The sequence below is a fragment of the Roseicyclus salinarum genome (assembly GCF_029624655.1).
GTDB lineage: Bacteria > Pseudomonadota > Alphaproteobacteria > Rhodobacterales > Rhodobacteraceae > Roseibacterium > Roseibacterium salinarum.
On sequence record NZ_JARRSA010000005.1, the window covers coordinates 1 to 113,102 of the forward strand.

Here is a 113,102-nt window from a genome sequence, read left to right on the forward strand (position 1 = left end):
GCCCCGCCCCGCGCCGCGAGGACGCCAAGGCGGCGCGCCCCGTGGTCCCGCCCGCGCGCGGCAAGACCGCCGATCCCTTGGCGGGCGCGCCCGGGAAGGGCCGCCTCTCGGGCCTGATGGGCGCGGCGCCGGGACCGGCCGGACCCGCCGGCGAAGACGACGCGGCGGCAGAGGACAGGACATCCTTCGCGGGCCGCATCTCGGGTCTGCTGGGACGCGGCAGGGAGCGGACGGCGCCCCCCGCTCCCGGCCGCGATGCGCCCGCCGCACCGGCCATCGGCCAGCGCGTCTCGGGCACAGGCCGCCTCACGGCACTTGGCGAGGCGCTGAACGCCGAGCGTGGCGAGGCGGCGGAAACGCCGGTCCCCGCCGCGGACACGGAGCCCGGAGCCCAGACCGGAACCGAGACCGACGCCCAGGACGAAAACCTCACCGGCGGCCTCCTTGGACGCAAGGCGGACGACAGCCCCAGCCCGTCGCTGCGCACCGGCCTGCTTCTGACGATCATCCTTCTGATCCTCCTGGCGGCCATTGCCGTGTGGTCCGCGCTGTTCCTGCCCGACAGCCCGGTGGCGCGCCTTCTCGGCAACGGCGGGGCGAACGACGAGGCCGCCTTCGACGCCCCCGCGCCGCCCGAGGCCATCATCGCACCGCCCGCCATCGGCGAACTTGCCGACGTCAACGCGCCGCCCGGCCGGCTTATCGACGAGGCGCCGCTGGCGGATGCAGCGGACGTCCCCGCCGCGGCGGACGAAGCGGCAGCCGACGGGTTCGAGCTTGCCGCCGCGCCGCAGGAGGCGGCCGCGCCAGAGGCCGAGGCACCGGACGAGGCACCGGCCGCGGAGGCGATCGCAGCCGCCGCGCCCCCGGTGCCCGACCTGCCGCCGCTGCCGCAAGACGCGCTGCCCACGCTTGAGCAGACGCAGGCGGCGTTCGAGGAATACGGCATCTGGCAGCGCCCGCCCGAGCGTCCCGACCTCGCCCCCATCGACACGCTGTCGGACCTGACGATGTCCTCGGCCGATCCCGCGGTCGCCTCCCTCGATGCCGTGTCCCTCGCGCCGCCGCGCGTCGATCCGGCCGAGACGATCCCGCAGGTCCCCGTGCCGCCCGCCTTCGCGGACGCGGTGAGGGCCGCGACGTCTCCTGCGGACGCCCCCGCACCCGCGGCCCTGCCGGAGCCCACGCCAGAGGGCATCGTGACGCCCGAGGGCGTTCTCGTGACCGCCGGGCAGCCTCCGACCGCCCCTGTCCCGAGGCCGCGCGAGGTCGCCCTGCCCGCGCCCGCACCGGTCTTCAACATCGAGGACGCCATCCTCGGCACCTTCCGCCCCACGCCGCGCCCCGACGATCTCGGCGCCGTGGCGCCGCCCCCCGCGCCCGGCGACGCGCCCGTGGCCCGCGCAAGCCTCGTCCCGCAGACGCGCTCCACCCAGGTCACGGGTAGCTCGGCCGCATCGCTTTTCGTCAGCGCCGAGGGGACCGCAACCAGCACCCCGACCGCCCCGGCGACCGCCGCGATCGTGGACGCCACGCCCCTCGCCGTCGCCGCCTCGCTGGTTCCGCCCGCGCGTCCCGGCAACATCGAGACGCTCGTCGCCGCGGCCGTCCGCGCGACGCCCGAACCGCCCCCGGCGGCCGTCGAGACCTCGGCAATCGCGCCCGCCCCGGCCATCCCCTCGAGCGCGGATGTCGCGCGCGCAGCCACGCAGCGCAACGAACTGCGCCTGCGCGACCTCAACCTGATCGGCGTCACCGGCACCCCCTCGGAACGCCGCGCCCTCGTGCGCCTTCCGTCGGGCCGCTTCGTGCGCGTGGCCGTCGGCGACCGCCTCGATGGCGGCCGCGTCGCGGCCATCGGCGAGACCACGCTTCAGTACGTCCGCAACGGTCGGACGCTCACGCTCGACATTCCCGGCTGAACGCGGCCACGCCGGACGCCCGCGCGTCCCTTGTCCCTGCATCGCAACGCAAGTCGGCGGGCCACGCCTCAAGGGCCTCGCCGCGCGCAGGAGGCCCCCCGGACGGCGCGGCCCGCCGCCCGTGTCGGGCTTCAGAGAAGAAAGATCGTCGCCAGCCCGAGGAAGGCGAAGAACCCGACCACGTCCGTCACCGTCGTCACGAAGGTTCCGGAGGCCAGCGCGGGGTCGATCCTGAAGCGGTCCATCACCACCGGCACGAGGATCCCCGCCAGCCCCGCCACCAGCAGGTTTATCACCATCGCCGCCGCGATCACCGCCCCCAGCATGGCCGAGCCGAACCAGATCACGCCCACCACCCCCATCACGACCGCGAAGGCCAGCCCGTTGACCAGCCCCACGCTGGCCTCGCGCATCACCACGCGCGGCAGGTTCGAACGCGTGAGGTCCTTGGTCGCAAGCGCGCGCACGGCCACCGTCAGAGACTGCGTCCCCGCGTTCCCGCCCATCGAGGCCACGATCGGCATCAGCACCGCAAGCGCCACGACCTGCGCGATCGCATCCTCGAACTGCGCGATCACCAGCGACGCGAGGATCGCCGTGATCAGGTTGACGAACAGCCACGGCAGGCGCTGGCGAATCGTCTCGACCGTGCGGTCCGAGATGCTGGAATCCTCACTCACGCCGGCGAGCCTCAGAAGGTCCTCGGCGTTCATCTCGTCCAGCACCGTCATCGCGTCGTCGATGGTGATGATCCCCACCAGCCGCCCGTCCTCGTCCACCACCGGCGCCGAGATCAGGTGATACTGGTTGAAGGCATAGGCCACCTCGTCCTCGTCCTGCGTGGCCGGGATCGCGCGGAAACTGTCCTCCGCGATCTCCCTCAGCGGCGCCCTGCGCGCCGATGACAGAAGCCGGCCGAGCGTGACGTAGCCCGTGGGCTTCATGCGCGGATCGGTCAGGATCACGTGGTAGAACTGCTCGGGCAGCTCGGTCTTGTGGGCGCGGAGATAGTCGATCATCTCGCCCACGGTCCAATGCTCGGGCGCATGGACCACCTCGCGCTGCATGAGGCGGCCCGCGGTCTCCTCGGGATAGGACAGCGCCTGCTCGACCGCCGTCCGGTCGCGGTCGTCCAGCGCGTCGAGGATCGCGGCGGCCTGCTCATCCTCGAGATCCTCGAGGATGTCGACAAGGTCGTCGGAGTCGAGCTGGCGCACCGCTTCGACGACCTGCGCAGGCGGCAGGAGCGCGATGACCTCCTCGCGCAGGCCCCAGTCGAGCTCCGAGATGACCTCGCCGTCGATGCCCTCCGACCACAGCGCGAGCCACGCCGCCCGCTCCCCGCCCGAGACCTGCTCGAGGAGGTCGGCGATGTCTGCGGGGTGCAGCGGCGCCATGAGCGCGTCGATGGCCGCGACGTCGCCCGCATCGACGGCGGCGCGCAGCGCGCCGCGCAGCGACTCGTCCAGCGCGTAGCCCTCCACCGGGTCGTCCGCCTCGTCGCGCGGCTTGTCGATCTGATCGTCCATCGCTTCAGTCCCGTTGCCCTTGGCGTCTTCCCATTAGCCCTAACATGGCCCGCGATGCGGGGCTATGAAGCAGGGGGCACGAATGCCCCGCAAGCACGGAGAAACTTCCATGACCGAGCGGCTTGTTCTCGGCCGGACGCTGACCCTCGACGCCGATCCCCGGCTGGAAGGGCCCGCCGCCGCCCGTCACGAAAGCCGCGGCGCGGTCCTTCTGCGCGACGGGCTCATCGCCGAAACCGGCGCCGCCGACGTCCTTCGTGCCGCCCATCCCGACGTGCCGGTGGACGACCACGGCCAGCACCTCGTCCTGCCCGGCTTCGTGGACGCCCACGCCCATTATCCGCAGACGGCGATCATCGCCTCCTGGGGCAAGCGGCTGATCGACTGGCTCAACACCTACACCTTCCCCGAGGAGATGCGTTTCGGCGACGCCGGCTATGCGGGCCGCGTCGCGGAGCGCTACCTCGACCTTCTGCTCGCCCACGGCACCACGACAGTCTGCAGCTTCTGCACGATCCATCCCGGAAGTGTCGACGCGATCTTCGCCGCCGCCGAAGCCCGCGGAATGCGCGTGCTGGCGGGCAAGACCTGCATGGACCGCGACACGGCCCCCGAGGGCCTGCGCGACACCGCGCGATCGGCCTACGACGACAGCCGCGCCCTACTCCGCCGCTGGCACGGTCGCGACCGGCTGTCCTACGTGATCACGCCCCGCTTCTCCCCCACCTCGACCGAGGCGCAGCTCGACGCCCTCGGCGCGCTCTGGGCGGAACATCCCGACTGCCTGATGCAGACCCACATCTCCGAGCAGACCGACGAGATCGCCTGGGTGCGGTCGCTCTACCCGCAGGCGCGCGACTACCTCGACACCTACGAGGCGCACGGGCTTCTGGGCGCCAACGGCCTCTATGGCCACGCGATCCACCTCGAGCCGCGCGAGATCGACCGGCTGGCCGAGGTCGGCGCGGCCGTCGTCCATTGCCCGACCTCCAACACCTTCATCGGCTCGGGCCTGTTCGACATGGGCCTGCGCGCGCGGATGCGCGTGGGCCTCGCCACCGATACCGGCGGAGGCTCGTCCTTCTCGATGCTGCGCACCATGGCCGCCGCTTACGAGGTCGCCCAGCTTCGCGGCACCGCGCTGCACCCGGCCGAGCTTCTGTGGCTGGCGACGGCGGGCTCCGCGGCCGCGCTCCGCCTCGGCGACCGCATCGGCCGCCTCTCGCCGGGCCTCGAGGCCGATCTCGTCGTGCTCGACCTCGCCTCCACGCCCGCAATCGCGCAGGCCGCCGCCTGCGCGGACGACATCTGGGAAGCGCTCTTTCCCACGATCATGATGGGTGACGACCGCGCCGTCGCCGCGACCTACGTCGCGGGACGGCGCGTGGAGCGTCCCTGACCCTGCTTCATCCTTGCCGGAAAACTCCGGGGGCAGGCGCCGCAGGCGCCGGCGGGGGCGGCGCCCCCGTGCCCCGAGGTCCGCAAGGACCGAGACGAAGACCGCGCGCTCCGGGACGGAGCGCTCCTCTCGTCGGGGACAGCGGCCTCAGACGGCCGACTGCACGGCCCCGACGATCTCGTCGACCACCGCGCTCATCAGCGCCTCGTCCTCGGCCTCGGCCATCACCCGGATCAGCGGCTCCGTCCCCGACTTGCGGATCAGAAGCCGCCCGCGTCCGTTCAGCCGCGCCTCGCCCGCTGCGATCGCCTCCTTCACGCCCGGCAGGCCCAGCGGAACCGATCCCGCCTCGTAGCGCACGTTGCGCAGAAGCTGGGGGACGCGCTCGAAGCGGCGCGCCAGCGCACTCGCCGGCTGCCCGGTGCGCACCATCTCGGCGAGGAACTGCAGCCCGGCCATGAGGCCGTCGCCCGTCGTCGCGTAATCCGTCATGACGATATGGCCCGATTGCTCGCCGCCGAGGTTCAGGCCATGCGCGCGCATCGCCTCGACCACGTAGCGGTCGCCCACCGCCGTGCGGTGCAGCTTCAGGCCCTGAGCATCGAGGAACCGCTCGAGGCCGAGATTGGACATCACCGTGGCCACCAGCGTGCCGCCGGCCAGCCGCCCCTCCAGCGCCCAGCGTTCGGCCAGAAGCGCCATGATCTGGTCGCCGTCCGCCTCTTCGCCCTTCTCGTCGAGCAGGATCACGCGGTCCGCGTCCCCGTCCAGGCAGATGCCGACGTCGGCCCGGCTCTCGCGGATCTTCGCGGCGGCGGCGGCCGTGGCGGTCGAGCCCACGCCGTCGTTGATGTTGGTCCCGTCGGGCGAGGCGCCGATGGTGATCACCTCTGCGCCCAGCTCCCACAGCACCTCGGGCGCGGCGCGGTAGGCGGCGCCGTTGGCGCAGTCGATCACGACGCGGATCCCCTCGAGCGTCAGGCCCGCGGGGAACGTGCCCTTGACCCGCTCGACATAGCGGAAGCGCCCGTCGTCGATACGCTTGGCCCGGCCGATGTTCTCCGCCCGCGCCGGCTCCACGCCGGTGTCAAGAAGCGTCTCGATCTCGGCCTCCGCCTCGTCGGACAGCTTGAATCCGTCGGGCCCGAAGAACTTGATCCCGTTGTCCGAGGCCGGGTTGTGGCTGGCCGAGATCATCACGCCCACGTCCGCCCGCATCGAGCGCGTCAGAAGCCCCACCGCCGGCGTCGGCACGGGCCCGAGCAGAAGCACGTTCATCCCCGTCGAGGTGAAACCCGCCGTGAGCGCGTTCTCCAGCATGTAGCCCGAAAGCCGGGTGTCCTTGCCGATGACGACGCGATGCGCCCGCCCGTCATCGCGGCGGAAGAAGCGGCCCGCCGCCGCGCCGAGGCGCAGCGCCATCTCCGCCGTCATGGGATAGCTGTTGGCGCGCCCGCGCACGCCGTCCGTGCCGAAAAGCTTTCTCGTCAATGCCCTGCCCTACCCCTTGTCGTCGCGTCCGCCGCTGTCCGGCCGGCCGGCACATGCCCGCCAGAGCGCGATGGCCTGCCGGTGCATCTCCATATCATGAACCCTGAGGATCTGTACGCCCTGCGATACGGCCCAAAGGCCGATTCCCGCCGATCCGGGCCCGCGCCGTGAGGGTTCCGCAACACCGGCGAGCCGTCCGATCATCCCCTTGCGCGACACCCCGACGAGGATCGCGCAGCCAAGGCCGTGGAACAGGCTGATGCGCGACAGGAGCGCGCGGTTGTGCGCGTCCGTCTTTCCAAAGCCGATGCCCGGGTCGACCACGATGCGCGCGCGCGCCACGCCCGCCGCCTCGGCCCGCGCCACAGCCTCGCCGAGGGCGTCGAACACGTCGAGCACGACATCGCCATAGGCCTCCTCGGCGAGGCCCTGCATGGTTTCGGGCGTGCCGATGGAATGCATCAGGATCAGCGGCGCGCCCGCCTCTGCCGCGACAGAGGCGACGGCGGGGTCGAAGCGCAGCCCGGAGACGTCGTTGAGAATGCCGGCCCCCGCCGCCAGCCCCGCGCGCGCGACCGCGGACTTGCGGGTGTCGAGGCTGACGGGCACGCCGGGTCCGGCCGCCACCAGCGCCTCGATCACGGGACGGATGCGCGCGATCTCCTGCGACTCGGGCACTTCGGGCGCGCCGGGACGGGTCGATTCGCCCCCGACGTCGATCAGGTCGGCCCCCTCTCGCACCAGTTCGCCCGCCCGCTCCAGCGCCGCCGGCCCCTCGGCGTGAAGGCCGCCGTCGGAAAAACTGTCCGGCGTGAGGTTCAGGATCCCCATGAGGCGCGGCCGGTCGACGGACATGCCGGCCAGCGGCGGCCGCGGCCTGACAAGCGCGTCGAGGGCGTCGGGCGGAATGTCCGCCGCGGGCACGACACGGGACGCGGTCCCGCGCTGCAGGACCTCCACCTCGCGAAAGCGCGTCCAGCCGCCTGCAAGGACGTGGCCCGTGTCCATGAGGGCGGGATCCGTGATCGGGATGGGTCGGTAATAGCTGCGCATGGTGGGGGCATACCCGATAAGCGGCGGCTTCGAAGCATGAAATTTCGCGCCGCCCGCGCAGGGGCCCCGCGTTCGGCGCGGCCGCCTTCAGCCGATCGCGTCGAGCCAGGCGGCCTCGGGCATCGCCGCCGCCCCGAGCGCCAGGACGGGGCGGGCGTCGTCCGGCGGCTCCGCGGGCTCGGCCGGCTCGCCGATGCGGACCACGGCGCGGGCGTCGAAGGCGCGGGCCAGCCAATGGGCCAGCGCCAGCGGCGCCCTGACGCCCGCGTCCGGCCCCTCGACCGCGTCCAGCACCAGCTTGGAGGGCGCCCAGACGCTGATCTTGCCGTGCCGCATCGCCCAGTCGAGTTCCGTACGGCTGTCGACGACCACGCAGCGCGGGTCCCGCGCGGCCAGAAGCCATGCGCCCTGCTCGATCGCCAGAAGGTCGATACGCCGCTGGGGCATCGGGTGCGCCGCGGCGGGAACCGGCACGTCGGGACGCTCCACGCACAGGACGAGCGGCGCGCCGCCTGCCTCCAGCCGGTCCAGAAGTGCCGGCAGGTCGTCGCGCGCCACCGCGGCGTTCGACAGGAAGACGACCACCGGATGCGGCGCCTGGTCGGCCAGGAGGCGCAGGCGCCTGCGTCCGGGCGGCGCCTCGCGCACGATCTCGACGGCGAGCGTGTAGGGTCCTCGGTCCAGCTTGCCGATCCGCACGAAGACCCGTGCGGCCAGCGGATGGGCGAGGATGCCGTCGGCGATGCGCGCGGCCAGGGTCTCGAGCAGGTTGACGCGCTCGGCGGCGAGTGCCGCGTCGATCGCCTCCACGATCGTGTCGTAGGACAGGATCCGGTCCACGTCGTCGGCGGCGGTCTCGGCGCGGGTGTCCACCTCGACGACCACGTCGAAGCGCACTTTCTGACGGATGCCGCGCTCGGCCTGGAAAGCGCCGATCTCGACCTCGCGCAGGTGTTCGGTCATCGCGATGCGGTCGCGCGGCGCGTCTCCGGCGGTGGCCTTGGCGCGTTCGGAGGGATGGCTGAAAGCGGTCGAGAGTTCGTCTGTCATGGCCCGTGGCCTAGCACGGGATGCGGGCCGCCGCGAGGACGTCAAGCGGCAGGTGCGGGCCGGAACGCGACCCCTCGGGCAGGCCGCGTCAGTACTGCTGGCGGTAGAAGACGTGCACGCCGTATTCGGCGGTGCGGGGGTAGACGCGCGACCAGCGCGGGTTGACCCGGTCGGCGTGGTAATGCGTGGCGTTGGCGGTGAGGTCCCGCGGCGCGCCCTCGATCATGATGCGCGCGATGTGGCCGAGCCTGTGCCACGCCGCGTCGTCGGTGATCTCTTCCGGGCGCCCGTCGCAGGTATAGGAGAACTGGCAGGCATGGCGGCGGCCCGTGCCCTCGTTCACCACGCCGCAGATCGTGTCGGGATAGTTCGCGTTGTCGACGCGGTTCAGGATGACCTCGGCCACGGCATACTGGCCCTCGATCGGCTCGCCGCGGGCCTCGAAGTAGAGCGCCTCGGTCAGGCACTGCCATTCCGCGTCGCCGCGCGGGCTGCGCAGACGCTCGAAGCCTTCGGCGGACATGATGCGCGGGTCGTCCGCGTCGGGGCCGTCATAGGGCGCCGCGAGACGGCGGATGCGGGTTTCCGACAGCGAGGCGAGAGACGCCGTTTCGACCCCCATCAGCCCGCCGAGCCGCTCGGAGATGCCGCCGCCCGGCGCGGTGGAGGTGGACAGGGTCACGTCCGCCCGCGCCGGCGCAGTCACCGACACGAAAAACGTCACGCCCGCGGCCACAAGGGCCGGTGCCATCCGTCTCGCCATGTTACCCCTTCCCGGGCGGGCTTGGTGCCCGCTCTCAAGCTTGCTTCGTACGATTCGGACAGGGTGTAGCCCGAATCACCGCCGCCACAAAATCGCCACAGAATCTAGCGGACCGCCCCTAACGGCACGCAAAGAGTTGTTGCCTGAAGGTTAAGGCTTAGGCGTTATTCTTCAAGGCCGCGTGAACGTCGGCGTCGAAGGGTTTGTCCTGAATGCACAATTGCGCGGCGGCAAGCTTGGCCACCGGCACCCGGAACGGCGAGCAGCTGACGTAATCGAAGCCTGCGCTGCGGCAGAAGCCGATCGAGTCGGGATGGCCGGCGTGCTCGCCGCACATCGACAGCGTCACGTCTGGCCGCGTCGCCCGGCCCCGCGCCGCCCCCAGCAGAAGCAGCTCGCCCACCCCGTCGAGGTCGAGTTGCTGGAACGGATCCTCCTGGAACACGCCCTGCTGGACATAGGCCGACATGAAGCGGCCCGCGTCGTCGCGGCTGAGGCCGTATGTCATCTGCGTCAGGTCGTTGGTGCCGAAGGACAGGAAGGCCGAATGTTCCGCGATCTCGCCCGAGCGCAGCGCGGCGCGCGGCGTCTCCACCATGACGCCGAGGCGGTAGGCGAAATCCTTGCCTGTCTCGCTGCGCACCGCCGAGGCGACGGCGTCGATCCGCGCCTTCACCAGCTCCACCTCGCGGCGCGCCGAGACGAGCGGGATCATGATCTCGGGCACGACCGCCGCCCCCTTTCGCGACGCCTTGAGCGTCGCCTCGAAGATGGCGCGGGCCTGCATCTCGTAAATCTCGGGCACCGTGATGCCGAGGCGCACGCCGCGCATCCCCAGCATGGGGTTGAATTCCTGCAGCGACTCGATCCGGGCCGCCACGCGTGACAGCGGCAGGTCGAGCGCCTCGGCCAGCGCGCGCGTGCCCTCCCGGTCGCCGGGCAGGAATTCGTGCAGCGGCGGGTCGAAAAGGCGGATGCAGACTGGCTGGCCCTGCATGATCTTGAACAGCTCTGTAAAGTCGTCGCGCTGCATCGGCAGCAGAAGCTCCAGCGCCGCGGCGCGGTCGGACGGGTTCTCGGCGAAGATCATCTCGCGCATCACCGTCAGGCGGCTGGCGTCGAAGAACATGTGCTCGGTCCGGCAGAGGCCGATCCCGTCCACCCCGAAACGCTGCGCCATCGCCGCGTCCTCGGGCGTGTCGGCATTGGCGCGGATGCCGATGTCGCGGGCGGCGTCGGCCCAGTCCATGAGCGTGGCGAACGCGCCGCCGAGCGCGGGCTCCACCATCCTGGGCGCGCCCACCAGCACCTCGCCCGACGATCCGTCCACCGTGATGACGTCGCCCTCGTGGAACACCTTGCGCCCCGGCACCGTCAGCGTGCGCTTGCGCATGTCGAGCTGAAGGCGCGTGGCCCCCGTGACGCAAGGCAGGCCGAGACCTCGGGCGATCACGGCGGCATGGCTCGTCATGCCCCCGCGCTCGGTCAGGATGCCCTCGGCGGCGTGCATCCCGCGGATGTCCTCGGGGCTGGTCTCGCGGCGCACGAGGATGCAGGGCTCCCCTTGCGAATGCGCGGCCTGCGCGGCGGAGGCGGTGAAGACGATCTTCCCCGTGGCCGCCCCCGGCGCGGCCGATATGCCGCGGGTCAGCACGTCGCGGTCTGCGCCGGGCGATACCTGCCGGTGCAGAAGCTGGTTCAGCGTGTTGGGCGCGATCCGGCGCAACGCCTCGTCGCGGTCAATGACCCCCTCCTCGGCGAGACCGACGGCTATGGCGACCTCGGCCCGGGCCGTGCGCGGCGCGCGCACCGCGTCCAGCACCAGAAGCTCACCGTCCATCAGAGTGAACTCGATCTGCATTTCCTCGCGCAGGCGCCTGCGCACGATGCGCCCGTAGTCGCGCAGCGCCGCCACCTGTTCGGGCGCGTCGTCCTCCAGCGCGGGGCCGCGCGGGTCCTTCTCGATATACATCGCCTCCGAGCGCGACAGGGCCGCGCGCCCCTGCCCCTGCGGCAGGTAGCGGCCCGTCACCTGCGGCTGGCCGGTCTCGGAATTCACGAACTGGACCACGCCCGCGCCCGAAATGCCCTTGCCGGGCCCGCGCGCCATGCGCTGCACCACGAGGCCGAGGCCCGCATCCGAAGGCGCGCCCTGCGCCTGCCTGAGCAGACGCGCGCTTGTCCCCTCCCAGGCGCGCGCCATGCTTTTCAGGACCTGCGCCAGCTGTACCGCGGCATCTTGCGGAAACGGCTCCTCCATCTCGTCCTCGTATTGCGCCTTGGCGAGCCGCGGCGTCATCGGCCCGTCGAAGGCGTCGGCATCGAGGCGCACGACATTCACCGCATAGGCGCGGATGAAGCCCAGATAGAAGGCGTCGGCGGCGTCGGTCCCGAAGCTCGCAGCGAGGCGTTCGTGGACCGCGTCGTTCATGCCGATGTTCAGGATCGTCCCCGGCCCGCCCCAGTCCTGCGCCGCGCTGGACGAGCGCACCGACAAAAGCGCGCCCTCGCCGAAAAGGCCGGTCAGGGCCTCCATGTCGGGCAGCCGGTCGGCGGCGATGGAGCGCACGGTGTCGAAGGGAAGCGCGACCGTCATCGGCACCGGCAGCTCGAGCCTGATCAGCCGCTGAAGGCACTTCGCGCGGTTGCCGTGGCGGCTGGTGCGTATCTCGGCCGTCGGCGTGATCTCGGTGAAGTCGGGGGTGGTGAGCATGATGCCGTCCAGAAGGGCCCGCCGTTTCGCGGTTGCAGCACAAGATACAACCGATGCGCGACCTGTCCAGTTCCGCGCACGCGCCTGCGCGCATCTGCGCACGCGCCTGCGCGCATCTGCGCACGCGCCTGCGCTCACCTGCATCGGCACGCGACGCTTTTTCCCGGCCTCCCCGGCGCGGCAGGGCCCTTCTAGCCCTCCAGCCGCGACAGGTCCGCCACCTGCCCGCAGGTTTCGACGATCTGGTGCAGCAGGTTCAGCCGGTTGCGCCGCACGATCTGGTTCTCGGAATTGACCTGCACCGCCTCGAAGAAGGCGTCGATGGGCGCGCGAAGCTGGGCCATCTGCGTCATCGCCGCGGCGAAATCCTGGGCCTCGAGCGCGGGCCCGATCCGCGCGGTGGCGGTTGCGAGGGCGTCGAAAAGGGCGTGCTCCTCGTTGGTCTCGGCGAATTTCGCATCCGCGCCGAAGCGGTATTCCACGCCGTCCTTCTCCTCGGCCTGGTGCAGGATGTTGGCCGCGCGGCGGTAACCCTGCACGAGGTTCTCGCCGTCCGGCGTGCCGAGGAAATCAGACAGCGCGCGGGCGCGCGCTGCGACCAGCGCGAGGTCGTCCACCGGCGGCTTCGACAGCGCGGCGTCGATCACGTCGTGGCCGATCCCCTCGGCGCGCAGATGCACCTTCAGGCGGTCGTGGAAGAAGGCGAGCAGGTCGGCCGACAGGTCGGGCACACGCACGCGGACGGTCCCCAGAAGACTTCCCTCGCCGAGATCGGCGTCCTTGAGGCGGTCCACGACGGCATGGAACGCGGCCCCGAACACGCCGCGATGCGCGATCTCGTCCACGATTTCCTCAAGGGTCTCGATCACCTGGTCCTCGGCCTTGCGCCGGTTGAGGGCGATCTTGTGCTTGAGAAGCTGGCTGTCGAGGAAGCGGTCGAGGCGCAGGTGCAGGCCGCGGTCGAGCAGGATGCGGATCACGCCGAGCGCGGCGCGGCGCAGCGCGAAAGGATCCTTGGAGCCCGTCGGCTTCTCGTCGATGGCCCAGAAGCCGGTCAGCGTGTCGATCTTCTCGGCAAGCGCCACGGCGACCGAGAGCGGCGCGTCGGGCACGGCGTCCGAGGGCCCGAGGGGGCGGTAGTGGTCCTCGGCGACGGCGGCCACCTCGGGCGGGTGGCCTGCGATCCCGGCATAGTAGCGGCCCATGACGCCCTGCAGTTCGGGGAACTCGAAGACCATTTCGGAATTGAGATCGGCCTTGGCGATCCGGGCGGCGGCCGCGGCCTTCTCGGGGTCCGCGCCGAGCACGGGCGCAAGCTCGCGCGAGAGGCGCGCGATGCGCTCGATGCGGGCCGCGACCGAGCCGAGACGGCGCTCGAACGTCACGTGGTCCAGCGCGTCGAGCCATGTCTCCATGCCCGCCTTGGCGACGCGAAGATCGTTCTCCCAGAAGAACTTGGCGTCCGACAGGCGTGCGGCCAGAACCTTCTGGTTGCCCGCGAGGATCGTCGCCCCGTGATCCGCCGTCTCGCGGTTGGCGACGGTGACGAAACGCTCGATCCGTCCGGTGCCGGGGTTGCGCACGGAAAAGAACTTCTGGTGCTCCTTCATGGAGGTCTGCAGCACCTCGGGCGGCAGGTCGAGGAAATCGGCGCCGATCTCGCCCATCAGGACGACGGGCCATTCCACGAGGCCCGCGACCTCCGCCAGAAGCGCGCGATCCTCGACCACCTCGAGGCCGCTCGCGAAGGCCATGTTGGTTGCGTCATGCCAGATCGCCTCGGCGCGGTCCGTGGCCGACAGGACGACGCGGGCAGCCTTCAGCTTGCGCTCGTAATCCTCGAAGGAGGTGACGGCGAAGCGCCCCGGGGCCATGAAGCGGTGCCCCTCGGTCGTGTCGCCCGAGACGATGCCATCGACCTCGAAGGGCACGACCTCGGCGCCCGCCTCGTCGCTCAGGATGCACAGGATCGAGTGCAGCGGCCTGACCCAGCGCAGGCTGCCAGCGCCCCAGCGCATCGATTTGGGCCAAGGGAAGTTGCGCACGACATGCGGCACGACCTCGGCCACGATCTCGGGCGCGGGGCGGCCGGGCTTCGTGATCCGGGCGATCCAGAACGTGCCCTTCTTCTCCTCGCGCGCCTCAAGCTCGTCCCGGCCCAGTCCGGTCGAGCGCAGGAAGCCGTCCAGCGCCTTTTCCGGCGCGTCGGTGCGCGGGCCGCGGCGCTCCTCGGTGGTCGTGGGGCTGTTGCCCGACAAACCCTCGAGCGCCAGCGTCAGCCTGCGGGGCGTCGACCACGACGCGGCGGAGGCATAGGTCAGCCCCGCCTCGACGAGACCGTCGGTGACGAGCCGCCTGAGGTCGTCGGCGGCGGCCGCCTGCATCCGGGCGGGGATTTCCTCTGAAAAGAGTTCGATCAGTAAGTCGGGCATGTCTCGTCCACGGCTGGTCCGGGAGGGGTCCGGTCATCTCGCCGTGTGGATAGAGACGTGCGGGCGCGGCGTAAAGGGACCGAACCCGCCTTCGCGCCGCCGCCCGCTCAGGACACCGCGCGGCGCGCCTTGCCCTCGGCCTTGCGTTTCGCGCGCTCCGCCTCGGCCCGCGCGTGCATCGCCATGGTTTGCGTGTCGGGGTCGCGCAGCTTCGGGACGACGCGGTAGATCGCTTCGATGAAGTTCTCGATGCCAAAACCGATCAGCCCCAGCGCGATCACGATCAGAAGGATGCGACCGAAAGGCGCGGCGCGGATCTGCTCGAAGGCCGCTCCGACGCCGCCCGCCTCGGAGGGGTCGAGCGTGAAGGCGGCATAGGCGATGAGGACGCCGACGATGCCGACCACGACCCCCTCCGCGATCAGGCCGAACTTCAGAACCGGTTCCAGCCGCTCGGTCGCCGAGGTGTTGACGATGTCCTCCTTGTACTTCTCGGCGAAGCCCTTGTACGCGTAGTAGATGCCCGCTCCGATCACGCCGAGGCCGATCGCGCCGACGATCCAGCGCCCGCCGGGCATCTGCATCACCTGCGACACGAAACCCTGCGTTCCGGATCCGCCGCCGCCCCCGCCGCTTGCGTTGCCACCCATGGCGAGCGAGGCCACCGAGACGCCGATCGCGCCGTGGATGACGCCCGTCGCCACGAGGCCCGCGCGCGACACCAGGCCCTTGCCGTCGGCGCCGTAATCCTCGAGGTCGAGGGCCGCGTCGAGGAAGCGCCAGATCATGTAGGCCCAAAGGCCCGCCGCCATGACCCACAGCAGCGTCTGGCCGAAGGGTTCGTTCCGCAGCGTCGAAAGTGCGCCGGTCGTGCCCTGTCCGCTGCCACCCAACCATGCCGACCAGACAGCGACGCCACCCACGACGACATAGACAAGTCCCCGAGCGGCGTAGCCCGCCCGCATGATCGGCATCACCCAGTTCAGAGATCTTTCGGCCATTCTGCGCTCCATCCGCTGCGAGAGAACAGCGCGACACGCCCGCGATTGTTCCGCGGTCCGGCTCAAATCCAGTCGAGATTGACGCGCGTGACCGGATGCTCGGCGGCCAGCGCGGCGCGCAGGGCGGCAAAACGCGGGCGCAGGGCGCGGAACTTGCCCTCGTGGGTCTCCGCCACCGTCAGGCGCACCAAGTCGAACAACCGTTCCGCGCGCATGTGCTCTAGGATGGCAAGCTCGGCCCCCTCGATGTCCATCTTGAGGACCGCGACCTCGCCCGCGCGGGACGCGGCCGCGCGGATCATGTCGGGAAGCGACAGCACCTCGACGTCGATGGCCGTCCCGGGCCGCGTGTCGATCCGGCGCCCGCCCGCGACGAGGGTGGACCGCACCGAGCCTGCGGCGGGATTGTCCTCGAAGGCCGTGGCGCGCATCAGCGCGGCCCGGCCCGCCGTGACGCCGACCGCGGCATCGTGGAGGATCACGTTCGCCCGGCCCGCCATCCGCCGCGACAGCCGCGCGAAGGCGTAGGGGTCGGGCTCGAAGGCGTGGACCGTGGCGCCGGTCATGGCGAGGGGTTCGGTCACGTCTCCGACATTCGCGCCGCAATCGAACACGACGTCGCCAGGCTTCAGCATGGACAGGACGCCCTGCATCAGGCCACGGGCGAAGGCCGCGCGCTGGTTGCGGGCCTGCCGGCGCTTGAGCTTGTCGAGGGTGGCCCGCAGCGCCTCGGCGTCGTCGGGGGGGTGCAAGGCCGCTACTGCTCCAGCGTGCCGTTGAGCTGCTGCCACGCGTAGGCGCGCCCGTCGGGGTAGATGGCGATGACCCGGTCCACGCCGCGATGGATCTCGCGTTCCGACAGGATCGCCCGCGCCGCGCCCGACGCGAGGTCGCCCGCGATCGCCTCGGCATCGAAGCAGTCGAACCAGCCCGGCGCGACGAGCGGCGTCGCGTCCTCGTAGTCGGCCGCCAGCGCCGTCGCCTCGCGGTCCGCGTCGCCGATCGTGAAGCAGGCGCGATAGCTGATCGGAGACGTCCAGGTGGTGACGCCCTCGAAGCCGCGCGGCTCCAGCGGATAGATCTCGCCGACCGGGGACATCACGAACAGGTCGCCGACCTCGACGGGCTCGTAGTAGGCGCGCGTCTGGAACCACCACATCGCCCCCGCGAAGACCGCCGTGATGCCGACGATGACGGCGACGAGCCAGCGGCCCGAGGTCATGCGGAGGCGCCTTCGGCCGTCCAGCCGCCCGCTTCCGTCGCCACGAAGGCGTCCGCGCAAAGCTTGGCGAGCGCGCGGACGCGCCCGATATAGGCCTGCCGCTCGGTGACCGAGATCACGCCGCGCGCGTCGAGCAGGTTGAACAGATGGCTCGCCTTGATGCACTGGTCGTAGGCGGGATGGGCCATGACGATGCGCTTGCCGGTCTTGGGGTCGTCCTGCGGGTGCTCGAGGATGCGGCGGCACTCGGCCTCGGCGTCCTCGAAATGACGCAGGAGCATCTGGGTCTCGGCGGCGTCGAAGTTGTGGCGCGAATATTCCTCCTCCGTCTGGCGGAAGACGTCGCCGTAGCTCAGTGCGATCGGGGCCGAGGGGTCGTTGAAGGGCATGTCCATGACGTGGTCGATGCCGAGCACATACATCGCCAGCCGCTCGAGGCCGTAGGTCAGCTCGCCCGAGACGGGGTGGCAGTCGTGGCCGCCGACCTGCTGGAAGTAGGTGAACTGCGAGACCTCCATCCCGTCGCACCACACTTCCCAGCCGAGGCCCCACGCGCCGAGCGTCGGGCTCTCCCAGTCGTCCTCGACGAAACGGATGTCATGCAGGCCGGTGTCGATGCCGATCGCCTCGAGGCTGCCGAGGTAGAGGTCCTGAAGGTCGGGCGGGCTCGGTTTGATGAGAACCTGGAACTGGTAGTAGTGCTGCAGGCGGTTGGGGTTCTCGCCGTAACGCCCGTCGGTCGGGCGGCGCGAGGGCTGGACGTAGGCCGCGGCCCACGGTCTGGAGCCGAGCGAGCGCAGGGTCGTGGCGGGATGGAACGTGCCCGCGCCGACCTCCATGTCGTAGGGCTGCATGATCGCGCAGCCCTTGGCGCCCCAATAGGCCTGCAGCCTCAGGATGATCTCCTGGAAGCTTCGGGGCCGCCCGGCGGGCGTGGGGGTGACGCTGGTCTCGGTCATATCGTGCATGTCCGCGGGTTCGAGGGCTGGTCGGGTCGCGACCTCATTAGGACGCGTCCCTCCAAGGGTCAATCGCGGGCCGTGCCCGCCGCAACGCGGCGATGGTCGCACACGGGCCACAACGCGGGGCCGACCGGGGCAAGCCGTCTGGCGCAGGGGTGGCGCGCTCTGCTAACGTCACGGCCGACGGCGAGGCGGTCCCGGCAACGGCGCGCGCTTGGAGCAGTGGTTGAAAAAGACGGGATATTCGAAGTGATCGTTCAAAGCATTCACCGGGGCCTCGCGGCCCTGACGCTGACCCTTGTGCTGGTCATGGCGCTGGCCGTCGGGCCGGCGCGGGCGCAGGCCCCGCAGGACAGGGTCTGGATCCAGATCGAAAGCTACGCGAGCCTCGGCAACACCGAGGAGCGGCTTCGCGCCTACACGCCGCAGTTCGACAACGTGAACGGCTTCAACGCGGGCGGCTTCTACGCCATCACGCTGGGGCCATACGCCCCGGACGAGGCCGAGGACGTCCTGGCGCGGCTGCGCGCCGAAGGGCGCATCCCCGCCGACAGCTTCGTGCAGGGGCGCGCGGCCTTCACCTCGCAGTTCTTCCCGATCGGCGAGGACCGGCTGGACGGCGGCCTTCCCGCCCCCGCGGTCGCCGAGGCCGTCGCGGCGGCCGAGGACGCGGTCGAAGAGGCCGAGATCACGGTCGAGACAATCGAGGAGGCGTCCCCCGACGCCGTCGCGCCGGACGCGGTGGCCGAACTTCAGGCCACCTCCGCGCCCGAACCCGTCGCGCTGCAGGACGAGACCGTGAACGAGGCCCGCCAGAGCGAGGCGCAGCTGACGCGCGAGGAACGCGACGAGCTTCAGATCGCGCTGCGGTATTTCGGCTTCTACGACGGGGCCATCGACGGCGCCTTCGGTCCCGGCACCCGCGGCTCCATGACCGACTGGCAGGTCGCGCGCGGCCTCGAGCCGACGGGCGTTCTGACCACGCGGCAGCGCGCGCGCCTGCTGCAGGAGTACAGCGACGAGCTGGCGAGGCTCGGTTACGCGATGGTGCGCGACGACGAGGCCGGCATCGAGGTCGTGCTGCCCCTGGGCATGGTGTCCTTCGAGGACTACAACTTCCCCTTCGCCCGCTACACCGAGATCAACGACAGCGGCCTCGACGTCTACCTGATCAGCCAGCCGGGCGACCGCGCGACGCTGTTCGGGCTATACGAGATCATGCAGACGCTCGAGATCGTGCCGCTGGAGGGCGCGCGCGAGCGGCAGGGCGACAGCTTCCTTCTGACCGGCCGGAACGCCACCCTGCGCAGCCACACCGAGGCGCGCGTCGTGGGTGGCGCGGTCAAGGGCTTCACCCTTCTCTGGGGCCCCGAGCGCGACGAGGACGTGCAGCAGATCCTGCCGCGCATCCGCGACACGATCAGCTATCTCGGCGGCGCGCTCGACCCTGCCTTCGTGCCCGAGGACGCCAACGAGGACATCGACCTCGTGTCGGGCTTCGACGTGCGCCAGCCCGAGCTGCTTCGGTCGGGCTTCTTCATCGACGCCGCGGGCGCCGTCCTGACCACGACCGAGGCCGTTGACGGCCCGGATGGAAGCTGCGGCCGCATCCTGATCGACAACGCCTATCCCGCGTCCGTCGCCTACCGCGACGACCGGCTTGGCCTTGCGGTCCTGCGCCCCGAGCAGGCGCTGGCGCCGCTGGACTTCGCGCGGCTGGCCGAGGCGCCGGGCCGCCTGCGCGGTGAGGTCGCGGTGGCGGGCTTCCCCTTCGGCGGCGCACTGTCCTATGCCTCGACCGCCTTTGGCACGCTCGCGGCGCTGGAAGGCGTCAACGGCGAGGACTGGATGCAGCGTCTCGACGTGACGACCGCCGACAGCGAGGCCGGGAGCCCCGTCCTCGACATGACGGGATCGGTGCTTGGCATGGTGCTTCCGGGCGACGCCGGCGGCCGCGCGCTGCCCGACGAGGTCACGCTGGCCCTCGGTGCGGGCGCGCTGCGCGAGGCGCTGGCGGCGGCGGGCGTCGCGTTGCCGGCGGCGGCGGGCAGCCAGGCCGCGCTGAATCGCGACCAGATCGCGCGCCTCGGCGCCGACATCGCGGTGCGGGTGAGCTGCTGGAACTGACCGGCCCCGAGGGCCCCCGAACGACGCGAAGGCCGGGCTAGCTGCCCGGCCTTCGCGCGTTCTGCTTCGTTGATGGTGGGTCCGGACGGGCGCGACGGCGCATTGGGAACAGGGGTGGCCCGCGGAAACTTCGGACCATGCGCCGCCGCCCGGAGGAGATCGGCCCGACGCGCCTGAATGACGGCGCGTCCCGCCCGGCCCCGTCCGACCGTCCCGAGCGCCCCGGGGTAACGAGGGCAGGAACGGCCGAAACCGGGTCTTTGCGATCAGGCGTCGGGCAGCAGGACGGTGTCGATCACGTGGATGACGCCGTTCGACTGGGCCACGTCGGCCTGCGTCACGGTGGCCGTGCGGCCCTGCTCGTCCTCGATCATGATCATGCCGTTGCGCATGGTCGCGGTGAACGTGCAGCCGCCGACGGTCTCGATCGGATGCGCGCCGCCGTCATCGGCGATCATGCCCGCGATCGCGTCCGAGAAGGCCTGCGCCGCGACGACGTGGCAGGTCAGGATCTCGGTGAGGCGGTCACGGTTGGCGGGCCGCAGAAGCGCCTCGACCGACCCTTCGGGCAGCGCGGCAAAGGCGTCGTTGGTCGGCGCGAACACCGTGAAGGGGCCTTCGCTCGCGAGCGTCTCGACGAGGCCCGCGGTCTGGACCGCGGCGACGAGCGTGGTGTGGTCGGCCGAGTTCACGGCGTTCTCGACGATGTTCATGTTGGGATACATCGGCGCGCCGCCCACCATCGGGACGGATTGCGCGATGGCCGCGCCCGCGACAAGGGCTGCGACGGCGGTGGTGGTGAATGTCTTGCGGAACATGAGATTTCCTCCGGGTTGGTTCGCTTCATGTCCGCCACCCGTTCGGGGCGGCGATGCACGAAGCCACGGAAGGACGCGCACCGAGGTTTCAGACTTGGCGTATTTTTTCGCGAATTTCTTGCAAGTTCCTGAAATGCCGCTCGAAATCAGAGCGCGACAAGCTGCCCGGCGGCCAGGATCGGCCCCGTGGGCGCACCCGTGGGCGAGCCGCCTTCCGGCTCCTCGGAGATCGCGACCGTCGCGCCGGCCTCGAACAGGGCCGCGACCTCCGGAGACGGGACGAACGTTGTCAGCGGCTCGTCGGACAGAAGGCCCAGCGAGATCGGCGGCGTGGCCGCGTCCTGCACCAGCCAGACCTCTTGCGCGCGGCCCGGCACCGGGCCACCCGCGACGCGCAGCACCCTGAGCGCGCCGCCCGGCTCGCGGGTGACCGCAAGCCCGAGGCCCGAGCCTTCGACGGGGACGAGGTGGCTCATCAATATGGTGCCGGGCGGGATGCCGGCGGGCGGTGCGGGCGGCGGTGCGGCGGGTTGCTGCACCATCAGGAACACGGCAACGGCCGCCACGCCGGTCGCGGCCAGCGACAATCCCCGCCAGAACGCCAGCCGGTCCCAGAACGGCGTGCCGTCCGCGCGCGCGTCGCGGGTGCCGAACAACTCCGCCTCGATCCCCGCCTTGACGCGTGCGGAGGGCGCGACCTCCGCGGTCTCCTCGTCGGCGAGGCTGGCGAACCGCGCCTCCCAGCCGCGCACGGCCGCGACCAGCGCGGGCTCGCGCGCGAGCCGCGCCTCGAAATCGCGCAGCGCCTCGCCCGTCAGAAGCCCCAGCGCGTATTCCGCGGCAAGGACGTCGCTGTCGGGCGTCTCGGGCGTCATGTCGGGGCCGTCGATCATCGCGACAGGCACTCCCTCAGGCTGATCAGGCTGCGCCGCAGCCAGGTCTTCATCGTGTTGAGCGGCACGGAATTCCGTTCCGCCATTTCCGCGTAGCTGCGCCCCTCGAGATAGACCGCGCGCACCGCCGCCGCGCGATCGGCCTCCAGTTCGGCGAGGCAGCTCTGGATGCGCCGCGCCTCGCTCGCCGCGATGGCGGTCGCTTCGCCGTCGAGGCCGGGCGCGGCCACGGGCGCCACATCGTCGAGCGCGTCCGTCTCGCGCGGGGCGGCGCGCAGCCGGTCGATCGCGGTGTTTCGCGCCACCGTGATCAGCCACGTCATCGGGCTGTGACCCGTGACCTTGTAGCGATCGGCGCGGTTCCAGATCTTCACGTAGACATCCTGCAATGCATCTTCAGCGGCACCCCTGTCGTTCAACACACGAAGACAGATGCCCAGGAGTTTCGCGGAAGTTGCATCATAGAGGGCGGAAAACGCATCCCTGTCGCGCAGGGAGACCCGCGCGATCAGCGCCTCGATGTCGTCCTTTCCCTGCACGCCAAGCCCCTGCAACGGATCGCAATCGCGATTCCCGCCGGCAGAAGACCACGGTCCGCGCACAGTTGCCAGCCCGCCCTTCCCCTTGCGGCTCCGGGCGATATGTTGCATCCCCACCTAGTCCGACACCTCTCCAGACAACCCGAGGACCACATGGCCGATGGCAGCTTGAACATGGACGCGAAACCGACCGAGGAGCTTTCGGTCCGCGAGGTCTTCGGGATCGACACGGACATGAAGGTCAAGGCCTTCGCCGATCGCACCGACCGCGTTCCCGAGGTCGATTCGACCTACAAGTTCGACCCCGACACCACGCTCGCCATCCTTGCGGGCTTCGCGCACAATCGCCGCGTGATGATCCAGGGCTACCACGGCACCGGCAAGTCGACGCATATCGAACAGGTCGCGGCCCGGCTCAACTGGCCCTGCGTGCGCGTGAACCTCGACAGCCACATCTCGCGGATCGACCTGATCGGCAAGGACGCGATCAAGCTGCGCGACGGCAAGCAGGTGACGGAATTCCACGAGGGCATCCTGCCCTGGGCCCTGCGCAATCCCGTCGCCATCGTCTTCGACGAATACGACGCCGGCCGCGCCGACGTGATGTTCGTGATCCAGCGCGTGCTGGAGCATGACGGGAAGCTGACGCTTCTCGACCAGAACGAGATCATCACCCCGAACAGGTATTTCCGCCTCTTCGCCACGGCCAACACCGTGGGCCTCGGCGACACGACCGGCCTCTATCATGGCGTGCAGCAGATCAACCAGGCGCAGATGGACCGCTGGAGCCTCGTGGCGACGCTGAACTACCTCAGCCACGACGCGGAGACGGCCATCGTGCTGGCCAAGAACCCCCATTACAACACCGAGAAGGGGCGCCGGCAGATAAGCCAGATGGTGACGGTGGCGGACCTGACGCGGACCGCCTTCATGAACGGCGAGCTTTCGACCGTGATGAGCCCGCGGACCGTGATCAACTGGGCGCAGAACGCCGAGATCTTCCGCGACATCGGCTATGCCTTCCGCGTGTCGTTCCTCAACAAGTGCGACGAGCTGGAGCGCCAGACCGTCGCCGAGTTCTACCAGCGCTGCTTCGACGAGGAACTGCCGGAAAGCGCCGCGTCGATGAGCGTCGGGTGACGCGCGGCCAGCATCGCCGCTAAGCCTAACAAAAGACAAAAAAATCTCTCGACGCTGCCATTCCGGACGGTGAACGTGCGGCCATGCCGTTTCTCAGACTCGCACCGGTCCTTGCCCTGTTGCTCGCCCTGCTGGTGGCGTCCTGCTATGCCGTCGGGCCGCAGAACAACGTCCAGGGCCATGGCGCCGCGATCCCCGAATGCGACGTGACCTACGTGATCGACGGCGACACCGTCGAGATGATCTGCGTCGGGCTGGGCGAGATCCGCGCGCGCCTCGCGGGCTACGACGCTCCCGAGGTCTTCAGCCCAGCCTGCCCACGCGAGGCCCGGCTGGGGCGCGAGGCGACCGAGCGGCTGAGCGCCCTTCTGGATGCCGCAAGCAGCGTCGAGCCGCGCTTCGACGGCATGGACCGCTACGGACGCCACATCGTGCGCATGGACATCGACGGACGCGACGTGGCCCGGACCATGGTCGCCGAAGACCTCGCTGTGCCGTTCCCCTCGGGATCGCGCCCGGACTGGTGCGGCGGGCGGGGGTGACGCGCCGGGCGTGTTGACGCCGGTCGCGCCCGCGGCCAAGGTCCCGCCATGCTGACACCCACGCCCCACGACATCGACGCCGCCGCCGCCCGCATCGCGGGCCGCGTCCGCGTCACGCCGATCCTCGAAGTGGAGGCCGAAGCCTTCGGCCTCCCATGCCCCGTGACCTTCAAGCTCGAGCACACGCAGATCACGGGCTCGTTCAAGGTGCGCGGCGCGTTCAACAACATGCTCTCGCGCGAGGTGCCGGAGGCGGGCGTCGTGGCGGCCTCGGGCGGCAACCACGGCGCGGCCGTGGCCCACGCGGCGACGTCGCTGGGGCACCGGTCGCGCATCTTCGTGCCGAAATCCATCGCCAAGGAGGAAAAGCTGCGCCGGATGCGGCAGTTCGGCGGCGAGGTGATCCTGACCGAGGGCACCGTGGCCGACTGCATGTCGCAATATGCGCAGGCCGCCGAGGACAGCGGCGCGCTGTCGGTGCATCCCTACGACACGGAATGGACGCTGGCGGGCCAGGGCACCGTGGCGCGCGAGTTCGAGGAGCAGATGGGCGGCATCGACACCATCCTCGTGGCCACCGGGGGCGGCGGGCTGATCGGCGGCATCGCGGCGTGGTTCGGGGACCGGGTCAACGTCGTCTCGGTCGAGACCGAAGGGACCGACACGCTCGCCCGTTCGCTCCGCGAGGGCCCGGACGTGGCGATCGAGGCGACGGGCATCGCGGCGGGCTCGCTGGGCGGCCCGCGCCTCGGCGTGCAATCTTGGGACGTGATCCGCGACCGCGTGAAGACCGCGCTCGTTCTGCCGGACGAGGCGGTCTACGAAGCCGCACGGAAGCTCTGGGAGGCGACGCGCCTCGTGGGCGAGCCGGGCGCGGCGGTGGCGCTCGCGGCGCTGACGTCGCGGGCCTACGTGCCGCAGAAGGACGAGCGGCTCGCGGTCCTTTTGTGCGGCGGCAACGCGGATGTCGACTGGTTCATCGGCTGAGACCGGTGCGCGGGTCCACCGGGAGACATCGCGGCGAGCTTAACGACGGCCCCTTCCCGCCGCCCGATGACGCCGCCTCACTGATGCGGCGTCGCGCCGCGCGGTCCGGCGCATGTCGCGATTGCAGCGCCCTTGCGCGCCGTCCCACCTTGCCCTCGGCCCCGCCGCGCGCCACATTCCGCACATGAGCAAAACGCCCAACGACAACCCCGCCGAACCGTTCAAGAAGGCCCTCGCCGACGCGACGCGCGTTCTCGCCGACGATCCGGACCTCGCCGTCAGCTATTCGGTCGATCCGCCCGGCCTGTCCGGTGATTCCGTGCGCCTGCCCCAGATCAGCCGCCGCATGACGCGCGAGGAGGTGCTTCTGGCGCGCGGCACCGCCGACGCGCTGGCGCTGCGGCACCGCTACCACGATGCGGGAACGGCGGCGCGCTACGCCCCCTCGGGCCCCATGGCGCGCGACCTGATGGAGGCGATGGAGACCGCCCGCTGCGAGGCGGTGGGCGCCCGCGAAATGCCGGGCACGGCAGGCAACATCGACGCGCGGATCGGGCACGACGCGCGGCGCAAGGGCTACGGCGAGATCCGCGAGGCCGCCGACGCGCCCCTGCCCGTCGCCGCGAACTACCTGATCCGGCACCTCGCCACCGGCCGCAAGCTGCCGCCCGAGGCCGCCAACGTGATGGAGCTTTGGCGTGGCTACATAGAGGACCGCTGCGGCGGCACGCTGGAGGACCTCGGCGACGTCCTGACGGACCAGGCCGCCTTCGCCCGCTTCGCGCGCCGGATGATCGACGATCTGGGCTACGGCGACCAGCTGGGCGACGACCCCGACGAGATGGACGACGAGGGCGAGGACGAGGGCGCTCAGGAGGAACAGGAGCAGCCCGACTCCACCGGCGAGGACGACAGCCAGGAAGAGGACGCCGAGGCCAGCCCCGAGCGCACCCAGGAAGAGCAGCAGGACGCCTCGCAGGCGCAGGTCGAGATGGACGACAGCGCCGACATGGAGGACGCCGACGAGCAGGAGCTGCCCGAGGGCGAGGCGCCCATCGAGCCGCCGCCGCCCGCGCCGCATTCCGAGGCCGATCCGGGTTACACCGTCTACACGACCGAGCACGACGAGGAAATCGAGGCGCAGGACCTTGCCGAGCCGCAGGAGCTGGAACGCTTGCGCGCCTATCTCGACCAGCAGCTCGAACCGCTCAAGGGCGCGGTCAGCCGGCTCGCCAACAAGCTTCAGCGCCGCCTTCAGGCGCAGCAGAACCGCAGCTGGGAATTCGACCTCGAGGAGGGGATCCTCGACGCCGGACGGCTCGCGCGGGTGGTTGCCAACCCCACGACGCCGCTGAGTTTCAAGGTCGAGAAGGACATGGAGTTCCGCGACACCGTCGTGACGCTGCTGCTGGACAATTCGGGCTCCATGCGGGGCCGCCCGATCTCGATCGCGGCGATCTGCGCCGACGTGCTGGCGCGGACGCTGGAGCGCTGCGGCGTGAAGGTCGAGATCCTCGGCTTCACCACGCGGGCCTGGAAGGGCGGGCGCGCGCGCGAGGAATGGCTGGCCGCGGGCCGCCCGCAGCAGCCGGGACGCCTGAACGACCTGCGCCATATCATCTACAAGCCCGCCGACGCGCCCTGGCGGCGCGTGCGCGACAACCTCGGCCTGATGATGAAGGAGGGCCTTCTGAAGGAGAACATCGACGGCGAGGCGCTGGAATGGGCGCATCGGCGGATGCTCTACCGGCCCGAGGCGCGCAAGATCCTGATGGTGATCTCGGACGGGGCCCCGGTGGACGATTCCACGCTGTCGGTGAACCCGGCGAACTATCTGGAGAAGCACCTGCGCGACGTGATCGCCATGGTCGAGAAGCGCCGGGCGGTGGAGCTTCTGGCGATCGGCATCGGCCACGACGTGACGCGCTACTACCAGCGCGCGGTCACGATCACGGATGCCGAACAGCTTGCCGGCGCCATCACCGAGCAGCTCGCCTCGCTGTTCGACAGCGACCCCAGGGCGCGGGCGCGCGTGATGGGGATGAAGAAGGCGGGCTGAGGGGCGCCGGGGGGGTTCGGCGACCGGCGCGAGACCGTCCGGCGTACCCGCGCACGGCGCCCGGTGGATGCCTCCGGCGGGAGTTTCAAGGCAAGGATGAAGCGGGGCGGGAGCGCCCCATGTCCGCTTCGCGCGGCCCGGCCATGACCGCCCATGCGGGGACAGCCGGCGACGGCGGGCCGAGCCCCTGGGGCCGGTGGCCGCGCGAGGTCCGGGCCGCCGCGACGAGGGCCGGGGCGGCCAAGGGACAGCCGCTTGCGTGGATATCTGCGACGTCCCGATCCGCCCGGCCACGCCGTTCCATCCGGGCGACATCGCCGTTGCTCGACCAGCCGTCAGCCACGGCACCACGGCCCGCGAGAGGTATCGGCACAGGCGTCGCAGGATGCGCGCGCGGCGTCGGTGGACAATCCGGCGGGGCCACGGCAGTCTCCCCGGCGAGCGACCAGGGGATCACCGCAGATGTTCCAGAGTTTCAAAGCCCGGACCCGTCCCGAGGACGGCCCGCCGAGGGTGGCCGCGCTGCGCGCGGAGATGGTCCGCGCAGGCGTGGACGCCTTTCTCGTGCCGCGGGCGGACCGTTTCCAGGGCGAATACGTAGCCCCCCGCGACGAGCGCCTCGCGTGGCTGACGGGGTTCACCGGATCGGCGGGCTTTGCCGTGGTCCTGGCCGAGAGCGCGGCGATCTTCGTCGACGGGCGCTACCGGGTGCAGGTCCGGGCGCAGTCGGACATGGACACGTTCACGCCCGTCGACTGGCCGGAGACGAAGCTGGAGACCTGGCTCGCCGACATGCTGCCCGGCGGCGGCGTGGTGGCCTACGACCCGTGGCTGCATACCGCGGCCGAGATCGAGCGGCTCAACGGTGCGCTCGGGCGCCGGCAGATCGCGCTGCGGCCCGAGGCCAATCTCGTGGACCGCATCTGGACCGACCGTCCCGGCCCGCCCGAGGCGCCGGCGCGGTCCTGGCCCGAGGCCTACGCGGGCCTGAGCGCCGAGGCGAAACTGGCGGCCGTCGCGGGAGATCTGGCCGATGCGGGCGAGGACGCGGCCCTCGTCACCCAGCCCGACAGCATCTGCTGGCTTCTGAACCTGCGCGGCGGCGATGTCGGCCACACCCCGCTTCTTCACGCGATGGGCCTCGTGCATCGCTCCGGGCGGCTCGACCTGTTCGTGGCGCCCTCGAAGCTCGCGGGGATCGGCCTTCCCGAAGGCGTCACGGCGCATCCCGAGGAGGACTTGGCCGCGCGGCTCGCGGCGGCGACGGGCCTGGTGCGCGTCGACCGCAATTCGGCCCCTCAGGCGGCCGTGGACGCCCTGTCCAAGGGCACGGCCGAGGTCGTGGCCGGCAGCGATCCCTGCCTTCTGCGCAAGGCCCGCAAGCACCCCGCCGAGATCGCCGCCACCACCGAGGCGCATCTGCGCGACGGCGCAGCCTTCGCGCGATTCCTGCGCTGGTTCGACGAAACAGCGCCCGGCGGCGGCCTGACCGAGATCGACGTCGTGCGGGCGCTGGAAGGGTTCCGCGCCGAGACGGGCGCGCTCAAGGACATCAGCTTCGACACAATCGCGGGCGCGGGCCCGCATGGCGCGATCGTCCACTACCGCGTCACCGAGGGCACCAACGCGCCGGTTGTGCCGGGACAGCTCTTCCTGATCGATTCGGGCGCCCAGTACGAGGACGGCACGACCGACATCACCCGCACCCTGCCCGTGGGCGACGTCGGCGAGGAAGAGCGGACGGCCTTCACCCAGGTCCTGCGCGGCATGATCGCGATCCATCGCGCGCGGTTCCCCAAGGGGGTCGCTGGCGCGCATCTCGACGCGCTGGCGCGCGCACCGCTCTGGGCCGCGGGGCGCGACTTCGATCATGGGACCGGGCACGGCGTCGGCGTCTATCTGGGCGTGCACGAGGGGCCGCAGCGGCTTTCGCGGGTCTCGACGGTGCCGCTCGAACCGGGCATGGTCCTTTCGAACGAGCCGGGCTATTACCGGGAAGGCGCGTTCGGCATCCGCATCGAGAACCTCGTCGTGGTGACCGAGGCCCCGCCCCTTCCGGGCGGCGACGCGGCAAGGCGGATGCTGGCCTTCGAGACCCTGACATGGGCGCCCATCGACCGGCGCCTGATCCGGGCGGGATTGCTCTGCGCCGAAGAACGCGCATGGCTCGACGCCTACCACGCGGGCGTGGCCGAACGCATCGCGCCACGGCTCGACGCGGCGACCGCGGCATGGCTGAGAGAGGCCACGAGACCGCTCGGAGGCGACTGAACGAGGGCGCGGGTCCACGGGCGCGCGCGTCCAGGCGGGCGAGAACGTGCGTGACGGTGACACGGCTTCGTCACGGAACCCCGCCAGACGGGTGCAGGAAAAACACGGAAGGGCCCGGACATGCGGGCCGGAAGGGAGGGAAGATGGCAGACCATATCAAGATCAGGAACGCGTCCGGGAAATGGGTCGTGCGGGCCGGCGGCGCCATCGTGGGGGAGTCCTCGAACGCGCTGGAGCTCACCGAAGGCACCTCGCCGCCCGTCATCTATTTTCCGCGCGACGACATCGGCATGGCCTTCCTCGAGAAATCGGAGTCCAGCACGCGCTGCCCGCACAAGGGGGTGGCGACCTACTACACGGTCTCGACGGCCTCGGGCGACATCCCCGACGCCGCATGGTCCTACGAGGACCCGCTCGAGGGCGTATCCGAGATCAAGGGCTACCTCGCGTTCTACGGCGACAAGGTCACGGTCGAGCAACTCTGACCAAGGCCGCGCCGGGGCGCCTTTCCGGGCCCCCGGCTCAGGGCGCGATCAGCGCGGCCAGCGTGCCGTTGTCGCGCGCCCGCACAAGCGCCGCGAGCGCCTCGTTCGACGCCGCCTCGTCCTCGCCCCACCCGCCCTCGACGGCCAGCACGAACCCGGGCCGCGGCCCCGGCAGGTCGAGGATCGCGGGCTCCCGCGACCAGCGCGCCAACATGCTGCCGCCCCAGCGCTGCCCGATCCGCTCGGCGATGGCCCGGGCATCCGTGCCGGGCCGGAACGTCAGGCCCACAAGCGCCACCTCCGCGCGGCGGTCGACGACATCGGCGAAGAACACGCCCGTGGGCGCCGGGTCCGGCCACCCCCCGAGGCCCGCGCCGGCCGGATCGAGCCTCAGGCGCAGGGAGACGAGCCGCCCGTAGCGGCGCACGGCCGCCTCCAGCCCCGCCAGCGCCTGCGCCACCTCGGGACGGTCCGCCAGCGTCGGGCCCCCGCCCCCTTGCATCGCCTCGATCTGCGGCCAGCCGGTGGCCCAGAGCGCCCGGTCGCCTTCGACCGAGACCCGCAGCGCGAGGCCCTCGGCCCCGCCGAAGGGCATTGTGGGGTCGGAGCGGCCCGGTTGCGCCTCGTGGTCGGCATCGCCCTCCCAGAACAGGGTCCGGCCGTCCCGCGCCGAGACCTCCAGGCCGCGCCCGAACAGCGCGCCTCGCAGCCGCATCTCGGAGTCGGGAAACAGCTCGTGCACCCCCATCCGCACCGGCGGGGCCGAAACCTCGAGCGCATGGACCCAGTCCCGGTAGCCGAGCGCGAGGGCCTCTCCGCCGCCGGCGGCGAGCGCCTGCGCCTGCGCGGGGGGCGCGGCGCGCATCGCCGCGTGTTCATGCGCCCAGTCGTCGGCGGGCCATGCCGGGTTGCCGTTGCGCGCCACGCCGCGCACCGCGTCGCCGTTGCCATAGGCGATGCCGAGAAGCGGCGCGTCCGGCGGCACGGCAGCATCGGGGATCATCCGCAGCATCTCGGCGAGCCGTCCGGTATCGGCCGCGGCCGCAGGCGGCAGGAACGGGACAAGTGCCATGAGCATGACGATCGCGCGCATGTGCGAAGCCTAGTCAGGAGCGAGGCGGCCTGACAACCCGTCGCGACGCACGGGTTTTCGCCCTCGCCCGCTCAGGAATGCTCCTCGGCCGCCGTGGCCGCGAGCGCCTTGTTGTAGGCTTTCAGCGCGTCGACGTGGAACAACGCACCCTCCAGCGCCGGGGGGCCGTCCCCGGGCGCAAGCTGAACCACCGGCACGAAGTCGAGGCCGGTGCGCTCGAAGATCGGCAGGGCGCGTTCCAGCGTGGCGTTGGTCTCGGTGTAGACGCCCTGCTCGACCAGCGTCAGAAGCTTGTCCTCGGGCGCTGCGTTCTCATGGTCCATGGGGCGCATAACGCGGCCCACGCGGAACATCGCGAGCAGGTAGGCCTGCGGACCGGCGGCGAGGTGGATGTTGCGCCGCTCGAGCTGCGTCAGGAAGAAGGACCGGTGCACCAGCCGCGAGGCGAGGGCGGTCGAGATCGACACCGCCACCATCACCGCAAGCCCGGTCTGCCAGTCGCCGGTCAGCTCGAACACGATCAGCGTCGTCGAGATCGGCGCGCCCAGGACCGCCGCCGCCACCGCGCCCATACCCGCCAGCGCATAAAGCGACTGCGACCCCGACACGTCCGGCATCAGGGCCGTGGCGATCAGCCCGAAGGCCAGCCCCGCAAGCGCCCCGATCATGAGCGAGGGCGAAAACACACCGCCGCCCATGCGCCCGGCGATGGTGATCGACGCCGCCGCCGCCTTCACGATCGTGAACACGATCGCCTCGTGCAGCAGGAGCTGGCCGGTCAGCGCGGCGCTCGTCGTCTCGTAGCCCACGCCGATGATGTGCGGAAACCACACCGCGATCGCGCCCAGCATCAGCCCCGCCGCCGCCGGTCTCAGCCAGCGCGGGATGCCCGTCGCGCGCTGGATCAGCGTGCCCATGTCGTCCGCCCAGAACGTGGCGCGCATGAACAGGACGGCGATCAGCCCCGACAGAAGCCCGAGGATCACGAATGCGGGCAGCTCGACGTAGAACTGCAGCGTGCCCTCCTCGATCAGGCTGAACTCGGTCACGCCGCCGAATTCCAGGCGGTTGATCACCGTGCCCGCCGCCGAAGCGATGACGATCGGGGCGAAGGCATGGACCGCGAAATGCCGGAGCACCACCTCCAGCGCGAAGAGCGCGCCCGCGATCGGCGCGTTGAAGCTGGCCGAGACGGCCGCCGCCACGGCGCAGCCCAGCAGGTCGCGCCCGGTGACGCCGTCGGCCCGGATCCAGTCAGAAACGCGGCTGGAGATCAGGGCGGCGAGGTGCACCACCGGACCCTCGCGGCCAGACGAGCCGCCAGACCCCAGCGTGATCATGGAGGCCAGCGCCGAGGCGAGCCCCGCCCGCGTCTCGACCCGCCCGTTGTCGAGCGCCGCGCCCTCGATCACGTCGGCCACCGAGCGCACGCGCGCGTCGGGGGTGAACCAGTGCAGGATCAGCCCCACGATCAGCCCGCCGCCCACCGGGATCAGCAAGATCAGGTACCACGGCAGCCCCTCGGCGAAGCTGTGCATCATCCGCACGTCGTCGACGCCGTAGAGCGCGTGCTGCAGCGCATCGATGCCCTTGCGGAAGAACAGGGCGGCAAAGCCAGCCGCGATGCCGATGCTCAGTGCGATGAACCAGAACGTCACCTGGCTCGGGCCCTTTTCGCGCAGGACCTGCCAGCCGCCGACCCAGGCCGCGACGATCCCGTCGATCTGGTCCTGCAAGACGCCTCGGCGCTTCTCGGCCACTTGGCTTCGCCTTCCCTCCGGGCGCGATCGCGCCGTGCGCGCCGGCCTCCCCCGATGGCGCCGGACCGCATCCCGGCCTAGTGCACCCGCGCAGGGCTGGCAACCCCCGCGCGCGGGGGGCGGGATCCGGCCGGCGATGTCGGCGCGATCTTCATCCTTGCGAAAAACTCCGGGGGAGACGCCGGCGCCGCCCCGGCGGTGGCGGCGTCGGGGGCTGGCCCCCGGCAGGCGCGGGCGAACGGCTCCCGGTCACGTCTCCCGGTTTCGGGACCCGAGGCCGCGCCTTCCCACTCCCAGCCCCTCAGGCGGCCCCTTGCAAAAGCGCCCGCGCGGCGGCGCGCGCCTCGTCGGTGATCCTGTCCCCCGACAGCATCCGCGCGACCTCGTCGATCCGCGCGTCGGGATCCAGCGGCTCCACCCGGCTGAGGGTCATGCCCTCCCTCACGGCCTTGGCCACGCGCCAGTGATGCGCCCCCAGCGCCGCGACCTGCGGCGAGTGCGTGACCACCAGGACCTGCCCCCCGTCGGCGAGCGCGGCCAGGCGCCGTCCGACGGCATCGGCCGTCGCGCCGCCCACGCCGCGGTCGATCTCGTCGAAGATCATCGTCAGGCCGCTGTCGTCGCGCGTCAGGCAGACCTTCAGCGCCAGCAGGAAGCGCGACAGCTCGCCCCCCGACGCGATCCGGTTGAGCGGGCCCGACGGCGCGCCGGGGTTGGTCGCCACCGTGAACGTCACGGCATCGGCCCCCGCCGGCCCCGGATCGGCAGGCGCGATCTGGGTCGAGAAGACCGCACGCTCCAGCTTCAGCGGCGCAAGCTCCTCGGACATCGCCGCGTCGAGACGAATGGCGGCCTCGGCGCGGGCCGCGGTCAGGCGCTCGGCCGCCGCCGTCCAGGCACGCACGGCGCTGTCATGGGCATGACGCAGATCGCCGATCTCCTCGGCCCCGTGGTCGAGCACCGAGAGCCGCGCGTCGAGGTCCGCGCCGAACGCGGCGAGGTCGTCGGGCACGATCGCGTGCTTGCGCGCCAGCGCGCGCAACGCGAAGAGCCTCTCCTCCGCCTCTTCCAGCTCAGAGGGGTTGAAGACGAGCGCCTCGGCGAAACGCTCCACCTCCGATTGCGCCTCGCCCAGTTCCACCAGCGCGCGATCAAGCGCAGCGAGCGCCGCGTCGAGGCCGCCCTCCGCCCGGTCGGCCGCGCCGTCGAGCCAGCGGCGCGCATCGCCGATCTGCCCCTCTGCGCCCTCGCCCGAAAGCGCGGCTGCGGCCCGCACCACGTCGGCGCGCATCTTCTCGGCGGCCTGCATCAGGCGGCGCCGCGCGTCCAGCTCGGCCTCCTCGCCCGGCCGCGGCGCCAGCGCGCCGATCTCGGCGGCGGCGTGGCGCAGGAATTCCTCCTCGCGGCGCATCTCCTCCAGGCGCGCCTCGGCTTCGGCGAGCGCCCGGCGCGTCTCGGACCGCGCGCGCCATGCCTCGGCGACCTCGGCCCGGAGCGCGCCCAGCCCGCCGAACTCGTCCAGCATCGCGCGGTGGTTCCTGGGGTCGAGCAGCCCGCGGTCGTCCTGCTGGCCGTGCAGCTCCACGAGAACCTCGGACAGCGCGCGCAGGACGTCGCCCGACGCGCGGCGGTCGTTGACCCAGGCCGTCTTGCGGCCCTCCGCGGTGTTCACCCGCCGCAGGATCAGCTCGTCGCCGCGCGGCAGCCCGGCCTCCTCCAGCACGGACTGCACCGGGTGGTCGGAGGCCACCTCGAAGACCGCCACCACCTCGCCCTGCGCGGCCCCGCTCCGCACGAGGTCGGCGCGCCCACGCCAGCCCAGCACGAAGCCGAGCGCATCGAGCAGGATGGACTTGCCCGCGCCGGTTTCGCCCGTCAGCACGTTCAGGCCCGGCGAGAAGCCGAGTTCCAGCCGGTCGATGATGAGAAGGTCGCGGATGTCGAGATGCCGGAGCATGGACGCACCTTTAGACCGGCCGGGCGGCGATGCAAGGGCCGCCCGCCCCGGCCGTGATCCGGGTCAGAGCCAGTCGCCGCGGACCGTCTGGTCCCAGACCTCGCGCAGCCAGCCCTCGCCCGCCGCTTCGGCGGAAAGGCCGCGGCCGGTGAGCTGGCGGAAGGCGTCGTCGTAGAACGGCGAGCCGCGGAAGTTGTAGCCGAGGATCGCGCCGGCTGTCTGCGCCTCGTCCGTCAGGCCAAGCGCGAGATAGGCCTCGACCAGCCGCAGGAGCGCCTCGGGCGTGTGGCTGGTGGTCTGGAATTCCTCGACCACGATGCGGAACCGGTTGATGGCCGCGGTGTAGTGCTGCCGGCGGAGGTAGTAGCGCCCGACTTCCATCTCGCTTGCGGCGAGCTGGTCGAAGGCCACGTCGAAGCGCAGAACCGCGTCCTGCGTGTAGTCGCTGTCGGGATAGCGCTCGATCACCGTGCGAAGCGCCTGAAGCGCGTCGATGGCGATGGACTGGTCGTTGCCGATCTGGTCCATCTGGTCATAGTAGCTGAGCGCGATGAGATACTGGGCGTAGGCCGCGTCCTCCTCGGCGGGGTAGAAGTCGAGGTAGCGCTGCGCGGCGCTTCGGCTGTTCTCGTAATCGCGGTCCTGATGATAGGCGAAGGCCGCCATGATCAGGGCGCGCCGCGCCCAGTCGGAATAGGGGTGAAGGCGCTCGACCTCGCCGAAAAGCTCGGCCGCGCGGTCCGGACGGTCTCGCTCGAGCTCGAATTCGGCCTGCCGGTAGATGGTCTCGGCGTCAAGCTCCTCGAGCGGGGCCTGCCTGTCGCGCGCCGCGAACAGCCCGCCGCCGCCGCCGCCGAACATTCCGCCGCCATCACCGCCGCCGCAGCCCGCCAGAAGGCCCGCAAGAGCCACCGCGCCCGTCCAGCGCGCCCATGTCCTGCCTGCCGATGCTGCACGCTGCATGTGATCCATCCCCGCTCGTCTCGCGTCGCGACCCATGGGTGCGCTCACCTCGCGGCACCCGGTCGGAGCGGTCCTAGCACAAAGTTTTTTGGTGCAAAACGCCTCATGTGCGGGCAGGCCGCCATGGGCGGGCCGGGACGCGCCTGGGCTGCCGCCCGCGATCACGCGACGTGGGCGAGATCGCCGGCGTTGACCCCGACGCCGGGCAGGCCCGCGGCCTGCTGCGCGTTGCATTCGACGAACCGCACCGCGCCCGGCGTGGCGAAAAGCCGCCGCAGGAGCCGGTTGGTCAACATGTGACCCGCCCGCACGCCGCTATAGCGCGCCAGAAGCGGCGCACCGGCGAGGGCGAGATCGCCAAGCGCATCGAGCATCTTGTGGCGCACGGCCTCGTCGGCGTGGCGGAAGCCGCCGGGGCTGAGGACGTCGGCGCCATCGACGACGACGGCGTTGTCGTAGGTCCCGCCAAGCGCGAGGCCCGCCGCGCGCATCGCGTCGACGTCGGCCTGCCGGCAGAAGGTGCGGCTGTCGCAGTATTCGCGGACGAAGCGGCCATTGGCGAGGTTCGCGACCCGGCGCTGTCGGCCGATCGCGGCGTCGGCGAAGTCGATTGCGAAATCCATCTCCAGCCCTTCGGCGGGCGACAGGCTGGCCGATGCCTCGCCCTCGGTCACGGTGATTTCGCGCAGGACGGCGATGGCGTGGATCGGAGCGTCCTGACGCTGGATGCCGGCATCGAGGATACCGCGCACGAAAGGCGCGGCGGAGCCGTCGAGGATCGGGACCTCGGGCCCGTCGAGTTCGACGAGGGCGTTATGGATGCCGCAGCCCGCAAGCGCGGCCATCACGTGCTCGACCGTCGAGACCGAAGCGCCGCTGTCGCCGTCGAGGCGCGTGCACAGGCGGCTTTCGGGGACACGGTCGTAGCGGGCGGGGATGAAAGGCGCACCGGGCAGGTCTATGCGGCGGAACCACAGGCCCATGTTCGCGGCGCGCGGCCGTATTGTCATCCGCACGAGGCGCCCCGTATGGAGGCCCACGCCGGTGAAGCTCACGTCAGTCCTGATCGTCGCCTGCATCTACTCACCCGCTGTCCCAGTATCCCCGTGCCGCGTCTCGTGCCCGAAACCGCCCCGGCCGTGTGTGTCCGGCCATTCGGCGATCTCAAGGCGCGCGGGCTTTCGAGGTTGGCTCCGACCGGCGCTTCCGGCCTGAACCCGCAGTTACGGGCTACAGGCAGGCGGCAACAGTGACAATTCAACGATTATGACGTCTTGCAACATTGCCGACCGGGTTCGGCAGAAACCCGCCGACTTACTCACAGAATCAACCCAACTCGCTGATCCAAAACGAAAAGGGGCCGGCGATGCGCCGGCCCCGAAGTGTCGATTGTTACCGCGATCAGTTCGCCTGACGACGCAGGAATGCGGGAATTTCGATCCGCTCCTGGTCGGGATCCACGGCGGTGTCGTCGTCCCGCGCCGGGATGTGGCTCTGCGGCGGCTGCCCCGAGAAGCTCGGCGTGCGGCGCGTGACGGGCGAGGTTCCCTCGTCCGCGTGACCGGTCATCCGGTTGATCAGGTTGTTGATCCCGAAGCGCGCCTTGCCGTGCTGCTGCGGCTGCTCGCCCTGCGTGCGGGGCTGATGGGCCTGAGCCTCGGCGCGGGGCGTCTCGCGCTGGATGGCGTCGCGAAGCCGGGACAGCGCCTCGGGCGTGGGCGATCCGCCGGCCTTGGGGGCGACGAAGGCCCGCTCGCCATGCTCCTCGCGTGCGGGGCCGCGCTCCTGCGAGGCCGAGGCCGCGGGAACCGGACGCACGGGCGCCTGCGGCACCGGGCGGTAGGCCGGCGGCGGAACGGCATCCGAGGCCTGCTCGGGCTCGAAGAGGTCGTCCGGGGACGCCTCGTCCGCGAAGGTCTCGAACAGCGACGGCTCCGGCGCCTCGGACGCCCTGCCACGCTCGGGCGCGGGGGCCGGGGCGGGTGCGGGGGCCGAAGCGGCTGCCGGCTGCTCGTCGACCGCTTCCCCGGTGCGGGAGCGGTTGCGCAGCGCGGCGGCGCCGTAGATGTCGCGGTGCGGCTCGCTGGCCTCGGCCGAGACGTCGATGCCGGTCGCCACGACCGACACGCGCATCTTGCCTTCCATCTTCTCGTCAAGCGTGGAGCCGACGATGATGTTGGCGTCCGGGTCCACTTCCTCGCGGATGCGGTTGGCGGCCTCGTCGAGCTCGAACAGCGTCAGGTCGTAGCCGCCGGTGATGTTGATGAGCACGCCGCGCGCGCCCTTCAGGCTGATCTCGTCCAGAAGCGGGTTGGCGATGGCCTTCTCGGCGGCCTGCAGCGCGCGGGTGTCGCCATCGGCCTCGCCCGTGCCCATCATGGCCTTGCCCATCTCGTTCATCACCGCGCGGACGTCGGCGAAGTCGAGGTTGATGAGGCCCGGACGCACCATCAGGTCGGTCACGCCCTTCACGCCCTGGTAGAGCACGTCGTCGGCCATCGCGAAGGCCTCGGTGAAGGTCGTCTTCTCGTTGGCGAGCCGGAACAGGTTCTGGTTCGGAATGATGATGAGCGTGTCGACGACCTTCTGGAGCGCCTCGATGCCCTCGTCGGCCTGGCGCATCCGCTTGCCGCCCTCGAACTGGAACGGCTTGGTCACGACGCCGACCGTCAGGACCCCAAGCTCGCGCGCGGCCTGCGCGATGATGGGCGCCGCGCCGGTGCCGGTGCCGCCGCCCATGCCGGCGGTGATGAAGGCCATGTGCGCGCCGGCCAGATGATCCACGATTTCCTCGATGGATTCCTCGGCCGCGCTTGCGCCGACCGCGGGCCGCGCGCCTGCGCCAAGCCCTTCGGTCACGCGGGCGCCCATTTGGATGCGTCCCGGCGCCTTGGACTGCGCGAGGGCCTGCGCGTCGGTGTTCGCGACGACGAACTCGCAGCCCTCGAGGCTCTGGTCGATCATGTTGTTGACGGCGTTGCCGCCGGCCCCGCCCACGCCGAAGACGGTGATGCGCGGTTTCAGTTCCTGCCGCGTGTCGGGCATGGTGAGATTGAGTGTCATCGCTCTGTCCGCCTGTTGCCCCGGTTTGCCCGGTTCATTTCAGATGTGGCCCACGGTCTGACGCCGCCTCGGCCGGTCTGCCTCGGTATTTCCGAATAACCTAACGGCTTCCCCGGCGTCCGTCACGCGGAAAATCGGCAATTATGGCGAAATCTGGGGCGGAAATCCGCCTAGGGGGCAGCAGGTTGGGTGCTACCCCAAGATGCGGCGCTCACCAGTTGTCGCGGAACCACTTGACCGCGCGCTTCAGGCTGCGTGCCGGGTAGCGGTCCGCAGGCGTCTCGAAATCCCACCATTCGTCCTGCGGGTGCGCCGCAAAGAGCGCAAGGCCCACGCAGGCCGAGAAGGCGGGCCCGCAGGCCGATTGCGGCAGGCCCTGCACGCGCAGGGGCCGTCCAAGCCGGACCTGGTTTCCGAGGATGCGGCTGGCCAGCCCGTCGAGGCCGGGGATCATGCTCGCCCCGCCCGTCAACACGATGCGCTGGGAGGGCAGATGCTCGAAGCCGGCGGCGTCCAGGCGCGCGCGCGTCTCCTCGAGGATCTCCTCCACGCGGGGGCGCATCACGCCGATCAGTTCCGAGCGCGACACGGTGCGGCGGTCGTGGTGCCAGTCGCCGGTCTCGCTTTCCAGCTCGATGATCTCGCGGTCGTCCATGCCCGTGGCCATGACGCCCCCGAACCGGGTCTTGATCCGTTCGGCGTGCGGCATCGGGATCTGCAGGCCGTGGCTGATGTCCGAGGTCACATGGTCGCCGCCCATCCGCACCGTGTCGGCGAAGATCATGTGCTTCTTGATGAAGATCGACAGCGACGTGGCGCCGCCGCCCATGTCGATGCAGGCTGCGCCGAGCTCCTGCTCGTCTTCCACGAGGCTGGAGATTCCCGCGACATAGGGCGCGCTGGCGAGCCCCGCGAGTTCGAGGTCGCATCGCTTCACGCAGTGCAGCAGCGTCTCGATCGCGCCCGCCTCGATCGTCAGCAGGTGCATGTCCACCGACAGCCGGCCACCGACATGCCCGCGCGGATCGGCAAGCCCGGTGCGGTGGTCGAGCGAGAAGTTGACCGGCTGCGCGTGCAGGACCTCGCGGCCGTGGCCGATGTCTGGCACGTCGCAGGCCGCGAGGACACGCGCGATGTCCGCATCCTCGACGCTTCCGGTCTGCAGGACCACCTCGCCGTCCAGCCCGTAGCTCCGCGGCCGCGCGCCGGCGAGCGACACGATGACATGATCGACACGCGTCTGCGCCATCTTCTGCGCCGCCTGCACGGCGGTGCGGATCGCGCGCTCGGTCTCCTGCACGGTGTCGATCTCGCCGAACTTCACCCCGCGCGAGCGCGTCGTTGCGGCCCCGATGACCCGAAAGCCCGCCTGCCCCGCCATCGCGCCGATCCCCTCGCCCTTCGGCTTGTCGCTCTCGTCGAAGCGCAGCACGAGGCAGGCGATCTTGAAGGTGCCGATGTCGAGAACGGCGACGACGCCGCGGCGCATCGCCTCTTCGCGCTTGGCCCGCATGGCGCGCTGGGACTGGTAGAGCAGGTTCATCCGCGTTCATCTCCGAAGGGTGGGACCTCGCCCGAACGGATCATCTGGAGCGTCTCCAGCGCGTCGGGCGTCAATTGCACGCTCGTCCGGGCCGGGTTGCGCATGTCGATGCGCACGAGGTCGCGGTCGAGGATCTGCTGCACGTCGTGCAGCAACAGGATTTCGTCGAGCGCCGCACGCGGGCTTTCGGCGGGCAGCAGGATGCGCGGCCCGTCCCGGAGCACCACGTCCCAGCGGCGATTGCCAACCCGCACCAGTCCGCGCAGCCGTTCGCCCAGGGGCTCCGCGCCGGAAAGAAGCGCGAGCGCCTCGTCCACCGCGAGGTCGGCGCCGCTTCCCGCCACGATGGGCAGCGGCGCGGCGAGCGGCCTGTCCTCGAGCGCGGCCACGAAATGCCCCTCGGCGTCGATCAGGACAGTGTCGGTCCGGGTCTGCCAGATCAGCGCGGGCACCCGCTCGGTCACGGCGACCGAGAGGTAGCCGCCGCCGTTGATCCGCACGTCCGCCGAGGCCACGGCCGGCAGCGCCTCGACCCGCTGGCGCAGCGTGGCGAGGTCGATGTCGAAGGACGAGATCGGCAGGTCGAGCGCCAGCGCGCCGCGCACCTCCTCGGTGACGGCGTCACTCGCGCCCTCGATCGACAGGACGTTGACCCGGAACTCGGGCCGGTCCTCGATCTCGCGGCGGATCTCGGCGGCCTGGTCGCGGATGGCCTGGATGCGGCCGGCGTCGGACAGGTACCACGCGACAGGCAGAACGATTGCTGCCGCGGGAACGCCAACGCGCAGGATCGTGCGGAAGAACGGCGTCAGCCATAGCCGCTGCGCGCGATAGGTCAGGCGCGAGGGCGCGGGGTCGGGCCGGGCGCGCGGCGCATCGCGGCGCGGCGCGTCGTGAGGAACTCCGCGGCGGGCGATCAGCGGTCGCATGAGGCGTCCTCCACGAGCCAGCGGCAGAGCGCGCCGAAGGAGATGCCCCGCGCCTCCGCCTGTTCAGGGGTCAGCGAGGTCGGCGTCATGCCGGGCTGCGTGTTGGTCTCGAGCAGGATCAGACCGTCGAGCCCCCTGCCCTCGTCCCAGCGGAAATCGGTGCGGCTGACGCCCCGGCACCCCAGCGCGTCATGGGCGCGGATCGAATAATCCATGCAGGCGTCGAAGATGGCTTGCGGGATCTCGGCCGGAACGACGTGGCGCGAGCCGCCGGGGCGGTATTTCGCATCGTAGTCGTACCAGCCGTCGGTCAGGATGTCGGTCACGGTCAGTGCGCCGGGGTCGCCTGCGTCCGTGCCCATCACCGAACAGGTCAGCTCGCGGCCCGCGACGTAGGCCTCGACCATGACGCTCGCGGGCATGTCCGCGGACAGACGCGGCGGGTCGTTCGCGCCGTCCCGCACGAGGTAGACCCCGACCGAAGAGCCTTCGTTGTTGGGCTTCACGACATAGGGCGGCGCCATGACGTGGCCCGCCATGACCTCGTCGCGGGTGCAGATCACGCTGTCCACGACGGGCAGTCGATGCGCGCGGTAAAGGTCCTTGGTGCGAGCCTTGTCCATCGCCAGGGCGGACGCCAGGACGCCGGAATGGGTGTAGGGAATGCGGAGCCATTCGAGCAGGCCCTGAACGCAGCCGTCCTCGCCCCAGCGGCCGTGGAGCGCGTTGAACACGACGTCGGGCTTCAGGTCGGACAGGCGCACGGCGAGATCGGGGCCCGCATCGACCTCGATCACGTCATAGCCTTCGCCGCGAAGCGCCTCGGCGCAGCCCTTGCCAGTGCTGAGAGACACCTCGCGCTCGGCGGAGGGGCCTCCCATCAGGACCACGACACGGGACGCAGGTCTGCTCGAACCTGTCACCACCTGAGCCTCGTTTCGCCGCCGGGTTCTGTCCGCCCGGTCGGCCGTTATCGTTGCGCGCCCCCATCTTTCGCGGGGGTCGGTGCGGGCCGCGCGCCTTCAGCTTTCGCCGGGCGCGCCGTCACCCTCCACGCCCGCCGGTCGCCCGACGCGCATGATTTCCCATTCTAGCTCTATTCCGCAGGCCTCGAAAACCTTTTTTCGCACCTCCTCGCCAAGACCTTCGAGATCGGCCGCGCTCGCGCCGCCGGTGTTGACCAGGAAGTTGGAATGCTTTGGCGACATCTGCGCGCCGCCCCGAACGGCCCCGCGCATTCCCGCGTCCTCGATCACCTTCCAGGCCTTGAGCTCGTGAGTGTCGTCCGCCCGCCCGGTCGAGGAGAAGCCGGCGGGATTGCGGAAGGTCGATCCCGCGGTGCGCTCCTTCGTGGGCTGGGTCGCGTCGCGCCGGGCGAGTTGGTCCTCCATCTTCGCCAGAAGCGCCTCGGGCTCGCCGGGTTCGGCGCTGAAGCGCACGCGCGTGATGACGGTGTCGGGGGCGAGGTCGGTCTGGCGGTAGGAAAACGCGATCCCGTCGCGCCCGATCGTCACCTGCGTTCCATCGCGCAGAACCGCCTCCGCCTCGAGGAACCGGTCGGCGACATAGGTGCCGTAGCAGCCCGCGTTCATCCTCAGCGCGCCGCCGATGGAGCCGGGGATCGTGCGCAGGAAGGTCAGGTCGCGCCCCGCCTCGGCCGCGCGACGCGCCACCTGCGCGTCGAGCGCGGCGGCGCCCGCGGTCACGACCCCGCCCTCGACCTCGACGGCGTTGAAGCCGCGGCCGAGGCGGATCACGACGCCGGGAATGCCGCCGTCGCGCACGATCAGGTTCGACCCCACGCCCATCGGAAAGACCGGGACCGACGGGTCGAGCGCCGCAAGGAACTGCGCGAGGTCGTCGGCGTCCGCCGGCTGGAAGAGCCAGTCCGCCGGACCGCCCACGCGCAGCCACGTCAGGTCCGCGAGCGCCCGTCCGGGCGTGATCCGGCCACGGACCGCCGGCAGCACGTCAGGCCTTCGGGAAACTGCGGCGCGGCTCGTCATGCGACACCTCCACGGCGGCGTGGTCGTGCGGTCCGGCATAGGCCGCCTCCGCCGCCTCCGACCGCTCGACATGGACGACGATCCTGCGCATCCGCTCGGCCGCGCGCATCAGCGGCCAGCGCAGCACCGAGGCGCCCGCCGCGAAGCAGATCAGGCCCCAGACCGGCCCCATCTGCCACGTCACGTAGCCCAGAAGCGGGATGCCCGTCGCGATCAGGACCCATGCCGCGGGCCAGTGGTAGCGTTGCGGCGCCATGCCGGCGAAACATGCGGACAGCGCCCAGAGACACGCGAGGATGAAGGACAGGGGCATCAGGCTTCTCCTGCGAAACGGCGGCGGAGGTAGTGCACAAGCGCCAAGAGCGGCCGCCGGTACATGGACAGCACCGCGAAGACCACGATCGCCACCCAGACCCACCCGACCTGCACGCCGACGTAGACGACGAGGGGCGGGGCCAGAACGAGAAGCGCGAGGCCGGGCGCGTATTGCAGGCGCATCGGCAGCATCGCCACGATCGCGGCGGCCAGCACCCACAGGCAGCTCAGCGTCAGCGACAGCGGCATGGCGCGCCTCCCTTGTCCCCGCGGGCCCGCCTCATCCCGAGACGACCCGCTTCTCCAGATCGGCCAGCCGCGCGGGCAGGCCCTGCGCCCAGGCCGAGATCGTTCCGGCGCCGAGGCACACGACGATGTCGCCGGGCCGCGCCTGCTCGCGGACCAGCCGCTCAAGATCGTCTTCCGATGTCACCGCCCGGACGTGGCGGTGGCCATGACGGATGAGCCCCTGCACGAGGTCGTCGCGGCTCGCCCCGGGAATGGGGTCTTCTCCGGCCGCGTAGACCTCGGAGATTCCGACCACGTCCGCGTCGTTGAAGCAACCGCAGAAATCCTCGAACAGCGAGGAAAGCCGTGAATAGCGGTGCGGCTGGTGGACCGCGATGACGCGGGCGCGCGGGGTGTCGGCCACGGCCTGTCGCGCGGCCTTGAGAACGGCCGCGATCTCGACGGGGTGGTGGCCGTAGTCGTCGATGATCGCGACGCCGCCCACCTCGCCCACGCGGGTGAAACGGCGGTTGACCCCGCCGAAGCCCGCGAGGGCGTCACGGATCTCGGAGGATTTCAGCCCGAGGTGGCGCGCAACCGCGACGGCGGCCAGCGCGTTCGACACGTTGTGGTCGCCCGGCATCGGCAGCGAGCAGCCCTCGATCACGCGGTCCTCGGCCTGCAGCGCGATGTCGAAATGCGCGATGCCGCCCTTGTAGCGCAGGTTGATCGCGCGCACGTCGGCCTGCGCGTTGAAGCCGAAGGTGACGACGCGCCGGTCGGTGATCCGGCCTACCAGCGCCTGCACCTCGGGATGGTCGGTGCAGCACACGGCGAGGCCGTAGAAGGGAATGTTCGACACGAAGTCGAGGAAGCCCTGGCGCAGCTTCTCGATCGAGCCCCAGTGCTCCATGTGCTCGGGGTCGATGTTGGTGACGATGGCGATGGTGGCGGGCAGGCGGTTGAAGGTGCCGTCGCTCTCGTCGGCCTCCACGACCATCCACTCGCCCTGCCCCACCCGCGCGTTCGAGCCGTAGGCATGGATGATGCCGCCGTTGACCACGGTGGGATCCACGCCGCCCGCATCCAGAAGCGTCGCCACCAGCGTCGTGGTTGTGGTCTTGCCGTGGGTGCCTGCGACCGCGATGTTGGAGCGCAGGCGCATCAGCTCGGCCAGCATCTCGGCACGGCGCACGACCGGCAGGCCCCGCGCGCGGGCCGCGTCGAGTTCGGGGTTGCCCGGCTTGATCGCGCTCGAGATCACGACGACCTCGGCCCCCTCGAGGTTCGCGGCGGTCTGGCCGATGAAGATCCGGGCGCCCAGACCCTCGAGCCGCGCGGTGATCTTCGAGGGCTTCAGGTCCGAGCCCTGCACGTCGTAGCCATGGTTCAGCAGCACCTCGGCGATCCCCGACATGCCGATGCCGCCGATGCCCACGAAATGGATCGGCCCGAGCTGGGTGGGGAGTTTCGTGGCGGCGGCGTTCATTCGGCGTCCTTCCTGCCCGTGCGGGCCAGATCTTCGACCAGCGCGACGAGGCGCTCGGTTGCATCGGGGACCGAGACCGATAGCGCGGCGTTGGCCATGCGCAGCGCCGCATCGGGCTGGGTCAGTATGGCCGAGATCGTCTCGGCCAGGGCCTCGGGCGAGAGGCGGCTCTCGGGAATGAGCACGGCCGCCTCGGCCTCGACGGGGCCACGCGCGTTGGCCGTCTGCTCGTCCCGGATGGCGATTGCAAGCGGAATGTATATGGCAGGGCGGCCCACGGTGCAGACATCGGCCACCGACGAGGCGCCCGAGCGCGCGATGACGAGCTGCGCCTCGGACAGCCGGCGCGGCATGTCGTCGAAGAAGGGCTCGACCTCGGCCCGCACGCCGAGCGCGTCATAGGCCTCGGACACGCGGTCGATATCCTCGGGGCGGGCCTGCTGCGCCACGCGGAGATGTTGGCGCACCGCGTCGGGCAGAAGCGCGATCGCGGCGGGCACGGTGTCGGACAGGATGCGCGCGCCCTGGCTGCCGCCGAAGACCAGAAGGCTCATCGGCCATTCGCCGGGCGGCGTGTAGGGCGCGCCCGCGCGCTCGAGTATGGCGGCGCGGACGGGGTTGCCGGTGTGCACGCCCGCCACGCCCGAGGGCAGCACGGCGGGCCAGGTGCCGCAGGCGACGAAGCGGACGCGCCGTGCGAACAGGCGGTTCACGCGGCCCAGAACCCCGTTCTGTTCGTGCAGCGCTCGCGGCCTCCGCGTGATCCATGCCGCCGCGAGCGCGGGAATGGAGGGGTAGCCGCCGAAGCCCACGACAGCCGTCGGGCGTTCGCGCAGCATTTGCAGCGAGGCCTGCACGATGCCGCCCAGGATGCGGAAGGGCACGGCGAGGCGCGCCAGCGGACCGCCCCGCGCGAAGGTGGCCGAGGCGACCTGCCGGACCTCGACGGTATGGGGAAAGCCCCCGGTGTAGCGCGCGCCGCGCGCGTCGGTCGAAAGGGTCACGCGCCAGCCCTTGCGCACCATCGCCTCGGCCAGAGCCTGCGCGGGGAACATGTGGCCCCCGGTGCCGCCGGCCGCGATGATCAGATGTGGTGCGCCTGTGCTCATGTGCCCGATCCCTCGCGCCTCCTCAGCGGTGCCGCGCGAGCAGGATGTCGCCGATCTCGCCCTGGGGCCGCTTGCGGGTGAAGCACAGGAGCATACCGACCGCGATGCCCGTGGCAATCAGCGACGAGCCGCCATAGCTGACGAAGGGCAGCGTCATGCCCTTCGCGGGCAGAAGCCGGACGGCGACGCCCATGTTTATGAAGGCCTGAAGCGCCAGAAGCGCGACCAGGCCCGTCCCGGCGAGGCGGATGAAGGGGTCGCGCTCGCGCATCAGCCGGAAGAACGACCGCGTCGCGATGGTCGCGTAAAGCGCGATGATAAGCCCCACGAGGATCATGCCGTATTCCTCGGCGGCGACGGCGATGATGAAGTCGGTATGCGCGTCGGGCAGCGTCCACTTGACCGAGCCCTCTCCGAGGCCCGTGCCGAAAAGACCGCCCTCGCGGATCGCGTCGGTGGCGTAGGCGAGCTGCGTGTTGGGATCGACCTCGGCCGAGAGGAAGCCGTCGATGCGCCGCGCGAAGTGCTCGGAACTGCCGTAGGCGAGGTATCCCGCCAGCCCCACCGCGGCCGCGACGGCCACCAGGATGGTCATCGGCGCGCCGGCCACGAAGTAGATCACCGACCAGGCGAACACGATCAGCGCCGCCTGCCCGAAATCGGGCTGCATGGCGAGGAAGGCCACGATGGTCACGGCCACGGCCAGAGACACGGTCTTGCCCGGCGGGCCGCCGATCTCGGTGCTGGCCGCGATCATCCAGGCGGTGAAGACCACGAACACGGGCTTCAGGAATTCAGACGGCTGGAGCGAGGCGAAGCCCAGCGAATACCAGCGCACCGCGCCCTGTCCGTAATCCGTCCCGAAGGCCGGAAGCAGCATCAACGCGCCCAGCGCGGCGAAGAAGCCGAGGACGCCGAGGCGGCGCACCGTGGTTGGCGTCATCATCGAGACGAGCACCATGAAGAACAGCGCCATTCCACCGAATGCGAACTGCCGGATCACGTAATGGAAGGGCTCGTGCCCGTTGCGCTCGGCCAGTGGCGGCGAGGCCGCGAAACCCAGAAGGATGCCGATCGCGAAAAGCGACAGGATGCACCCGATCGTCACACGATCGACCGTGCGCCACCAGCGCGGCAGAACCGCCTCGCCGGATTGCACGACAATCGTGCCATGCGCGATTTCCGTCATGTTGCCTGCCCGGGCCTCGTGGCCCTTGTTTCCATTGCCTCGCGGAACGCCGGTCCGCCTGCCTGCCCGTCCGCCCGGGTTGGCCCCGGATCGGAAGGCCAGTCTAGCGCGAAACGCCGCTCAGGACCAGCATTCTCGGGCGGGTCCGTGTCGCGCAGAAAACCCGCGTTTGAACCCTGCGGCGGCTGGCGCGTTCCGACCCCATGACCGAACCGACGAAAAACCGGGTCCTGCTGTCGCTCGACGCCGAAACGCGCGCGGCCGTGCTGGACGCCTGCGAGCGCACGGAACGCTCGGCAGGCACCATCCTGGAGCGGGCCGGGGACGCCACTTCGGCCGGTTACTTCCCTGAAACGGCCGTGATCTCGACCCTCGCCTCCTACAGCGACGGGGCGACCGTGGACATGGCCAATGTCGGCCGCGAGGGGTGCGCGGCCATCAACCTGACGCTTGGCCACAGCACGCACCTGAGCACCGACGAGATCCAGATCGCGGGCACCGTCCTGATGCTGCCGGCCGAACGGTTCCGGCGGCTGCAGGCCGAGCACCGGGCGTTCGAGCGGGCGTTGTTCTCGTCCGTGCAGGCCCTGATCTACCAGGTCATGGTCTCGGGCGCGTGCAACGCCTCGCACGACGCGCGGCAAAGGCTGGCGCGCTGGCTGCTGACCTTGCGCGACCGTTCAGACGGGCGGGAGATGCGCCTGACGCACGAGTTTCTCGCCCACATGCTGGGCGTGCGCCGCGCCACCGTGACCGAGGCCGCCTCGGGGTTCAGGAAGGCCGGCCTGATCGACTACGCCCATGGCCGCGTGACCATCGAGGACCGAGCCGGTTTGCGTTCGGCGAGCTGCGAATGTTATGATCTGGTCAGGCGGACGACAGATGCGCTGCTGCCCGACCGCAGCGCCGCGTCTTCCTGACAACCTGGGATCCGGGTACGCCAGCGTACCGATTGCGCAGCTGCCGTCGCATAGGCTCGACCTGCCTGCAGCCGCTCCGTGACCTGCTGACCCGTGCGCGGCAAACAAGGGCTTTTGGGATGGCCGAAGACATGAAGGCGAACCATCAGGATGTCGTGGGCGGCGCGATCGGACGCTCGCCGCTGGCAATGGTGCTGACGGATCCTCGACTGGAGGACAATCCGATCACCTACGTCAACCGCGCTTTCGAGACGCTGACGCTATACAGCCGGTCCTACGCCATCGGGCGGAATTGCCGGTTCCTGCAAGGGCCGGACACCGATCCCCGCGACGTGGAGCGCCTGCGCGAGGGGCTGCGCTCGGAACGGGAATTCGAGGTGACGCTGACCAATCACAGGGCGGATGGCTCGACGTTCCGCAACCTGCTGCTGATCGCGCCGATCCACAGCGACGACGGAGAGCTTACGGGCTATTTCGGGCTGCAGCGCCAGGTCGCCGAGGACCGCAAGGCTGCGGGGTCGTCGGACGAGGATTCCATGGCGCTCCTGAAGGAGCTGCAGCACCGGGTGAAGAACCACCTCGCCATGATCGTCAGCATGATCCGCGTGCAGGCGCGGCGCGAGGTCACGCCCGAATCGTTGCGCTCGATCAGCCGCCGGATCGAGGCCCTGTCCGTCCTCTACGACGAACTGCTGACGGCCCGGCCGGGCGGCAAGGACGGCCACGAGATCGCGACCGGCGCCTATCTCAGCCGCATCGCTTCGGTCGTCACCAGCATCCAGCCCCACGCCTCGATCCGCGTGAACGTGGACTGCGAGGACATCTCGCTGCCCGTCGACCAGGCCGCCCGGCTTGGCCTTCTGCTGTCGGAGTTCCTGACCAATTCGCAGGAGCACGCCTTCGAGGGGCGCTCGTCCGGCCTCGTGGACATCCGTTTCGTGCGGCTGGGCGACGGCACCGTGCGGCTGTCGGTCGAGGATGACGGAAGGGGGATGCCCGAGGCGTCGAACTGGCCCTTCGCCGCCGCCAGCATCGAAACCCAGCGCGACCGCGCCGAGCGTGCCGAGGGGGCGCTCGACACCACGGGCCGGGACAAGGAGCCGGGCGTGGGCGGAAGCATCGTCGCGGCGCTCATCGAGTCGCTCGGGGCCGAGATATCGGTGACGCGCCCGCCGCGCGGCACGATCGTCACCGTGGACCTCTGAGGCGCGGCCGAGGCGGAAGGCCGTCAGCGCGGAAGCGCGAGAAACTCGGCGAAGGCCGCCCGGTAGGCTTGCGGGTTCTCGGCGTAGGACATCAGGTGGTCGCCACCGGTCCTGATGCTCACGACGGGCCCCTCCCCGCGCTGCGCAAGTCCCTCGCGGAGCGCAAGAACGGCATCGGAAATCGCCGAGGGGACGATGCGGTCAGCCGTGCCATGCGCGAGGAAGAGCGGCCCGTCGAACGCCGCCACGACATCCACGACGCGCGCCCCGCGCAGGTCCAAAGGCCCCAGATACGCAAGCCACAGCTCCGCGGCGGGCGCCACGAGCCGCGGAAACGGCAGGCCGATCTGCGCGGCGAGATGGACCAGCACCGCGCGCCCGTCGAGCGCCGGCGCGTCCAGCGCCAGCGCCGCGATCCGCCCGGCCTCGGGGGACCGCGCGAGGAACTGTCCCGAGATCGCGCCGCCCATGCTTTCGGCCACGAGGATCAGGTTTTCGTGGCCGCGCGCTTCCATCCAGCGCACCGCCGCCTCGAGGTCGCGCCACTCCGTCAGGCCGAACCCGTAGGCGCCGGAAGGTTCGCCCGGGGCGCCGGGATCGTTGCGATAGGTGACGAGAAGAGTGGGGATGCCCGCCTCCGCCAGGATCGACAGCGCGCGGTATCCGTCCTCGCGCGCGCCCGCGATGCCGTGGACGTAGATGGCGGCCCGGCCGCCTTCGGCGCCCGCCGCGTCGCCCGGCACGTACCATGCCGGCGCGGGACCGAGGGGCGTGCGGACCTCGACTGTCTCGTAGTCGAGGCCGAGTGCCTCGCGCGGGTCGCCGCGATAGCCAAGCGCCAGCGGATCGTCCGGGCGGGGCGCGGCGGCGAGGGCATCGGACAGCATTCCCACCGACAAGACACCAGAGACCGCGCGCCAGAGCACGAGGCCACCCGCCGCCGGATAGGCGAGCGCGGCCAAGACGAGCAACACCGCGATGCGCCTGATCCAACGGCTGCCCATGGCGTCCTCCCTTTCGTTCAGCCGCCCTTCAGCGCCCCGACCCGCGCCACGAAGTCGTCGCCGCGGCGCTCGAAGTTGTCGTACTGGTCGAAGCTCGCCGCGGCCGGCGCAAGCAGGACGGTGTCGCCCGCCTCCGCCTCGGCGGCGGCGCGGGCGACGGCCGTAGCCATGTCGGCGCAGACCTCGTGCGGCAGGTCCGCCAGCGCCAGCGCGAAGGCTTCGGCCTCGCGCCCGATGACATAGGCCTTGACCACGTTGCCCGCCGCCGGGACCAGCGCCTCCATGCCGCCCTCCTTGGCGAGGCCGCCACAGATCCAGCGGATGCGCGGGAAGGCCGAAAGCGCCTTGATCGCGGCATCGACGTTTGTGGCCTTGCTGTCGTTGACGAAGGCGACGCCGCCGATCTCGGCCACGCGCTGGCTGCGGTGCGGCAGGCCCGCGAAGCTTGCCAGCGCGTCCTCCACGATCCGTGGCCCGAGGCCGAGCGCGCGCGCCGCGGCATAGGCGCAGGCCGCGTTCTGGTGGTTGTGCGCACCTGGAAGGCCCTGCATGGCCCGCAGGTCGATCGAGGCGACCTGACGCCCCTTGCGCCATTCCGACAGCCAGCCCTTGCGCGCCGTGACGTCCCATCCGGGCCCCGAGATCTTGCGCGCCGAGACGCGGATAAGCCGCGCGTCGCCCGGCCCCTCGGCCATCTGGTTGGCGAGATAGCGCCCCTCGGGCTCGTCCACGCCGATGATGGCGCGGTCCGGCCCGCCCTCCGAGAACAGGCGGCGCTTGGCGGCGAAATAGCCGCCCATGCCGCCATGCCGGTCGAGGTGATCGGGGCTGAGGTTCGTGAAAACGGCGATGTCGGGCGTGAGGGCGCGGGCGAGATCGGTCTGGTAGGAGCTGAGTTCCAGCACGATCACCGCCCCCTCGCCCGGCGGGTCGATGTCGAGGACGCCGCGCCCGATGTTCCCGGCAAGTTCGACCGGCGTACCGGCGCTGCGCAGGATGTGGGCGATGAGGGCGGCCGTCGTGGACTTGCCGTTGGTGCCCGTGACCGCGACCACGCGCGGCGGCGCGTCCATCTCGGCCCAGTCGCCTTGCGCGAGCGAGCGGAAGAACAGCCCGATGTCGTTGTCGACGGGGATGCCCGCCTCCATCGCCGCGGCGATGGCGCGGTGCGGCGCGGGATAGAGGTGCGGGATGCCCGGCGAGGTGATCAGGCAGGCCACGCCCTCGAAGGCGTCCCGTCCCATCGGGTCGGCGATGGCGAAGCCCTCGGCCTCCGCCGCCGCGCGCCCGCCCGCGCCGTCGTCCCAGGCCAGCACCTCGGCGCCGCCCGCCCGCAGCGCACGCGCTGCCGAAAGGCCCGACCGGCCGAGCCCCAGAACCATCACCTTCTGCCCTTCGAAACCCTGAACCGGGATCATGCCGAACGCCCCTTTCGCCGTTGTCCCCGGTCTAAGCCGAAGCGCGCGCCGCCGCCAGCCTCCCGGCGCACCCCGTCCCTCGCCGGCCGGGGGGCCTAGTCCCAGGGAGCACGTTCATCGAGGCGCATCTGGCCGAACACGTTCTCCCGATGCCAGCAGAGGTTCGACGGATGGGGCCTGTCGCGCGGATCGTCGGGCAGGTAGAGCCTGCCGCCCGGGGCGATCAGGCGCGCCACGACATCGCCGGGAACCTTGTTGCGCGACACAAGGATCGTCTCGCCGTCCCCCGCGACAGAGACAAGCCCCCGGTCGAACATCCAGTGCAGCGTGCCCGAAAGCGCCAGCCCGTTGCGCACGGAATCGCTGCCCGAATGTTCGACAGGACGCACATGCGCCGCCTGGACCTCGGGCCGCCCGCCCCCGTTGCGCAGCCGCAACCCCGACATCGCGCAACGGTAGCCGTAGGCCTCCCGCACCTTCCTGCGGAACGCGACGTCGCGGTAGGGCCTGCGGGTGAGCCGCTCGAGAACCGGGCGCGCGAAGAACGCCGCGTCCTCGTTCAGGGCGGGACGTTCCGCGTCGTACCGGGTCGCCTCCGCCAGTTCCAGATCCGCCGGCAGCCCGATGTTCACGATGCGGGCGAAATCCGCCTCGGTGATGCGACGAACGGCAAGTTGAACGGCGCCTCCCCGCTTCGGCCGGCCGTCGTGATCGCGCAATGCCGTCTCCAGGGGCTGGCCGCCCAGAAGGCGCGGCACCTCGACGTCGAAGGGCAGGAAGCTGCCGGGCTCGATGATCGCGAGGAAACGCCCCTCCGCGCCGGGCTTGGGGATGATGCGCGCCACCTTGGCGACGGCGAAGTAGCCGCGCGGCCCGGCCTTCACCGGCTCGTAATAGACAACCCAGTCGCCGACGGCTCCCTGAAGCGCCTTGAGATAGGTCCGGGGGAAATCGTAGACCGCGTCGGGCTCGTCGTCGTAGATCGAGTCCGCCTTGTGCAGGAGCACGAGCTTCGCCATGCCGCCAGATGGCACCGCGCGCAGGCCCGATGCAAGGACTTGTTGCCTAGGAAGAGGTTGCGGCCAGCGCCTTCAGAAGCGACAGCGCCTCCTCCGCCCGCGCCTCGGGGACGAAGGCGTGGTCGTGATGGAACGCGGCCACCATGTTGCAGGGGATGCCCGCGTCGGCGAGCGCGCCCGCGACGGCCGCGGTCAGGCCCACGCCGTCGAGCGCGGAGTGGACGCTCAGCGTGATGCAGGCCATCGGAAGCGCGGCGTCCTGGCCGAGGGCCTCGGCCCGCTCGCGCGGAAGGATGACGGAAAGCCCCTCGTCCTCGGCGAAGGTCGCGATGGCGGCGTCGGCGGCGGCCGCGGCTTGAGCCCGGGGAACGGTGCAGAAGACGTAGGCGCCGGCGCGCCGGACCGGCGCCATGCCCCGGATCATCGCCGCGCGGTCGCGGACGGCCCCCGCCATCAGCGCAGCTTGAGCGTGGCCAGCCCGATCAGCGCGAGGATCAGCGAGATGATCCAGAAGCGGATCACGACCTGCGGCTCGGCCCAGCCCTTCTTTTCGAAGTGGTGGTGGATCGGGGCCATCAGGAAGACGCGCTTGCCGGTGGCCTTGAAGTAGACGACCTGCACGATCACCGACACGGCCTCGGCCACGAAAAGGCCGCCGACGATCGCCAGCACGATCTCGTGCTTGGTGGCGACCGCGATCGCGCCGAGCGCGCCGCCGAGCGCGAGCGAGCCGGTGTCGCCCATGAAGACCGCTGCGGGCGGCGCGTTGTACCACAGGAAGCCGAGGCCCCCGCCAATCAGCCCGGCGGTGAACACCAGCAATTCGCCCGTTCCCGGAACGTAATGCACCTCGAGATACTCGGTGAAGTCGACGCGGCCGACCGCGTAGGCGATCACGCCCAGCGTCGCGGCGGCGATCATCACCGGCATGATGGCCAGCCCGTCGAGGCCGTCGGTCAGGTTCACCGCGTTGGCCGCGCCCACGATCACGAACATGGCGAAGGGCACGAAAAGCCAGCCCATGTTGAAAAGCACGTTCTTGAAGACCGGCACCGCCAGTTGCGAGGACAGCTCGGGCGGGTGGATGAAGGTCGCCGAGACGGCCGCGACCGCCGCGATCGCGAAGCCGATGGCAAGCCGGGTGCGGCCCGACACGCCCTTGGAGCTGTTGCGGCTGACCTTCGCCCAGTCGTCTGAGAAGCCCAGAAGCCCGAAGGCCACCGTCACGCCCAGCACCATCCAGACATAGGGATTGTCGAGCCGCGCCCAGAGCAGCGTCGAGAGCGTCAGCGCGGCAAGGATCAGAAGCCCGCCCATCGTCGGCGTGCCCGCCTTGGTGGCGATGTGATGCGCGGGCCCGTCCTCGCGGATCGGCTGGCCGCCGACATACTTGCGACGCAGAGCGTTGATGAGCGGTCTTCCGAAGATGAACCCGAAGATCAGCGCGGTGAAGAAGGCCGCGCCAGCCCGAAAGGTTATATACCTGAAAAGATTGAAAAGATCGCCGCCATCGGACAGCTCGCTCAGCCAGAACAGCATTTCAGGGGGATCCTCGAGGTTTGTCCGGCTTCGCTTGCCCCAGTTTCCTGAGCGCGTCAACCACGCCGGACACCCGGCTGCCCTTGGAGCCTTTCACGAGGACGACGTCCCCCGGCCTGAGGTCGCGCGGCAGAAGGCGCGCGATGTCGGCGGCGGTCTCGCCGTGCCGCCCGCGGCGCGAGGCGGGCAGTGCGAGGTGCAGGTGCTCCATCAGCGGGCCGGCGGTGTGAACCACGTCGATGCGCGCCATCGCGGGCAGGTCGGCGATGCCGGCGTGAATTTCGGGCGCGCCCGGCCCCAGTTCCAGCATGTCGCCAAGGACGGCGATGCGGCGGCCCTTTCCCTCGGGCTCGGCGGCGGCCAGCACGTCCAGCCCCGCGGCGAGCGAGGCGGGGTTGGCGTTGAAGGCGTCGTCGATTAGATCGATCACCACGTCGCCCATGCCGCCGAGGTCGATGCGCTCGCGCGTGCCGCGCCCCGCCACGGGCGCCCAGTGCGACAGCGCCATGGCCGCCTCGGCCACGTCGGCGCCGACCGCCTCGCAGGCCGACAGCGCGATCAGCGCGTTCATCGCCTGATGGCGTCCCGGCACGGACAGCTTGAACAGACGCTCCTCGCCGCGCATCCGCGCGCGCAGGACCGTGCTGGAATCCGAAAGCCGGATGTCCGTCAGGCGCATCTCGGCGCCCTCGGCCTCGCCGAAGCGGATCAGCTCCGCCCCCACCGAACGCGCCTTGTCGAACAGGATCGGGGCCGTCTCGACGTCGGCATTGGCAAGCGCGACGCCGCCCGGCGACAGGCCCTCGAAGATCGACGCCTTCTCGTGGGCGATCCCCTCGATCACGCCGAAGGCTTCGAGGTGCGCGGGCGCAACGGTCGTCACGATGGCCACGTCGGGCCGCGCGAGGGCGGCCAGCGGCGCGATCTCGCCTGGCGCGTTCATGCCGATCTCGATGATGGCGAAGTCGGTGCCGGCTGTCATCCGGGCAAGGGTCACCGGCACGCCCCAGTGATTGTTGTAGCTCGCCTCGGCCGCATGGGTGCGTCCCTGCGGCGAGAGGCAGGCGCGCAGCATCTCCTTCACGGTGGTCTTGCCGACCGAGCCCGTCACGGCGATGACCTTCGCGCGCGTCCTTGCCCGTGCCGCCGCGCCCAAAGCCGTCAGCCCCTCCAGCACGTCGTCCACGATCAGAAGGCGCGCGGGATCCACGCCTTCGGGCACCCGGGAGACGATGGCGGCCACGGCCCCCTTCGCCAGCGCGTCGGCGACGAAATCGTGGCCGTCGCGCGCGGCCTGAAGCGCCACGAAAAGATCGCCCGAGGCAACCGTGCGGCTGTCGATGGACACCCCGTCCGCCTGCCAGTCCGAGCCGACCCGCCCGCCCGTCGCTGCCGCGGCCTCGGCGGCGGTCCAGAGCGAGGCCCTCATTCCCTGCCCTCCAGGGCGGCGACGGCGACGCTTGCCTGCTCCACGTCGTCGAAGGGATAGACCACGTCGCCCACCTGCTGGCCGGTCTCGTGGCCCTTGCCGGCGATCAGAAGCGCGTCGCCGGCCTGAAGCGCGTCGACCGCGCGCAGGATCGCCTCGGCCCGGTCGCCGACCTCTGCCGCGCCGGGACAGCCCGAAAGGACCTCGGCGCGGATGGTGGCGGGATCCTCGGAGCGGGGGTTGTCGTCCGTCACGATGATCACGTCGGCATTGGCCGCGGCCACCTCGCCCATGATCGGCCGCTTGCCCCGGTCGCGGTCGCCGCCCGCGCCGAAGATGACGTGCAGGCGGCCCAGCACATGCGGGCGCAGCGCCTTGAGCGCGTTTTCCAGCGCGTCGGGCGTGTGGGCGTAGTCGACATAGACCGGTGCGCCGTTGACGCGGACGCCCGCCAGCTGCATCCGCCCGCGCACGCCCTTGAGTTGCGGCAGCGCACCGAAGACGGCCTCGGGGTCCTCGCCCGAGGCGATGACGAGGGCGGCGGCCGTCAGGACGTTCATCGCCTGGAAGGCGCCGATCAGCGGCAGGCGCAGGCGCACCGGCCTGCCCCAGGCCTGCACCAGCAGGTCCTGCCCGCGCTCGTCCAGCCGCCGGCCCGTGATCTTCAGCTCGGCGCCGTCGGCATACTGGGCGACGCCGATCACCTCCGAGCCGCGCGCCTCGACAAGATCGGCCACCCGCTGGCCGTAGGGGTCGTCCACGTTGACCACCGCAACGCCGTCATCGGGCAGAAGCTCGTTGAACAGGCGCAGCTTCGCCTCGAAATAGGCCTCCATCGTGCCGTGATAATCGAGATGATCCTGCGTGAGGTTGGTGAAGGCCGCCGCGCAGGGCGCCACCGCCTCCATCCGGCGCTGGTCCAGCCCGTGGGACGAGGCCTCCATCGCGACGCGCTCGATGCCGTCTTCCTTGATCCGGGCCAGAAGTGACTGCAGCGTGAGCGCGTCGGGGGTCGTGTGGATGCCGGGCGCGCTGTAGCTGCCCTCGACGCCGGTGGTGCCGATGTTGACGGCGCGGTGGCCGAGATGCTCCCAGATCTGGCGCGTGAAGCTCGCCACGCTGGTCTTGCCGTTGGTGCCGGTCACGGCGACGAGCGTTTCGGGGCCGGGCCCGAACCAGAGGGCCGCAGCATGGGCGAGCGTGGCGCGCGCGTCCTCGGCCACGATGAGCGCCGCGCCCGATCCCTGCAGGGCATCGGCCGCCAGCGCCGCACCCTCCCGGTCGGTCAGGATCGCGGCAGCGCCGTCCTCCAGCGCGCCCGCGATGAAGCGCGCGCCATGGACCCGCGTGCCCGGAAGCGCCGCGAACAGCGTGCCCTGCCCGACCTTGCGGCTGTCGATGGCAAGCCCCGTGACGGGGACATCCGCCCCGCCCTGCACCGGCAGTCCCAGTTGCGAGAGCGTTCTTCCGGCTGTCGTCATAGGCGCCCCCCTGGCCCGCGAACCGCGCCCGAGCGGTCAGTTCGAGGTGCTGGATAGCTGAAGAGCGGGGGCGGGTTCAATCTCGGGCCTGAGCCCCAGAAGCGGCGCCGCGCGCCGGATGACCTCGGCGGCGACGGGAACGGTGGTCCAGCCCGCCGTGCGCCGCGGCTCCGAGCCCGAGGTCTCGGCAGGCTCGTACAGCGTGGTCACAAGGACGTAGCGCGGATCGTCGGAGGGGAAGACGGCCGCGAAGGTGTTGATGTTGCGGTCCTCGTAGTAGCCGCCGCCGCGCGTGCGCGGCATCTCGGCCGACCCGGTCTTGCCGCCCACCGAATAGCCTGCCACCTCGCCGAAGCTGGCCGTGCCGTCGGTGACGACCGCGCGCAGCAGGCCGCGCACCGCGGCGCTCGTCTCGGGGGAGATCACGCGCTCGCCCGGTTCGGGGCGCGCCTGGCGCAGAAGCGTGGGCACGACGGTGGTGCCGCCGTTGACCATCGCGGCGTAGGCCGCGGCGAGGTGGACCGGCGAGGTCGAGATGCCGTGGCCGTAGGAGATCGTCATCGTCGACAATTCGCCCCAGCGTTCGGGATAGAGAGGCCTGCCGCCGGCGGCCTCCACCATTTCCAGCGTCGTGGGCTCCAGCAGGCGCAGCCGGCCGAGGAACGCGTGCTGCCGCTCGCCCCCGATCAGGCGGGCGATGCGCGCGGTGCCGATGTTGGAGGAATGCGTGAAGACGTCGAAGACCGTCTGCTCGGGGCCGCGGCTGCGGTAGTCGGTGATCGCGAAGCCCGCCATGCGCAGGGGCCCGCGCGTGTCGATCATGTCGTCCAGCTCGACCAGGTCCTCGTCCAGCGCCTGCGCGATGGTGAAGGTCTTGAACACCGAGCCCAGCTCGTAGACGCCCTGAAGAGCGCGGTTGAACAGCGGGCTGTCGCCCTGGTCGCCCGTGGTCAGGGGCCGGGGCCGCGCGTTGGGGTCGAAGTCTGGAAGGCTCGCCATCGCGACGATCTCTCCGGTATGCGCGTCCATCAGGACGGCGGAGGCGGCGGTGGCGTTCATCAGCGCCATGCCGCCTGCCAGGACCTCCTCGACGGCGGCCTGCACCGTGAGGTCGAGCGCCAGTTCAAGGGGGCCGTCGCGGGCGGGGTCGCGCAGCGTGTCGTCGAACTGCGCCTCGACGCCCGCGACGCCCACGACTTCGGCCGCGTTCACCGCCTCCTGCCCGAAGCCCGCGCCGCCCAGGACATGCGCGGCGACCGCGCCATTGGGATAGAGCCGCATCTCGCGCGGCCCGAACAGAAGGCCGGGCTCGCCCAGGTCGTGAACCAGCTGTTCCTGCTCGGGCGAGATGTAGCGGCGCAGCCAGATGAAGCGGCTGTCCGACGTGAAACGCCGGTGCAGCGCCTCGGCGTCCATGTCGGGGAAGATCGCGGCCAGACCGTCGGCGGCGGCGCGCGGATCGATGATCTCGTGGGGGTGGGCGTAAAGCGCGTTGGTGGCGAAATTCGTCGCGAGCACGCGGCCCTGACGGTCGACGATGTCGGCCCGCGTGTTCAGGATCGAGGTGCCCGAGACGTGGACGCGCGGCTCCTCGGCCTCGGAGGTCGCCAGGGCCGCCATCCGCGTTCCGACGGCCCCGAAGCCCATCAGGAAGCAGATCGCCACGAGGAGGAGGCGGCTTTCGGCGCGAACCCGCATCCGGTCGCGCTGCGCCTCGTGACGCAGGCGCAGGTTCTCGCGCTCGATCGCGTCGGGGTTCTCACCCTTCTGGCGTGCCTCGATCACGCGGGCGAGCGGACGGAGGGGGGTGCGCGTCATGGTGCCCGCTCCTCGGCGGCGGAGGCGTTGCCGAACATGAGTTCATCGATCTGCGGCAGCGGATCGGGCTCCGGGCGCGGCAGGGGAAGCTCGGCCACCGTGCCGAACTGTTCGGGCACCATCGGCAGGAGGCCGAGACGCTCGAAGTTGAATTCGGCCAGCTCGCGCAGGCGGTCGGGGCGGTTGAGGTAGGCCCACTCGGCCCGCAGGACGGCGAGACGCTCGCGCTCGGCGCCGATCTCGCGCTGGAGCCGCTCCACGTCGCGGATCGTCGCCTGCGTCAGGATCGTCTGGTGATAGGCCCAGTAGCCGAGGCCGATGACCGCGAGCGCGGCCAGGATCATGGGAAGGCCGCGCATCAGTGAAGCCCCTCCACCTGCGGAAGGCCGAGGCGCGCGGCCTCGACGGTGTCGGCGGGCGCCTCGGTCCGGGTCGCCACGCGAAGCTTCGCCGAACGCGCGCGCGGGTTCCGCGCGATCTCGTCGTCGGCGGGGCCGATCGCCTTCTTCGGCGTCAGCACGAAGCCGGGCTCCCGGTGCGCCTCGGCCGGGGCGTGGCGCGAGCCTCCGCCACCTTCCGAGGCGCGCTCCGCGAGGTACCTTTTCACGATCCTGTCCTCGATGGAATGAAAGGTCACCACGGCGAGCCTTCCGCCGGGCTTGAGCGCACGCTCGGCCGCGGCGAGCGCCTGCACCAGCTGGCCGAACTCGTCGTTCACGGCGATGCGGATCGCCTGAAAGCTGCGGGTGGCGGGGTGGCTCTGCCCGGGCTTCTTGCGCGGCAGGCACCCCTCGACGATGGCGGCGAGCCTCAGTGTCGAGACGATGCGCTCCTTCGCGCGCTCGCCGACGATGGCGCGCGCGATGCGGCGCGCGGCGCGCTCTTCGCCATAGTGAAAGAGGATGTCGGCCAGAAGCGCCTCGGGGGCGTCGTTGACCAGATCTTCGGCCGAAAGTCCCGCCTGCCCCATCCGCATGTCGAGCGGGCCGTCGCGCATGAAGGAAAAGCCGCGCTCCGCCCGGTCGAGCTGCATCGAGGACACACCGAGGTCCAGCGTCACGCCGTCGAGCGCCGGAAAGCCTGCCGCCTCCGCATGGGCGTCGAGATCGGAGAACGTGCCCTCGACCAGCACGAGGCGGTCGCCCCAGGCGCCGGCCCAGGATGCGGCCATCTCGAAGGCGAGCGGGTCGCGGTCGATGCCGATCACGGTCTCCGCCCCGGCCTCAAGCAAGCCACGGGCGTAACCACCAGCGCCGAAGGTGCCGTCGAGCCACACGCCAGATATCGGGGCCACTGCCCTCAGGAGCGGGCCCAGAAGGACCGGTGCGTGGGAACTGGATGCGTCGCCCCCGGTCATGTCTCGTCGGCGTCGGCCATGTCGGCGCGCCGTCGGTTGGCCAGCGAGACGGGGTTGAAGAACTCTTTGCCCTCACCGAACTTCTCCAGCATCTTCATGATCTTGTCATCCGCCGCCTGCCCGTCCGCAGGCTTGAGGATGTGGAACTTGCGGCCCTTGCCCTGGAATAGCGCGTCGCCGTCGAGCGCGAGCTTGTCGCGCGCGGCCGTGGGCAGGACGAAGCGCCCGGTCTCGTCCACCGAGACCTCGTCGCACTTCACGAAATAGAGGTATTCCAGAAGCTCGCGCTCGCTTTCGCCGTCGTCCATCGCCTCGATGCGCGCCACCAGGTCGTCGTAGTAGTCGCCCGAAAGGCACTCGACGAAGTCCGTGGTGGGGTTTCCGTAGGCGATGTAGAGGCGCGCGGCGCCGCCGGGGCCCGAACGGCTGTCGCCGGCCTGGAGCGCGCGACGGAACTTGGCCGGAAGCGAGATCCGGCCCTTTCCGTCAACCTTGTTCAGGCTTTCGCCTTGAAACCTGCTCTCCACGGGCTTTCGCCTTTTCTACCGGCCTTCTTTTCGCCGCATTGCGGCCTTAGTTTCGGCCCGGAACGAAAACGGCGGACTGAGCAAGCTGCCACTGCTCAATCCGCCGCCCTCGTCCCATTTCTGGGTGTCCGACTGCGCAGGCCACCTGGGGGGATGTCTGCTCGCTTGCGCGCCGGATCTCTTTCTTCTGGCGTTCGAGATTGCCTGTATGAACCTGCCGTTTTTTGTTTTTGGTTCAGACCCTTGGGCCTGCTTGTCGATCTCGTTTGCCGATGGACAAGGTGTGCCATGGGAATTTCTCCCAATCAACACCTTTTTTTGGGATTTCGGCCCACCCAGCCCCCAATTGCGGAATTGCAACACCCCCTCAGCGCGGACTCCGCGACCGGCGACCGCCAATTCTGGTAGGCCACGGCGTGGAAAGCCCGATATGTGGGGTGATCTTGACCGTGGGAGGAATTTCCCCGGCCGTGGAGGAAAGTGCCGAAAAAATCCGGAGCGCGGGGCCCATCACGGCATTTCGGGCCCTCAGGCCTCGCGAATCGCGCCCAAGCGCGCCGCCGCCGGGGACCGCGAAGGCCGCCGGCCCGCGCGGCGCCTCAGGCCATGCCGCCGTCGATGAACCGCCGGGCGAGCGCGGCGTAGGCGTCGGCCATCGGCCCCTCGCCCGCAGCGATCGGGGTGCCGGCATCGCCCGCGATGCGCGTCTCGAGGCTGATCGGAAGCGCGCCCAGGAACGGCAGGTCGAGGCGCTCGGCCTCGGCGCGGACGCCGCCCTCGCCGAAGATATGCGCCTCGTGACCGCACGAGGGGCAGACGTAGGAGGCCATGTTCTCGATCAGGCCGAGGATCGGCGTCTTGAGAAGCTCGAACATGTTGAGCGCCTTGCGCGCGTCCAGAAGCGCCACGTCCTGCGGCGTGGAGACGACGATGGCCCCCGTCACCTCGGACTTCTGGCACAGCGTCATGGCGACGTCGCCGGTGCCGGGCGGCAGATCGACCAGAAGGACGTCCAGTTCCCCCCATTCCACCTGTGTCAGCATCTGCTGGAGCGCGCCCATCAGCATGGGCCCCCGCCAGACCACGGCCTTTTCCTCGGGCAGCATGAAGCCGATCGACATGCAGGTGACGCCATGCGCCTTCAGCGGGATGATCGTCTTGCCGTCGGGCGAGGAGGGGCGCTTGTTCACGCCCATCATGCGCGGCTGGCTCGGCCCATAGATGTCGGCGTCCAGAAGGCCCACGCGCCGGCCTTGCCGCGCGAGCGCGACGGCGAGGTTCGAGGCGACGGTGGACTTGCCCACGCCGCCCTTGCCCGAGCCGATGCCGATGATGTGGCGCACGCCCGAGGGCTTCATCGAGCCCTGCTGCGGCTTCATGTGTCCGCCGATCTGAAGGTTTGGCGGCGCGGCGCCCGCCCCGGAACCTGCCCCGGCCCCGGCCTGCGGCGGCTGCGGCGCGGCCTTCTGCGCGGGGCCATGCGCGGTCAGGGCGACCGTGACCTGCTCGACGCCGGGAAGCTTCCTCACCACCTGCTCGGCGGCGAGGCGCACGGGTTCCATCCGGCGGGCCGCGTCGGGGTTGTCGGCCTCGAGTATGAACGACACCCGCCCGCCCTGGACGGTGAGGGCGCGCACCATGTCGCGGCTCACGACATCGCCACCGTCGGGCAGGCCGAGCGTGGAAAGGGCCTCGAGGATGGTGTCGCGGGTCTGCGTCATGTGCCGCCCCTCCTGTTTGCGCGCGAAATGATCTTGCCCCGCACATAGGATGTATTTCAGGCGCGTGCACCCCCGACACGCCACGCGCCCGTCACCACGACGCCGAGCGCGCCCGCCACGGCAAGGGCCGGGCCGATCCGCATCACCTCGGCAATCGCCCCGATCAGCGCGGCCCCGATGGCGACCGTGCCGAAGCCCACGACCGTCCACAGGCTCATGACCCGGCCCCTGTAGGCGTCGGGCAGGTCGGTCTGGATCGCCGCCTGCAGACTGACCCCACACCATGTCGCGCAGAACCCCGCCGCGGACGTCGCGGCCAGCGCCAGCGGCCAGACTGGCGCGAAGCCCATGGCGACGACGGCGAGAAAGCCCGCGAAGGTCGCGACGATGACGGGGCGCGGGATATGCGCGCCGAAGGCCGCGAAGCCGAGGAACTTGACCGACGCGGCCAGAACCGCCCCGCCCCCAGCCGCCGCGGTCAGCATCCCGAGCCCCGCGGCGCCCTGCCCGAAGGCGCCGTCCGCCAGCACCGGCAGGACCTCGAGCGCGCCGCGCACGATGGTGGCGAAGATCAGCGTCAGCAGAAGCGCCTCGCGGATCAGCGGGTTGTCGCGGGCGAAGGCCACGCCCTCGCGCAGCTCGGTCAGCATGGGCGCGCGGGGGCGCGGGGGCAGGTCGCGGGGCCTGAGCGAGGGCAGGACCGCGAGCATCGGGACATAGCAGGCCACAGAAACCCAGAGTGCGACACCCGCGCCGGCGCCCGCGATGATCCATCCGGCGACCACGGGCGCCACCAGGCGGGCGAGGTTGAAGTTGAGCGCCGTGACCGAGACGACGTGCTGCACCACCTCGCGCGGCACGAGGCGCGGGCCCAGCGACATGCGCACCGGGTGATGCGCCGAGGAGACGACGCCGATGGCGAAGGCCGCCGCCGCGATCCCCCAGGCCTCGACATAGGGCAGCGACAGCGCGAGGACCGACAGGATCGCAGCCATTGCCCCATTGGTGACGAAGGCCGCGTTGCGGATGTTCACCCGGTCGGCGATGACGCCGAAGAGCGGACCCGCCACGAGCGTGGGCGAAAGGCTGAGCGCGGCCACGAGACCCACGAACCCCGCCGAGTTCGTCCGTTCCCACGCCAGCCAGGACAACGTCACGCGCTGCACCCATATCGCCTGAACGGCGAAGAATATGCCGACGAAGAAGCGCAGGAATTGCGCATCGCGGAAGGCGCCGCCGGCGATCATTCCCAAAGCGCTTTCGGCTCCGCCTCACAAGGGCGTGAACACCTATGCGGTTTCTGCATGGCAGCATTGAAGCTATCGGTATTGTGCACCTGCAGCAATTCCCTATCTTCGTATCTCAACGGGGCACACGACACGCTCCAGCGACCGGCCGGCTTCGATGGCCGCGCAAAATTCTTTGAGGACGACATGGCTTACGTATCGAGCAACAGGACCACAACCGTTTCCGTCGGCACGCGCTTCGCGGAGATCGGCAAGCAGGCCGCCGAGGCGTTCACGGCATGGAAACTCTATCGCCGGACGCTGAACGAGCTGCAAGGGCTCTCGGCGCGCGAACTGGCCGACCTCGGCCTGAACCGTTCCATGCTGCGCCGGGCGGCGTTCGACGCCGTCTACGGCAAGGCGAACTGAGACAAAGGTTTCCCGCGGCCCTCCTCCTCCCTTCGGGCCTCGGGAATTGCGGGTGCATCCCCCTCCTCCCTTGGGGTGCATCCGCCAGATACCCCGGTTTCGGCCGGGTTCGGTAACGGCCCCTCCTCCTCCCTCGGGGTCGTGACTGCAGGCGGCGGGCCCTCCTCCTCCCTCGGGTCCGTCGCCTCCCAATTCGGATCGGCGCCTCCTCCTCCCTTGGCGCTGAATTGTGGCGGTGATGCTCTCCTCCTCCCTTGAGCATCACCGCCATTTTTTTGGCACGCGCTCCGCCTCTGCGGCAGCCGCAGCGACCCGGCGCGCCGTGCCCCTCGCCTTTCCCCGCCTCAGCGCCGCTCGTCCTTCGGCGAGCCCATCACGACGTAGGTCGTGATCGTCGCGACCTGCGGCAGCGCGCCGAGGATGTCGGTATGGAACCGCTTGTAGGCCCGCAGGTCCGCAGCCTCGACGCGCAGGAGGTATTCCACACTCCCTGTCACGTTATGGCATTCGCGCACCTCGGCCGCGGCCTGCATGGCGCGCTCGAAGGCCTGCTGCGCGGACTTCGTGTGCACCGAAAGGCCGACCGCCATGTAGGCGATGAAACCGGTGCCGAGGCGCTCGGGATCGAGCACCGCACGGTAGCCCGCAATCACCCCCGAGGCCTCCAGCGCCTGCACGCGCCGCAGCGTCGCCGAGGGGCTGAGCGCCACGCGGTCGGCGAGGTTGAGATTGCTGATCCGGCCATCCTCGGACAGAATGCGCAATATCTGGCGGTCTTTTTCGTCGAACTTCATCATGTGTTGCGCAAATTGAGCGAATTTGCGCATCTTTGCAATTTCATTTAGCGCAGCTCCGCACAATCTGCGCCGCATGACACCCGAGATCCTGACCGCCCTCGTCCTGTTCGCCTTCGCCTCGTCGATCACGCCGGGGCCGAACAACATCATGCTGCTGGCCTCAGGCGCAAATTTCGGCCTGCGCCGGACGGTGCCGCACATGATGGGCATCTCGATGGGCCATGCGCTGATGGTGAGCGTGGTTGGTCTTGGGCTGCTGGGGCTTTTCATCGCCCTGCCGTGGCTGCGCTCGGCGCTGATGGCGGGAAGCGCGCTCTATCTTCTGTGGCTGGCGTGGAAGATCGCGACCGCGGCGCCCCCCGACCGGGCCGAGGCCACGGGACGGCCGCTGACCTTCGTGCAGGCCGCGGCCTTCCAGTGGGTCAACCCCAAGGCCTGGTACATGGCGATCTACGCGCAGACGAATTTCGGACCGGAGGGAGACAGCCCCTGGCCCGGCGCCATCGCCGTCGCGCTGGTGTTCGCCGCCGTCAACCTTCCATCGGTCACGGCATGGGCGTGGGGCGGCACGCAGATCCGCCGGTTCCTCGCCGCGCCGGGACGGCTGCGGGCGTTCAACGTGACCATGGCGCTTCTGCTGGTGGCGTCGCTCTGGCCGATGCTCACGTCGCTCGGGGGGTGACGGCGGCCTCGGGCATCGGCCCCGAGACCGGGCGCGAGCGCATCGAGCGAAGGTCGAGCATCACGCAATCGGGGTTGGAGGCCCGCGCCGCGCCCAGAAGCGCGCGCGCAGCCCCGCCCCCGCGCTGCAGCGCAAGGCGGTCATAGCGCCCGTTCAGGAGCATCAGGCGCGCCTGCGCGAGGCTGCGCGCAACCTCCACGTTGCCGCCGTCGCCCGCCATCAGGACGGCGTGGATGCGCGCCCGCGACGCGTCGGGCTCGTAGATCAGGGTCTTCATCGGCTCCTCCCTTGGTGGCCGGGCGTTGGCCGCCCTTTTCCCCCAGCTCCGATGACGTGTACCGGACCGGCTTTACCGCCGATCACGCGCAAATTACAGTCTTGAAATATCCGAAAAAGTCCCGCGCCTTCAGAACGGCACGTCGCCCGCGGCATCGGCCGATACGAGGAAGCGGCCCACGATGTGCTTCTCGCCGGCCTTGTCGAAGGTGACGCCCAGCTTGTCGCCCTCCACCGAAGTGACCACGCCATAGCCGAATTTCTGGTGGAACACCCGGTCGCCCGTCGCGAATACGCTGACCGCCTCGGCGTCGATGGTGATCGCGCGCGATTCGGAAGGCTGGCGCAGGCCGTGACGGCCCTGGTTGGCCTGCAGCCGTTTCCAGCCGGGCGAATTGTAGACGTCGGCGCGCGCCGCCTGATCGTGCAGGTCCGACCCGCGCATCATCTGCGAAACGGGGCTGGCCGAGGCGGCCGTGCCGCCCTGATGGCCATAAAGGCCCGGCGGCGTCAGCACCTCGACATGGGCCTGTGGCAACTCGTCGATGAAGCGCGAGGGAAGCTGGCTCTGCCATTGACCGTAGACGCGCCGGTTGCCCGCGAAGGAAACGGTGCAGACACGCTCGGCCCGCGTGATGCCGACATAGGCGAGGCGACGCTCCTCCTCGAGGCCCTTCATCCCGCTTTCGTCCATCGAGCGCTGCGAGGGAAACAGCCCGTCCTCCCAGCCAGGCAGGAAGACGGCGGGAAATTCCAGCCCCTTCGCGGCGTGAAGCGTCATCAGCGTGACCTTGGGCTCGGCGTCGTCCTGTTCGTTGTCCATGATCAGGCTGACATGCTCGAGGAAGCCCTGCAGGTTCTCGAACTGCTCCAGCGCCTTGACGAGCTCCTTGAGGTTCTCCAGCCGTCCCGGCGCCTCGGGCGTCTTGTCGTTCTGCCACATCGCGGTGTAGCCGCTTTCGTCGAGGATTACCTCGGCCAGCTCGATGTGCGACAGCCGGTCGCCCGCGCCGAGATCCTCGATCAGATCGTCCGACGCGGCGGCCACGGCGCCAGCCATCATCGACCGCCACCGCGCGAGGCCCTCGATGAACTTGCGGAGCTCCTTGGCGCCCTTGCCGCCCAGCGCTCCCGTCTCGACCGCGAGCCGCGCACCCTCGACAAGGCTCACGCCGTTCTCGCGCGCCATGCGCTGGATGGTCTGGACCGCCTTGTCGCCGAGGCCGCGCTTGGGCGTGTTCACGACCCGCTCGAAGGCAAGGTCGTCGTCGGGCGAGACCACGAGCCGGAAGTAGGCCATGGCGTCGCGGATCTCCATCCGTTCGTAGAAGCGCGGGCCGCCGATGACGCGATAGGGCATCCCGATCGTCAGGAAACGGTCCTCGAAGGCGCGCATCTGGTGCGAGGCCCGCACGAGGATGGCGATCTGGTCGGGCTTCACGGGATCCATGCCGCGCGTGCCGTGGCCCATCGCCTCGATCTCCTCGCCGACCCAGCGCGCTTCTTCCTCGCCGTCCCAATGACCGATCAGACGTAGCTTCTCGCCGTCCTCGCCGTCGGTCCACAGCGTCTTGCCCAGACGGCCCTTGTTGGCCTCGATCACGCCGGAGGCGGCGGCTAGGATGTGCCCGGTGGAGCGGTAGTTCTGTTCAAGCCGGACGACGTGGGCGCCGGGAAAGTCCTTCTCGAAGCGCAGGATGTTGCCGACCTCGGCGCCGCGCCAGCCATAGATCGACTGGTCGTCGTCGCCCACGCAGCAGATGTTCATGTGTCCCTGCGCAAGAAGCCTCAGCCAGAGATACTGCGCGACGTTGGTGTCCTGGTATTCGTCCACGAGAATGTAGCGGAACCAGCGGCGATACTGCTCCAGAAGGTCGTCATGCTCCTGGAAGATGCGGATGACGTGAAGCAGCAGGTCGCCGAAATCGACGGCGTTCAGATCGCGCAGGCGCTGCTGGTATTCGGCGTAGAGCGCCGGCCCCTGGTGGTTGAAGGCGCCCGCGTCCGCGGCCGGCACCTTGTCCGGCGTCAGGGCGCGGTTCTTCCAGCCGTCGATGATGCCTGCGAGCTGCCGGGCCGGCCAGCGCTTCTCGTCGATGCCGGCGGCGGCGATCAGCTGCTTCATCAGCCGCACCTGGTCGTCGGTATCGAGGATGGTGAAATTCGACTTCAACCCCACGAGTTCGGCGTGCCGCCGCAGAAGCTTGACGCAGATCGCGTGGAACGTGCCGAGCCACGGCATCCCTTCGGCGGGCTGGCCCAGCAGATGGCCCACCCGCGTCTTCATCTCGCGCGCGGCCTTGTTGGTGAAGGTCACGGCGAGGATCTCGTTCGGGCGCGCGGTGCCGGTCGCCAGCAGGTGCGCGATGCGCGCGGTCAGCGCGCGCGTCTTGCCCGTGCCCGCGCCCGCAAGCATCAGGATCGGGCCGTCCAGCCGCTCCACCGCCTCGCGCTGCGCGGGGTTCAGGCCGTCGAGATACGGCATCGGCCGCGCCGCCATGGCGCGCGCGGACAGCGGAACCTGCGAGGCCGCCTCGAAGGCGCCCGCGTCGTCGAAATCGTCGTCGAACCTGCTCATGACCCGAGCATAGGGCGGAACGTCGCCCGATTAAAGGTTTGTTCGCCCATTGTTCCCCGTTTGCGTGCAAATTTCCTGCCCCGGGGACATGTGTTTCATGCCCTCTGGACAGCGGCGGCGCGCTGGGATGTTCTGCCGCGCATGACACTCGACGCACGCTTCCCCGGAATATCCGACCTCAAGGCCCGCGCCCGCAGGCGCATCCCGCATTTCGTCTGGGAATACCTCGACAGCGCGACCGGCACCGAAAGCGTGCATCGCCGCAACCGCGAGGCCTTCGACCGCATCCTGTTCCGCCCCGCCGCCCTGCGCGGCGAGATCAAGCCGGACCTTTCGACGACCTTCCTCGGCCGCGACTACCCGCTGCCCGTCGGCATCTCGCCCCTTGGCATGTCGGGCCTCGTCTGGCCCGAGGCCGAGCTTCTGCTGGCCCGCCACGCGGCGCGCGCGGGCATCCCCTACTGCCTGTCGACGGTCGCCACGCGAACGCCCGAGGACCTGAAGGGGGCGCAGGGCGACCAGGGCTGGTTCCAGATGTATCCGCCGCGCGATCCCGGCATCCGGGACGACATGCTGGCCCGCGCGCGCGGTGCGGGCTTTCACACGCTGATCCTGACGGTCGACGTGCCGGCCGCCTCGCGCCGCGAGCGGCAGACGCGCGGCGGCCTCGTGCAGCCGCCCCGCCTGACGCCGCGGCTTGCCCTGCAGGTGGCGCGCTGCCCGCAATGGGCGCTCGGCATCCAGGCGAGCGGGATGCCCCGGATGCGGCTGATGGACAGCTACGCCGACCAGGAGAAGCTGGGCCGCCTGCCCTCCACGGCGCATATCGGCTACCTTTTGCGCGCGGCGCCGGACTGGGACTACGTCAAGGTCCTGCGCAAGGCGTGGGACGGCCCCTTCATCGTGAAGGGCGTGCTGGAGGCTGACGTCGCCGCGCGGGCCGAGGCCGAGGGCGTGGACGCCGTATGGGTCTCGAACCACGCGGGCCGCCAGTTCGACGGCGCGCCCGCGGCCATCGACATCCTCCCCGAGATCCGCGAGGCGACAGGGCTGCCGCTGATCCTCGACAGCGGGATCGAGGGGGGGCTCGACATCCTGCGGGCGCTGGCGCTGGGGGCGGATTTCGTGATGCTCGGCCGCGCATGGCACTACGCGCTCGGGGCGCTGGGGCGCGAGGGGCCGCCGCACCTGCAGGACATGCTCGCCAGGGACATGGTATCGAACATGGCCCAGATCGGGGCCACGACGGTCGCGGACCTGCCGGACCGCCTAATTCGTGGCTGAGGAAGTCCCCGCCTCGCCCGCCACCCGGCCAAGGGGACAGCGCCCGGCCACCGTGGGGTCGGCGGGAAGGTCGCTTTCGCCGAAGGTCCGGGGGCCGCGGAACGCGGCGGTGGCGGCCCAGCGTTCCAGAAAGGCTAAGGAGCACGACGTGTAGGCGACGTCGAGCAGCCGCGTCACATGGCGCATTTCCAGTTCGTAGCGCCCCTCGGCTCCGTCGGTGTCTATCAGGATCACCCAGGGCGTCTTGCCTGTGAAGGACGCCGCCAGCGCCGCCTGGTGGACGCTGTCGCGCGCCGACACGGTCTCGTCCATGCCGATCTCGATGACATGGCTCGGCGTCTCGCAATCGACGCTGATGTAGCGCGGCCGCGCATAGCCGTAGACGTCGAAGAACTGCCGCGATTCAGGCTCGGCCCCGCCGATCATGGCGCACAGCATCGCGATGTAGGTGGACTCCAGCGGCATGCCGATACGTTAACGAACCGTTAACGCCGCCGCCACCGCGTTAACGCCTCGGCCGGGCATTGCGTCACAGCATCGGGTTGCCCAGCCACGGCGCGCGCCCTACAGATTCTGCATCCGCGAAAAGGAGCGCCCTCCCCGATGCCCGAATTCAAGAAGATCCTCGTCGCGAACCGCGGCGAAATCGCGATCCGCGTGATGCGCGCGGCCAACGAACTCGGCAAGCGGACGGTGGCGGTCTACGCCGAGGAGGACAAGCTGTCCCTCCACCGCTTCAAGGCGGACGAGGCCTACAAGATCGGCGAGGGGCTGGGCCCGGTCGCGGCCTATCTCTCGATCCCCGAGATCATCCGCGTGGCGAAGATGTGCGGCGCCGACGCGATCCATCCGGGCTACGGACTTCTGTCCGAGAACCCCGAATTCGTCGATGCCTGCGCGGCGGCCGGCATCGCCTTCATCGGCCCGAGGGCCGAGACGATGCGCGCGCTGGGCGACAAGGCCAGCGCACGGCGCGTCGCGATCGAGGCGGGCGTCCCGGTGATCCCGGCGACGGAGGTGCTTGGCGACGACATGAAGGCCATCGCGAAGGAGGCCGAGGAGGTCGGCTATCCCCTCATGCTCAAGGCGTCGTGGGGCGGCGGCGGGCGCGGGATGCGCCCGATCATGAACGCGAAGGAGCTGGAGGAGAAGGTCCGCGAGGGCCGGCGCGAGGCCGAGGCCGCGTTCGGCAACGGCGAGGGCTATCTCGAGAAGATGATCCTGCGCGCCCGGCACGTCGAGGTGCAGATCCTCGGCGACAGCCACGGCAACATCTACCACCTCTACGAGCGCGACTGCTCGGTGCAGCGGCGCAACCAGAAGGTCGTGGAGCGCGCGCCCGCCCCCTACCTCTCGGAGGCCCAGCGCGAGGAGCTGTGCCTTCTTGGCAAGAAGATCTGCGAGCATGTGAACTACCAGTGCGCGGGCACCGTCGAGTTCCTGATGGATATGGACACCGGCGCCTTCTACTTCATCGAGGTGAACCCCCGCGTGCAGGTCGAGCACACTGTGACGGAGGAAGTCACCGGCATCGACATCGTGCGCGCGCAGATCCTGATCACCGAGGGCAAGTCGCTGGTGGAGGCCACGGGCGTCGCCTCGCAATACGACATCAAGCTCGACGGCCACGCGATCCAGTGCCGCATCACGACCGAGGACCCGACCAACAACTTCATTCCCGACTACGGGCGGATCACGGCCTACCGGGGCGCGACGGGCATGGGCATCCGCCTCGACGGGGGCACGGCCTATTCGGGCGCGGTCATCACGCGCTATTACGACTCGCTTCTGGAGAAGGTCACGGCCTGGGCGCCGACGCCCGAGGCCGCCATCGCGCGGATGGACCGCGCGCTGCGCGAGTTCCGCATCCGCGGCGTGTCCACCAATATCGCCTTCGTCGAGAACCTTCTGAAGCACCCGACGTTCCTGAACTACCAGTACACCACCAAGTTCATCGACGAGACGCCCGAGCTTTTCGATTTCAAGCCGCGCCGCGACCGCGCGACGCGCATCCTGACCTACATCGCCGACATCACCGTGAACGGGCACCCCGAGACCGAGGGCCGGCCCCGTCCGCGGGCCGAGATCAAGGATCCCAAACCCCCCGGCCTGCGGGTCGAAACGCCCGCGATGGGCACGCGCCAGCTTCTGGAGGAGAACGGCCCCGAGGCGGTCGCAACGTGGATGAAGGAGCAAAAGCGCCTTCTGATCACCGACACGACGATGCGCGACGGCCACCAGTCGCTTCTCGCGACGCGGATGCGGTCGATCGACATGATCAAGGCCGCGCCGGCCTACGCGGCGAACCTGCCCGGCCTGTTCTCGGTGGAATGCTGGGGCGGCGCCACCTTCGACGTGGCTTACCGCTTCCTGCAGGAATGCCCCTGGCAGCGCCTGCGCGACATTCGCGCGGCGATGCCCAACATCATGACGCAGATGCTTCTGCGGGGCGCCAACGGGGTGGGCTATACGAACTATCCCGACAACGTCGTGCAGGCCTTCGTCAAGCAGGCAGCCGAGAGCGGGGTGGACGTCTTCCGCGTCTTCGACAGCCTCAACTGGGTCGAGAACATGCGCGTCTCGATGGACGCGGTGCTGGAGACGGGCAAGATCTGCGAGGGCACGATCTGCTACACCGGCAACATCCTCGATCCCGACCGGGCGAAATACGACCTGAAATACTACGTCAGGATGGCCAGGGACCTCGAGGCGGCGGGCGCGCATGTGCTGGGCCTGAAGGACATGGCGGGCCTTCTGAAGCCCGCGGCGGCCGCCGTCCTGATCCCCGCCCTCAAGGATGCCGTGGACCTGCCGATCCACTTCCATACCCACGACACCGCCGGCATCGCCTGCGGCACGATCCTCGAGGCCTCGGCCGCGGGCGTCGACGCGGTCGACTGCGCGATGGACGCGCTTTCGGGCAACACGAGCCAGGCGACGCTCGGCACGATCGTGGAGGCGCTGTCCTTCACCGAGCGCGACACCGGCCTCGACATCGGCGCGATCCGCGAGATTTCGGATTACTGGGAGGCGGTGCGCGCCCATTACGCCGCCTTCGAAAGCGGGATGCAGGCGCCGGCCTCGGAGGTCTACCTGCACGAGATGCCAGGGGGGCAGTTCACCAACCTCAAGGCGCAGGCGCGTTCGATGGGGCTGGAGGATCGCTGGCACGAGGTCGCGCACATGTATGCCGACGTGAACCGCATGTTCGGCGACATCGTGAAGGTCACGCCCTCCTCGAAGGTCGTGGGCGACATGGCGCTGATGATGGTCTCGCAGGGCCTGACGCGCGAGGACGTGGAAAACCCGGCAAAGGACGTCTCCTTCCCGGACAGCGTCATCGACATGATGCGCGGAAACCTCGGCCAGCCCCCCGGAGGCTTCCCGCCCGGCATCCTCAAGAAGGTGCTGAAGGACGAGCAGCCGATCCTCGAGCGGCCCGGCAAGCATGTGCCGCCCGTCGACCTCGAGAAGACGCGCGCGGAGGTGGCGAAAACCCTCGACACCGAAATCGATGACGAGGACCTGATGGGCTACATGATGTATCCCAAGGTCTTCAGCGACTACGCGACGCGCCACAAGGACTACGGTCCGGTGCGAGCCCTGCCGACCCGGACCTTCTTCTACGGCATGGAACCCGGCGAGGAGATCGAGGCCGAGATCGACCCCGGCGTGCGCCTCGTCGTGCAGCTTCAGGCCATCGGCGACACCAACGAGGAAGGCGAGGCCAAGGTCTTCTTCGAGCTGAACGGCCAGCCGCGCACGATCCGCGTCCCGAACCGCCGGGTCGCCGCCACCCACGCCAAGCGTGCCAAGGCCGAGACGGGCAACCCCGCCCATGTCGGGGCGCCGATGCCGGGCGTGGTGGCGACCGTGTCGGTCTCGGCCGGGCAGAAGGTGAAGGAGGGCGACCTGTTGCTGACCATCGAGGCGATGAAGATGGAAACGGGCCTGCACGCCGAGCGCGACGCGACCGTGAAGGTCGTTCACGTCGCCGCCGGCGGCCAGATCGACGCGAAGGACCTTCTCGTCGAACTGGAGCCTTAAGCGCGCGGCGGATTTCCGCGCACTGCCCTTTTTGCGCCCGATTGCACCGTTAACCATGATCTTTGCCGATCATCTGACAGGGAAACCGGTGCCATGGGCGCAGCTTCGTTCATCCGCTCCGAAACGGGCGCCGTCACCGTCGACTGGGTCGTGCTGGCGGCCGGCATCGCCGGGCTTGGGCTGGCGACGATGGCGCTGGTGTCGAGCGGGATCGAAACGCTCTCGGGCGAGACGAACTCGGCGCTGACGGGCATCAGCATCTCCGCAGCCTTTCCCGCCGCCTTCGAAGCGGTGCAGCTTGCGGCCTCGGATTTCACGGCGGGTTTGCGCGGGGCATGGACGGGCGGCACCGTGGCCGACGCGGGCGGCGCGATCGGCGAGGTCCTCAAGGTGGGCCGGGGCGACACGGCCGAACTGACGCTCACGGTCCCGCCGGGCGCGTCCCAGGCGGTCTTCACCTTCGACCTGATCGGCGGAGACAGCCTCGACAACGAGAGCGCCACGATCATGATAAACGGAACGCCCGTCAGCGTCGCGACGGGCAACTTCGGATCGATCGCGTGGAACAACGTCGACGTGCCCGGCGTCACTGTCGAGACGCAGGTGCGAAGCCAGGGCACCCAGCTTGGCGGGTCCTACGAAGACGGCTGGAACGATTCGGTCACGACGGTCAGCATCGTCGTGGACAATGCCGGCGGGGACGTCACGCTCGGCGTGCTGTCCGACACCAACCAGGCGCTGGACGACGAGTTTTTCGGCATCGACAACGTGACGGCCGAAGCGCGCTGAGCGCCGCCTGACGCCTCCGCGCCCCGCCCCGGTCGCAATCCCCACACCTCCGTGGCGCAGGAAGGGCGTGGGAAGGTACGAATCGAACCGAAATTTGGACACCTTGAAATCGGATGAAGCGTGCCGGGGGGCATGACGAAGGAACGAGTCGATGAGAGGCATTTGTGTGCGCCGCATCCTGAACGAAGTGCCCGGCTACCTCCGCAGCGAAAGCGGGGCGGCGACGTCCGACTGGGTCGTGATGTCCAGCGCCACCGTCGGGATCGGCCTTGCCGTGATGTTCGTCATGACGCCGGGCGTCGAGCGGGCGTCGGGCGAGATCGCCGAAACCGTCGGCGCGATCATGACGGCGGCCGACGCGGTGCTGGCACGACACGGGTTCGACGATGGCATGGGGCCTTGGTCGGGCGGCGAGATAATGGACGTGCCAGGCTTCGGCAACATGCTGGTGCTCGACCGCAACGACAACCGCGGCGCGATCGGCGCGTCGGCGAGGCTCAGCATCGACCCCGACGCGCCCTATGCCGTCGTCGAGTTCGACATGGCCTTCATCGACAGCTGGGACAACGAGACGGCGCAGGTCTACCTGAACGGCGAGGCAGTGGCGGTCGGCACCTTCACCCACCTCGATCATCCGCGCTTCGATACCGGCAACCTTCCGCCGCAGATGCGCGACCTCGGCGTCGTCGCCATCGACTTCGGCGAGCCCTCCACGGTCGAGGGCGGCTATTTCAGGCCCGGCCAGGGAAGCCGGTTCGTCGATCACGTCCAGCCGGTCCGCATCGTCGTGGAGACCAACGGCGCAAGTGAGCTGGATCTCGGTTTCGGGACCAACCTCAACTCGGGCTACCGCGACGAATCGCTCGGCATCGATAATATCGTGGTGTCCTCGGCGCAGTCACGGTAGCGCGCGCCGCACCGTTTCCCGCCGTCTTCGGCAAGGTCCTGCCATCTCTGCGCCATTATGTGCTGAAACACGTGTGTCCCGTGATGATTGGAAGGAGTGACGCCGTGTTCCGGCAATTTCTTCAGGACGACAGCGGGGCAGTGACGGTCGACTGGGTCATCCTGACAGCCGCCGTCACGGGCCTGGCCATCGCGGTGGCCGTCGTCGTGTCGGGCGGCGTCGAGGCGCTGTCGACCGAGACGGGCGACGCATTGTCCGGCATGTCCATCCAGACCGCCTTCGCGCAGGCCGCTGACCGGCTGTCGACCGACTTCTCCGACGGCCTCGGCGGCTTCGTCGGGGGTACCGTGGCAAGCATCATCGGCTTCGGCGAAGTGCTGCAACTGGGACCACTGGAATCGACGCAGACAGCCTTCGCGGTTCCCGAAGGCGCGACCACGGCGACCATCACCTTCGACATGCTCGGCGTCGACGACCTGTCGGGCGAAGCCGCCTCGATCATGATCAACGGACAGGTCGTGGCGGTCTATGCCGACAACCACGGCACGATCACCACCACGGACGGCGGCGTCTCCGGTGTGAGCGTGTCCGTCAGCCAGCTCTACAGCAACGACGCGGTGGGGGGCGGCAGCCACGGCAACGACAGCCGCGCGACCTACACGATCACCGTTTCCGACCCCGGCGAGACGGTGACCTTCGGCGTCACCTCGGGCACCGCTCAGCCGATTTCGGAGGAATTCTTCGCGATCGACGACGTGAATTTCGAGGCGCGCTGACCGGGTGCATCCAGTCCTGCCGCGCGTGCATTTTCCGCTTGCAGAGGCGGACGGCTCGCCCTAAACACCGGCTCCACAGCGAGCGGGTGTAGCTCAGGGGTAGAGCATTACCTTGCCAAGGTAAGGGTCGTGAGTTCGAATCTCATCACCCGCTCCAGATACAACGGCCGGACATGACGGCCATGTGGGACGGACCCGCCGCAAGATGCGGCAATCCTCCGCAAAAATCCGAAAGACATCGTTGACAGATCGCGGTGCGCGGCCCTTCCGGCCGGCACCGTCGGCAGTCCGCGGCGGCCCCAGCCTGCCCCCATCGCCTCGGGCGACCCTGCGCGCTGGCGACACGCCCCCGGAACGTCCGCCGCTCCGTTCCCGCGATCCGGCTTTCCAAGCGGGAACGCCGGCACTATAAGCGGCGCGCCGTAGCCGGAGAAAACCCATGCGAAGCGCGACCATAGCCCGCACCACAGCGGAAACCGGGATCTCCGTCGAGATAGACCTCGACGGGTCGGGCACCTACGACAACGCCACGGGGGTCGGCTTCTTCGACCACATGCTCGACCAGCTCGCCCGCCACGCCCTGATCGACATGAAGGTGCGCTGCGAGGGCGACCTGCACATCGACGATCACCACACGGTCGAGGATGTCGGCATCGCGCTCGGGCAGGCGCTGAGCCGCGCGCTCGGCGACAAGCGCGGCATCCGGCGCTACGGAAGCTTCCACCTCGCGATGGACGACGCGCTGGTGCGCGCGGCCCTGGACCTGTCGGGCCGCCCCTACCTCGTGTGGGACCTCGAATTCCCCACCGCGAAGATCGGCACCTTCGACACCGAGCTGGTGCGCGAATTCTTCCAGGCGTTCTCCACGCATGGGGGCATCACGCTTCATGTCACGCGGCTTGCCGGCATCAACAGCCACCACATCGCCGAGGCCGCCTTCAAGGCGGTTGCGCGGGCGCTGCGCGACGCCGTGGAGGCCGATCCGCGCAAGTCCGACGCGATCCCCTCGACCAAGGGCACGCTCTGAGCGCGGGCGCGCGGGGCGAGCACGGGAAGACAGAATGACGACGGTCCTGATCGACTACGACTCGGGCAACCTGCACTCCGCTGAAAAGGCGTTTCAGCGCATGGCGGCCGAAACCGGCGCGGGGCCCGTCCTCGTCACCTCCGACCCCGATGCCGTGGCGCGGGCCGATCGCGTGGTCCTGCCCGGCGACGGGGCGTTCCCTGCCTGCCGCCGGGGGCTGCGGTCCTTCGACGGTCTCGAGGACGCGCTGCGCGACGCCGTCGAGACACGCGGCGTGCCGTTCCTCGGGATCTGCGTGGGGATGCAGATGCTGGCAAGCTGGGGCCGCGAATACGAGGACGTGGCAGGCTTCGGCTGGGTTCCCGGCGAGGTCACGCGCATCGTGCCCGCCGACCCGGCGCTGAAGGTGCCGCACATGGGGTGGAACGACCTCGTGATCGACCGCCCGCACCCGGTGCTCGAGGGGATCAAGACCGGCGACCACGCCTATTTCGTGCATTCCTACGCGATGCGGGTCGACGCGCAGAAGGACCTTCTCGCGCATGTCGACTACGGCGGCCCCGTCACCGCGATCGTCGCGCGCGGCAATGTCGTGGGAACGCAGTTCCACCCCGAGAAGAGCCAGAAGGCGGGACTTCGCCTGATCGCGAATTTCCTCGGCTGGCGGCCCTGATTGTCCTCGGACGCGGAGTTATTGTTTCCAATTTCCGAACAATAGCGCAGCAGCCGGCGGCGCTAAGGCACGCGGACCCAGTTCTGCGACGCGCAGATCAGGCCGCCCGCCACGCAGCCCCGCAGACGCATCCGGTCGCCCTCGACCTCCATCCGCCCGACATAGATCCGGTCGTTGGAGGGCCGCCAGACCCGCCCCTCGTAACGGCCGCCACCCTGCGGGACCATGTCGATGACGATCTGCCGTCCGATCGTCTCGGCCTCGAAGGGCGTCCCGCCGTCGCGGTAGGTGCGCGTGATGGTGCCGCAGACCGCCTCGGGACTGGCGCAGGGCCCGAGGGTGACATGCGCGAACGAGCCGTCGTCAGGCTCCGTCTGCCAGACGCCGTGGGCGGGATCGGCCGAGGCCGCGCCCGCAAGCGCCATCGCGAGAACGAGGCCGGAAATCCCGAATTTCATCTGCATGTCTCCTCCCTGACAGGCTCGTCGCAAGATGGTGCGTCCCAGCCCCGCGCCTGTAAAGCCTGACGTTAGGACAGCCCTCCGTCTTGCCCCTGCCCGTCCCATGCGGCATGAGCGGCGCGACCACTGCAAGGAGCGCGCGCGATGATCCTCTACCCCGCCATCGACCTCAAGGACGGCCAGGCCGTGCGCCTCGTGCGTGGCGAGATGGACCAGGCCACGGTCTTCAACGACGACCCCGCCGCCCAGGCTCGCGCCTTTCAGGACGCCGGCTGCGAATGGCTCCACCTCGTCGACCTCAACGGCGCCTTCGCGGGCGCGCCCGTGAACGCCGCGGCGGTCGAGGCGATCCTCGCCGCGACGCAGGTGCCAGCGCAGCTCGGCGGCGGCATCCGCAGCATGGAGACGATCGAGACGTGGCTCGACAACGGGATCGCGCGCGTGATCCTCGGCACCGTCGCGGTGGAGAACCCCGCACTGGTGCGCGAGGCGGCGGCGGCCTTTCCCGGCCAGGTCGCGGTCGGTCTCGACGCGCGCAACGGACGCGTCGCCACGAAGGGCTGGGCCGAACAGACGGACATGACGGCGACCGACCTCGCGCGCTCGTTCGAGGATGCGGGCGTCGCCGCAATCGTCTACACCGACATCGACCGGGACGGCGCGATGGGCGGCCCCAACGTCGCGGCGACCGCAGCGCTCGGGCGCGCGACCGCCATCCCCGTGATCGCAAGCGGTGGCGTTTCCTCGCTGGAGGATCTCGTGGCGCTGCGCGACACCGGCGTGGTGGCGGGCGCCATCTCGGGCCGCGCCCTCTACGACGGGGCGCTCGATCTGAAGACGGCGCTGAAAGCCCTTCGATGAGCCTTCATCTTTCTCCAAATACGCCTTCGAACGCCCGGCTTCCCCAACCGCCCGCAATCGTCTAGTCACGCCCCATGCTGAAGACCCGCATCATCCCCTGCCTCGACGTGGCCGACGGCCGCGTGGTGAAGGGCGTGAACTTCCTGGACCTGCGCGACGCGGGCGACCCGGTGGAGCAGGCGCAGGCCTACGACGCGGCCGGCGCGGACGAGCTGTGCTTCCTCGACATCCACGCCACGCACGAGAACCGGGGCACGATGTACGACCTCGCCACGCGCACCGCCGAGCACTGCTTCATGCCGCTGACCATCGGCGGCGGCGTCAGGACCGTGGAGGACGTGCGCAACCTGCTGCTGGCGGGCGCCGACAAGGTCAGCTTCAACTCCGCGGCCGTGGCCGACCCTGACGTCGTGGCCCGCGCCGCCGACCGTTTCGGCAGCCAGTGCATCGTCTGCGCCATCGACGCAAAGACCGTCGCACCGGGCCGCTGGGAGATCTTCACCCATGGCGGCCGCAGGCCCACCGGCATCGACGCGGTCGAATTCGCGCGAACGGTGACTGCGAAGGGCGCGGGCGAGATCCTCCTGACTTCCATGGACCGCGACGGCACGAAGCAGGGCTTCAACATCCCTCTGACGCGGGCCATCGTCGACGCCGTGTCCGTTCCCGTCATCGCGAGCGGCGGCGTGGGCACGCTCGACCACCTCGTCGAGGGCGTGACCGAGGGCGGCGCCAGCGCGGTCCTCGCCGCCTCGATCTTTCATTTCGGCGAATACACCATCGCCGAGGCCAAGGCCCACATGGCGGCAGCCGGCATCCCCGTGAGGCTTGAATGAACGCGCTCGACCGACTCGCCGCGACGATCCTGACCCGCCGCGGGGCCGACCCCGGCACGTCGTGGACCGCGAAGCTGCTGGCGAAGGGCCCCGAGAAATGCGCCGAGAAGTTCGGCGAGGAGGCGATCGAGGCCATCGTCGAGGCCGTGAAGGGCGACCGTGAAAAGCTGACCGCAGAGGCCGCGGATGTGCTCTACCACTTCCTCGTCATGCTCGCCGCGCGCGATCTTTCTCTTGCCGATGTGCTGGGCGAACTTGAACGCCGCGAAGGCGTTTCGGGCCTCGACGAGAAGGCCGCGCGCAAGACCGGCGGTTGAGCCCGGAAGCGCCGTCTCGGAGCCCGCCGGGCCCCTCCCCGGCGCTGATGCCTCCGGCGGGAGTTTTCCTGCAAGGATGAAGCCGGGCCGCCGCGCGACGGATGCTCAGAGCTTCGAGGAGATGACGCCGGTGGCGAAGCCGCCCATGCGCAGCTCGCCGAAGAGGCGCTGATATTCGATCTTGGGACAGCGGTTCTGGATTACCGTCAGGCCCTCCGCCTCGGCCCGCGCGGCGGCCTCTGGATGGGTCACGCCGATCTGCATCCAGATCACCTTCGGGCGCGGTTCCATCGCGAGCGCCGCCTCGACGATCGCGGGGACGGCCTCGGGGCGGCGGAAGATGTCGATGACGTCCACGCCGCCCTCGATCTCGGAAAGATCGCCCAGCACCCTCTCGCCAAAGAGCTCGCTTCCCGCGTGAACCGGGTTCACCGGGACCACGCGGTAGCCCTTCAGCTTGAGGTATCGCGCGACGTAATGCGAGGGGCGTACCGGGTTCGGACTGACGCCGATGCAGGCGAAGCTTTTCGCGTCCCGCAGGATGCGGCGCAGCAGGGTGTCGGAGGGTGTCTCGGTCATGGTGCCTGCATAGCACGACAAAAAAGCGCCCGCAGCGGATTTTGCGGCGGGCGCGAGTTACGGAACGAGGGACAGTGATGGGCGCGCGGTGTTCCGAACCGCGGCGCCTGTGCATTAAGGTGGGACGCGGGCCGCCGTTTTGAAGGGGCCGCAAGAAATCGTGAACTCAGCCCAGGATCGCGGGCCAGTTCGCCTCGCCCGCCGCGATCACGCCCGGCAGTTCCGCCAGCCACAGCTCGCGCGCGCGCAGGCTCGCGTTGAGGTAGAGGCGCCCCTCATGGATCGCCCAGGCCTCGGGTATCGTCGGCGCGAGATAGCCGCGCGACGCGGCGAAGGCGCAGTATCCGCCGAAGGCCGGCGCGAAGGCTTCGGGCCCGGCGGCGAAGGCATCGCGGTTGGCGGTGCTGGCGAAGGTCCAGCGCGCGCCCATCCAGTCGAAGTCGACCGTCGGCAGCCCCTGCGCCGGGGCCCCGGCCTCGAAATAGGCGACGGGATCGCTGCCGCCGAGCGCAAGGCCGCCACGCTGAAAGATGCGCGGCTCGGCCGCGTGGAGGGCGGCGGGACAGAGGACGGGAAGAAGCGCGGCAAGTCCGATCAGCGCGCGGCGCGTGGTCATGGGCAGGATCTCCGGCGGAACGACGTGCGGGCGACAGTGCCAGCATCCGCGCGCGCCGGCATCCCCTCCTCGCCATGTCGTGACGAAAGGCGATGGTTCGTGATCGCTCAGTCGAAGATGTCCTCGAGGATGTCGAAGGCCTCTTCGAACACCTCCCGCAGGAGACCCTTGCGCTTGTTGCGGCGCTTCGTCTTGCGCGGATCGTGCCGCGCGTCGTCGCGCTGGCGGCCGCCCGGGCCCGTCGGCGGAAGCGGCCCGCCATGCGGGGCGGGCCTGCGTGGACTGCGCTTCACGGTCTCGTCGTCGCGTCCCGCCTTCAGCCATTTCATTTCGTGCAACGGCGCCCCGCACGAGCCGCAGGCAAGTTCGTGCCCCTGGCGCGCGGTCAGTTGCAGCGTCTGCCGCCGTCCGCAATAGGAACAGGTCGCGATCTTGGTCTGGCTGGCCATCGGCTGGGGTCCCTCGTCATCCGTTTGCAAGGGCATATAGGGAGACGGCGGCCGCATTGGAGACGTTGAGCGATCCGAAACCGCCTGCCGAGGGGATGCGGGCGAGGATGTCGCACAGCTCGCGCGTCCGGTCCCGCAGCCCCGGCCCCTCCGCGCCCAGCACGAGCGCCGCCGGACGGCCCGCCGCCTGCCGCGCCGCCTCGGCGATCTCGACCGGGCCCTCCCCGTCGAGGCCGATCACGACATAGCCCATGTCCTTCAGCGTCTCGATCGCGTTGCCGAGGTTGCCCACGCGCAGGTAGGGCTGGCGTTCCAACGCGCCGCTCGCGGTCTTGGCCAGCGCGCCGGTCTCGGGCGCGGAATGGCGGGCGGGCGCGATGACCGCGCGCGCGCCGAAGACCTCGGCCGAGCGCAGGATCGCGCCGACGTTGTGGGGGTCGGACACCCGGTCGAGAAGCACGAGGCGCGGCGCGCCCTCGGCCAGCGCCACGTCCTCGAGCCGCCCCCAGTCGAGCGCGCGCACCTCGAGCGCCGCCCCCTGGTGGACCGAGCCCGGATCGAGCGGCGCGGGAAACTTGCGCGGGTCCGCGATCTCGGGTTCGAGCCCGCCCTCGGGGATCACGTCGGCAAGCTTGTCGGCCGCGTTGCGCGTCACGACGAGGCGAACCTTCTCGCGCGCCGGGTTCATCAGCGCGTCACGGACCGCATGAAGCCCGAAAAGCCACACCGTCTCGGACGCAGCGGCACGGCGCTGACGCTCCTTCTCGACCACCCAGGCGGGTTTCTTCGTCACGTTGCGCCCTCCATCAGCCGCCCCACCGGTTACGCGCGGGCGGCCCGAAAGGAAAGCCCGGCCGACACCGGGCACGCCCGGCATTTGAGGTTGACGCCCTTATGGCACGCCGCTATCCACCGCTTCGCGTCGGGCGACGTGCTGCAAGGTGCGGCAGCGGACTGTAACTCCGCCGGGGAGACCCATGCCTGGTTCGATTCCAGGGTCGCCCACCACTTCTCCCAGGCCACTTGGTTGCACGAGGCCGCACACCGCGCGGCGGGGGGAGAAGGTGATGGCCAATCCGCTTTACGACAGGCTCTTCAAGGCCCACGAGGGGCGCGACGATCCGTTCCTGCTGACGCCGGGCGGTCCCGCGATCAGCTATGCGGCCTTCCTTGCGATGGCGGCGCGGATCACCCATGCGCTGACGGAGGCCGGGCTGCGGCCGGGCGACAGGCTTGCCGCGCAGGTCGAGAAGTCTCCGCAGGCGCTTGCCCTCGTCGCCGCCTGTGCGCAGGCCGGCGTGATCTTCCTGCCGCTCAACACCGCCTATACCGCCGAAGAGCTCGCCTACTTCGTCGAGAACAGCGGCGCGGCGATGGTCGTCTGCGACGACGGCAAGCGGGCTCGCGTCGCGCCGATCGCGCAGCGCTGCGGCGCGCGCCTCGAGACGTTGAGCGGCGACGGCACCGGCTCGCTCGCCGACAGGGCGGCGGACATGCCCGCCACCTTCGACACGGTTGCGCGCAGCGGCGACGACCTTGCCGCGTTCCTCTACACCTCGGGCACAACGGGTCGGTCGAAGGGCGCGATGCTGACGCAGGACAACCTTCTGTCGAATGCCGAGACGCTGGCCGATTACTGGCGCTTCACGCGCGAGGACGTGCTTCTGCACGCGCTGCCGATCTTCCACACCCACGGCCTTTTCGTCGCGACGAACGTGATGGCGCTGGTCGGCGGGGCGATGATCTTCCTGCCGAAGTTCGACCTCGACGCGGTGATCGCGGCAATGCCCGAGGCCACCGCGATGATGGGGGTACCCACGTTCTACACGCGGCTTCTGGACGATCCGCGCTTCACGCGGGAACTTGCGGCGCACATGCGCCTGTTCGTCTCGGGGTCCGCGCCGCTTCTGGCCGAAACGCATGTCCGCTTCGAGGCGCGCACCGGCCACCGCATCCTCGAGCGCTACGGCATGACCGAGACCAACATGAACACCTCCAACCCCTACGAGGGCGAACGGCGCGCGGGCACGGTGGGCTTCCCGCTTCCCGGCGTGGAGTTGAAGATCACCGATCCCGGCACCGGCGCCGAGCTGCCGCAGGGCGAGACCGGCGTGATCGAGGTGCGCGGACCGAACGTGTTCAAGGGTTACTGGCAGATGCCAGAAAAGACGGCCGCCGAACTGCGCGAGGACGGGTTCTTCATCACCGGCGATCTCGGGCGGATCGACGCGGACGGCTATGTCCAGATCGTGGGCCGGCAGAAGGACCTGATCATCTCGGGCGGTTACAACATCTACCCAAAGGAGGTCGAGATGGTGCTGGACGACCAGCCCGGCGTCCTTGAAAGCGCCGTGGTCGGCGTGCCGCATCCCGATTTCGGCGAGACCGTGCTGGCGCTGGTCGTGCCGGAACCCGGCGCGTCGCCCGATGCCGACGCGATCGCCGAGGCCATCGGCCGGTCCCTCGCGCGGTTCAAGCATCCCCGGAAGATCCTGGTGATCGATGCCCTGCCGCGCAACACGATGGGCAAGGTTCAGAAGAACGTCCTGCGCGAGACTTATGGCGGCCTCTTCACGTCGCAGGACGATGGGGGCGAGCCCGCCTGACGGCACGGGCCTGCCCCCTGGCGCCGCGATGATGGCCCGCGCCGCTCGCAGGCGCTATAGATTGCGCGACGCGATCCATCCGCAGGCGAAACCGGGCCAACCATGGACACGACCGATCCCGGCCTCGGGCCGCCCCTCACGCCGTTCAACGTGGTCGTCGTGGCGCAGGCCGGGCGGCTGCAATACGAGGCGGCCCTGTTCTGCGCGTCGTTCCGCGCCGCCATGCCGGACTTTCCCGGACGGCTTTTCGCGGCCGAACCACAGCCGGGCCCACGCTGGCGCCGCGATCCGCGCATTTCGGACCCGGCCGTGCGCGCGCTTCTGGACGATCTGGGGGCGGAGATCCTGCCCTTCGAGACGCCGTGTTTCGGCGAGGACTATCCCCATGGCAACAAGATCGAGCTTCTTGCGGCCCTGCCCCCGGACGCGCCCTTCGTCTTCTTCGACAGCGACACGCTGATCCTCGGCGATCTGACCGAGGTACCCTTCGACTTCGACCGCCCTTCCGCCAGCCTGCGGGTCGAGGCGACATGGCCCCGGATCGAACTTTACGGCCCCGGATACGCAGAAATCTGGAAGGCGCTCTATGACCGCTTCGGCCTCGACTTCGACAGCTCGCTCGACCTCACGCAGCCCGAGGAATACTGGCGGCGCCATCTCTATTTCAACGCGGGGTTCTTCTATCATCGTTCCCCAAGGACATTCGGCGCGCGCTATCTCGAATACGCGCGCACGATCCGGGACGACCCGCCCGCCGAACTGGTGTGCCAGTCCCTGGATCCCTGGCTGGACCAGGTGGCGCTGCCCCTCGTGATCCACGGCCTCGGCGGCGGGCGAGACGCGCTGCCCCAGGGCTTTCTCGACGGAAGCCACAGCTGCCACTACCGGCATCTGCCGTTGCTCTATGCGCGCGAGGAGGATCGCGTCGTCGAGGCGCTCGAGGCCGTCGCCATGCAGAACCGGATCAAGAAGGTCCTCAAGACGCACGAGCCGATGCGTCGCATGATCTACCAGGGAAAGGGCGAGCAGGCGCGCGCGCTATTCGACCGTGCGGCCCTGCCCCGGCGGGAGCAGGCGATCCGCAGCACGCTGAAGCGCGAGAAGCTCTGGCTGCGCTAGGAGGACCGGCGCGCGCTGCCACGCGCGCGCCCCCCGGACCCGCCGGCATTCAGCCTGCCGAGGCGGACCCGTCCTTGGTGCGCTCGGCGTAGATCATCAGCGGCTTGACCTCGGAGCTTACCGACTCCTCGTTCACGACCACTTCCTCCACCCCCTCGGCGCCGGGAAGTTCGAACATCGTGTCGAGGAGGATGTCCTCCATGATCGAGCGAAGGCCTCGCGCGCCGGTCTTGCGCGCGATGGCACGCTTGGCGATCGCCGTCAGCGCGTCGTCGGTGAAGGTCAGCTTCACGTCCTCGAGCTCGAACAGCCGCTGGTACTGCTTGACCAGAGCGTTCTTCGGCTCCGTAAGGATCTGCACAAGAGCGGCTTCGTCGAGATCGGTCAGCGTCGCGATGACGGGCAGGCGTCCGACGAATTCCGGGATCAGGCCGAATTTCAGCAGGTCCTCGGGCTCGAGTTCCTTGAACACCTCGCCCACGCCACGGCTTTCGTTATCCTTGACGTCGGCGCCGAAACCGATTGCCGACCCCTTGCCGCGCTGCGCGATGATCTTCTCGAGGCCCGCGAAGGCGCCACCGCAAATGAACAGGATGTTGGTCGTGTCCACCTGCAGGAATTCCTGCTGCGGATGCTTGCGCCCGCCCTGCGGCGGCACGGAGGCCACGGTGCCCTCCATGATCTTCAGAAGCGCCTGCTGCACGCCCTCGCCCGACACGTCGCGCGTGATGGAGGGATTGTCGGACTTGCGGGTGATCTTGTCGACCTCGTCGATGTAGACGATGCCGCGCTGCGCCCGGTCGACGTTGTATTCGCTGGCCTGAAGCAGCTTCAGGATGATGTTTTCCACATCCTCGCCGACATAGCCGGCCTCGGTCAGCGTGGTGGCGTCCGCCATCGTGAACGGCACGTCGAGGATGCGCGCCAGCGTCTGCGCAAGCAGGGTCTTGCCGCAGCCGGTCGGGCCGATCAGCAGGATGTTCGACTTCGCCAGCTCGATGTCGGATTTCCCGGCGTGGTTCAGGCGCTTGTAGTGGTTGTGCACGGCGACGGACAGGACGCGCTTGGCGTGCGCCTGTCCGATGACGTAATCGTCGAGAACGTCACAGATTTCCTTCGGAGCCGGCACGCCGTCCGTCGACTTGAGGCCGGCGGTCTTCGTCTCCTCCCGGATGATGTCCATGCAGAGTTCCACGCACTCGTCGCATATGAACACCGTCGGCCCGGCGATGAGCTTGCGAACCTCGTGCTGGCTCTTGCCGCAGAACGAGCAGTAGAGCGTATTCTTCGAGTCGCTGCCGGATGAGCTTGCCATGTCGTCTCCCTTGCGGGTCCCCTAGCGGGTTCTTGCCGGGGCTGATACCCCGCACTTCGTCTTCGCCAGTCGCGTTCCCGTCAGCCTAATTCAGCCCCGGCGCCACCACAATCGTCAATTTCCCGGGCCGCCCGGCCCCGGGCGGCCCGCCGGGCCTCAGGATTTGGCGCCCTCGACCGCACCACGGTCCGTGACGATCTCGTCGATCAGGCCCCACTCCTTCGCCTGTTCGGGATCCATGAAGTTGTCGCGCTCCAGCGCTTCCTCCACGGCCCCGATGTCCTGACCCGTGTGCTTGACATAGATCTGGTTAAGGCGGTCCTTCAGTTTCTGCGTCTCGCGCGCATGTATCATGATGTCCGTCGCCTGGCCCTGGTATCCGCCGGAGGGCTGGTGGACCATGATGCGGCTGTTGGGCAGCGAGAAGCGCATTCCCTTTTCGCCGGCCGTCAGCAGAAGCGACCCCATCGAGGCCGCCTGCCCCACCACCAGCGTCGAGACCTTGGGCCGGATGTACTGCATCGTGTCGTAGATGGAGAGGCCGCTCGTCACCACGCCGCCGGGCGAGTTGATGTACATCGAGATTTCCTTGGAGGGGTTGTCCGCCTCCAGGTGCAGGAGCTGGGCCACGATCAGGCTCGACATGCCGTCATGGACGGGGCCGGAGACGAAGATGATGCGCTCCTTCAGCAGCCGCGAGAAGATGTCGTAGGCGCGCTCGCCGCGGCTCGTCTGTTCGACGACCATCGGGACGAGCGTGTTCATGTAGTGATCGATAGGGTCGTTCATCGGGGCCTGCCTCAAAATCCAACGCGGTCTGACAGAGTCTTAGTGGTGGCACAGGGGGCCTGCAAGGGCAGCCCGGCGCGAGCGTTTACGGACCGTCCGCACCGCTGGTCCGGCGGAAAGGCGGCCGGGCCGCTTTACCCTGCTTCTTGCCCTGCTTCTTGCCCTGCTTCGGACGCGCGCGCGGCGGCCCCGCACCGCATCCCGCGGCCGTGCTTCGATGCCCCCCAGTTCGGCCCATCACCGGCGCCGGCATGACGGGTCTGGGGATGAGCCGGAACGCAGCGCGAATGTCGCGAAACATGCGAATAGATGGGGATATATGCGGCTGAACCGTCAGGAAAAGCTGGAAAGTTCCAAGCCGGAACGGCTCCTTTCCATGCACAGCGCGGGTTCAGACCGGCTCTGGCGGAACGACGCGCATCATGTCCTGCATCAGGGCCACGAAGCCCTCCACCTGCGACGCGATGTCCGCAGCGCCGAGCGCGGCCGTGGCGGAGGACGCGTCGCCGACGGTGCCTTTCGGGTTGAGGTCCTGCGAGAGCCAGCCGAGGTTGGCGTCGGCCATGTGGAACCCCAGCTTGGCAGAGCCCTGCCGGAGCGCGGTCTGGGCGCTGGCGAAGTCCTCGGCCAGTTCGGTGCGGACAAGCTCGGGATGGAGCGCGAGCATCATCGACGTCTCCGACAGCCCGCCGTGGATGTCCACCATGGGACCTTCCGGATACGTGTAGGCGCGCGCCGACGCGAGGCGCGTCCACGCCGTGGTGGCCACTGCCATGGCGTGCGTCTGCCGCAACTCGCGCGCGACGATTTCCATCGGCGCCACGTTGCCGCCGTGGCTGGTGACGATCACCAGCTTGCGAAGCCCGGCGCGGGCCACGCCGTGTCCGATGGAAAGCCACGAGCGGATCGCCGTATCCCAGTCGAGCGTGAGCGTTCCGGGAAAGGCCACGTGCTCGTTGGACTTGCAGACCTGCTGAACCGGCAGGAACGTGACCGGCGCCTCGGGGGGAAGCGCCTCGGCGCAGCGCGCCACCATGGCCTCCGCGATCAGGGCGTCGACCCCCACGGGCAGGTGCGGTCCGTGCTGTTCGATTGCCGCGATCGGCAGGACCGCGATCCAGTCGCCGGTCTCCCCGGTCGAAAAGTCGCGCGTCGTCATCTCGCGCCAGTGCCGCCTCGGTCCCGTCATGAATTGCCCTTCCGCGCGTTCGTGTGCGGCGCAAGCAAACGTCATCGCGGCGCCGGCATCAAGCGCGACGGGCGCGGGCGCCTCAGGTTTTCGCGTCCGCGGCGCGATAGCGGAACACGCCGGTCGCGGTGGCCACACGATGCCCGGTCTCGTCCGACAGCGTGGCCGACGCGAAGAAGGTCGAGCGGCCGCCGCCCATCCGTGTCGCATCGGCAATAAGCCGCATCCCCCTGACCTGGCTTATGTAGTTCACCGTCAAGGACAGGGTCAGGGCCGTCACGCGCCGCGAGGGGTCGCCCGTGAAACAGCCCGAGAACCCCATCGCGGTGTCAAGCAGCGTGGCGTGGACGCCGCCGTGGACCAGCCCCTGCCGATTGGAAAGACCGGGGCGGACGGGAAGCTCGACCCGGGCCCGCCCCTCGCCCCACCCCGTCAGCTCGAAGCCGAGCAGCGTCTGGAGGGCATAGGCCTCTTCCCGGAGTGCTGGATCAAGAGCCTCCATCGAGCGCCTCCAAGCCAGCCTCGGCATAGAGCGGCACGAGCGCGCCGAGTTGCAGACCCCGTGCGGGGTCGGACGCGTTGCCGTCCAGCGCGCGTTTCTTCACGCCCTGCAGGATCGCGGCCATCCGGAAGAAGCAGAAGGCGACGCAGACCTCGAAATCCGGTATTCCCGTCAAACCCATGTGTTCGCAATAGAGCGCCACGAACGCCTCGTCGGCGATCAGTCCCTCGGCCTCGCGGTCGACACCCCTCAGGCCCCGGCCCTGCGCGCCCGGCGGCATCCGCCACTGCATGACGACCGACGCAAGGTCAGCGAAGGGGTGGCCAAGGGTGGACAATTCCCAGTCGAGGACGGCGGCGATGCGCGGCGCCTCCGGCGCGAAAAGCAGGTTGTCGATGCGATAATCGCCGTGGACGAGCGTCACGCGGCCGTCATCGTGCGGACAGGCCGCGTCGAGCGCGGCCACCAGGCGGTCCATCGCCGCCACGCGCTCCGTCTCGGTCGCGCGGTACTGGCCCGACCACCTGTCGATCTGGCGCCGGAAGTAGCCCCCGCGCGGACCGAAGTCGCCAAGGCCCACTTCCACCGGATCGACCGAATGGATCGCCGCAAGAACGCGCCCCATCTCCTTGATGTACAAATGCCTTTCCGGGACGGGGATCGACGGCAGTCGCGGATCGTCAAACGAGCGACCCGCGACGCGCTCCATGACGTAGAACTCCGACCCGATGACGGCTGCATCGTCGCAATAGGCGATCATGCGCGCGACGGGCACACTCGTGCCGGCGAGCGCGGCCTGCACACGGTATTCCCGATCGACCGCATGCGCCGACTTCAAAAGCGTCCCCGAGGGCTTCCGGCGCAGGACGAGCGGCGCGCCCTCCGTCTCCAGGAGGTAGGTCGGGTTGGACTGCCCGCCCGGATACTTGGTCGCGCGAACAACGGTTTGCGCCCCGCCGTTGCAAGCGCGCAGCCAGTCCGAGACCGCGTCGAGGTCCAGGCTCATGGTGCTGTGTTGGTGTATTTGCGCAGTTCCGCGCGCGCCACCTGCCGACGATGCACGGCGTCCGGGCCGTCTGCGAACCGCAGCGTGCGCAGGTCGGCCCAGATCGCCGCGAGGGGCGTGTCCTGGCTGATCCCGGTGGCGCCGTGCATCTGCATGGCCTCGTCCACGACCCTCAACGCCATGAGCGGCGCCTGCACCTTGATCTTGGAAATCCAGGGCTGGGCGGCGCGGACGCCGGCGGTGTCCATCATCCACGCCGCCTTCAGGCACAGAAGCCGGGTCATCTCGATGTCGATGCGCGCGTTCGCGACGATGTCGTGGTTCGCGCCCAGCTCGGCCAGCGGCCGGCCGAAGGCGCTGCGGGACAGGGCCCTGCGGCACATCAGTTCCAACGCGAATTCGGCACGACCGATGGCGCGCATGCAGTGGTGGATACGCCCGGGCCCGAGCCTGCCCTGCGCCACCTCGAAGCCACGCCCCTCGCCGAGGACGACCGCCTCGGCCGGCACGCGCACGTCGCGGAAACGGATGTGCATGTGGCCATGCGGCGCATCGTCGTGGCCGAAGACCTGCATGGGGCGTAGTACCTCGATCCCGTCGCTGTCGGCGGGCACGAGGAGCATCGTGTGGCGCGCGTGCCGCGCCGCCTCGGGGTCGGTGCAAGCCATCACGATGTAGAGACCGCAGCGCGGGTCGCCCGCCCCCGTCGCCCAGTATTTCTCGCCGTTCAGGACGTAGGCGTCGCCCTTCCGCCGGCACTCCAGCGCGATCTGCGTGGCGTCGGACGAGGCCACGCCGGGCTCGGTCATGAGGTAGGCCGAGCGCGTCTCGCCGTCCATCAGCCCGGGAAGCCAACGTTCCTTCTGGACCTTCGTGCCGTAGCGCTCGAGCACTTCCATGTTGCCGGTGTCGGGGGCGTTGCAGTTGAAGGCCTCGGGCGCGATCGAGACCGCCCCCATCTCCTCGGCAAGGTAGGCGTATTCGACGGTGCTGAGGCCGAAGCCGTTCGCGCTGTCGGTCAGCCAGAAATTCCACAGGCCGCGCGCCTTCGCCGTCGACTTTAGGTCCCGAAGGATCTGGATTTGCCGCTCGGTCATGGCGAACCGGTCGCCCGACGGGTGACGCCCGACCTCGCGGTGGTATTCGGCGTCGAGCGGCGCGATCTCGTCGCGGACCATCTGCCGCACCGCCTCGACCAGCGGTCGCACCCGCTCCGTCATTCCTAGATCCATTGAAAACCTCCCCTGCGGCCGGGATGGACGCTAGACGGCGCTCGGCGGCCCTGCAAGCGCCCCCTCTGTTGAAGCCGTCGCGCAGCTGCTATGTCTGGGGAGAAGTTGGAAGGGAGTTCCCGACATGCCTGACGGTCAGAGCCGCACCACCGGACCCTCGCTTGCCCCGTTCGATTGGGCAGATCCGTTTCACCTCGACCACCAGCTGGACGAGGACGAGCGCATGATCGCCCAAAGCGCGCGAAGCTTCGCCGAAGCCGAGCTCGCGCCGCGGGTGAAGGACGCCTATCTCGACGAGAAGGTCGAACCCGAAGTCTTTGGCCTGATGGGCGAAATGGGACTTCTGGGCGTGACGATCCCTGAGGAGTACGGCGGGCTCGGTGCGGGCTATGTCACCTACGGCCTTGTCGCGCGCGAGATCGAGCGCGTCGACTCGGGCTACCGCTCGATGATGAGCGTGCAGTCCTCTCTCGTGATGTATCCCATCAATGCCTACGGCTCGGAAGCGCAGCGGGAGAAGTACCTGCCGGGCCTCGCGAAGGGCGCGCTGATCGGCTGCTTCGGGCTGACCGAGCCCGATGCCGGCAGCGACCCGGCCGGCATGAAGACGGTCGCGCGGAAGGTGGAGGGCGGCTACGTCCTGAACGGCTCGAAGATGTGGATCTCGAACGCGCCCATCGCCGATGTCTTCGTGGTCTGGGCCAAGTCCGAGGCGCATGGCGGAAAGATCCGGGGCTTCATCCTCGAGAAGGGGATGAAGGGGCTTTCGGCGCCGAAGATCGGCGGCAAGCTCAGCCTGCGGGCCTCGGTCACGGGCGAGATCGTCATGGACGGCGTCGAGGTCGGCGAAGACGCGCTTCTGCCCAACGTCGAGGGGCTGAAAGGGCCCTTCGGCTGCCTCAACCGTGCGCGCTACGGGATCAGCTGGGGCGTCATGGGCGCCGCCGAGGATTGCTGGCACCGGGCCCGGCAATACGGGCTCGACCGGGTGCAGTTCAACCGCCCGCTGGCCCAGACACAGCTGTTCCAGAAGAAGCTGGCCGACATGCAGACGGAGATCGCGCTGGGGCTGCAAGGGGCGCTCCGCGCGGGGCGGATGCTTGACGAGGGCACCTGCGCGCCAGAGGTCATCTCGTTGATGAAACGGAACAATTGCGGCAAGGCTTTGGACATCGCGCGGGCCGCGCGCGACATGCACGGCGGCAACGGCATCATGGCCGAGTACCACGTCATGCGTCACGCGCAGAACCTCGAGACGGTGAACACCTACGAGGGCACGCACGATGTCCACGCGCTGATCCTCGGCCGCGCGCAGACAGGGCTTCAGGCGTTCTTCTGAGCGCCGCCGCGGCCGCGACGTCCCCAAGGCGGAGGGATACGACATGGACCTGACCTATTCGCCCAGGGAACGCGCCTTTCAGGAGGAGGTGCGGCGTTTCCTAGACGAGAACCTGCCCACCGACCTCTCCGAAAAGGTGCAGGCCCGCAAGGACCTCTCCAAGGCGGACATGGAGCGCTGGCACGCGATCCTGAACCGACGCGGCTGGCTCGCCGGGGCGTGGCCCGAGGAATTCGGCGGACAGGGCTGGGGCCCGGTGGAACGCCACATCTTCGAGGAGGAATGTTGCCGCGCCGGGGCGCCACGCATCGTTCCTTTCGGGGTCAGCATGTTGGGGCCCGTTCTCGTCGCCTTCGGCACGGCGGCGCAACAGTCGGAATTCCTGCCCCGCATCCTCGACGGCCGCGACTGGTGGTGCCAGGGCTATTCCGAGCCGGGCGCGGGCTCGGACCTTGCCAGCCTGAAGACGCGGGCCCTGCGTGACGGCGCGCATTACGTCGTGAACGGCCAGAAGACATGGACGACGCTTGGCCAGCACGCCAACCGCATCTTCTGCCTCGTGCGGACAGCATCCGAGGGCAAGCCGCAGGAGGGGATCTCGTTCCTCCTGGTCGACCTCGACACGCCCGGCATCGAGATGCGGCCGATCCGCCTGATCGAGGGTGGCTACGAGGTGAACGAGGTCTTCTTCACAGACGTCAGGGTGCCTGTGGAAAACCTCGTCGGCAAGGAGAACGAGGGCTGGACCATCGCGAAGTTCCTGCTCGGCCACGAGCGGACGAACATCGCTGGCGTCGGCTTCTCGATCCACGCACTGGAGCAGGTGAAGGACCTGGCGCGCAAGGTCATGCGAGGCGGCAAGCCGCTTATCCAGAACACGCTTTTCGCCGCGCGGCTGGCCGAGGTCGAAGCCGAGCTGGAGGCGATGAAGATCACCAACCTGCGGATGCTCGCGCGCGCGGCGCAAGGTGGACGGCTTTCGAGCGAGCCGTCGATGGTGAAGATCAAGGGCACGGTGATCCGGCAGGCGATCAACGACCTTGCGCGCCGCGCGCTGGGACCCGCGGCGGCGCCGTTCCCGTCCGAGGAGCTTGAAGGCAACCTTGCGATCGCGCCCGAAGGCCATGCGCGCAACGCCGCGAGCTACTTCAACAACCGCAAGATCTCGATCTATGGCGGATCGAACGAGATCCAGCGCAACATCCTTGCCAAGGGATTGATGTCGCGATGAATTTCGAGATGACGGATGACCGGCGGATGCTGGCCGAGACGCTTCGGCGGTATCTGGCCGACAGCTACGGTTTCGCGCATCGCACGAAGGTCGCCTACGAAGCGCCGTTCCACGATCCCGCGGCATGGACCGGCCTTGCGGAGTTGGGCGTCCTTTACGCCTTTGTCGCGGAGGACGCGGGCGGAATGGGCGGTGGCGGCTTCGACGTCGCGGTCGTGTTCGAGGAACTGGGCCGTGCGCTCTGCCCCGAGCCGGTGCTTCCGGCGCTCATGGCCCTGAGGCTTCTGACGCTGGCGGGCGTGGCTGTCGACGGCGTCCTTTTGGGCGGCGTGCGGTATGCGGTCGCCATCGGCGAGACGGACGCGCCCTACGACCTCGACGAAATCGCCTCGGAGGCGGTCGAGGAGGACGGGCTGTGGACAGTTTCGGGCCGAAAGACGGTTGTCTACGGCGCGGGCGCGGCCGACCGGATTCTGGTGGCCGCAAGGGCCCGCGACGGGCTTGCCGTCTTCGATGTCGAGGCCGCGGCGGCCGAGATCACGGCCTACGGCATGATCGACGGCGGCCCGGCAGGCGAGGTGATGCTGGACGCGGCGCCGGCACTGCGACTGCCACTGGACGCAGGCGCCGTTGCAGAGGCGCTCGACCTGGCCGCGCTCGCGCTTTCGGCCGAGGCGCTCGGGGCGATGGAGGCCGCGTTCGCGATGCTGGTGGAGTATCTTGGCACCCGCAGGCAGTTCGGCCAGCCGATCGGCGCGTTCCAGGCGCTTCAGCACCGCACGGTGGACCTGCAGATCGAGATCGAACAGGCGCGCTCGGCCGTCATTTCCGCCGCAGCCGCAGCGGACGGGCCCGAGCGATCGCACCGAGCGAGCCAGGCCAAGCACCTTGTGGGGCGCATCGCCCGACAAGTGGCCGAGGAGGCGATCCAGATGCATGGCGGCATCGCGATGACATGGGACTACCCGGTCAGCCACTACGCCAAGCGGCTGGTCATGATCGACCACCAGTTCGGCGACAGCGACCATCACCTCGAGCGGCTGATCGCGCGTCTTCAGGAGGGCTGATCAGCCGCCCCTGACGAGCCCGTCGAAGAACCCCGACCCGTCGTCGCCGCCGTCCCCGTCATCGCCGTGCTCTGCGTTTCCGGCGCACAGGCGGGCCACGATGCTTTCCGTCGTCACCACGCCGATCACCGCGCCGTCCCTCTGCACGACGACGCGGGGCGCGCCGGCGGCGAGGATCTCCATCAGTTCGCGCACCGGCGCCTCGGTGTCGCAGCGCGGGCCCAGCGTGCCGGGCTTGCCCGCCCCGGCCAGCATCACGTCCTGCGCGGTCAGCACGCCGAGGGGGTTCATGTTGGCGACGAACTCCGCGACGTAATCGCTTGCGGGATCCGAGAATATGTCACGCGGCGTGCCGAGCTGGACGATGCGCCCGCCCTCCATGATCGCGATGCGGTTGCCGATCTTGAACGCCTCGTCAAGGTCGTGACTGACGAAGATGATCGTGCGTTTGAGGTCGCGCTGAAGGTCCAGAAGCTCGTCCTGCAGCTTGGTGCGGATCAGGGGGTCGAGCGCCGAGAAGGGCTCGTCCATCAACAGGATCGGCGCGTCGGTGGCGAAGGCGCGTGCAAGGCCGACGCGCTGCTGCATCCCCCCCGACAGCTCGCCCACGCGGCGGTCGGCCCAATCCGACAGGCCCACGAGGTCCAGCTGTTGCACGACGCGCGCGTTCCGCTCGGCCGCCGATGCCCCCGAAAGCTCGAGGCCGAACCCCACGTTCTCGCGCACCGTCCGCCAGGGCAGCAGGCCGAATTGCTGGAAGACCATGGCCACGCGCGTCTGCCGGATGTGCCGCAGGACCCGCTGCGGGGCGTGCGTGACGTCGATCATCCGGTCGCCGACCGAGACCTCGACCGACCCGCGCGCCACGGGGTTGAGGCCGTTGACCGCACGCAGGAGGGTCGACTTGCCCGATCCCGACAGACCCATGAGCACGAGGATCTCGCCCTCCTCGACCTCGAGCGAGCAGTCGTGGACCCCCAGCACATTGGTGGTCGCGGCCTGGATTTCGGCGCGCGTGGCGCCCTCGTCGGCCATGGAAAGCGCCTGCGCGGGCTGCGGGCCGAACGTGATGCAGACCTCGTTGAATCGCACCGCGGTCATTTCGACGGCACCCTCAGAAGACGGTCGAGCAAGATGGCGACGACCACGATGATCAGCCCGGCCTCGAAGCCGAGGCCCGTGTTCACCTGGTTGAGCGCGCGCACCACCGGGACGCCGAGGCCCGAGGCGCCGACCAGCGCCGCGATCACCACCATCGACAGCGACAGCATGATCGTCTGGTTGAGGCCCGCCATGATCTGAGGCAGCGCCGAGGGGAATTCCACCTTCCAGAGCTTCTGGCGCGGCGTCGCGCCGAAGGCGTCCGCCGCCTCCATCAGCGCCCGCGGCGTGGAGGATATGCCAAGGTGCGTCAGCCGGATCGGCGCGGGCAGGACGAAGATCACCGTCGCGATCAGGCCAGGGACCATGCCGATGCCGAAAAAGACGATCGCGGGGATGAGATAGACGAAGGTCGGCAGCGTCTGCATCAGGTCGAGGACGGGCCGCATCCAAGCATAGAGGCGCGGCCGGTGCGCGGCGGCGATCCCCACCGGAACGCCGATCCCCATGCACACCACGCAGGCCGCGAGCACCAGCGTGAGGCTTTCGGTCGTCTCGTCCCAGTAATCCTGGTTGATGATGAACAGGAGGCCCACGGCGATCAGGGCCGGCATCCGCCAGTTGCGGTGCAGCCACCATGCCAGAAGCGCGAAAAGCGCCGTGATCAGGATCGGGTGCCACGCCTCGGGATAGAGATAGGTGATCTCGGACCGCCGCAGGTCCTGGAACCATCCTGTGTTGGGCGGGCTCTGCAACACGGCGAGGATCGCCTCGATCAGCACCTCGAGCGCGGCGGACATTGCGTCGAAGACACCGGACAGGTTGTCCTGAAGCCAGTCGAAGCCCGCCTCGGCCGCGTCGCCCACGCGCAGCTTGCACTCCGACAGGACAGCGAGCGGCCCGCCCTCGTCCGGCAGGCCCTCGTCACACTCCGTCAGCCAGTTCAGCATCGCTCAGGTCCCCACGTGAAGACGGGCGGCGCGTGGTACGTCACCGCCCGTCTCCCCCTTGGCTCGGTCGCCGCTCAGAGGCCGAGCGCTTCGGACACGGCCGCGCGGGCATCGCCGCCGTCGACCGTCGTCACGCCCTCGAGCCACCCCATAACCACTTCGGGGTTCTGCGCCATCCACGCCGTCGCGGCATCGCGGGGATCCTCGCCGTCGTTCAGGATCGCGCCCATGATCTCGTTCTCCATCGCGAGGCTGAATTCGAGATTCTCGAGGAAGGCGCCGAGGTTCGGGCATTCCTCGACGAAGCCCGCGCGGGTGTTCGTGTAGACGGTGGCCCCGCCGAGGTCCGGCCCGAACCAGTCGTCGCCGCCCGTAAGGTAGGTCAGCTCGAAGTTGGCGTTCATCGGGTGCGGCTCCCAGCCGAGGAAGACCACCGGCTCGCCGCGGTCGCTCGCGCGCTCGACCTGCGCCAGCATCCCCTGCTCCGAGCTTTCGACCACCTCGAACTCCGCGTCGCCGAGCGCGAAGGCGTTCTGGTCGATCATGTCCATGATCAGGCGGTTGCCGTCGTTGCCCGGCTCGATGCCGTAGATCTCGCGCTCCAGCGCGCCGGCGTTCGCGGCGATGTCGGAGAAGTCCGTGATGCCGAGCGCGGCGCCCGCGGCGTTGGTGGCGAGGGTGTATTTCGCGCCCTCGAGGTTGGCGCGGACCGTGTCCACGGTTCCCGCATCGCGATAGGGGGCGATGTCGGCCTCCATCGTCGGCATCCAGTTGCCGAGGAACACGTCCACGTCGCCCTCGGCCAGCGAGGTGTAGGTCACGGGCACCGACAGGACCAGCGTCTCGGTCTCGTAGCCGAGCGCGTCGAGCACGACGGTCGTGGCTGCGGTCGTCGCGGTGATGTCGGTCCAGCCGACGTCGGAAAAGGTCACGGATTCGCACTGCGCAAAGGCCGAACCCGCGCCCAGTGCCGTGAGAGCCGTCGCTGTCAGCAGGCGTTTCATGAGTGTCTCCCTTCGGATTTTTTCGGTTCGTTGGTCTGCGCATAGTTTCAACACCCCTCCGCCGCGGTGGCAAGCGCTCATCCCTGTTGATTGACGGATCAATCAAGTTATGAGAGCCATGCGTGACGGAGGACCTGGCATGTCGGAACGCAGAACGGAAAGCCTGAGGCGCGAGGAACTGGTCGAGGCGGCGATCCTGGAGATCGGCGCGACCGGAAGCCTCGACGTCACCGTGGGGCAGATCGCACGGCGCGCGGGCGTGTCGCCGGCGCTGGCGTTCCACTACTTCGGCGGCAAGGACAGGCTGTTTCTTGCCGCGATGCGCGCGATCCTGTCGCTTTACGGCGCGGAGGTGCGCGGCGCGCTGATGACGGCGACGGGGCCGAAGGAACGGCTCGCCGCCCTCGTCCGCGCCAGTTTCGGCCCCTCGAACTTCCGGCGCGAGGTCGTAGCTGCATGGCTGAACTTCTACGTCCTCGCCGCCACGGACCCTGCCGCGCGCCGTCTTCTGACGGTCTACCAGCGCCGGCTGCGCTCGAACCTCGTGCACGAACTGCGCCCCCTCGCGGACGCGCGCGCGCCCGGCATCGCCGAGCGCGTCGCGGGACTGATCGACGGGCTTTACCTGCGCGCCGCGCTCGACCCTGACGCAATGACCGCGGGGACCGCGACGGCCCACGTTCTCGCCGCCCTCGACCACGAGACTGGAGCGCGGGCATGACGCGTCCCAACATCCTGATCTTGATGGTGGATCAGCTGAACGGGACGCTGTTCCCCGACGGCCCGGCGGACTGGCTGCACACCCCCGCGCTGAAGGCGCTGGCCGAACGCTCGACCCGTTTCGCGAACGCCTACACCGCCTCGCCGCTCTGCGCGCCGGCGCGGGCGAGCTTCATGTCGGGGCGCCTGCCCTCGCGGACGCAGGTCTACGACAACGCGGCCGAGTTCGCCTCGGACATCCCCACCTTCGCCCATCACCTGCGGCGCGCGGGCTACCAGACCTGCCTTTCGGGCAAGATGCATTTCGTGGGCCCCGACCAGCTTCACGGGTTCGAACAGCGCCTGACGACCGACATCTACCCCGCCGATTTCGGCTGGACGCCCGATTACCGCAGACCCGGCGAGCGGATCGACTGGTGGTATCACAACATGGGCAGCGTGACCGGCGCGGGCGTGGCCGAGATCACCAACCAGATGGAATACGACGACGAGGTCGCCTTCAACGCCGAGCAGAAGCTCTATGACCTCGCGCGCGGCCGGGACGAACGCCCCTGGTGCCTGACGGTCAGCTTCACCCATCCCCACGATCCCTATGTGGCGCGCCGAAAATTCTGGGACCTGTATCGCGATTGCAAGCACTTGCATCCTGATGTTGATGCTTTGGACGAGGACCGCCACGATCCGCATTCGCAGCGCATCTTCGACGCGAACGACTGGCGCAGCTACGACATCACCCCGGACCACGTCGCCAGCGCCCGCCGTGCCTATTTCGCCAACATCTCCTATATCGACCAGAAGATCGCGAGCCTTCTCGACGTGATGGAGCGCACCGGGCAGGAGGCCATCGTCGTCTTCGTCTCCGACCACGGGGACATGCTGGGCGAGCGCGGCCTGTGGTTCAAGATGAGCTTCTACGAAGGCGCCGCGCGGGTGCCGCTGATGATCTCGGCGCCGGGGATGGCCCCTGGACGGATCGAGGCCCCGGTCTCGACACTGGACCTCTGCCCGACGCTCTGCGATCTGGCCGGTGTCTCGATGGACGAGGTGATGCCGTGGACCGATGGCGAAACCCTCGTGCCGCTCGCAGGGGGCAGGCGCCGCGAAAGCCCCGTCGCGATGGAATACGCCGCCGAGGCCAGCATCTCGCCGATGATCGCGCTGCGGGCCGGTCGCTGGAAATACACCAACTGCGCGCTCGACCCCGAACAACTTTTCGACCTGGAGGCCGATCCGCACGAGATGCACGACCTCGCAGGCGAGCCCGGCCACGTCGCGACACTGGAGCGTTTCCGCGTCATGGCCGCCGCCCGCTGGGACCTCGAGGCCTTCGACGCCGAGGTGCGGGACAGCCAGGCGCGGCGCCTGACCGTCTACGAGGCGCTGCGCAACGGAGCCTATTTCCCTTGGGATTTCCAGCCGTTGCGAGACGCCTCGGACCGCTACATGCGCAATCACATGGACCTGAACGTGCTGGAAGACAGCCAGCGCTTCCCAAGGGGAGAATGACGATGAACCTGCAGCCGAAAGCCAGCCATTTCGTGAACGGCGAGGCGCACGAGGATGCCGGCGGCGCCGTCATTCCGCTGATCTGTCCCGCCACCGGCGCGCGGCTGGGACAGGTCCATGGCGCGACGCCCGGGGTGATCGAGGCCGCGCTCGCCTCCGCCGAAGCGGCGCAGCGCGACTGGGCCTCGCGGACGGGAACGGAGCGCGGGCGCGTCCTGACGCGCGCGGCGCAGATCATCCGCGCGCGCAACCGTGAGCTCTCGGAGATCGAGACGATGGACACCGGCAAGCCGATGTCCGAGACGCTGGTGGCCGACGCGGCGAGCGGGGCCGACTGCCTCGAGTATTTCGGCGGCATGGCCGGCACGCTAACAGGCGAGGCGGTCGAGCTGGGCGGCGACTTCGCCTACACGATCCGCGAGCCGCTGGGCGTGTGCGTGGGCATCGGGGCGTGGAACTACCCGATCCAGATCGCCTGCTGGAAGGCCGCGCCGGCGCTTGCCTGCGGCAACGCGATGGTGTTCAAACCATCAGAGGAAACGCCGCTAAGCGCCCTGAAACTCGCGGAAATCCTGATCGAGGCCGGCGCGCCTCCGGGCCTTTTCAACGTGATCCAGGGCGGTGGCGAGGTCGGCGCGGCGCTGGTGGCGGACGACCGCGTCTCCAAGGTCTCGCTCACGGGGTCCGTGCCCACGGGCCGCAAGGTCTACGAAGCCGCGGCCGCGGGGCTGAAGCACGTCACGATGGAGCTTGGCGGCAAGTCGCCCCTGATCGTCTTTGACGACGCCGACGTGGAAGACGCGGTGAGCGCCGCGATCAACGCCAATTTCTACTCCACAGGGCAGATCTGCTCGAACGGCACGCGGGTCTTCGTGCAGGACGGCGTCCGTGACGCCTTTCTGTCGCGCCTCGCCGAGCGGACGGCCGGGGCCGTGATCGGCGACCCGATGGACGAGGCCACGCATATCGGCCCCATGGTGTCGGAAGGACAGCGCGCCATCGTCCTGAATTACATCGAGAAAGGCCTGTCCGAAGGCGCGCGGCTGGTCGCCGGCGGCGGCGTGCCGCCAGGACCCGGATGGTTCATAGAGCCCACGGTCTTCGCGGAGGTCACCGACACGATGACGATCGCGCGCGAGGAAATCTTCGGTCCCGTGATGTCGGTCCTTGGCTTCGCGGACGAGGCCGAGGTCGTGGAGCGCGCGAACGCGACCGAGTTCGGTCTTTCCGCCGGCGTCTTCACACGCGACATCGCCCGCGCACACCGCGTGGTGCGCGCGCTCCGTGCGGGCACCTGCTGGATCAACCAGTACAACCTGACGCCCATCGAGATGCCCTTCGGCGGGGTGAAGGCCAGCGGCATCGGGCGCGAGAACGCGCGCGCCGCGATCGAGGCCTACAGCCAGCCGAAATCCGTCTATGTCGGGCTTGGCCGCGTGGAGGCGCCCTTTTGATGAGCGATAGAGTTATCCACATGTGGACAAGGCGAATAAGCCCTTCGCCCGAATGGCTTGCGGCCAAGTGCTGCGGATGCCTTCCCGTTCGGAGGGTATGCTGATGGAGGCCGATCACGTCATCCTCGGCGCGGGTTCCGCAGGCTGCGCAATGGCCTTCCGGCTGGCCGAGGCGGGCAGGTCCGTCATCGTGATCGAGCATGGAGGGACCGACGCGGGCCCCTTCATCAAGATGCCCGGCGCGTTGTCCTACCCGATGAACATGAAACGGTACGACTGGGGCTACACGACCGAACCCGAGCCCCACATGGGCGGCCGGCGGATGGCCTGCCCGCGCGGCAAGGTGATCGGCGGATCGTCCTCGATCAACGGCATGATCTATGTCCGGGGCCACGCCCGCGACTTCGACACCTGGGCGGAAATGGGGGCCGACGGCTGGGCCCACGCCGACGTCCTGCCCTACTTCCGGCGCATGGAGCACTGGCACGGCGAGACCGGCGACCCGGACTGGCGCGGTGACGGCGGCCCGCTCCATGTCACGCGCGGCGAGCGGAAGAACCCGCTCTTCAAGGCCTTCGTCGAGGCCGGCGCCGCCGCGGGCTACGGCGCCACGGAGGACTACAACGGCGAGCGTCAGGAAGGCTTCGGCGCCTTCGAGCGCACGATCTGGCAGGGCCGCAGATGGTCCGCCGCCGACGCCTATCTCAAGCCCGCCATCGCGACGGGCCGGGTGCGCGTGGTGCGCGGCCTCGCCGATCGCGTCGAGATCTCGGACGGCCGCGCGACGGGCATTCGCCTCACGAATGGGCGGGTCGTTCGCGCGCGCGGCGACGTGATCCTGGCCGCCGGTGCGATCAATTCTCCGAAAATTCTAATGCTCAGTGGAATAGGCCCTGCCAGGCACCTGGTGGAAAAGGGAATTCCCGTGGTGGCCGACCGGCCCGGCGTGGGGCGCAACCTTCAGGATCACCTCGAGATCTACGTCCAGTACGCCTCGAAGGAACCCGTCAGCCTGAACCCCTACTGGAGCATCTGGGGCAAGGCCTGGGTGGGCGCGCAATGGATGCTGTCGCGGCGTGGCCTCGGCGCGTCGAACCAGTTCGAGGCGTGCGGGTTCATCCGCTCGCGCGCGGGCATCGAATGGCCCGACATCCAGTTCCACTTCCTGCCCATCGCCGTGCGCTACGACGGCGCGGCGGCGGCGGCGGCGCATGGCTTTCAGGCGCATGTCGGGCCGATGCGCTCGAAAAGCCGGGGGCGCGTGGAGCTGACCGGCCCCGATCCGGCCGCGCCGCCCTCGATCCTGTTCAACTACATGAGCCACGAGGAGGACTGGATGGAGTTCCGCCGCGCCATCCGCCTCACGCGCGAGATCTTCCGGCAGGAGCCGATGCAGCGCTTCGCCGGCGTCGAACTTCTGCCCGGGGACGCCGCCCGGGACGACGACGCCATCGACGCCGCGATCCGCGAACATGCCGAAAGCGCCTATCACCCCTGCGGCACCTGCCGCATGGGCCGACGCGACGACCCGATGGCCGTCGTCGATGCACAGGCGCGCGTGATCGGGGTCGAGGGGCTTCGGCTGGCCGACGCCTCGATCTTTCCGCAGATCACCAACGGAAACACCAACGCCCCGTCGATCATGGTGGGCGAGAAGGCGGCCGACCACATCCTCGGCCGCGATCCCCTGCCCCGCGACAACCGCCAGGCTTGGATCGCGCCCGACTGGGAAAGCGCCCAGCGCGAAGGCGCGGCGCGCGCGGGCGAGAGCGTCTGAGCCTCAGGCCTCGCCGATCCTGAGGAGGCGTCCGAAGGGCGGCTCGTCCAGCGGATGACGGCCCGGAACGGCCCAGAGGACAGGGCATGCCGGGGCAGGTCCGAAGGGCGCGTCTAGATCCGTCAGGACGACGGCGATGGACGGCGACAGGCGCGCGGCCTGGGCGAGGACCGGCGCGAAATCGGTGCCGCCCCCGGTGCGCAGCACCATGTCCCGCAGGCCGTTCCACGCCGCGGCCTCGAGACGGCGCGCCTCGTGCACCTCGGCGTCGAAGGCCAGAAGATGCGCCTCGGCGCCGGTGCGCCGGACGATCCCCCCGGTCTCGGCAAGGAACATCTCGAGGGTCAGCGGGTCGATGGAACTCGACGTGTCGAGGCAGATCGCGATGCGCGGGCGCTCCGACTGGCGGGCCTGCCCCGGCTGGAACGCGGGCTCGGGGCCGCCGCGCGCCTGCGCGTGCGACAGCATCGCGGCCCAGCGCGCCGATGGCCTGCGATGCGAGGGCCGGGGACGGTCCGTCAGCGCGCGGGCAAGGAGCCCGCGAAGCACCACCTCCCACGCCGTCGCGGTCGGCGCCATGTCGGCCAGGATCGCGCCGAGCCGGCCGATCCCCGCGCCGGCCTTCCGCCCCGCCTCGAGCGCGCGGAGCATCTGGTTGCGCCAATCCGCCGTCTTCTGGCGCTCGCCCGCCTCGTCCGGCTCTCCAAGGCTCAGATCCTGCGCGTAACCGCGCGTGGCGCCCCACTCGCGCGCCTTTTCCGCGATCCGCGGGTCGGAATGCAGCAGCATCGCCAGCCGGTCGGCGTCCCAGTCGGCCAAGGCGGCGACGGGCGACTTCGCAGGGCGGCCGATCTCCTGCAACAGATCGCTCAGCGTCACGGCCGGGCGCAGCAGGGCATGGCCGGCCAACAGGAGCGTGTCGTTGATGATGCCGTCCGCGGCTAGCCCGTAGAGCGAGGCGTCGAAACGCGCGCCGATGCGCTCCGCGATGGCGGCCTGCCGGTCGGCATGGCGCAGGGCGACATGCAGGACGTGATGCGCGGCAAGTCCGACCTGCTCGGGCAGGCCGAGCGTCGCGAAGCCCGGACCATACACCACCGTATTGCCTTGCGTGCGCGTCGCGCCGTCGCCGTCGCGGTGTCCGCACCAAAGCGCGAGAATGGCGAGCGCCGGGTCGGCCTCGCCCAGATGCGCGAGGGCGCGCGCGGCGCGGGTCGCATGGCGGCTCAAGGCGCCGGCCTCACAGGCCCGCGGCCTCCCGCTCGCGGGCATATTCGGCATAGGCGTCGGACCGGGCGAACGCCTCCTGCCATCCCTTCTCGAGCGCGCGGCCTATCAGGAGCTCGAAACCGAAGCTCGCCAGCTCCGAAAGCGGCAGGGCGCGGTGCGCGGGCCCCTCGAGGCGGCGCATGTCGGCAAGGATCTCGATCCCCGCAGGCAGCGTCACCGCATCGACCGCGCCGGTCAGCCCGTAGACCAGCGCGGTCAGGCCGTGGAGCGTGGCGGGATACATGGCTGTCCGGTCGCCGCGCGGGGCGTGGAGCATCTCGGCCACCCGCACCGAGGCCTCGATCTCGTCGGCGATCAGCGCGAACTCGGCGGCGGCCGCCTCGCCCACAGTGCCCGCGATCATGACCTGACGCGCGGCGCGGTCCGGCACGGAGCGCATGATGGCGCTGACGCGGGTCCAGCTGCGCGGCGTGCAGGCGATGGCATGGCCGCGGCGCAACGCCTCCTCCGTCGTTTCGAGGAGGTCGGGACGCGCGCGCAGGAACGCGGCGACGGCGGGATGGATGCCCGCGCCCGGCGCATAGGACCTGAGCCAGTCCGCGGCGTCGGCCTGAACGATGACGTGCACAAGCCGGTCGGACAGGGCGGTGCCCATCTCGTAGGCGATGGCGCCATCTTCCACGGTATTGCCGGCCGCCACGATGAAGACGCTCTCGGGCAGCCGGTGGCGGCCGACGCGGCGCTCCTGCAGAAGACCATACACCGTAGGCTGGAGCGTCGGCGCGGCGGCGGTCAGCTCGTCGAGGAACAGGATCGCGGGCCGCGCAGGGTCGTCCGGCAGATCCTCGGGCCGGTACCAGACGGTGCGGCCCGTGGCATGGTCGTAGAACGGGAGGCCGCGCAGGTCCTGCGGCTCGATCGTGGTCAGGCGCAGGTCGAACAGCTCGGCCCCCTTGCGCGCTGCCAGCGTCTGCACCAGTTCCGTCTTGCCGACGCCGGGCCGGCCGTGAAGCATCCAGCTCGTCGTCAGGCCGCCCGCCTGCTGCGCCGCCCAGCCGTGCTCGAGCACACGCAGCGCCTCGCCGGCGGAGATCGCGCTTGCATTGACTGCCATCCCCTCAGGCCCCCGCCGCTTCCGCGTCCGCCTGACGCTCGTCTTGACGTTCGAGCCATGCGGCAAGGCGGGAATGGGCCGAGACGCTCCGGCTTTCGATGCGCACCTCGCGGATCGCCGTGTCGTCGCGAAGGTTCGCGGCGTGCAGCATCCGTTCGGTCAGCTCGTCGTCGAACAGCGTCTCGTGCAGGATCGCCCGCTCCGCCGCGTCGAGGTCGAGGACATGCGGCTCGGGCGTCGCGCTCTGAACGGAGACCAGCGTCAGGGGCGCCACGCGGGCCAGTTCGGACTGCTCCAGCACCAGCGTGATCTCGCCCTCCGACATCTCGCGGCGCGCCGCGATCCGGCGCAGGGCCCCGCGGGCCCGGAAGGCGAAGGCGTCCACGCGCCGCGCGGCCTCGTCCTCCGAGACCAGCCGCTCCCGGCCCGCCTTCGACAGCCGCAGCACCTTCAGCTCGATCACCGCGATGACGACCAGCATCGCAAGCGGCGCCTGCGTCACCGGAAGCGCGAGGTCATAGGACATGAAGGGAATGATCATGAACGGGATCAGAGCCGCCATGTATCGCACGAACTGCATCTCCACGACGAAGCGCGCCCAAAGGCCGATCCCGGCCCCGCGGGGCACCAGTTGGACGCGGCCGAGAAACTTCTTCGGAAGGGACCGTGTCTCGAGGACACCGGCATTGGCGATCGTATCGGGCGCGACGACCAGCATGGCCTCTCCGGAAATTGAGCGTGGCGCACAGCCTAGCGCAAAGCGCGGCGAGGCCAAGCGCCCCGGGTGGAACGGCCGCGGCGGATCGGGTAGACATCAAACGACCGAACAAAGCCCGGAGATCCCATGGACGCCCTCGCCCACCCCCTGACCTGCTTCAAGGCCTACGACATCCGCGGGCGTCTCGGCGACGAGTTGAACGCCGACATCGCCTACCGCGTCGGCCGCGCCTTCGCCGAGGTGATGAAGGCCCGCCGCGTCGTCATCGGCCGCGACGTGCGGCCCTCCTCCGAGGACCTGGCCGGCGCCGTCGCGCGGGGGCTGATGGATGCGGGGGCCGAGGTTCTGGACCTCGGGCTATCGGGCACCGAGGAGACCTACTTCGCCGTGACGCATCTGGGTGCGGACGGCGGCATCTGCGTGACCGCCTCGCACAACCCGATGGACTACAACGGCATGAAGATGGTCCAGGCGGGCTCGGCCCCCATCGGCAACGAAAGCGGCATGGCCGCGATCAAGGCGCTGGCCGAAAGCGGCGCCTTCGCCGCGGACGCCCCCGGCGGCAAGCTGACCGACGCCTCGGGGACGCGGCCCGCCTATGTCGCCAAGCTGATGGACTTCGTCGACGTCTCGGCGCTGAAGCCCATGACGGTGCTGGTGAACGCGGGCAACGGGGCGGCCGGCCCGACCTTCGACGCCATCGCCGAGGCGCTGGAGAAGGCCGGAGCCCCGCTGACCTTCATCCGCGTCGATCACGAGCCCGACGGCAGCTTCCCCAACGGCATCCCGAACCCGCTTCTCGACGAGAACCAGCCCAAGACCGCCGGCCCCGTGGTCGAGCATGGCGCCGATGTCGGCGTCGCATGGGACGGCGATTTCGACCGCTGCTTCTTCTTCGACCACGAGGGCGGCTTCGTGCCCGGAGAATATGTCGTGGGCCTTCTGGCCGAAGCCTTCCTCGCCAAGGAACCGGGCGAGAAGATCGTGCACGACCCCCGCATCATCTGGTCGACCCGCGAGGTCGTGGCCGCGATGGGCGGCGAGGCGATCCAGTCGAAATGCGGCCACAGCCACATCAAGCAGGTCATGCGCGACACCGGCGCCGTCTATGGCGGCGAGATGTCGGCGCATCACTATTTCCGGGACTTCATGGCCTGCGATTCGGGCATGATCCCGTGGCTGCTCATGGTCGAGCTGATCTGCCGCCGCGGCGAGAGCCTCAAGGACATCCTCGCCGAGCGGCGCGCGAACTACCCCTCCTCGGGCGAAGTGAATTTCCGCGTCGGCGACCAGAAGGCCGTGATCGACCGGATCGAGGCGGAATACGCCCCCAGGGCGCAAGGCCGCGACGAGACCGACGGGCTGTCCCTCGACTTCGGGGACTGGCGCTTCAACCTGCGCGCCTCCAACACCGAGCCGCTGCTGCGCCTGAACATCGAGGCGCGCGGCAAGCCCGACCTTGTGCGCGAGAAACTCGCCGAGATGCGGGCCCTGATCGAGGCCTGAGGCAGGCCACTGGACACCGCCACGGGGCTGGCCCATGGTCGGCCCCGCATGGTCTGGGATCTTGTCATAAGGGGCGGCCGCGTCGTCACGCCGGACACGGTGACGACGACCGACATCGCCGTGTCCGAAGGCCGGATCGCGGCGGTCGGGCGGGGCCTCGAGGCTGCAAGGACGATCGACGCGGACGGCCTGATCGTCACGCCCGGCGGCGTCGATCCGCACTGCCACATCGAACAGATGTCGGGCATGGGCCTGATGAACGCCGACACCTTCGAGACGGCGACGCGATCGGCCGCGATGGGCGGCACCACCAGCCTGATCTCCTTCGCCGCGCAATCCAAGGGCCAGCGTCTGTCGGAGGCCGCGGCCGACTATGCCGCGCGGGCCGCGCGCGGCGCGGCGGTCGATCACGCCTTCCACCTGATCCTCGCCGACCCCGGTGCGCCGGACTTCGAGGCGGATCTCGAAACGCTGATCGCGGCGGGCCACCGCTCGCTCAAGGTCTTCACGACCTACAACATCGGCCTCGACGACGCGGGGATCCTCCGCGCTCTCAAGATCGCCGGGCGCGCCGGCGCGCTCACCTGCATCCACGCCGAGAACGACGCGATCATCGCCGAGGCCCGCGCGCGCCTGCTGGCGGAGGGCCGCACCCGCCCCCTCGACCACGCGGCCTCGCGCCCGCGCGCCGCCGAGATCGAGGCCGTCGCCCGCATGTGCAGGCTCGCCGAAGCAGTCCGCGCGCCCGTGATGATCTTCCACGTCTCGACCGCCGAGGCCGCCGCCGAGATCCGCGCCGCCCGCGCCCGCGGCGCGCCGGTCTGGGCCGAGACCTGCCCCCATTACCTGTTCCAGACCGAGGAGGTCCTCGACCGTCCCGGCCTCGAGGGCGCCAAGTGGATGTGTTCGCCGCCGCAGCGCCTGGTGGCCGACCAGGAGGCCCTGTGGCAGGCTCTCGCGCTCGGCGATCTGCAGGTTGTGTCCTCCGATCACGCGCCCTACCGCCATGACGGGACGGGCAAGCTGTCGGCCGGACCCGACGCCGCCTTTCCCGCCATCGCCAACGGAATGCCTGGCCTCGAGGTCCGCCTTCCGCTGATGTTCGACGCCATGGTCAGCCGGGGCCGCCTCGGCCTCTCGCGCTTCGCGGAACTCACCTCTGCCGCGCCCGCCCGCCTCTACGGCCTCGCCACGAAGGGGCGCATCGCGCCGGGAATGGACGCCGACCTCGTCCTGTGGGACCCCGCGCGCGAGCACACCTACGGCGAGGACGACCTGCACGACAACGTGGGCTACAACCCCTGGGCCGGAACCACGGTCCGCGGCTGGCCGCAGCGGGTGATCCTGCGCGGTGAAACCGTCGTCGAGGAAGGATCCTACCTCGGCACGCCCGGAACCGGCCGCTGGCTTCCCCGCGCCAGCGTCGGCACCATCCCCGCAGACCTCACCGGGAGACCCCAATGACCCGTCCGGACGGCCCCAACGAGCTTGCCATCACCTTTCTCTACTACCGCGACCTGCCCGCCGCCGAGGCCTTCTACCGCGACGTCATGGGCTTCCCCCTCGCCATCGACCAGGGCGGCCTCGCCAAGATCATGAAGATCCGCGAAGGCGCTTACGTGGGTCTCGTGGACGAGGCGCATGGAATGCACAAATGGGCCGAGACGCGGCCCGTACAGCTCTGCATCCGCGTTCCGGACGTCGATGCATGGTATGCCTACGCGAGGGAACAGGGCCTCGCGAACCTCTCGCGGCTCTTCGTCAACGACACGATCGGCATCCGCGCCTTCGTCTTCGAGGACCCCGAGGGCTACCAGCTCGAGATCCAGCAGGCGACGCGCTGATCCATGGGCACCCTCTACGTCATCAATCCCAATTCGTCGCGGACGGTCACCGAGGGGATCGATGCGGCCATCGCCCCGCTGCGCGCACTCGGCACCGAAATCGAGTGCCTGACGCTCGCCGAAGGCCCGCCCGGCATCGAAAGCCAGGCCCAGGCCGACGCGGTGGTGCCGCCCCTCCTCGCGCTGGCCGAACGGCTCGAGCCCGCGGCGGCGGGCTTCGTCATCGCGTGTTTCGGCGATCCCGGCCTTCATGCCCTGCGCGACCGCACGGCGAAGCCCACGCTCGGCATACAGGAGTGTTCCGTCGTGACCGCCCTGACCCTCGGCCAGCGCTTCGGCGTCATCTCCATCCTGTCGGCCTCGATCCCGCGCCACATGCGCGCCTTCGGCGCGATGGGCGTGATGGACAGGCTCGCGGGTGACCGCGCCCTCGGCCTCGGCGTGGCCGAACTGGCCGACGCCACAACCACACGGTCGCGCATGGAAGCGGTCGGCGCGGATCTTCGCGACCGCGACGGCGCCGACGTGCTCGTGATGGGCTGCGCCGGGATGGCGCGCTATCGCGATCCGCTCGAGGCCGCCCTCGGCATTCCCGTGGTCGAACCCTGCCAGGCCGCCGTCGCCATGGCGCTCGGCCGCATCCCCCTCGGCCAGACCCACAGACCCGGAGACAGACATGCTCGATGAAACCGCCAGCGGCGTCTTCACCATCGCCGTGACCCCCTTCCTGCCCGACGGCGCGCTCGACGTCGAAAGCATCGACACCATGGTCGACTTCTACGAGGCGAAAGGGGCGACGGGCCTTACCATCCTCGGCATGATGGGCGAGGCAGGCAAGCTGTCGGCGGAGGAGTCCGTGACCGTGGTCGAACGGGTGATCGCGCGCGCCTCGGTGCCGGTGATCGTCGGCGTCTCCGCCCCCGGCCTCGCCGCTATCCGGGCGCTTGCTTTCACGGCGATGGACAACGGCGCGGCTGGCGTCATGGTCGCGCCGCCCGGAAGCCTGCGCACCGACGACCAGATCACCGGCTATTTCGCGAACGTGGCCGAGACCCTCGGCCAGATCCCCTGGGTGCTGCAGGACTTTCCCCTCGTCACCGGCGTTCAGATGTCGCCCGGCGTCTGCCTCAGGATCTTCAAGGACCACGACACCTGCGTGATGCTCAAGCACGAGGACTGGCCGGGCCTCGAGAAGATCTCGGCCCTGCGCCGCGCCGAACGATCCGGCGCGCGGCGCGTCTCGATCCTGTGCGGCAACGGCGGCCAGTTCCTGCTCGAGGAGATGAAGCGCGGCGCCGACGGCGCGATGACGGGTTTCGCCTTCCCCGAGATGATGGCGGACGTCGTCCGCCTCATGAACGCTGGCGACGAGACGCGCGCCCGCGATCTCTTCGACGCCTACCTGCCGCTCGTGCGCTACGAGGCGCAGCCGGGCCTCGGCCTCGCCATCCGCAAGCACACCCTCGCGAAGCGCGGCGCCATCGCCCACCCCACGGTGCGCAAGCCCGGCCCCTCCCTCGGCGCCGAGACGATCGCCGAGGTCGAAACCCTGGTTGCACGCCAGGAGGCGAAGCTGGCCGCGCTCGCCTGAGGGCCTCCTTCATCCTTGCGGAAAACTCCGGGGGTCGAGGGGGCAGAGCCCCCCGAGGCGCGGCCGAGCGGGTCCCGGCGCAGCCGGGGGCCCGAGGCCGCGCCTGCCCCTCACGACGCCATGCGCCGCTCGGGCGGCATGGCCCGGCGCACGATGCCGGCGTCGAACAGCGATGCGATCTCGCCGTCGGTAAGCCGCGCCACGTCCCCGAGGATCGCCTCGGTATGCTCCCCCAGAAGCGGCGCGCGCACGGCCGCCTCGCGCGGGTCGCCCGAAAAGACCATCGGAGCGCCGGGCACCCGGTAGGTCCCGATCCCCGGCTGCTCCACGCGCGAGAACATCGGGTTGGCCGGCGACAGGTCCGGGTCCTCGGCGACGGCGCGTCCGAAATCGCGGAACATCGACCACGTGACGCCCGCCGCGTCGAGCGCGCGCCCGAAGGCGTTCACCCGGCGCGCCGCGAACCAGGGCCGCAGCACCTCGGTGATCGCCGCGCGGTGGCGCCAGCGCGCGCCCTCGTCCGACAGGCTTTCGCCCACCCGCCCCTCCAGCGCGGCCATGGCCTCGCTCGTGCCGGTGACCTCGACCAGGCCGCGCCACTGCCGGTCCGTCAGCCCGATCACCATCACCCGCTCGCCGTCAGCGCAGACGAAGTCCTGCCCGTAGGCGCCATAAAGCGCGTTTCCCGACTTCTCGCGGACCGTCCCGTTCACCTCGACCTCGCCGATGATGCCGAGGTGCCCAAGCATCGCCGCCGCCACGTCCTTCAGGGCGATCTCCACGGCCGAGCCCCGCCCGTGGCGCAGGCGCTTGCGTTCGGCCGCCAGCAGCGCCGTGACCACGAGGTTTCCCGCGATGCAGTCCCACGCGGGCAGAACATGGGCGACCGGATCCGCCGAGCCCGCGGGCCCCGTCGCGTCCGGAAAACCCAGCGCGGGGTTCACGGTGTAGTCCACCGCCGGCCGGCCATGCCGGTCGCCCGACAGGGTGACCGTGCACAGGTCCGGGCGGCGGGCGGAAAGCGTCTCGTGATCCATCCATCCGCGCACGCGCAGGTTGGTGATGAACAGCCCCGCATCCTCGCCCGGCGCGGTGATGATCT

The 113,102-nt window shown here is 69.8% G+C and carries 101 protein-coding genes and 2 tRNA genes (1 of these 103 running past the window's edge); 39 read left to right on the forward strand and 64 right to left on the reverse strand.

What is annotated here, in order from left to right; genetic code table 11:
• Nucleotides 1–1,922: hypothetical protein (locus P6F26_RS04295; RefSeq protein ID WP_278027416.1), on the forward strand; the 1,922-nt coding region annotated here is incomplete at its 5' end.
• A gap of 131 nt (nt 1,923–2,053) precedes the next feature.
• Here the strand turns inward: P6F26_RS04295 and mgtE are convergent.
• Nucleotides 2,054–3,451, reverse strand: a complete 1,398-nt coding sequence (gene mgtE / locus P6F26_RS04300; protein WP_278027417.1) for a magnesium transporter — start codon at nt 3,449–3,451, stop codon at nt 2,054–2,056.
• A gap of 109 nt (nt 3,452–3,560) precedes the next feature.
• On the opposite strand from mgtE, the gene guaD reads away from it, so the two are divergent.
• Nucleotides 3,561–4,850 carry a guanine deaminase gene (guaD, locus tag P6F26_RS04305; protein ID WP_278027418.1) on the forward strand — a complete coding sequence of 430 codons (1,290 nt, stop codon included), beginning with the start codon at nt 3,561–3,563 and terminating at the stop codon, nt 4,848–4,850.
• Between the two features lie 147 nt (nt 4,851–4,997).
• Here the strand turns inward: guaD and glmM are convergent, their stop codons facing one another.
• The 10 genes from glmM to P6F26_RS04355 all read right to left on the reverse strand — a co-directional run bounded on the left by glmM (nt 4,998) and on the right by P6F26_RS04355 (nt 17,543).
• Nucleotides 4,998–6,341, reverse strand: coding sequence for a phosphoglucosamine mutase (gene glmM / locus P6F26_RS04310; protein WP_278027419.1), 1,344 nt, complete (start codon nt 6,339–6,341; stop codon nt 4,998–5,000).
• A gap of 9 nt (nt 6,342–6,350) precedes the next feature.
• Nucleotides 6,351–7,394, reverse strand: a complete 1,044-nt coding sequence (folP, locus tag P6F26_RS04315) for a dihydropteroate synthase (protein ID WP_278027420.1) — start codon at nt 7,392–7,394, stop codon at nt 6,351–6,353.
• A gap of 87 nt (nt 7,395–7,481) precedes the next feature.
• Nucleotides 7,482–8,444 carry a dihydroneopterin aldolase gene (locus tag P6F26_RS04320; protein WP_278027421.1) on the reverse strand — a complete coding sequence of 321 codons (963 nt, stop codon included), beginning with the start codon at nt 8,442–8,444 and terminating at the stop codon, nt 7,482–7,484.
• 88 nt (nt 8,445–8,532) lie between these two features.
• Entirely contained in the window at nt 8,533–9,207 is a 675-nt protein-coding gene (locus P6F26_RS04325) for a cell wall hydrolase (protein ID WP_278027422.1), read from the reverse strand.
• Nucleotides 9,208–9,364: 157 nt separating this feature from the next.
• The gene (locus tag P6F26_RS04330) at nt 9,365–11,920 is read right to left on the reverse strand and encodes a putative PEP-binding protein (protein ID WP_278027423.1); all 2,556 of its coding nucleotides are present in this window, start codon (nt 11,918–11,920) and stop codon (nt 9,365–9,367) included.
• Between the two features lie 191 nt (nt 11,921–12,111).
• On the reverse strand, nt 12,112–14,352 hold the full coding sequence (glyS, locus tag P6F26_RS04335; protein ID WP_278027424.1) for a glycine--tRNA ligase subunit beta: 2,241 nt from the start codon (nt 14,350–14,352) through the stop codon (nt 12,112–12,114).
• Nucleotides 14,353–14,459: 107 nt separating this feature from the next.
• Nucleotides 14,460–15,353: a DUF1206 domain-containing protein gene (locus tag P6F26_RS04340; RefSeq protein WP_278027425.1), complete on the reverse strand. Its 894-nt coding sequence runs from the start codon at nt 15,351–15,353 to the stop codon at nt 14,460–14,462.
• A 62-nt stretch (nt 15,354–15,415) separates the two neighbouring features.
• Nucleotides 15,416–16,105 carry an FkbM family methyltransferase gene (locus P6F26_RS04345; RefSeq protein WP_278027426.1) on the reverse strand — a complete coding sequence of 230 codons (690 nt, stop codon included), beginning with the start codon at nt 16,103–16,105 and terminating at the stop codon, nt 15,416–15,418.
• Between the two features lie 5 nt (nt 16,106–16,110).
• Nucleotides 16,111–16,575, reverse strand: coding sequence for a DUF6446 family protein (locus P6F26_RS04350; protein ID WP_278027427.1), 465 nt, complete (start codon nt 16,573–16,575; stop codon nt 16,111–16,113).
• Complete coding sequence (locus P6F26_RS04355) at nt 16,572–17,543, reverse strand: glycine--tRNA ligase subunit alpha (protein ID WP_430736716.1); 972 nt, start codon at nt 17,541–17,543, stop codon at nt 16,572–16,574. Before P6F26_RS04355 ends, P6F26_RS04350 begins: the two co-directional genes overlap by 4 nt.
• Nucleotides 17,544–17,786: 243 nt before the next feature.
• Here P6F26_RS04355 and P6F26_RS04360 point away from each other — a divergent pair, with 243 nt between their 5' ends.
• Nucleotides 17,787–19,664 (forward strand): trypsin-like peptidase domain-containing protein, encoded by a 1,878-nt coding sequence (locus P6F26_RS04360; protein WP_278027429.1) that lies wholly within the window; start codon nt 17,787–17,789, stop codon nt 19,662–19,664.
• Between the two features lie 266 nt (nt 19,665–19,930).
• On the opposite strand, the gene P6F26_RS04365 is transcribed toward P6F26_RS04360, so the two are convergent.
• The 3 genes from P6F26_RS04365 to P6F26_RS04375 all read right to left on the reverse strand — a co-directional run bounded on the left by P6F26_RS04365 (nt 19,931) and on the right by P6F26_RS04375 (nt 21,914).
• Complete coding sequence (locus P6F26_RS04365) at nt 19,931–20,482, reverse strand: fasciclin domain-containing protein (RefSeq protein ID WP_278027430.1); 552 nt, start codon at nt 20,480–20,482, stop codon at nt 19,931–19,933.
• Between the two features lie 146 nt (nt 20,483–20,628).
• Nucleotides 20,629–21,375: an anti-sigma factor gene (locus P6F26_RS04370; RefSeq protein ID WP_278027431.1), complete on the reverse strand. Its 747-nt coding sequence runs from the start codon at nt 21,373–21,375 to the stop codon at nt 20,629–20,631.
• Nucleotides 21,372–21,914: a sigma-70 family RNA polymerase sigma factor gene (locus P6F26_RS04375; protein WP_278027432.1), complete on the reverse strand. Its 543-nt coding sequence runs from the start codon at nt 21,912–21,914 to the stop codon at nt 21,372–21,374. Before P6F26_RS04375 ends, P6F26_RS04370 begins: the two co-directional genes overlap by 4 nt.
• Before the next feature lie 153 nt (nt 21,915–22,067).
• Here P6F26_RS04375 and cobS point away from each other — a divergent pair, with 153 nt between their 5' ends.
• From cobS to P6F26_RS04405, 6 genes are all read left to right on the forward strand, one after another.
• The gene (gene cobS / locus P6F26_RS04380) at nt 22,068–23,054 is read left to right on the forward strand and encodes a cobaltochelatase subunit CobS (RefSeq protein ID WP_278027433.1); all 987 of its coding nucleotides are present in this window, start codon (nt 22,068–22,070) and stop codon (nt 23,052–23,054) included.
• A gap of 83 nt (nt 23,055–23,137) precedes the next feature.
• Nucleotides 23,138–23,596 carry a thermonuclease family protein gene (locus tag P6F26_RS04385; protein WP_278027434.1) on the forward strand — a complete coding sequence of 153 codons (459 nt, stop codon included), beginning with the start codon at nt 23,138–23,140 and terminating at the stop codon, nt 23,594–23,596.
• A 48-nt stretch (nt 23,597–23,644) separates the two neighbouring features.
• Entirely contained in the window at nt 23,645–24,583 is a 939-nt protein-coding gene (locus P6F26_RS04390) for a threonine/serine dehydratase (protein ID WP_278027435.1), read from the forward strand.
• A gap of 184 nt (nt 24,584–24,767) precedes the next feature.
• On the forward strand, nt 24,768–26,642 hold the full coding sequence (cobT, locus tag P6F26_RS04395) for a cobaltochelatase subunit CobT (protein WP_278027436.1): 1,875 nt from the start codon (nt 24,768–24,770) through the stop codon (nt 26,640–26,642).
• 462 nt (nt 26,643–27,104) lie between these two features.
• Nucleotides 27,105–28,913 carry an aminopeptidase P family protein gene (locus P6F26_RS04400; RefSeq protein WP_278027437.1) on the forward strand — a complete coding sequence of 603 codons (1,809 nt, stop codon included), beginning with the start codon at nt 27,105–27,107 and terminating at the stop codon, nt 28,911–28,913.
• Nucleotides 28,914–29,056: 143 nt separating this feature from the next.
• Complete coding sequence (locus P6F26_RS04405; protein ID WP_278027438.1) at nt 29,057–29,398, forward strand: DUF427 domain-containing protein; 342 nt, start codon at nt 29,057–29,059, stop codon at nt 29,396–29,398.
• Nucleotides 29,399–29,435: 37 nt separating this feature from the next.
• Here P6F26_RS04405 and P6F26_RS04410 read toward each other — a convergent pair whose 3' ends face one another.
• The 15 genes from P6F26_RS04410 to P6F26_RS04480 form a co-directional block, all read right to left on the reverse strand.
• Entirely contained in the window at nt 29,436–30,491 is a 1,056-nt protein-coding gene (locus tag P6F26_RS04410; RefSeq protein ID WP_278027439.1) for a hypothetical protein, read from the reverse strand.
• 71 nt (nt 30,492–30,562) lie between these two features.
• The gene (locus P6F26_RS04415) at nt 30,563–32,251 is read right to left on the reverse strand and encodes a chloride channel protein (RefSeq protein WP_430736717.1); all 1,689 of its coding nucleotides are present in this window, start codon (nt 32,249–32,251) and stop codon (nt 30,563–30,565) included.
• 301 nt (nt 32,252–32,552) lie between these two features.
• Entirely contained in the window at nt 32,553–34,208 is a 1,656-nt protein-coding gene (recN, locus tag P6F26_RS04420) for a DNA repair protein RecN (RefSeq protein ID WP_278027440.1), read from the reverse strand.
• Nucleotides 34,209–34,271: 63 nt separating this feature from the next.
• A complete protein-coding gene (locus tag P6F26_RS04425) occupies nt 34,272–35,171 on the reverse strand; it encodes an outer membrane protein assembly factor BamD (RefSeq protein ID WP_278027441.1) in 900 nt (299 codons plus the stop codon).
• Nucleotides 35,172–35,332: 161 nt separating this feature from the next.
• Nucleotides 35,333–36,250: a UDP-3-O-acyl-N-acetylglucosamine deacetylase gene (lpxC, locus tag P6F26_RS04430; RefSeq protein WP_278027442.1), complete on the reverse strand. Its 918-nt coding sequence runs from the start codon at nt 36,248–36,250 to the stop codon at nt 35,333–35,335.
• Between the two features lie 322 nt (nt 36,251–36,572).
• Nucleotides 36,573–38,234, reverse strand: coding sequence for a cell division protein FtsZ (gene ftsZ / locus P6F26_RS04435; RefSeq protein WP_278027443.1), 1,662 nt, complete (start codon nt 38,232–38,234; stop codon nt 36,573–36,575).
• A 211-nt stretch (nt 38,235–38,445) separates the two neighbouring features.
• The gene (ftsA, locus tag P6F26_RS04440; protein ID WP_278027444.1) at nt 38,446–39,777 is read right to left on the reverse strand and encodes a cell division protein FtsA; all 1,332 of its coding nucleotides are present in this window, start codon (nt 39,775–39,777) and stop codon (nt 38,446–38,448) included.
• Nucleotides 39,774–40,706 carry a cell division protein FtsQ/DivIB gene (locus P6F26_RS04445; RefSeq protein WP_278027445.1) on the reverse strand — a complete coding sequence of 311 codons (933 nt, stop codon included), beginning with the start codon at nt 40,704–40,706 and terminating at the stop codon, nt 39,774–39,776. Before P6F26_RS04445 ends, ftsA begins: the two co-directional genes overlap by 4 nt.
• Nucleotides 40,694–41,629 (reverse strand): D-alanine--D-alanine ligase, encoded by a 936-nt coding sequence (locus P6F26_RS04450; RefSeq protein ID WP_278027446.1) that lies wholly within the window; start codon nt 41,627–41,629, stop codon nt 40,694–40,696. The genes P6F26_RS04445 and P6F26_RS04450 overlap by 13 nt, the downstream gene beginning before the upstream one ends.
• A 99-nt stretch (nt 41,630–41,728) precedes the next feature.
• Nucleotides 41,729–42,676, reverse strand: coding sequence for a UDP-N-acetylmuramate dehydrogenase (gene murB, locus P6F26_RS04455; RefSeq protein WP_278027447.1), 948 nt, complete (start codon nt 42,674–42,676; stop codon nt 41,729–41,731).
• A gap of 1 nt (nt 42,677) precedes the next feature.
• The gene (locus P6F26_RS04460) at nt 42,678–43,025 is read right to left on the reverse strand and encodes a DUF2484 family protein (protein ID WP_347403032.1); all 348 of its coding nucleotides are present in this window, start codon (nt 43,023–43,025) and stop codon (nt 42,678–42,680) included.
• Nucleotides 43,025–43,276: a DUF2484 family protein gene (locus tag P6F26_RS04465; protein WP_278027448.1), complete on the reverse strand. Its 252-nt coding sequence runs from the start codon at nt 43,274–43,276 to the stop codon at nt 43,025–43,027. Before P6F26_RS04465 ends, P6F26_RS04460 begins: the two co-directional genes overlap by 1 nt.
• Before the next feature lie 31 nt (nt 43,277–43,307).
• A complete protein-coding gene (gene murC / locus P6F26_RS04470; protein ID WP_278027449.1) occupies nt 43,308–44,744 on the reverse strand; it encodes a UDP-N-acetylmuramate--L-alanine ligase in 1,437 nt (478 codons plus the stop codon).
• Nucleotides 44,741–45,853, reverse strand: coding sequence for a UDP-N-acetylglucosamine--N-acetylmuramyl-(pentapeptide) pyrophosphoryl-undecaprenol N-acetylglucosamine transferase (locus P6F26_RS04475; RefSeq protein WP_278027450.1), 1,113 nt, complete (start codon nt 45,851–45,853; stop codon nt 44,741–44,743). Before P6F26_RS04475 ends, murC begins: the two co-directional genes overlap by 4 nt.
• 22 nt (nt 45,854–45,875) lie before the next feature.
• Complete coding sequence (locus P6F26_RS04480) at nt 45,876–47,042, reverse strand: peptidoglycan glycosyltransferase FtsW (protein WP_278027451.1); 1,167 nt, start codon at nt 47,040–47,042, stop codon at nt 45,876–45,878.
• 203 nt (nt 47,043–47,245) lie between these two features.
• Between P6F26_RS04480 and P6F26_RS04485 the strand changes: the two genes are divergently transcribed.
• Together P6F26_RS04485 and P6F26_RS04490 are read left to right on the forward strand one after the other, a co-directional pair.
• The gene (locus tag P6F26_RS04485; RefSeq protein WP_278027452.1) at nt 47,246–47,962 is read left to right on the forward strand and encodes a Crp/Fnr family transcriptional regulator; all 717 of its coding nucleotides are present in this window, start codon (nt 47,246–47,248) and stop codon (nt 47,960–47,962) included.
• Nucleotides 47,963–48,093: 131 nt separating this feature from the next.
• On the forward strand, nt 48,094–49,167 hold the full coding sequence (locus P6F26_RS04490) for a PAS domain-containing protein (RefSeq protein WP_278027453.1): 1,074 nt from the start codon (nt 48,094–48,096) through the stop codon (nt 49,165–49,167).
• A gap of 23 nt (nt 49,168–49,190) precedes the next feature.
• Here the strand turns inward: P6F26_RS04490 and P6F26_RS04495 are convergent, their stop codons facing one another.
• The 13 genes from P6F26_RS04495 to P6F26_RS04555 all read right to left on the reverse strand — a co-directional run bounded on the left by P6F26_RS04495 (nt 49,191) and on the right by P6F26_RS04555 (nt 63,727).
• A complete protein-coding gene (locus tag P6F26_RS04495) occupies nt 49,191–50,171 on the reverse strand; it encodes an alpha/beta hydrolase family protein (RefSeq protein WP_278027454.1) in 981 nt (326 codons plus the stop codon).
• A 17-nt stretch (nt 50,172–50,188) separates the two neighbouring features.
• Nucleotides 50,189–51,589 carry a UDP-N-acetylmuramoyl-L-alanine--D-glutamate ligase gene (murD, locus tag P6F26_RS04500; RefSeq protein WP_278027455.1) on the reverse strand — a complete coding sequence of 467 codons (1,401 nt, stop codon included), beginning with the start codon at nt 51,587–51,589 and terminating at the stop codon, nt 50,189–50,191.
• Nucleotides 51,590–51,684: 95 nt separating this feature from the next.
• Nucleotides 51,685–52,608, reverse strand: a complete 924-nt coding sequence (locus P6F26_RS04505; RefSeq protein ID WP_278027456.1) for an HNH endonuclease — start codon at nt 52,606–52,608, stop codon at nt 51,685–51,687.
• 46 nt (nt 52,609–52,654) lie between these two features.
• Nucleotides 52,655–53,062 (reverse strand): ACT domain-containing protein, encoded by a 408-nt coding sequence (locus P6F26_RS04510; protein WP_278027457.1) that lies wholly within the window; start codon nt 53,060–53,062, stop codon nt 52,655–52,657.
• Nucleotides 53,062–54,147, reverse strand: coding sequence for a phospho-N-acetylmuramoyl-pentapeptide-transferase (mraY, locus tag P6F26_RS04515; protein WP_278027458.1), 1,086 nt, complete (start codon nt 54,145–54,147; stop codon nt 53,062–53,064). Before mraY ends, P6F26_RS04510 begins: the two co-directional genes overlap by 1 nt.
• A 1-nt stretch (nt 54,148) precedes the next feature.
• Entirely contained in the window at nt 54,149–55,576 is a 1,428-nt protein-coding gene (locus P6F26_RS04520) for a UDP-N-acetylmuramoyl-tripeptide--D-alanyl-D-alanine ligase (protein ID WP_278027459.1), read from the reverse strand.
• Nucleotides 55,573–57,057 carry a UDP-N-acetylmuramoyl-L-alanyl-D-glutamate--2,6-diaminopimelate ligase gene (locus P6F26_RS04525; protein ID WP_278027460.1) on the reverse strand — a complete coding sequence of 495 codons (1,485 nt, stop codon included), beginning with the start codon at nt 57,055–57,057 and terminating at the stop codon, nt 55,573–55,575. The genes P6F26_RS04520 and P6F26_RS04525 overlap by 4 nt, the downstream gene beginning before the upstream one ends.
• 36 nt (nt 57,058–57,093) lie before the next feature.
• Nucleotides 57,094–58,875: a peptidoglycan D,D-transpeptidase FtsI family protein gene (locus P6F26_RS04530; RefSeq protein WP_278027461.1), complete on the reverse strand. Its 1,782-nt coding sequence runs from the start codon at nt 58,873–58,875 to the stop codon at nt 57,094–57,096.
• The gene (gene ftsL, locus P6F26_RS04535) at nt 58,872–59,234 is read right to left on the reverse strand and encodes a cell division protein FtsL (protein WP_278027462.1); all 363 of its coding nucleotides are present in this window, start codon (nt 59,232–59,234) and stop codon (nt 58,872–58,874) included. Before ftsL ends, P6F26_RS04530 begins: the two co-directional genes overlap by 4 nt.
• Complete coding sequence (gene rsmH, locus P6F26_RS04540; protein WP_278027463.1) at nt 59,234–60,232, reverse strand: 16S rRNA (cytosine(1402)-N(4))-methyltransferase RsmH; 999 nt, start codon at nt 60,230–60,232, stop codon at nt 59,234–59,236. Before rsmH ends, ftsL begins: the two co-directional genes overlap by 1 nt.
• Nucleotides 60,229–60,759, reverse strand: coding sequence for a division/cell wall cluster transcriptional repressor MraZ (locus P6F26_RS04545; protein ID WP_278027464.1), 531 nt, complete (start codon nt 60,757–60,759; stop codon nt 60,229–60,231). The genes rsmH and P6F26_RS04545 overlap by 4 nt, the downstream gene beginning before the upstream one ends.
• 599 nt (nt 60,760–61,358) lie before the next feature.
• Nucleotides 61,359–62,480 (reverse strand): Mrp/NBP35 family ATP-binding protein, encoded by a 1,122-nt coding sequence (locus P6F26_RS04550; RefSeq protein ID WP_278027465.1) that lies wholly within the window; start codon nt 62,478–62,480, stop codon nt 61,359–61,361.
• A gap of 56 nt (nt 62,481–62,536) precedes the next feature.
• Entirely contained in the window at nt 62,537–63,727 is a 1,191-nt protein-coding gene (locus P6F26_RS04555; protein WP_278027466.1) for an MFS transporter, read from the reverse strand.
• 186 nt (nt 63,728–63,913) lie between these two features.
• Here P6F26_RS04555 and P6F26_RS04560 point away from each other — a divergent pair, with 186 nt between their 5' ends.
• Entirely contained in the window at nt 63,914–64,135 is a 222-nt protein-coding gene (locus P6F26_RS04560; RefSeq protein WP_278027467.1) for a DUF1127 domain-containing protein, read from the forward strand.
• Between the two features lie 344 nt (nt 64,136–64,479).
• Here the strand turns inward: P6F26_RS04560 and P6F26_RS04565 are convergent, their stop codons facing one another.
• Nucleotides 64,480–64,932, reverse strand: a complete 453-nt coding sequence (locus tag P6F26_RS04565) for an Lrp/AsnC family transcriptional regulator (RefSeq protein WP_278027468.1) — start codon at nt 64,930–64,932, stop codon at nt 64,480–64,482.
• 73 nt (nt 64,933–65,005) lie between these two features.
• Between P6F26_RS04565 and P6F26_RS04570 the strand changes: the two genes are divergently transcribed.
• Nucleotides 65,006–65,614 carry a LysE family translocator gene (locus tag P6F26_RS04570; protein WP_278027469.1) on the forward strand — a complete coding sequence of 203 codons (609 nt, stop codon included), beginning with the start codon at nt 65,006–65,008 and terminating at the stop codon, nt 65,612–65,614.
• Here the strand turns inward: P6F26_RS04570 and P6F26_RS04575 are convergent.
• Together P6F26_RS04575 and P6F26_RS04580 are read right to left on the reverse strand one after the other, a co-directional pair.
• Nucleotides 65,595–65,891 carry a hypothetical protein gene (locus P6F26_RS04575; protein ID WP_278027470.1) on the reverse strand — a complete coding sequence of 99 codons (297 nt, stop codon included), beginning with the start codon at nt 65,889–65,891 and terminating at the stop codon, nt 65,595–65,597. The two genes, P6F26_RS04570 and P6F26_RS04575, sit on opposite strands and share 20 nt — an antisense overlap.
• A gap of 129 nt (nt 65,892–66,020) precedes the next feature.
• The gene (locus P6F26_RS04580) at nt 66,021–68,468 is read right to left on the reverse strand and encodes an ATP-dependent helicase (RefSeq protein ID WP_278027471.1); all 2,448 of its coding nucleotides are present in this window, start codon (nt 68,466–68,468) and stop codon (nt 66,021–66,023) included.
• 141 nt (nt 68,469–68,609) lie between these two features.
• Here P6F26_RS04580 and P6F26_RS04585 point away from each other — a divergent pair, with 141 nt between their 5' ends.
• Complete coding sequence (locus P6F26_RS04585; RefSeq protein ID WP_278027472.1) at nt 68,610–69,752, forward strand: alpha-hydroxy acid oxidase; 1,143 nt, start codon at nt 68,610–68,612, stop codon at nt 69,750–69,752.
• On the opposite strand, the gene P6F26_RS04590 is transcribed toward P6F26_RS04585, so the two are convergent.
• Nucleotides 69,738–70,217, reverse strand: a complete 480-nt coding sequence (locus P6F26_RS04590; protein WP_278027473.1) for a hypothetical protein — start codon at nt 70,215–70,217, stop codon at nt 69,738–69,740. The two genes, P6F26_RS04585 and P6F26_RS04590, sit on opposite strands and share 15 nt — an antisense overlap.
• Before the next feature lie 138 nt (nt 70,218–70,355).
• Between P6F26_RS04590 and P6F26_RS04595 the strand changes: the two genes are divergently transcribed.
• The 7 genes from P6F26_RS04595 (at nt 70,356) to hisH (ending at nt 77,971) form a co-directional block, all read left to right on the forward strand.
• Entirely contained in the window at nt 70,356–73,799 is a 3,444-nt protein-coding gene (locus P6F26_RS04595) for a pyruvate carboxylase (protein ID WP_278027474.1), read from the forward strand.
• A 93-nt stretch (nt 73,800–73,892) separates the two neighbouring features.
• Nucleotides 73,893–74,588: a hypothetical protein gene (locus P6F26_RS04600; protein ID WP_278027475.1), complete on the forward strand. Its 696-nt coding sequence runs from the start codon at nt 73,893–73,895 to the stop codon at nt 74,586–74,588.
• Between the two features lie 151 nt (nt 74,589–74,739).
• The gene (locus tag P6F26_RS04605; RefSeq protein ID WP_278027476.1) at nt 74,740–75,495 is read left to right on the forward strand and encodes a hypothetical protein; all 756 of its coding nucleotides are present in this window, start codon (nt 74,740–74,742) and stop codon (nt 75,493–75,495) included.
• Nucleotides 75,496–75,599: 104 nt separating this feature from the next.
• Entirely contained in the window at nt 75,600–76,271 is a 672-nt protein-coding gene (locus P6F26_RS04610) for a hypothetical protein (RefSeq protein ID WP_278027580.1), read from the forward strand.
• 82 nt (nt 76,272–76,353) lie between these two features.
• Nucleotides 76,354–76,428, forward strand: a tRNA-Gly gene (locus P6F26_RS04615).
• 282 nt (nt 76,429–76,710) lie between these two features.
• Nucleotides 76,711–77,298 carry an imidazoleglycerol-phosphate dehydratase HisB gene (gene hisB / locus P6F26_RS04620; RefSeq protein ID WP_278027477.1) on the forward strand — a complete coding sequence of 196 codons (588 nt, stop codon included), beginning with the start codon at nt 76,711–76,713 and terminating at the stop codon, nt 77,296–77,298.
• Between the two features lie 34 nt (nt 77,299–77,332).
• The gene (gene hisH, locus P6F26_RS04625) at nt 77,333–77,971 is read left to right on the forward strand and encodes an imidazole glycerol phosphate synthase subunit HisH (protein ID WP_278027478.1); all 639 of its coding nucleotides are present in this window, start codon (nt 77,333–77,335) and stop codon (nt 77,969–77,971) included.
• Nucleotides 77,972–78,033: 62 nt separating this feature from the next.
• Here the strand turns inward: hisH and P6F26_RS04630 are convergent, their stop codons facing one another.
• Nucleotides 78,034–78,429, reverse strand: coding sequence for a DUF2147 domain-containing protein (locus tag P6F26_RS04630; RefSeq protein WP_278027479.1), 396 nt, complete (start codon nt 78,427–78,429; stop codon nt 78,034–78,036).
• Between the two features lie 147 nt (nt 78,430–78,576).
• Here P6F26_RS04630 and hisA point away from each other — a divergent pair, with 147 nt between their 5' ends.
• From hisA to P6F26_RS04645, 3 genes are all read left to right on the forward strand, one after another.
• Complete coding sequence (gene hisA, locus P6F26_RS04635) at nt 78,577–79,293, forward strand: 1-(5-phosphoribosyl)-5-[(5-phosphoribosylamino)methylideneamino]imidazole-4-carboxamide isomerase (protein WP_278027480.1); 717 nt, start codon at nt 78,577–78,579, stop codon at nt 79,291–79,293.
• 74 nt (nt 79,294–79,367) lie between these two features.
• Nucleotides 79,368–80,129: an imidazole glycerol phosphate synthase subunit HisF gene (gene hisF / locus P6F26_RS04640; protein WP_278027481.1), complete on the forward strand. Its 762-nt coding sequence runs from the start codon at nt 79,368–79,370 to the stop codon at nt 80,127–80,129.
• Nucleotides 80,126–80,446 (forward strand): phosphoribosyl-ATP diphosphatase, encoded by a 321-nt coding sequence (locus P6F26_RS04645; protein WP_278027482.1) that lies wholly within the window; start codon nt 80,126–80,128, stop codon nt 80,444–80,446. Before hisF ends, P6F26_RS04645 begins: the two co-directional genes overlap by 4 nt.
• A gap of 105 nt (nt 80,447–80,551) precedes the next feature.
• On the opposite strand, the gene P6F26_RS04650 is transcribed toward P6F26_RS04645, so the two are convergent.
• The 4 genes from P6F26_RS04650 to rlmB all read right to left on the reverse strand — a co-directional run bounded on the left by P6F26_RS04650 (nt 80,552) and on the right by rlmB (nt 82,883).
• Nucleotides 80,552–81,025 (reverse strand): CoA-binding protein, encoded by a 474-nt coding sequence (locus P6F26_RS04650; RefSeq protein ID WP_278027483.1) that lies wholly within the window; start codon nt 81,023–81,025, stop codon nt 80,552–80,554.
• Between the two features lie 166 nt (nt 81,026–81,191).
• On the reverse strand, nt 81,192–81,641 hold the full coding sequence (locus P6F26_RS04655; protein WP_278027484.1) for a YHS domain-containing (seleno)protein: 450 nt from the start codon (nt 81,639–81,641) through the stop codon (nt 81,192–81,194).
• 107 nt (nt 81,642–81,748) lie between these two features.
• Nucleotides 81,749–82,090, reverse strand: coding sequence for a hypothetical protein (locus P6F26_RS04660; RefSeq protein ID WP_278027485.1), 342 nt, complete (start codon nt 82,088–82,090; stop codon nt 81,749–81,751).
• A gap of 16 nt (nt 82,091–82,106) precedes the next feature.
• Nucleotides 82,107–82,883, reverse strand: a complete 777-nt coding sequence (gene rlmB / locus P6F26_RS04665; RefSeq protein ID WP_278027486.1) for a 23S rRNA (guanosine(2251)-2'-O)-methyltransferase RlmB — start codon at nt 82,881–82,883, stop codon at nt 82,107–82,109.
• Between the two features lie 131 nt (nt 82,884–83,014).
• Between rlmB and P6F26_RS04670 the strand changes: the two genes are divergently transcribed.
• From P6F26_RS04670 to P6F26_RS04680, 3 genes are all read left to right on the forward strand, one after another.
• Nucleotides 83,015–83,098, forward strand: a tRNA-Tyr gene (locus tag P6F26_RS04670).
• Nucleotides 83,099–83,157: 59 nt separating this feature from the next.
• Complete coding sequence (locus P6F26_RS04675) at nt 83,158–84,696, forward strand: malonate--CoA ligase (RefSeq protein WP_278027487.1); 1,539 nt, start codon at nt 83,158–83,160, stop codon at nt 84,694–84,696.
• Between the two features lie 102 nt (nt 84,697–84,798).
• Entirely contained in the window at nt 84,799–85,815 is a 1,017-nt protein-coding gene (locus P6F26_RS04680; RefSeq protein WP_278027488.1) for a hypothetical protein, read from the forward strand.
• A 49-nt stretch (nt 85,816–85,864) separates the two neighbouring features.
• On the opposite strand, the gene clpX is transcribed toward P6F26_RS04680, so the two are convergent.
• The 6 genes from clpX to P6F26_RS04710 all read right to left on the reverse strand — a co-directional run bounded on the left by clpX (nt 85,865) and on the right by P6F26_RS04710 (nt 91,848).
• Nucleotides 85,865–87,130, reverse strand: a complete 1,266-nt coding sequence (gene clpX, locus P6F26_RS04685; RefSeq protein WP_278027489.1) for an ATP-dependent Clp protease ATP-binding subunit ClpX — start codon at nt 87,128–87,130, stop codon at nt 85,865–85,867.
• Nucleotides 87,131–87,286: 156 nt separating this feature from the next.
• Nucleotides 87,287–87,919: an ATP-dependent Clp protease proteolytic subunit gene (locus tag P6F26_RS04690; RefSeq protein WP_278027490.1), complete on the reverse strand. Its 633-nt coding sequence runs from the start codon at nt 87,917–87,919 to the stop codon at nt 87,287–87,289.
• Nucleotides 87,920–88,310: 391 nt separating this feature from the next.
• Nucleotides 88,311–89,108 carry a creatininase family protein gene (locus P6F26_RS04695; protein WP_278027491.1) on the reverse strand — a complete coding sequence of 266 codons (798 nt, stop codon included), beginning with the start codon at nt 89,106–89,108 and terminating at the stop codon, nt 88,311–88,313.
• A gap of 82 nt (nt 89,109–89,190) precedes the next feature.
• Entirely contained in the window at nt 89,191–89,610 is a 420-nt protein-coding gene (locus P6F26_RS04700) for a PaaI family thioesterase (protein WP_278027492.1), read from the reverse strand.
• Nucleotides 89,597–90,616 carry a phosphotransferase family protein gene (locus P6F26_RS04705; protein ID WP_278027493.1) on the reverse strand — a complete coding sequence of 340 codons (1,020 nt, stop codon included), beginning with the start codon at nt 90,614–90,616 and terminating at the stop codon, nt 89,597–89,599. The genes P6F26_RS04700 and P6F26_RS04705 overlap by 14 nt, the downstream gene beginning before the upstream one ends.
• Nucleotides 90,613–91,848, reverse strand: a complete 1,236-nt coding sequence (locus P6F26_RS04710; protein WP_278027494.1) for an acyl-CoA dehydrogenase family protein — start codon at nt 91,846–91,848, stop codon at nt 90,613–90,615. The genes P6F26_RS04705 and P6F26_RS04710 overlap by 4 nt, the downstream gene beginning before the upstream one ends.
• Before the next feature lie 124 nt (nt 91,849–91,972).
• Here P6F26_RS04710 and P6F26_RS04715 point away from each other — a divergent pair, with 124 nt between their 5' ends.
• Genes P6F26_RS04715 through P6F26_RS04725 form a run of 3 tightly spaced genes read left to right on the forward strand, consistent with a single transcriptional unit; the run spans nt 91,973 to nt 95,485 of the window.
• Nucleotides 91,973–93,187 (forward strand): acyl-CoA dehydrogenase, encoded by a 1,215-nt coding sequence (locus P6F26_RS04715; RefSeq protein ID WP_278027495.1) that lies wholly within the window; start codon nt 91,973–91,975, stop codon nt 93,185–93,187.
• A gap of 43 nt (nt 93,188–93,230) precedes the next feature.
• Entirely contained in the window at nt 93,231–94,418 is a 1,188-nt protein-coding gene (locus tag P6F26_RS04720) for an acyl-CoA dehydrogenase family protein (protein WP_278027496.1), read from the forward strand.
• Entirely contained in the window at nt 94,415–95,485 is a 1,071-nt protein-coding gene (locus P6F26_RS04725) for an acyl-CoA dehydrogenase family protein (protein WP_278027497.1), read from the forward strand. Before P6F26_RS04720 ends, P6F26_RS04725 begins: the two co-directional genes overlap by 4 nt.
• Here P6F26_RS04725 and choV read toward each other — a convergent pair whose 3' ends face one another.
• From choV to choX, 3 genes are all read right to left on the reverse strand, one after another.
• Nucleotides 95,486–96,586 (reverse strand): choline ABC transporter ATP-binding protein, encoded by a 1,101-nt coding sequence (choV, locus tag P6F26_RS04730; protein ID WP_278027498.1) that lies wholly within the window; start codon nt 96,584–96,586, stop codon nt 95,486–95,488.
• A complete protein-coding gene (choW, locus tag P6F26_RS04735; protein WP_278027499.1) occupies nt 96,583–97,536 on the reverse strand; it encodes a choline ABC transporter permease subunit in 954 nt (317 codons plus the stop codon). Before choW ends, choV begins: the two co-directional genes overlap by 4 nt.
• A gap of 74 nt (nt 97,537–97,610) precedes the next feature.
• Nucleotides 97,611–98,540 carry a choline ABC transporter substrate-binding protein gene (gene choX, locus P6F26_RS04740; protein WP_278027500.1) on the reverse strand — a complete coding sequence of 310 codons (930 nt, stop codon included), beginning with the start codon at nt 98,538–98,540 and terminating at the stop codon, nt 97,611–97,613.
• Nucleotides 98,541–98,679: 139 nt separating this feature from the next.
• Here choX and betI point away from each other — a divergent pair, with 139 nt between their 5' ends.
• From betI to betA, 4 genes are all read left to right on the forward strand, one after another.
• On the forward strand, nt 98,680–99,261 hold the full coding sequence (gene betI / locus P6F26_RS04745; protein ID WP_278027501.1) for a choline-binding transcriptional repressor BetI: 582 nt from the start codon (nt 98,680–98,682) through the stop codon (nt 99,259–99,261).
• Nucleotides 99,258–100,766, forward strand: a complete 1,509-nt coding sequence (betC, locus tag P6F26_RS04750) for a choline-sulfatase (protein WP_278027502.1) — start codon at nt 99,258–99,260, stop codon at nt 100,764–100,766. Before betI ends, betC begins: the two co-directional genes overlap by 4 nt.
• A complete protein-coding gene (gene betB, locus P6F26_RS04755; RefSeq protein WP_278027503.1) occupies nt 100,763–102,220 on the forward strand; it encodes a betaine-aldehyde dehydrogenase in 1,458 nt (485 codons plus the stop codon). The genes betC and betB overlap by 4 nt, the downstream gene beginning before the upstream one ends.
• 103 nt (nt 102,221–102,323) lie before the next feature.
• The gene (gene betA, locus P6F26_RS04760; protein ID WP_278027504.1) at nt 102,324–103,997 is read left to right on the forward strand and encodes a choline dehydrogenase; all 1,674 of its coding nucleotides are present in this window, start codon (nt 102,324–102,326) and stop codon (nt 103,995–103,997) included.
• Between the two features lie 3 nt (nt 103,998–104,000).
• Here the strand turns inward: betA and P6F26_RS04765 are convergent, their stop codons facing one another.
• From P6F26_RS04765 to P6F26_RS04775, 3 genes are read right to left on the reverse strand one after another with little or no spacing between them, the layout of a single operon-like run.
• Complete coding sequence (locus tag P6F26_RS04765) at nt 104,001–105,227, reverse strand: vWA domain-containing protein (RefSeq protein WP_278027505.1); 1,227 nt, start codon at nt 105,225–105,227, stop codon at nt 104,001–104,003.
• A 10-nt stretch (nt 105,228–105,237) separates the two neighbouring features.
• Nucleotides 105,238–106,341, reverse strand: a complete 1,104-nt coding sequence (locus P6F26_RS04770) for an AAA family ATPase (protein WP_278027506.1) — start codon at nt 106,339–106,341, stop codon at nt 105,238–105,240.
• 4 nt (nt 106,342–106,345) lie between these two features.
• The gene (locus P6F26_RS04775) at nt 106,346–107,059 is read right to left on the reverse strand and encodes a hypothetical protein (RefSeq protein ID WP_278027507.1); all 714 of its coding nucleotides are present in this window, start codon (nt 107,057–107,059) and stop codon (nt 106,346–106,348) included.
• A 126-nt stretch (nt 107,060–107,185) separates the two neighbouring features.
• Here P6F26_RS04775 and P6F26_RS04780 point away from each other — a divergent pair, with 126 nt between their 5' ends.
• The 5 genes from P6F26_RS04780 to P6F26_RS04800 are packed head-to-tail and all read left to right on the forward strand — an operon-like array spanning nt 107,186 to nt 112,000.
• The gene (locus P6F26_RS04780; RefSeq protein ID WP_278027508.1) at nt 107,186–108,565 is read left to right on the forward strand and encodes a phosphohexomutase domain-containing protein; all 1,380 of its coding nucleotides are present in this window, start codon (nt 107,186–107,188) and stop codon (nt 108,563–108,565) included.
• A 48-nt stretch (nt 108,566–108,613) separates the two neighbouring features.
• Nucleotides 108,614–110,029 carry a dihydropyrimidinase gene (hydA, locus tag P6F26_RS04785; RefSeq protein ID WP_278027509.1) on the forward strand — a complete coding sequence of 472 codons (1,416 nt, stop codon included), beginning with the start codon at nt 108,614–108,616 and terminating at the stop codon, nt 110,027–110,029.
• Nucleotides 110,026–110,409 carry a VOC family protein gene (locus P6F26_RS04790; protein WP_278027510.1) on the forward strand — a complete coding sequence of 128 codons (384 nt, stop codon included), beginning with the start codon at nt 110,026–110,028 and terminating at the stop codon, nt 110,407–110,409. Before hydA ends, P6F26_RS04790 begins: the two co-directional genes overlap by 4 nt.
• 3 nt (nt 110,410–110,412) lie before the next feature.
• Nucleotides 110,413–111,096, forward strand: a complete 684-nt coding sequence (locus P6F26_RS04795; RefSeq protein ID WP_278027511.1) for an aspartate/glutamate racemase family protein — start codon at nt 110,413–110,415, stop codon at nt 111,094–111,096.
• Nucleotides 111,086–112,000: a dihydrodipicolinate synthase family protein gene (locus P6F26_RS04800; protein ID WP_278027512.1), complete on the forward strand. Its 915-nt coding sequence runs from the start codon at nt 111,086–111,088 to the stop codon at nt 111,998–112,000. Before P6F26_RS04795 ends, P6F26_RS04800 begins: the two co-directional genes overlap by 11 nt.
• 110 nt (nt 112,001–112,110) lie before the next feature.
• Here the strand turns inward: P6F26_RS04800 and P6F26_RS04805 are convergent, their stop codons facing one another.
• A protein-coding gene (locus tag P6F26_RS04805) for a CoA transferase (RefSeq protein WP_430736718.1) crosses the window boundary here: on the reverse strand, nt 112,111–113,102 show its 3' portion. It continues 247 nt past the right edge of the window; 992 of the gene's 1,239 nt are visible here — the last part of the coding sequence; its start codon lies beyond the right edge, outside the window — the gene reads right to left on this strand; its stop codon occupies nt 112,111–112,113.

Excerpts from the sequence above, each read along its gene's own strand:
- mgtE (WP_278027417.1), bottom strand. The coding sequence starts at position 3,451 with ATGGACGATCAGATCGACAAGCCGCGCGACGAGGCGGACGACCCGGTG.
- guaD (WP_278027418.1), top strand. The coding sequence starts at position 3,561 with ATGACCGAGCGGCTTGTTCTCGGCCGGACGCTGACCCTCGACGCCGAT.
- folP (WP_278027420.1), bottom strand. The coding sequence starts at position 7,394 with ATGCGCAGCTATTACCGACCCATCCCGATCACGGATCCCGCCCTCATG.
- P6F26_RS04320 (WP_278027421.1), bottom strand. The coding sequence starts at position 8,444 with ATGACAGACGAACTCTCGACCGCTTTCAGCCATCCCTCCGAACGCGCC.
- P6F26_RS04325 (WP_278027422.1), bottom strand. The coding sequence starts at position 9,207 with ATGGCGAGACGGATGGCACCGGCCCTTGTGGCCGCGGGCGTGACGTTT.
- P6F26_RS04330 (WP_278027423.1), bottom strand. The coding sequence starts at position 11,920 with ATGCTCACCACCCCCGACTTCACCGAGATCACGCCGACGGCCGAGATA.
- glyS (WP_278027424.1), bottom strand. The coding sequence starts at position 14,352 with ATGCCCGACTTACTGATCGAACTCTTTTCAGAGGAAATCCCCGCCCGG.
- P6F26_RS04340 (WP_278027425.1), bottom strand. The coding sequence starts at position 15,353 with ATGGCCGAAAGATCTCTGAACTGGGTGATGCCGATCATGCGGGCGGGC.
- P6F26_RS04350 (WP_278027427.1), bottom strand. The coding sequence starts at position 16,575 with ATGACCTCGGGCCGCTGGCTCGTCGCCGTCATCGTCGGCATCACGGCG.
- P6F26_RS04355 (WP_430736716.1), bottom strand. The coding sequence starts at position 17,543 with ATGCACGATATGACCGAGACCAGCGTCACCCCCACGCCCGCCGGGCGG.
- P6F26_RS04365 (WP_278027430.1), bottom strand. The coding sequence starts at position 20,482 with ATGTTCCGCAAGACATTCACCACCACCGCCGTCGCAGCCCTTGTCGCG.
- P6F26_RS04370 (WP_278027431.1), bottom strand. The coding sequence starts at position 21,375 with ATGATCGACGGCCCCGACATGACGCCCGAGACGCCCGACAGCGACGTC.
- cobS (WP_278027433.1), top strand. The coding sequence starts at position 22,068 with ATGGCCGATGGCAGCTTGAACATGGACGCGAAACCGACCGAGGAGCTT.
- P6F26_RS04385 (WP_278027434.1), top strand. The coding sequence starts at position 23,138 with ATGCCGTTTCTCAGACTCGCACCGGTCCTTGCCCTGTTGCTCGCCCTG.
- P6F26_RS04390 (WP_278027435.1), top strand. The coding sequence starts at position 23,645 with ATGCTGACACCCACGCCCCACGACATCGACGCCGCCGCCGCCCGCATC.
- cobT (WP_278027436.1), top strand. The coding sequence starts at position 24,768 with ATGAGCAAAACGCCCAACGACAACCCCGCCGAACCGTTCAAGAAGGCC.
- P6F26_RS04400 (WP_278027437.1), top strand. The coding sequence starts at position 27,105 with ATGTTCCAGAGTTTCAAAGCCCGGACCCGTCCCGAGGACGGCCCGCCG.
- P6F26_RS04405 (WP_278027438.1), top strand. The coding sequence starts at position 29,057 with ATGGCAGACCATATCAAGATCAGGAACGCGTCCGGGAAATGGGTCGTG.
- P6F26_RS04410 (WP_278027439.1), bottom strand. The coding sequence starts at position 30,491 with ATGCGCGCGATCGTCATGCTCATGGCACTTGTCCCGTTCCTGCCGCCT.
- recN (WP_278027440.1), bottom strand. The coding sequence starts at position 34,208 with ATGCTCCGGCATCTCGACATCCGCGACCTTCTCATCATCGACCGGCTG.
- P6F26_RS04425 (WP_278027441.1), bottom strand. The coding sequence starts at position 35,171 with ATGCAGCGTGCAGCATCGGCAGGCAGGACATGGGCGCGCTGGACGGGC.
- lpxC (WP_278027442.1), bottom strand. The coding sequence starts at position 36,250 with ATGCAGGCGACGATCAGGACTGACGTGAGCTTCACCGGCGTGGGCCTC.
- ftsZ (WP_278027443.1), bottom strand. The coding sequence starts at position 38,234 with ATGACACTCAATCTCACCATGCCCGACACGCGGCAGGAACTGAAACCG.
- ftsA (WP_278027444.1), bottom strand. The coding sequence starts at position 39,777 with ATGAACCTGCTCTACCAGTCCCAGCGCGCCATGCGGGCCAAGCGCGAA.
- P6F26_RS04445 (WP_278027445.1), bottom strand. The coding sequence starts at position 40,706 with ATGCGACCGCTGATCGCCCGCCGCGGAGTTCCTCACGACGCGCCGCGC.
- P6F26_RS04460 (WP_347403032.1), bottom strand. The coding sequence starts at position 43,025 with ATGCCCCTGTCCTTCATCCTCGCGTGTCTCTGGGCGCTGTCCGCATGT.
- P6F26_RS04465 (WP_278027448.1), bottom strand. The coding sequence starts at position 43,276 with ATGCCGCTGTCGCTGACGCTGAGCTGCCTGTGGGTGCTGGCCGCCGCG.
- murC (WP_278027449.1), bottom strand. The coding sequence starts at position 44,744 with ATGAACGCCGCCGCCACGAAACTCCCCACCCAGCTCGGGCCGATCCAT.
- P6F26_RS04475 (WP_278027450.1), bottom strand. The coding sequence starts at position 45,853 with ATGAGCACAGGCGCACCACATCTGATCATCGCGGCCGGCGGCACCGGG.
- P6F26_RS04480 (WP_278027451.1), bottom strand. The coding sequence starts at position 47,042 with ATGACGGAAATCGCGCATGGCACGATTGTCGTGCAATCCGGCGAGGCG.
- P6F26_RS04485 (WP_278027452.1), top strand. The coding sequence starts at position 47,246 with ATGACCGAACCGACGAAAAACCGGGTCCTGCTGTCGCTCGACGCCGAA.
- P6F26_RS04490 (WP_278027453.1), top strand. The coding sequence starts at position 48,094 with ATGAAGGCGAACCATCAGGATGTCGTGGGCGGCGCGATCGGACGCTCG.
- P6F26_RS04495 (WP_278027454.1), bottom strand. The coding sequence starts at position 50,171 with ATGGGCAGCCGTTGGATCAGGCGCATCGCGGTGTTGCTCGTCTTGGCC.
- murD (WP_278027455.1), bottom strand. The coding sequence starts at position 51,589 with ATGATCCCGGTTCAGGGTTTCGAAGGGCAGAAGGTGATGGTTCTGGGG.
- P6F26_RS04505 (WP_278027456.1), bottom strand. The coding sequence starts at position 52,608 with ATGGCGAAGCTCGTGCTCCTGCACAAGGCGGACTCGATCTACGACGAC.
- P6F26_RS04510 (WP_278027457.1), bottom strand. The coding sequence starts at position 53,062 with ATGGCGGGGGCCGTCCGCGACCGCGCGGCGATGATCCGGGGCATGGCG.
- mraY (WP_278027458.1), bottom strand. The coding sequence starts at position 54,147 with ATGCTGTTCTGGCTGAGCGAGCTGTCCGATGGCGGCGATCTTTTCAAT.
- P6F26_RS04520 (WP_278027459.1), bottom strand. The coding sequence starts at position 55,576 with ATGAGGGCCTCGCTCTGGACCGCCGCCGAGGCCGCGGCAGCGACGGGC.
- P6F26_RS04525 (WP_278027460.1), bottom strand. The coding sequence starts at position 57,057 with ATGACGACAGCCGGAAGAACGCTCTCGCAACTGGGACTGCCGGTGCAG.
- P6F26_RS04530 (WP_278027461.1), bottom strand. The coding sequence starts at position 58,875 with ATGACGCGCACCCCCCTCCGTCCGCTCGCCCGCGTGATCGAGGCACGC.
- ftsL (WP_278027462.1), bottom strand. The coding sequence starts at position 59,234 with ATGCGCGGCCTTCCCATGATCCTGGCCGCGCTCGCGGTCATCGGCCTC.
- rsmH (WP_278027463.1), bottom strand. The coding sequence starts at position 60,232 with ATGACCGGGGGCGACGCATCCAGTTCCCACGCACCGGTCCTTCTGGGC.
- P6F26_RS04550 (WP_278027465.1), bottom strand. The coding sequence starts at position 62,480 with ATGACGCAGACCCGCGACACCATCCTCGAGGCCCTTTCCACGCTCGGC.
- P6F26_RS04555 (WP_278027466.1), bottom strand. The coding sequence starts at position 63,727 with ATGATCGCCGGCGGCGCCTTCCGCGATGCGCAATTCCTGCGCTTCTTC.
- P6F26_RS04560 (WP_278027467.1), top strand. The coding sequence starts at position 63,914 with ATGGCTTACGTATCGAGCAACAGGACCACAACCGTTTCCGTCGGCACG.
- P6F26_RS04565 (WP_278027468.1), bottom strand. The coding sequence starts at position 64,932 with ATGATGAAGTTCGACGAAAAAGACCGCCAGATATTGCGCATTCTGTCC.
- P6F26_RS04570 (WP_278027469.1), top strand. The coding sequence starts at position 65,006 with ATGACACCCGAGATCCTGACCGCCCTCGTCCTGTTCGCCTTCGCCTCG.
- P6F26_RS04575 (WP_278027470.1), bottom strand. The coding sequence starts at position 65,891 with ATGAAGACCCTGATCTACGAGCCCGACGCGTCGCGGGCGCGCATCCAC.
- P6F26_RS04580 (WP_278027471.1), bottom strand. The coding sequence starts at position 68,468 with ATGAGCAGGTTCGACGACGATTTCGACGACGCGGGCGCCTTCGAGGCG.
- P6F26_RS04585 (WP_278027472.1), top strand. The coding sequence starts at position 68,610 with ATGACACTCGACGCACGCTTCCCCGGAATATCCGACCTCAAGGCCCGC.
- P6F26_RS04590 (WP_278027473.1), bottom strand. The coding sequence starts at position 70,217 with ATGCCGCTGGAGTCCACCTACATCGCGATGCTGTGCGCCATGATCGGC.
- P6F26_RS04595 (WP_278027474.1), top strand. The coding sequence starts at position 70,356 with ATGCCCGAATTCAAGAAGATCCTCGTCGCGAACCGCGGCGAAATCGCG.
- P6F26_RS04600 (WP_278027475.1), top strand. The coding sequence starts at position 73,893 with ATGGGCGCAGCTTCGTTCATCCGCTCCGAAACGGGCGCCGTCACCGTC.
- P6F26_RS04605 (WP_278027476.1), top strand. The coding sequence starts at position 74,740 with ATGAGAGGCATTTGTGTGCGCCGCATCCTGAACGAAGTGCCCGGCTAC.
- hisB (WP_278027477.1), top strand. The coding sequence starts at position 76,711 with ATGCGAAGCGCGACCATAGCCCGCACCACAGCGGAAACCGGGATCTCC.
- hisH (WP_278027478.1), top strand. The coding sequence starts at position 77,333 with ATGACGACGGTCCTGATCGACTACGACTCGGGCAACCTGCACTCCGCT.
- P6F26_RS04630 (WP_278027479.1), bottom strand. The coding sequence starts at position 78,429 with ATGAAATTCGGGATTTCCGGCCTCGTTCTCGCGATGGCGCTTGCGGGC.
- hisA (WP_278027480.1), top strand. The coding sequence starts at position 78,577 with ATGATCCTCTACCCCGCCATCGACCTCAAGGACGGCCAGGCCGTGCGC.
- hisF (WP_278027481.1), top strand. The coding sequence starts at position 79,368 with ATGCTGAAGACCCGCATCATCCCCTGCCTCGACGTGGCCGACGGCCGC.
- P6F26_RS04645 (WP_278027482.1), top strand. The coding sequence starts at position 80,126 with ATGAACGCGCTCGACCGACTCGCCGCGACGATCCTGACCCGCCGCGGG.
- P6F26_RS04650 (WP_278027483.1), bottom strand. The coding sequence starts at position 81,025 with ATGACCGAGACACCCTCCGACACCCTGCTGCGCCGCATCCTGCGGGAC.
- P6F26_RS04655 (WP_278027484.1), bottom strand. The coding sequence starts at position 81,641 with ATGACCACGCGCCGCGCGCTGATCGGACTTGCCGCGCTTCTTCCCGTC.
- P6F26_RS04660 (WP_278027485.1), bottom strand. The coding sequence starts at position 82,090 with ATGGCCAGCCAGACCAAGATCGCGACCTGTTCCTATTGCGGACGGCGG.
- P6F26_RS04675 (WP_278027487.1), top strand. The coding sequence starts at position 83,158 with ATGGCCAATCCGCTTTACGACAGGCTCTTCAAGGCCCACGAGGGGCGC.
- P6F26_RS04680 (WP_278027488.1), top strand. The coding sequence starts at position 84,799 with ATGGACACGACCGATCCCGGCCTCGGGCCGCCCCTCACGCCGTTCAAC.
- clpX (WP_278027489.1), bottom strand. The coding sequence starts at position 87,130 with ATGGCAAGCTCATCCGGCAGCGACTCGAAGAATACGCTCTACTGCTCG.
- P6F26_RS04690 (WP_278027490.1), bottom strand. The coding sequence starts at position 87,919 with ATGAACGACCCTATCGATCACTACATGAACACGCTCGTCCCGATGGTC.
- P6F26_RS04695 (WP_278027491.1), bottom strand. The coding sequence starts at position 89,108 with ATGACGGGACCGAGGCGGCACTGGCGCGAGATGACGACGCGCGACTTT.
- P6F26_RS04700 (WP_278027492.1), bottom strand. The coding sequence starts at position 89,610 with ATGGAGGCTCTTGATCCAGCACTCCGGGAAGAGGCCTATGCCCTCCAG.
- P6F26_RS04705 (WP_278027493.1), bottom strand. The coding sequence starts at position 90,616 with ATGAGCCTGGACCTCGACGCGGTCTCGGACTGGCTGCGCGCTTGCAAC.
- P6F26_RS04710 (WP_278027494.1), bottom strand. The coding sequence starts at position 91,848 with ATGGATCTAGGAATGACGGAGCGGGTGCGACCGCTGGTCGAGGCGGTG.
- P6F26_RS04715 (WP_278027495.1), top strand. The coding sequence starts at position 91,973 with ATGCCTGACGGTCAGAGCCGCACCACCGGACCCTCGCTTGCCCCGTTC.
- P6F26_RS04720 (WP_278027496.1), top strand. The coding sequence starts at position 93,231 with ATGGACCTGACCTATTCGCCCAGGGAACGCGCCTTTCAGGAGGAGGTG.
- P6F26_RS04725 (WP_278027497.1), top strand. The coding sequence starts at position 94,415 with ATGAATTTCGAGATGACGGATGACCGGCGGATGCTGGCCGAGACGCTT.
- choV (WP_278027498.1), bottom strand. The coding sequence starts at position 96,586 with ATGACCGCGGTGCGATTCAACGAGGTCTGCATCACGTTCGGCCCGCAG.
- choW (WP_278027499.1), bottom strand. The coding sequence starts at position 97,536 with ATGCTGAACTGGCTGACGGAGTGTGACGAGGGCCTGCCGGACGAGGGC.
- choX (WP_278027500.1), bottom strand. The coding sequence starts at position 98,540 with ATGAAACGCCTGCTGACAGCGACGGCTCTCACGGCACTGGGCGCGGGT.
- betI (WP_278027501.1), top strand. The coding sequence starts at position 98,680 with ATGTCGGAACGCAGAACGGAAAGCCTGAGGCGCGAGGAACTGGTCGAG.
- betC (WP_278027502.1), top strand. The coding sequence starts at position 99,258 with ATGACGCGTCCCAACATCCTGATCTTGATGGTGGATCAGCTGAACGGG.
- betB (WP_278027503.1), top strand. The coding sequence starts at position 100,763 with ATGACGATGAACCTGCAGCCGAAAGCCAGCCATTTCGTGAACGGCGAG.
- betA (WP_278027504.1), top strand. The coding sequence starts at position 102,324 with ATGGAGGCCGATCACGTCATCCTCGGCGCGGGTTCCGCAGGCTGCGCA.
- P6F26_RS04770 (WP_278027506.1), bottom strand. The coding sequence starts at position 106,341 with ATGGCAGTCAATGCAAGCGCGATCTCCGCCGGCGAGGCGCTGCGTGTG.
- P6F26_RS04775 (WP_278027507.1), bottom strand. The coding sequence starts at position 107,059 with ATGCTGGTCGTCGCGCCCGATACGATCGCCAATGCCGGTGTCCTCGAG.
- P6F26_RS04780 (WP_278027508.1), top strand. The coding sequence starts at position 107,186 with ATGGACGCCCTCGCCCACCCCCTGACCTGCTTCAAGGCCTACGACATC.
- hydA (WP_278027509.1), top strand. The coding sequence starts at position 108,614 with ATGGTCTGGGATCTTGTCATAAGGGGCGGCCGCGTCGTCACGCCGGAC.
- P6F26_RS04790 (WP_278027510.1), top strand. The coding sequence starts at position 110,026 with ATGACCCGTCCGGACGGCCCCAACGAGCTTGCCATCACCTTTCTCTAC.
- P6F26_RS04795 (WP_278027511.1), top strand. The coding sequence starts at position 110,413 with ATGGGCACCCTCTACGTCATCAATCCCAATTCGTCGCGGACGGTCACC.
- P6F26_RS04800 (WP_278027512.1), top strand. The coding sequence starts at position 111,086 with ATGCTCGATGAAACCGCCAGCGGCGTCTTCACCATCGCCGTGACCCCC.